98 protein-coding genes, 1 tRNA gene and 1 pseudogene are annotated in these 97,092 nt (G+C 41.4%); 24 read left to right on the top strand and 76 right to left on the bottom strand.

The window, feature by feature from the left end:
- Positions 1-343: 343 nt before the first annotated feature.
- The 4 genes from HCJ54_RS12970 to yugI all read right to left on the bottom strand — a co-directional run bounded on the left by HCJ54_RS12970 (position 344) and on the right by yugI (position 3,577).
- Positions 344-1,102: a DeoR/GlpR family DNA-binding transcription regulator gene (locus HCJ54_RS12970; RefSeq protein ID WP_187137956.1), complete on the bottom strand. Its 759-nt coding sequence runs from the start codon at positions 1,100-1,102 to the stop codon at positions 344-346.
- Between the two features lie 105 nt (positions 1,103-1,207).
- Positions 1,208-2,557 carry a glucose-6-phosphate isomerase gene (locus HCJ54_RS12975; protein WP_187138015.1) on the bottom strand — a complete coding sequence of 450 codons (1,350 nt, stop codon included), beginning with the start codon at positions 2,555-2,557 and terminating at the stop codon, positions 1,208-1,210.
- Between the two features lie 82 nt (positions 2,558-2,639).
- Positions 2,640-3,053: an NUDIX hydrolase gene (locus HCJ54_RS12980; RefSeq protein WP_185526413.1), complete on the bottom strand. Its 414-nt coding sequence runs from the start codon at positions 3,051-3,053 to the stop codon at positions 2,640-2,642.
- A 161-nt stretch (positions 3,054-3,214) separates the two neighbouring features.
- Positions 3,215-3,577: a S1 domain-containing post-transcriptional regulator GSP13 gene (gene yugI / locus HCJ54_RS12985; protein ID WP_185410162.1), complete on the bottom strand. Its 363-nt coding sequence runs from the start codon at positions 3,575-3,577 to the stop codon at positions 3,215-3,217.
- Between the two features lie 148 nt (positions 3,578-3,725).
- On the opposite strand from yugI, the gene HCJ54_RS12990 reads away from it, so the two are divergent.
- From HCJ54_RS12990 to HCJ54_RS13000, 3 genes are all read left to right on the top strand, one after another.
- Positions 3,726-4,886: a MalY/PatB family protein gene (locus HCJ54_RS12990; RefSeq protein ID WP_187137957.1), complete on the top strand. Its 1,161-nt coding sequence runs from the start codon at positions 3,726-3,728 to the stop codon at positions 4,884-4,886.
- A 73-nt stretch (positions 4,887-4,959) separates the two neighbouring features.
- The gene (locus HCJ54_RS12995; protein WP_187137958.1) at positions 4,960-6,060 is read left to right on the top strand and encodes an ABC transporter permease; all 1,101 of its coding nucleotides are present in this window, start codon (positions 4,960-4,962) and stop codon (positions 6,058-6,060) included.
- Positions 6,060-6,740, top strand: a complete 681-nt coding sequence (locus tag HCJ54_RS13000; protein ID WP_036067318.1) for an ABC transporter ATP-binding protein — start codon at positions 6,060-6,062, stop codon at positions 6,738-6,740. Before HCJ54_RS12995 ends, HCJ54_RS13000 begins: the two co-directional genes overlap by 1 nt.
- A 159-nt stretch (positions 6,741-6,899) precedes the next feature.
- Here the strand turns inward: HCJ54_RS13000 and HCJ54_RS13005 are convergent, their stop codons facing one another.
- Both HCJ54_RS13005 and HCJ54_RS13010 read right to left on the bottom strand, forming a co-directional pair.
- Entirely contained in the window at positions 6,900-7,208 is a 309-nt protein-coding gene (locus HCJ54_RS13005) for a PTS sugar transporter subunit IIB (protein ID WP_036067319.1), read from the bottom strand.
- A gap of 240 nt (positions 7,209-7,448) precedes the next feature.
- Positions 7,449-8,036, bottom strand: a complete 588-nt coding sequence (locus HCJ54_RS13010) for a peptidylprolyl isomerase (RefSeq protein WP_187137959.1) — start codon at positions 8,034-8,036, stop codon at positions 7,449-7,451.
- A 235-nt stretch (positions 8,037-8,271) separates the two neighbouring features.
- Between HCJ54_RS13010 and HCJ54_RS13015 the strand changes: the two genes are divergently transcribed.
- From HCJ54_RS13015 to mnhG, 8 genes are all read left to right on the top strand, one after another.
- The gene (locus HCJ54_RS13015; RefSeq protein ID WP_187137960.1) at positions 8,272-9,480 is read left to right on the top strand and encodes a lmo2377 family MFS transporter; all 1,209 of its coding nucleotides are present in this window, start codon (positions 8,272-8,274) and stop codon (positions 9,478-9,480) included.
- Positions 9,481-9,812: 332 nt separating this feature from the next.
- A complete protein-coding gene (locus HCJ54_RS13020) occupies positions 9,813-12,221 on the top strand; it encodes a Na+/H+ antiporter subunit A (protein WP_187137961.1) in 2,409 nt (802 codons plus the stop codon).
- Positions 12,208-12,630, top strand: a complete 423-nt coding sequence (locus HCJ54_RS13025) for a Na(+)/H(+) antiporter subunit B (RefSeq protein WP_036067322.1) — start codon at positions 12,208-12,210, stop codon at positions 12,628-12,630. The genes HCJ54_RS13020 and HCJ54_RS13025 overlap by 14 nt, the downstream gene beginning before the upstream one ends.
- Positions 12,631-12,978: a Na(+)/H(+) antiporter subunit C gene (locus tag HCJ54_RS13030; RefSeq protein WP_185347200.1), complete on the top strand. Its 348-nt coding sequence runs from the start codon at positions 12,631-12,633 to the stop codon at positions 12,976-12,978. It begins immediately after the preceding gene.
- Positions 12,971-14,455, top strand: coding sequence for a Na+/H+ antiporter subunit D (locus tag HCJ54_RS13035; protein WP_149024058.1), 1,485 nt, complete (start codon positions 12,971-12,973; stop codon positions 14,453-14,455). The genes HCJ54_RS13030 and HCJ54_RS13035 overlap by 8 nt, the downstream gene beginning before the upstream one ends.
- Before the next feature lie 7 nt (positions 14,456-14,462).
- On the top strand, positions 14,463-14,939 hold the full coding sequence (locus HCJ54_RS13040) for a Na+/H+ antiporter subunit E (RefSeq protein ID WP_185390185.1): 477 nt from the start codon (positions 14,463-14,465) through the stop codon (positions 14,937-14,939).
- Positions 14,939-15,226 carry a Na(+)/H(+) antiporter subunit F1 gene (locus HCJ54_RS13045; protein WP_036067406.1) on the top strand — a complete coding sequence of 96 codons (288 nt, stop codon included), beginning with the start codon at positions 14,939-14,941 and terminating at the stop codon, positions 15,224-15,226. The genes HCJ54_RS13040 and HCJ54_RS13045 overlap by 1 nt, the downstream gene beginning before the upstream one ends.
- Positions 15,210-15,788 (top strand): monovalent cation/H(+) antiporter subunit G, encoded by a 579-nt coding sequence (gene mnhG, locus HCJ54_RS13050; RefSeq protein ID WP_187137962.1) that lies wholly within the window; start codon positions 15,210-15,212, stop codon positions 15,786-15,788. Before HCJ54_RS13045 ends, mnhG begins: the two co-directional genes overlap by 17 nt.
- Before the next feature lie 49 nt (positions 15,789-15,837).
- On the opposite strand, the gene menI is transcribed toward mnhG, so the two are convergent.
- The gene (gene menI / locus HCJ54_RS13055) at positions 15,838-16,212 is read right to left on the bottom strand and encodes a 1,4-dihydroxy-2-naphthoyl-CoA hydrolase MenI (RefSeq protein WP_185526402.1); all 375 of its coding nucleotides are present in this window, start codon (positions 16,210-16,212) and stop codon (positions 15,838-15,840) included.
- Between the two features lie 158 nt (positions 16,213-16,370).
- Between menI and HCJ54_RS13060 the strand changes: the two genes are divergently transcribed.
- Positions 16,371-16,847, top strand: coding sequence for a divergent PAP2 family protein (locus HCJ54_RS13060; protein WP_221638795.1), 477 nt, complete (start codon positions 16,371-16,373; stop codon positions 16,845-16,847).
- 114 nt (positions 16,848-16,961) lie between these two features.
- On the top strand, positions 16,962-18,656 hold the full coding sequence (locus HCJ54_RS13065) for an LPXTG cell wall anchor domain-containing protein (protein ID WP_187137963.1): 1,695 nt from the start codon (positions 16,962-16,964) through the stop codon (positions 18,654-18,656).
- A gap of 62 nt (positions 18,657-18,718) precedes the next feature.
- Here HCJ54_RS13065 and HCJ54_RS13070 read toward each other — a convergent pair whose 3' ends face one another.
- Positions 18,719-19,933 (bottom strand): NAD(P)/FAD-dependent oxidoreductase, encoded by a 1,215-nt coding sequence (locus HCJ54_RS13070; protein ID WP_185410182.1) that lies wholly within the window; start codon positions 19,931-19,933, stop codon positions 18,719-18,721.
- A 284-nt stretch (positions 19,934-20,217) separates the two neighbouring features.
- On the opposite strand from HCJ54_RS13070, the gene HCJ54_RS13075 reads away from it, so the two are divergent.
- Together HCJ54_RS13075 and HCJ54_RS13080 are read left to right on the top strand one after the other, a co-directional pair.
- Complete coding sequence (locus HCJ54_RS13075) at positions 20,218-21,213, top strand: NAD(P)/FAD-dependent oxidoreductase (RefSeq protein ID WP_036067329.1); 996 nt, start codon at positions 20,218-20,220, stop codon at positions 21,211-21,213.
- A gap of 231 nt (positions 21,214-21,444) precedes the next feature.
- Positions 21,445-22,071 carry an SDR family oxidoreductase gene (locus HCJ54_RS13080; RefSeq protein ID WP_187137964.1) on the top strand — a complete coding sequence of 209 codons (627 nt, stop codon included), beginning with the start codon at positions 21,445-21,447 and terminating at the stop codon, positions 22,069-22,071.
- A gap of 57 nt (positions 22,072-22,128) precedes the next feature.
- On the opposite strand, the gene HCJ54_RS13085 is transcribed toward HCJ54_RS13080, so the two are convergent.
- Positions 22,129-22,362 carry a YuzB family protein gene (locus HCJ54_RS13085; RefSeq protein ID WP_187137965.1) on the bottom strand — a complete coding sequence of 78 codons (234 nt, stop codon included), beginning with the start codon at positions 22,360-22,362 and terminating at the stop codon, positions 22,129-22,131.
- Between the two features lie 18 nt (positions 22,363-22,380).
- Positions 22,381-22,704, bottom strand: a complete 324-nt coding sequence (locus HCJ54_RS13090; RefSeq protein WP_187137966.1) for a YuzD family protein — start codon at positions 22,702-22,704, stop codon at positions 22,381-22,383.
- Positions 22,705-23,136: 432 nt separating this feature from the next.
- Between HCJ54_RS13090 and HCJ54_RS13095 the strand changes: the two genes are divergently transcribed.
- Both HCJ54_RS13095 and HCJ54_RS13100 read left to right on the top strand, forming a co-directional pair.
- Positions 23,137-23,373 (top strand): NifU family protein, encoded by a 237-nt coding sequence (locus HCJ54_RS13095; protein ID WP_185410188.1) that lies wholly within the window; start codon positions 23,137-23,139, stop codon positions 23,371-23,373.
- A 50-nt stretch (positions 23,374-23,423) separates the two neighbouring features.
- Complete coding sequence (locus HCJ54_RS13100) at positions 23,424-23,924, top strand: phosphatidylglycerophosphatase A family protein (RefSeq protein ID WP_187137967.1); 501 nt, start codon at positions 23,424-23,426, stop codon at positions 23,922-23,924.
- Positions 23,925-23,947: 23 nt separating this feature from the next.
- Here the strand turns inward: HCJ54_RS13100 and HCJ54_RS13105 are convergent, their stop codons facing one another.
- From HCJ54_RS13105 to HCJ54_RS13120, 4 genes are all read right to left on the bottom strand, one after another.
- Positions 23,948-25,246: a hemolysin family protein gene (locus HCJ54_RS13105; RefSeq protein WP_187137968.1), complete on the bottom strand. Its 1,299-nt coding sequence runs from the start codon at positions 25,244-25,246 to the stop codon at positions 23,948-23,950.
- Positions 25,247-25,310: 64 nt separating this feature from the next.
- Positions 25,311-26,075: a TIGR01457 family HAD-type hydrolase gene (locus tag HCJ54_RS13110; protein WP_342354467.1), complete on the bottom strand. Its 765-nt coding sequence runs from the start codon at positions 26,073-26,075 to the stop codon at positions 25,311-25,313.
- 27 nt (positions 26,076-26,102) lie between these two features.
- On the bottom strand, positions 26,103-26,378 hold the full coding sequence (locus HCJ54_RS13115) for a YutD family protein (protein WP_036067336.1): 276 nt from the start codon (positions 26,376-26,378) through the stop codon (positions 26,103-26,105).
- Positions 26,379-26,385: 7 nt separating this feature from the next.
- Positions 26,386-27,753: a bifunctional metallophosphatase/5'-nucleotidase gene (locus tag HCJ54_RS13120; RefSeq protein WP_187137969.1), complete on the bottom strand. Its 1,368-nt coding sequence runs from the start codon at positions 27,751-27,753 to the stop codon at positions 26,386-26,388.
- A 151-nt stretch (positions 27,754-27,904) separates the two neighbouring features.
- On the opposite strand from HCJ54_RS13120, the gene HCJ54_RS13125 reads away from it, so the two are divergent.
- Positions 27,905-28,744 (top strand): sulfite exporter TauE/SafE family protein, encoded by an 840-nt coding sequence (locus tag HCJ54_RS13125; protein WP_185410194.1) that lies wholly within the window; start codon positions 27,905-27,907, stop codon positions 28,742-28,744.
- Positions 28,745-29,119: a DUF1634 domain-containing protein gene (locus tag HCJ54_RS13130; protein ID WP_185526391.1), complete on the top strand. Its 375-nt coding sequence runs from the start codon at positions 28,745-28,747 to the stop codon at positions 29,117-29,119.
- A gap of 46 nt (positions 29,120-29,165) precedes the next feature.
- Here the strand turns inward: HCJ54_RS13130 and HCJ54_RS13135 are convergent.
- The 23 genes and pseudogenes from HCJ54_RS13135 to HCJ54_RS13245 form a co-directional block, all read right to left on the bottom strand.
- Positions 29,166-29,408 (bottom strand): annotated as a pseudogene (locus tag HCJ54_RS13135) (type II toxin-antitoxin system RelE/ParE family toxin); the annotation flags it as partial.
- Positions 29,409-29,520: 112 nt separating this feature from the next.
- Complete coding sequence (locus HCJ54_RS13140; RefSeq protein WP_159101146.1) at positions 29,521-29,697, bottom strand: hypothetical protein; 177 nt, start codon at positions 29,695-29,697, stop codon at positions 29,521-29,523.
- A gap of 176 nt (positions 29,698-29,873) precedes the next feature.
- On the bottom strand, positions 29,874-30,719 hold the full coding sequence (locus HCJ54_RS13145) for a DUF72 domain-containing protein (protein ID WP_187137971.1): 846 nt from the start codon (positions 30,717-30,719) through the stop codon (positions 29,874-29,876).
- Positions 30,720-30,737: 18 nt separating this feature from the next.
- Positions 30,738-31,142, bottom strand: a complete 405-nt coding sequence (locus HCJ54_RS13150; protein WP_187137972.1) for a DUF6157 family protein — start codon at positions 31,140-31,142, stop codon at positions 30,738-30,740.
- A gap of 190 nt (positions 31,143-31,332) precedes the next feature.
- Positions 31,333-33,573 carry an ATP-binding cassette domain-containing protein gene (locus HCJ54_RS13155; protein WP_187137973.1) on the bottom strand — a complete coding sequence of 747 codons (2,241 nt, stop codon included), beginning with the start codon at positions 33,571-33,573 and terminating at the stop codon, positions 31,333-31,335.
- A gap of 153 nt (positions 33,574-33,726) precedes the next feature.
- Positions 33,727-34,473 (bottom strand): alpha/beta hydrolase, encoded by a 747-nt coding sequence (locus HCJ54_RS13160; protein WP_036067341.1) that lies wholly within the window; start codon positions 34,471-34,473, stop codon positions 33,727-33,729.
- A 240-nt stretch (positions 34,474-34,713) separates the two neighbouring features.
- Entirely contained in the window at positions 34,714-35,427 is a 714-nt protein-coding gene (locus tag HCJ54_RS13165; protein ID WP_187137974.1) for an alpha/beta fold hydrolase, read from the bottom strand.
- Positions 35,428-35,726: 299 nt separating this feature from the next.
- A complete protein-coding gene (locus HCJ54_RS13170) occupies positions 35,727-36,110 on the bottom strand; it encodes a hypothetical protein (RefSeq protein ID WP_185410206.1) in 384 nt (127 codons plus the stop codon).
- A 16-nt stretch (positions 36,111-36,126) separates the two neighbouring features.
- Positions 36,127-36,807 (bottom strand): hypothetical protein, encoded by a 681-nt coding sequence (locus tag HCJ54_RS13175; protein WP_187137975.1) that lies wholly within the window; start codon positions 36,805-36,807, stop codon positions 36,127-36,129.
- Positions 36,808-37,135: 328 nt separating this feature from the next.
- Positions 37,136-38,428, bottom strand: a complete 1,293-nt coding sequence (gene eno, locus HCJ54_RS13180) for a phosphopyruvate hydratase (protein WP_036090728.1) — start codon at positions 38,426-38,428, stop codon at positions 37,136-37,138.
- Positions 38,429-38,537: 109 nt separating this feature from the next.
- Positions 38,538-40,070 carry a 2,3-bisphosphoglycerate-independent phosphoglycerate mutase gene (gene gpmI, locus HCJ54_RS13185; protein ID WP_187137976.1) on the bottom strand — a complete coding sequence of 511 codons (1,533 nt, stop codon included), beginning with the start codon at positions 40,068-40,070 and terminating at the stop codon, positions 38,538-38,540.
- Entirely contained in the window at positions 40,071-40,826 is a 756-nt protein-coding gene (tpiA, locus tag HCJ54_RS13190) for a triose-phosphate isomerase (RefSeq protein WP_187137977.1), read from the bottom strand.
- Positions 40,827-41,003: 177 nt separating this feature from the next.
- Positions 41,004-42,194, bottom strand: coding sequence for a phosphoglycerate kinase (locus HCJ54_RS13195; protein WP_187137978.1), 1,191 nt, complete (start codon positions 42,192-42,194; stop codon positions 41,004-41,006).
- Between the two features lie 93 nt (positions 42,195-42,287).
- On the bottom strand, positions 42,288-43,298 hold the full coding sequence (gene gap / locus HCJ54_RS13200) for a type I glyceraldehyde-3-phosphate dehydrogenase (RefSeq protein ID WP_036090720.1): 1,011 nt from the start codon (positions 43,296-43,298) through the stop codon (positions 42,288-42,290).
- A 34-nt stretch (positions 43,299-43,332) separates the two neighbouring features.
- Positions 43,333-44,379 (bottom strand): sugar-binding transcriptional regulator, encoded by a 1,047-nt coding sequence (locus HCJ54_RS13205; protein ID WP_036067351.1) that lies wholly within the window; start codon positions 44,377-44,379, stop codon positions 43,333-43,335.
- Positions 44,380-44,919: 540 nt separating this feature from the next.
- Positions 44,920-46,272: an RNA polymerase factor sigma-54 gene (gene rpoN / locus HCJ54_RS13210; RefSeq protein WP_187137979.1), complete on the bottom strand. Its 1,353-nt coding sequence runs from the start codon at positions 46,270-46,272 to the stop codon at positions 44,920-44,922.
- Positions 46,273-46,384: 112 nt separating this feature from the next.
- Positions 46,385-47,314, bottom strand: coding sequence for a dipeptidase (locus HCJ54_RS13215; protein WP_187137980.1), 930 nt, complete (start codon positions 47,312-47,314; stop codon positions 46,385-46,387).
- Positions 47,315-47,496: 182 nt separating this feature from the next.
- Positions 47,497-49,710 carry an MMPL family transporter gene (locus HCJ54_RS13220; protein WP_187137981.1) on the bottom strand — a complete coding sequence of 738 codons (2,214 nt, stop codon included), beginning with the start codon at positions 49,708-49,710 and terminating at the stop codon, positions 47,497-47,499.
- Between the two features lie 91 nt (positions 49,711-49,801).
- Complete coding sequence (locus HCJ54_RS13225) at positions 49,802-50,404, bottom strand: TetR/AcrR family transcriptional regulator (protein WP_187137982.1); 603 nt, start codon at positions 50,402-50,404, stop codon at positions 49,802-49,804.
- Positions 50,405-50,471: 67 nt separating this feature from the next.
- A complete protein-coding gene (uvsE, locus tag HCJ54_RS13230) occupies positions 50,472-51,341 on the bottom strand; it encodes a UV DNA damage repair endonuclease UvsE (RefSeq protein WP_244966956.1) in 870 nt (289 codons plus the stop codon).
- Between the two features lie 277 nt (positions 51,342-51,618).
- Positions 51,619-52,197, bottom strand: coding sequence for a hypothetical protein (locus HCJ54_RS13235; RefSeq protein WP_187137983.1), 579 nt, complete (start codon positions 52,195-52,197; stop codon positions 51,619-51,621).
- Between the two features lie 79 nt (positions 52,198-52,276).
- Complete coding sequence (locus tag HCJ54_RS13240; protein ID WP_187137984.1) at positions 52,277-52,516, bottom strand: hypothetical protein; 240 nt, start codon at positions 52,514-52,516, stop codon at positions 52,277-52,279.
- Between the two features lie 185 nt (positions 52,517-52,701).
- Positions 52,702-52,773: transfer RNA gene (locus HCJ54_RS13245), tRNA-Arg, on the bottom strand.
- Between the two features lie 202 nt (positions 52,774-52,975).
- Between HCJ54_RS13245 and clpP the strand changes: the two genes are divergently transcribed.
- Positions 52,976-53,569, top strand: a complete 594-nt coding sequence (gene clpP, locus HCJ54_RS13250; protein WP_036062063.1) for an ATP-dependent Clp endopeptidase proteolytic subunit ClpP — start codon at positions 52,976-52,978, stop codon at positions 53,567-53,569.
- A 54-nt stretch (positions 53,570-53,623) separates the two neighbouring features.
- Here clpP and HCJ54_RS13255 read toward each other — a convergent pair whose 3' ends face one another.
- The 11 genes from HCJ54_RS13255 to HCJ54_RS13305 all read right to left on the bottom strand — a co-directional run bounded on the left by HCJ54_RS13255 (position 53,624) and on the right by HCJ54_RS13305 (position 62,583).
- Positions 53,624-54,373, bottom strand: a complete 750-nt coding sequence (locus tag HCJ54_RS13255; protein WP_187137985.1) for a LytR/AlgR family response regulator transcription factor — start codon at positions 54,371-54,373, stop codon at positions 53,624-53,626.
- A gap of 16 nt (positions 54,374-54,389) precedes the next feature.
- The gene (locus HCJ54_RS13260; protein WP_187137986.1) at positions 54,390-55,283 is read right to left on the bottom strand and encodes a sensor histidine kinase; all 894 of its coding nucleotides are present in this window, start codon (positions 55,281-55,283) and stop codon (positions 54,390-54,392) included.
- Between the two features lie 591 nt (positions 55,284-55,874).
- On the bottom strand, positions 55,875-56,483 hold the full coding sequence (locus tag HCJ54_RS13265; protein WP_187137987.1) for an accessory gene regulator B family protein: 609 nt from the start codon (positions 56,481-56,483) through the stop codon (positions 55,875-55,877).
- A gap of 14 nt (positions 56,484-56,497) precedes the next feature.
- Positions 56,498-57,079, bottom strand: coding sequence for a hypothetical protein (locus HCJ54_RS13270; protein ID WP_185410356.1), 582 nt, complete (start codon positions 57,077-57,079; stop codon positions 56,498-56,500).
- A 246-nt stretch (positions 57,080-57,325) separates the two neighbouring features.
- On the bottom strand, positions 57,326-58,051 hold the full coding sequence (locus tag HCJ54_RS13275) for a LytR/AlgR family response regulator transcription factor (RefSeq protein WP_187137988.1): 726 nt from the start codon (positions 58,049-58,051) through the stop codon (positions 57,326-57,328).
- Positions 58,048-58,614 (bottom strand): sensor histidine kinase, encoded by a 567-nt coding sequence (locus HCJ54_RS13280; RefSeq protein WP_187137989.1) that lies wholly within the window; start codon positions 58,612-58,614, stop codon positions 58,048-58,050. The genes HCJ54_RS13275 and HCJ54_RS13280 overlap by 4 nt, the downstream gene beginning before the upstream one ends.
- Positions 58,615-58,959: 345 nt before the next feature.
- The gene (locus HCJ54_RS13285) at positions 58,960-59,841 is read right to left on the bottom strand and encodes a hypothetical protein (protein ID WP_187137990.1); all 882 of its coding nucleotides are present in this window, start codon (positions 59,839-59,841) and stop codon (positions 58,960-58,962) included.
- A gap of 13 nt (positions 59,842-59,854) precedes the next feature.
- Positions 59,855-60,688: a hypothetical protein gene (locus HCJ54_RS13290; protein ID WP_187137991.1), complete on the bottom strand. Its 834-nt coding sequence runs from the start codon at positions 60,686-60,688 to the stop codon at positions 59,855-59,857.
- A 12-nt stretch (positions 60,689-60,700) separates the two neighbouring features.
- On the bottom strand, positions 60,701-61,687 hold the full coding sequence (locus tag HCJ54_RS13295; protein WP_187137992.1) for a sensor histidine kinase: 987 nt from the start codon (positions 61,685-61,687) through the stop codon (positions 60,701-60,703).
- Positions 61,684-61,854 carry a hypothetical protein gene (locus HCJ54_RS13300; protein WP_187137993.1) on the bottom strand — a complete coding sequence of 57 codons (171 nt, stop codon included), beginning with the start codon at positions 61,852-61,854 and terminating at the stop codon, positions 61,684-61,686. The genes HCJ54_RS13295 and HCJ54_RS13300 overlap by 4 nt, the downstream gene beginning before the upstream one ends.
- Positions 61,855-61,875: 21 nt before the next feature.
- Positions 61,876-62,583 carry a hypothetical protein gene (locus HCJ54_RS13305; protein WP_187137994.1) on the bottom strand — a complete coding sequence of 236 codons (708 nt, stop codon included), beginning with the start codon at positions 62,581-62,583 and terminating at the stop codon, positions 61,876-61,878.
- 323 nt (positions 62,584-62,906) lie between these two features.
- Here HCJ54_RS13305 and HCJ54_RS13310 point away from each other — a divergent pair, with 323 nt between their 5' ends.
- Positions 62,907-63,074 carry a hypothetical protein gene (locus tag HCJ54_RS13310; RefSeq protein WP_187137995.1) on the top strand — a complete coding sequence of 56 codons (168 nt, stop codon included), beginning with the start codon at positions 62,907-62,909 and terminating at the stop codon, positions 63,072-63,074.
- A gap of 36 nt (positions 63,075-63,110) precedes the next feature.
- Here the strand turns inward: HCJ54_RS13310 and HCJ54_RS13315 are convergent, their stop codons facing one another.
- Together HCJ54_RS13315 and HCJ54_RS13320 are read right to left on the bottom strand one after the other, a co-directional pair.
- The gene (locus HCJ54_RS13315; protein WP_187137996.1) at positions 63,111-63,683 is read right to left on the bottom strand and encodes a zinc metalloprotease; all 573 of its coding nucleotides are present in this window, start codon (positions 63,681-63,683) and stop codon (positions 63,111-63,113) included.
- Positions 63,680-64,297 (bottom strand): hypothetical protein, encoded by a 618-nt coding sequence (locus HCJ54_RS13320; protein ID WP_187137997.1) that lies wholly within the window; start codon positions 64,295-64,297, stop codon positions 63,680-63,682. Before HCJ54_RS13320 ends, HCJ54_RS13315 begins: the two co-directional genes overlap by 4 nt.
- 207 nt (positions 64,298-64,504) lie before the next feature.
- On the opposite strand from HCJ54_RS13320, the gene HCJ54_RS13325 reads away from it, so the two are divergent.
- Entirely contained in the window at positions 64,505-64,984 is a 480-nt protein-coding gene (locus HCJ54_RS13325) for a hypothetical protein (protein WP_187137998.1), read from the top strand.
- Positions 64,985-65,176: 192 nt separating this feature from the next.
- Here HCJ54_RS13325 and HCJ54_RS13330 read toward each other — a convergent pair whose 3' ends face one another.
- The 9 genes from HCJ54_RS13330 to HCJ54_RS13370 form a co-directional block, all read right to left on the bottom strand.
- Positions 65,177-66,175 (bottom strand): WxLIP family cell surface protein, encoded by a 999-nt coding sequence (locus tag HCJ54_RS13330; protein ID WP_187137999.1) that lies wholly within the window; start codon positions 66,173-66,175, stop codon positions 65,177-65,179.
- 71 nt (positions 66,176-66,246) lie between these two features.
- Positions 66,247-66,996 carry a WxL domain-containing protein gene (locus HCJ54_RS13335; protein ID WP_187138000.1) on the bottom strand — a complete coding sequence of 250 codons (750 nt, stop codon included), beginning with the start codon at positions 66,994-66,996 and terminating at the stop codon, positions 66,247-66,249.
- A 56-nt stretch (positions 66,997-67,052) separates the two neighbouring features.
- Positions 67,053-69,197, bottom strand: a complete 2,145-nt coding sequence (locus HCJ54_RS13340) for a hypothetical protein (RefSeq protein WP_187138001.1) — start codon at positions 69,195-69,197, stop codon at positions 67,053-67,055.
- Positions 69,198-69,586: 389 nt separating this feature from the next.
- A complete protein-coding gene (gene namA, locus HCJ54_RS13345) occupies positions 69,587-70,603 on the bottom strand; it encodes an NADPH dehydrogenase NamA (protein ID WP_036067379.1) in 1,017 nt (338 codons plus the stop codon).
- 31 nt (positions 70,604-70,634) lie between these two features.
- Complete coding sequence (gene whiA / locus HCJ54_RS13350) at positions 70,635-71,603, bottom strand: DNA-binding protein WhiA (RefSeq protein WP_185526363.1); 969 nt, start codon at positions 71,601-71,603, stop codon at positions 70,635-70,637.
- A 6-nt stretch (positions 71,604-71,609) separates the two neighbouring features.
- Positions 71,610-72,575 carry a gluconeogenesis factor YvcK family protein gene (locus HCJ54_RS13355; protein WP_185410382.1) on the bottom strand — a complete coding sequence of 322 codons (966 nt, stop codon included), beginning with the start codon at positions 72,573-72,575 and terminating at the stop codon, positions 71,610-71,612.
- Between the two features lies 1 nt (position 72,576).
- Positions 72,577-73,452: an RNase adapter RapZ gene (gene rapZ, locus HCJ54_RS13360; RefSeq protein WP_036067413.1), complete on the bottom strand. Its 876-nt coding sequence runs from the start codon at positions 73,450-73,452 to the stop codon at positions 72,577-72,579.
- Between the two features lie 185 nt (positions 73,453-73,637).
- On the bottom strand, positions 73,638-74,552 hold the full coding sequence (gene lipA, locus HCJ54_RS13365) for a lipoyl synthase (RefSeq protein ID WP_036067383.1): 915 nt from the start codon (positions 74,550-74,552) through the stop codon (positions 73,638-73,640).
- 16 nt (positions 74,553-74,568) lie between these two features.
- On the bottom strand, positions 74,569-75,387 hold the full coding sequence (locus HCJ54_RS13370; protein WP_187138002.1) for a lipoate--protein ligase family protein: 819 nt from the start codon (positions 75,385-75,387) through the stop codon (positions 74,569-74,571).
- A 121-nt stretch (positions 75,388-75,508) separates the two neighbouring features.
- Here HCJ54_RS13370 and HCJ54_RS13375 point away from each other — a divergent pair, with 121 nt between their 5' ends.
- A complete protein-coding gene (locus tag HCJ54_RS13375; protein ID WP_187138003.1) occupies positions 75,509-76,372 on the top strand; it encodes a helix-turn-helix domain-containing protein in 864 nt (287 codons plus the stop codon).
- A 41-nt stretch (positions 76,373-76,413) separates the two neighbouring features.
- On the opposite strand, the gene HCJ54_RS13380 is transcribed toward HCJ54_RS13375, so the two are convergent.
- From HCJ54_RS13380 to HCJ54_RS13460, 17 genes are all read right to left on the bottom strand, one after another.
- Positions 76,414-77,049, bottom strand: coding sequence for an endonuclease III domain-containing protein (locus tag HCJ54_RS13380; RefSeq protein WP_187138004.1), 636 nt, complete (start codon positions 77,047-77,049; stop codon positions 76,414-76,416).
- Between the two features lie 53 nt (positions 77,050-77,102).
- On the bottom strand, positions 77,103-78,830 hold the full coding sequence (locus tag HCJ54_RS13385) for a phospho-sugar mutase (protein ID WP_187138005.1): 1,728 nt from the start codon (positions 78,828-78,830) through the stop codon (positions 77,103-77,105).
- Between the two features lie 13 nt (positions 78,831-78,843).
- Positions 78,844-79,836 (bottom strand): LacI family DNA-binding transcriptional regulator, encoded by a 993-nt coding sequence (locus tag HCJ54_RS13390; protein ID WP_185410397.1) that lies wholly within the window; start codon positions 79,834-79,836, stop codon positions 78,844-78,846.
- A gap of 312 nt (positions 79,837-80,148) precedes the next feature.
- Complete coding sequence (locus tag HCJ54_RS13395; protein WP_187138006.1) at positions 80,149-81,198, bottom strand: aldose epimerase family protein; 1,050 nt, start codon at positions 81,196-81,198, stop codon at positions 80,149-80,151.
- Positions 81,195-82,700, bottom strand: coding sequence for a UDP-glucose--hexose-1-phosphate uridylyltransferase (gene galT / locus HCJ54_RS13400; RefSeq protein WP_187138007.1), 1,506 nt, complete (start codon positions 82,698-82,700; stop codon positions 81,195-81,197). The genes HCJ54_RS13395 and galT overlap by 4 nt, the downstream gene beginning before the upstream one ends.
- Before the next feature lie 21 nt (positions 82,701-82,721).
- Entirely contained in the window at positions 82,722-83,711 is a 990-nt protein-coding gene (gene galE, locus HCJ54_RS13405; protein WP_187138008.1) for a UDP-glucose 4-epimerase GalE, read from the bottom strand.
- Positions 83,712-83,714: 3 nt separating this feature from the next.
- Positions 83,715-84,887 carry a galactokinase gene (locus HCJ54_RS13410; protein ID WP_187138009.1) on the bottom strand — a complete coding sequence of 391 codons (1,173 nt, stop codon included), beginning with the start codon at positions 84,885-84,887 and terminating at the stop codon, positions 83,715-83,717.
- Between the two features lie 176 nt (positions 84,888-85,063).
- Positions 85,064-86,020 (bottom strand): thioredoxin-disulfide reductase, encoded by a 957-nt coding sequence (gene trxB / locus HCJ54_RS13415; RefSeq protein ID WP_036067395.1) that lies wholly within the window; start codon positions 86,018-86,020, stop codon positions 85,064-85,066.
- A gap of 68 nt (positions 86,021-86,088) precedes the next feature.
- Positions 86,089-87,564 (bottom strand): tetratricopeptide repeat protein, encoded by a 1,476-nt coding sequence (locus HCJ54_RS13420; protein WP_187138010.1) that lies wholly within the window; start codon positions 87,562-87,564, stop codon positions 86,089-86,091.
- A 96-nt stretch (positions 87,565-87,660) separates the two neighbouring features.
- The gene (locus HCJ54_RS13425; protein ID WP_187138011.1) at positions 87,661-88,158 is read right to left on the bottom strand and encodes an acyltransferase; all 498 of its coding nucleotides are present in this window, start codon (positions 88,156-88,158) and stop codon (positions 87,661-87,663) included.
- Positions 88,158-88,808 carry a pyrophosphatase PpaX gene (gene ppaX, locus HCJ54_RS13430; RefSeq protein WP_187138012.1) on the bottom strand — a complete coding sequence of 217 codons (651 nt, stop codon included), beginning with the start codon at positions 88,806-88,808 and terminating at the stop codon, positions 88,158-88,160. The genes HCJ54_RS13425 and ppaX overlap by 1 nt, the downstream gene beginning before the upstream one ends.
- Before the next feature lie 13 nt (positions 88,809-88,821).
- A complete protein-coding gene (gene lgt, locus HCJ54_RS13435) occupies positions 88,822-89,655 on the bottom strand; it encodes a prolipoprotein diacylglyceryl transferase (RefSeq protein ID WP_222713036.1) in 834 nt (277 codons plus the stop codon).
- A 37-nt stretch (positions 89,656-89,692) separates the two neighbouring features.
- Positions 89,693-90,631: an HPr(Ser) kinase/phosphatase gene (hprK, locus tag HCJ54_RS13440; RefSeq protein WP_036067400.1), complete on the bottom strand. Its 939-nt coding sequence runs from the start codon at positions 90,629-90,631 to the stop codon at positions 89,693-89,695.
- Between the two features lie 194 nt (positions 90,632-90,825).
- Positions 90,826-91,179, bottom strand: a complete 354-nt coding sequence (locus tag HCJ54_RS13445; protein WP_036067402.1) for a phage holin family protein — start codon at positions 91,177-91,179, stop codon at positions 90,826-90,828.
- Between the two features lie 9 nt (positions 91,180-91,188).
- The gene (locus HCJ54_RS13450) at positions 91,189-91,383 is read right to left on the bottom strand and encodes a PspC domain-containing protein (protein WP_036067403.1); all 195 of its coding nucleotides are present in this window, start codon (positions 91,381-91,383) and stop codon (positions 91,189-91,191) included.
- Between the two features lie 21 nt (positions 91,384-91,404).
- Positions 91,405-92,694, bottom strand: a complete 1,290-nt coding sequence (locus HCJ54_RS13455; protein WP_187138013.1) for a PspC domain-containing protein — start codon at positions 92,692-92,694, stop codon at positions 91,405-91,407.
- Between the two features lie 85 nt (positions 92,695-92,779).
- A complete protein-coding gene (locus HCJ54_RS13460) occupies positions 92,780-94,003 on the bottom strand; it encodes a DUF4097 family beta strand repeat-containing protein (RefSeq protein ID WP_187138014.1) in 1,224 nt (407 codons plus the stop codon).
- Positions 94,004-94,756: 753 nt separating this feature from the next.
- Between HCJ54_RS13460 and HCJ54_RS13465 the strand changes: the two genes are divergently transcribed.
- Positions 94,757-97,092 (top strand): Ig-like domain-containing protein (locus HCJ54_RS13465; protein ID WP_244966957.1); only part of this gene is annotated, 2,336 nt, incomplete at its 3' end.

Genomic DNA, 97,092 nt, shown 5'->3' on the forward strand with positions numbered 1-97,092 from the left:
CCGTCCTGTGATTCTTACCCGAAAACATGACTGTCTTCTTGGTTTTATCTTTGTTTCTGTTCAGTTTTCAAAGGTCAATCTCTCGTTCGCTTTCATCTAGCAGCGACCTTCTTATAGTATCATTAGGGCTAATCTTTGTCAACACTTTTCATCTTCTTTTTGAATAAAAGTTTAAATGTTAATTTCGGATCACATTTAGTATGAAATGCTTGATAATCCTTTGCTATTAGCGGTTTTTTTGATCTCGTATAAGAGGCACGATAACTAGAATACCATGTATATTACACAAACGCAATAGTATTTTGCAAATTTATTTATAAATATTTATTTACTTGTATATTCTTTAGGTTGTATGGATAATAACGCCCTGCTCTAAAAAGCGAGCCTTTAATGAAGAATCTAATTCATCTCCTGTTATTATACTCGTAATATCACCCAAGTCGGCGTATTTATACAACGAGATTCTTCCAAACTTAGTGTGATCTGTTACTAAGAATACTTCTGTTGCAGAGTGTAACATTTGGACTTTTGCTGGTACTAGGTACTCATCGTAATGCATGAGGCCTTTTTCTAGATCGATTGCTGGTGTCGTGACAAATGCTTTATGGACGTGGAGATTGCGCAGTGTTTCTTCTGTGATCATACCGTTTAACATATAAGTTGCGGGATATAGAACGCCACCCGTAATAATGACCTTGATAGAGGAGTGCCGCAAAATTGCCGCTACATTGATGTCATTCGTAATTACGGTCAATTTGGTGCGATCCTTGATAGCTCTAGCGATGTGCCCTGTCGTTGTGCCTGAATCAAGTATGATCGTGTCTCCTTCTTCGATAAGTGATGAGGCATAAGAGGCAACGCGTTGTTTCTCTTCATACTGTACTTCTTCTCGTTTTTGAAAATCAGGTTCAGAGATAATCTTTTCTTCTATCATGACACCGCCGTGTGTTCGTTTTAGTTTTTGCTCGTTTTCTAGCGTATTTAGGTCTCTACGAATGGTGACTTCATGAACTTGAAAGTGGCGAGCCAATTCGCTTACACTTACAATTCTTTTGTTTTTCACGTAATTTAAGATCGCTTGTTTGCGCTCAATGGAAAGCATCTTTTTCTCCCTTCTCGCTGTAAAATTTGCTAAACCTCTATTTCCAAAATAAAAAATCTGCGTGGCACTTCCGGATTATTGGAGGTTTCACGCAGATCTGTCGTATTATTTCAAACGTTTTTCGAGTTCTGCCTTCATTTCTTCATAGCCAGGTTTACCTAACAAGGCAAACATGTTAGCTTTATACGCTTCTACACCAGGTTGGTCGAATGGATTAACCCCATTTAAGTAACCACTTACGCCAACTGCGATTTCAAAGAAGTATACTAGATAGCCGAATGAATAGGCATCGAGTGTCGGCACTTCTACAACGAAATTCGGAACATCGCCGTCTGTATGCGCTAATAAGGTCCCTTGGAAAGCTTTATCATTTACGTAATCTACCGTTTCGCCAGCAAGGTAGTTCAGACCATCCAGATCGTTATCTTCTTTATTGATTGTGATTTCATGACGGGATTTGCTTACTTTAACCACCGTTTCAAAAATGTTACGGCGCCCTTCTTGAATGTATTGACCAAGTGAGTGTAAATCCGTGGAGAAGTTAGCGCTGGACGGGTAGATTCCTTTTTGGTCTTTCCCTTCGCTTTCGCCAAACAATTGTTTCCACCACTCGTTGAAATATTGTAGACCTGGCTCATAGTTGATAAGTAATTCTGTGACTTTGCCTTTACGATATAGTACATTGCGGGCTACTGCGTATTGATAGGCAATATTTTTAGATAGCTCAGGACTACTGAAGTCAGCACGTGCTGCGTCAGCACCTTTCATCATTGCTTCAATATCCACGCCACTTGCTGCGATCGGTAGTAAGCCGACTGCAGTTAAGACAGAGAAACGACCCCCGACATCATCCGGTACAACAAATGTTTCGTATCCTTCTGAGTTCGATAGCTCTTTTAAGGCACCTTTGGCTTTGTCCGTTGTTGCATAAATACGCGACTTCGCTTCTTCTTTGCCATATTTCTTCTCTAAAAGTTCTTTGAAAACACGGAATGCGATCGCTGGTTCCGTTGTTGTTCCTGATTTTGAGATGACGTTAACAGAGAAATCTTTGCCATCAATCACGTCAATGAGATCATGCAAATAGCTAGAACTAATGCTGTTTCCTGCAAAAAAGACTTGCGGCGCTTGGCGTTTTTCTTTGTCTAATACGTTATAGAATGCATGGTTTAGCGTCTCAATCGCCGCACGGGCACCAAGATATGATCCGCCAATACCGATGACAATCAGAACTTCAGAATCTGCTTTGATTTTGGCTGCTGCTTTTTGAATGCGAGTAAATTCTTCTTTATCGTAATCACGAGGTAAGTTGATCCATCCTAAATATTCGTTACCTGCGCCAGTGCCATTATGTAGTGCCTCATGCGCCGCTGTGACAGCTGGTTGTAAATAGTCGATTTCATGTTGCTCGAAAAATTTCAATGCGTTTGAATAATCAAATTGAATATGTGTCATCATTTTCCCTCCAAATTATTAGTGCATATTTATAGTACCTACTTTATAACAACTGTCCTCATTTAGCAAGAATAGTGCCATCCTAGTTCTCTTGTGGCAATATATACGGAACTCCGCTTTCTAATACAAGTTTATTTAGCGCGACGTCTTGTTCTTGTAGCAGGTCATCTGCTTGTGGAATCGAGGTCCACCGCGCATGAAAAACGCTGTCATCTTTTTCAACGGTTAAAAAATCACCAGTCGCTGTTGCTTTGTAGACAAATAGGCAAACATGCTCCCATGCGGTTCTGCGTTCCTTCACGTAAAGCAAACTGTCAATTTGGCAATCGACACTGGTTTGTTGTTTTACTTTTGAAATTAGCGCTTGTTCTAGTGTTTGATCCGTTTCTACTCTGCCACCTGGGAACGCCCATTTTAAATCGCGATTTTTCACGAGTAGAATATCATCCTTTTTTTCATTGTAAATAAATCCCTTTACTAACAAAACCCTTTTCATGAACAAACCTCCCTTAAGATCTTATATTTAAAATTATCTAAAAATTCAAACCCGCAGAGCAATCATTAACTATGTTGTCTAAAATGTTTGTTAATTAAAATTAGAAAGCCTTATGATTAGGAAACTCCCAGTGAAGCGAAGTCTCCATAGGCTCATGATTATTACTTATCTGCTTTGTCTACCCATTCTTGTAGCTTGTCACGCAATGTGTTGAAGCCTTCGTCTGGACCTGATGACATTTGTTGTGGTGCGCGCTTTGGTTCTTGTTTTGTTTTGGCTGGTGCTTCTTCTGTTGCGCGGATAGATAAGCTGATTTTATTTGTTTCACTATTGATTTCTAGAATTTTGACTTTTACCTCTTGACCTACTTCTAGAAATTCATGTACATCCTTTACAAATCCGTGATGGATTTCTGAAATGTGTACCAATCCTTGTGTCTTGTCATCCAATGCAACAAATGCGCCGTAACCTTGAATGCCAGCCACCTTCCCTGTAATAATATCGCCAACTTTAAATTCACTCATCATATACCCTACTTTCTCACTTTCAATAATTACAAATTATATCACTACGCCTTTAAATACACAATTATTAGATTTGATTCGTTCATCGTTTCGCATGAGATTATGATACAATGGGACTGAAATGTGTATTTTCAAGGAGGATTTTGTGATGAGTCATTTTGATGAAGTAATCCCGCGTATTGGGACAAACAGCGAGAAATGGGACGATGTAAAAAATTTATTTGGAACGGAAAATGTGATTCCGATGTGGGTGGCGGACATGGATTTCAGCCCGCCTTATGCTGTTCATCAAGCTTTTCAAAAGTTGCTGGATCATGGGGTTTTTGGCTATTCGATGACGCCTCCTGGACTAAAGCCTAGTATTATAAATTGGTTGGCTACGCGGCATCATTATCAGGTCGATGAATCGGATATTTTTCTAAATGCTGCGGTTGTTCCTTCTATATCTATGGCGATCCGTTCCTTGACGCAAAAAGGGGATGCGGTTTTGATGCATTCGCCTGTGTATCACCCGTTTTTCTTAGTGACTGCGCAAACAGAGCGAGTTGTTACTTTGACGCCACTCGTTTATGAAGATGGTATGTATCAAGTGGACTGGGCGGATTTCGAGGAAAAGATTCAACATGTGGAGTTGTTTATTCTTTGTAATCCGCATAATCCTGGTTGTCGTAGTTGGACCCCTGTGGAACTTGCAAAAATGGTGGCGCTTTGTGAGCGTTATGGTGTGCCGATTATTTCGGATGAGATTCATTCGGACTTGACGATGCCTGGTGTGACGCATACGCCGCTTGCTATCGCTGCTCCTGATTATGAGGCGCAAATCGTTACATTGATGGCACCAACAAAGACTTTCAACTTGGCTGGAATGAAGGCCTCTTTCTTTATTACGACAAATCCTGAATTCCAGAAAAAATTTGATTATGAGGCGAAATATACGTCGCGCCCAGAAATTAACTCTTTTGGAGCAGTTGGAATGGAGGCGGCTTACCGAGATGGCGCTTCATGGGTGGACGAATTGCGCGATTATATTTTCGCGAACTATCAATATACAAAGGCCGAGATCGAGACGCATTGTCCGCTAGTCGGCGTAACAAAGCTTGAGGCTACATATTTAATGTGGTTGGATTGCCGAGCATTAGACCTAGATGACAAAACACTCTATCAAAATTTAATTGATGCCGGTGTCGGTGTTCAAATGGGTTCTGATTTTGGTGTCGCAGGTTCCGGTTTTGTTCGTTTAAATATTGCTTGTCCGAAAGAAACACTGCAAAAAGGTGTTGCTTGCTTGATAAACGGCTTGCAGAAATGATGATGGTCGGTTTTTCACGATTTATTTGTTATACTTAGTATAGAAATTTAAAAGACAAGGAGTTGGGGAATATATGTTTTTAGGACTTCGTGAATTGCTTTATTCGAAGTTACGTTATTTTTTAGTAACGGGGATTATGATTTTGATTGTCTTATTATCCTTATTTTTATCGGGGCTCGCGAATGGTTTGGCGTATGATAATGCTTCTTCGGTCGCAAACAATGATGTGCCGTATTATGTTTTAGCTAAAGATGCGCAAGGTAAAGTGGAACGTTCGCTTTTCCCTGAATCAGATTTAGCGGGGATTAAAGATGGTAAGAATGTGAAAGACGCTGCGGTTCTTGGTCAATCGATGCAGACGCTAAAACGCGCGGATGATGGTAAGAAATTCAGTATGGCAGTCTTCGCGATTACGCCAGGTAGTTTTTTGGAGCCGAAAGTGACGTCTGGTTCACAGATGAGCGTGACAAAACCGGATGGCGTTATTTTAGACGCCTCGCTAAAAGGTGATTTAAAAGTCGGCGATGTGCTAGAAGACGATATTTTAAATAAACAAATGACGGTGATTGGTTTTGCGAAAGATCAGAAATATAGCCATGCTCCAGTTGTTTATATGAATATGGCGGTTTGGCAGTCCATAAATCCAAGCCTTTATCACCAAAAAATCCCGCAAACAAGTACTGTCGCTATCCTTGCTAAGGACGCGGATAAAGATGTTTCTATCGGTAATAAAGATTTGACGGTCATTTCGCATAAAGACTTCCTAGATCAGATACCTGGTTATTCCGCGGAGCAAATGACGCTAAACATGATGATCTTCTTCTTGATCGTGATCGGTGGCTTCATTTTGACAGCTTTCTTCTATATTATGACATTACAGAAAACAGGCCAATTCGGTATTTTGAAGGCGCTTGGAACGAAAACGAGTTACCTTGTGATGAGTGTTGTCTCGCAGGTCATATTGATTTCGGTTATCAGTATCGGGATTAGTATCGCTGCGACGGCTGGCCTTTCAACCATCATGCCTGACGCGATGCCGTTTCGCTTAACTGGCTGGACGATGACGCTTTACAGTCTCCTATTTTTCGCCGTAGCAGTTATCGGTTCGCTTTTATCACTCATCAAAATTGCTAAAGTAGACGCGCTGGACGCGATTCGGGGAGGCGATCAATAATGACAGCTCTTTTAAAATTTGAAAATGTAACAAAAACGTATCCATCCGGGCCAACGACGATTCACGCATTGCGCGAAACCAACTTCGAAGCTAATGCTGGGGAATTGATTGCAATTGTTGGACCTTCTGGCTCTGGTAAAAGTACCTTTTTATCGTTAGCTGGGGCGCTACTGACGCCAACATCTGGAAAAATTGCCATCAACGGTAAAGTCATTAGTGATCTTTCAAAAAAAGCGCAGACGGAATTACGTCTATCGGAAGTCGGATTCATTTTCCAGGCAGCGCATCTTGTTCCCTATTTGAAAGCACAGCAACAACTTGAGTTTATCGGCAAATTGGCTGGGCAAGAAAAACAAGATGTAGCAAAGAAAAGTGAAGCCTTGCTTACACAGCTCGGACTCGGCGATCGCTTGCATTTTTATCCGAAAGATTTATCTGGTGGGGAAAAACAACGGGTGGCGATTGCGCGCTCGCTGATTAATGAACCAGCTGTGATCTTAGCGGATGAGCCTACAGCGAGTCTTGATTCTACTCGTGGTCGTGAAGTGGTGGAGTTGCTTCGAGCTGAAGTGAAGGACCAACAACGTGCGGTCATTATGGTAACACACGATGAGCGGATGCTTGATATGTGCCATCACGTTTATCGGATGCTTGATGGTATTTTAACAAAAGATATATAGATCGCAACAAAGCGATACGCCTCACTACCAAATGAGATGTATCGCTTTTTTGTTTATGGAGTAATCGGACTGAATCCGCCCATCTTTATTTAAAAGCGCAAAAAAAGCTGGAATCAAGATTGGCGAATGCCTTTCTTAACTCCAGCTTTGATTCATTTATTATTCGCCCATCAATTTTAGAGCGTGATCAAGTACTTTCTCACCGTTCATTGTACCGTAAGCTGTCATGTCGATAACATCCACTGGAACACCTTTTGGTTCAGCCAATTTATCAACCGTTGATTTTTGGTAACGAACTTGAGGGCCAAGCAATACAACGTCCGCTGTATCAATAAGTCCATTGATTTCAGAGATAGAATACGCAGCAATTGTCGCTTCTAATCCCTTTGCTTCTGCTGCTTTTTGCATTTTTGTTACTAATAAACTTGTAGACATTCCTGCCGCACATACTAATACGATATTTTTCATCAAAAATCTTTCCTTTCGATTTTAGGGTGGCTTACTTTTGCTATACGTACATTATACCACTATACAGCGTTTACACAAGACTGAACTCTGCACGCGCGCCGAGAAATGCTTAGTTCCTAGGAAAAAGCGAGTCCCGAAGCGGGGCGTATTTGTGTACGAGAGCATCGGAACAGAGCTTTTAACGACGCAAATGAGCGTTTCTCGACGCGCGTGGGTTTGGTGAACAAGTCTGGGTGCTTTTTATAGGATGGTGATTTTGTCGATGGTTACGTCATGGACTGGTTTATCTTGGGCGCCTACGCTTACGGACTGTATTTCGTCTACTACATCCATACCTTCTACTACTTGGCCGAATACTGTGTGGCGTCCGTCTAAATGAGGGGTTCCGCCTGCTTTGTACGCTTCGATTACTTCAGCTGGGAATCCTGCGCCTTCCATTTGTTTTGCCATCTGTGGGTGCAAATTCTTATTTGTAACGATGAAAAATTGGCTACCATTTGTTCCTGGGCCTGCGTTTGCCATGGATAGGGCTCCGCGCATATTGAATGCGTTTGGTGAGAATTCGTCTTCAAATGGTTCTCCCCAAATGCTTTCGCCGCCGTAGCCTGCGCCTTCTGGATCGCCACCTTGAATCATGAAATCAGCGATAACACGGTGGAAAATGATACCTTCATAGTAGCCGTTTTCTGCGTGTGTTAGGAAGTTTTCTACTGCTTTGGGTGCGATTTCTGGGAATAGCTTGATTTTGATTGTCCCACGGTTTGTTTCCATCGCGATTAATTTTTCGTTCGCTGCTACTTCTTTTGTTAATTGTGGATAGTATGTCATTTTTTAAATCTCCTTTTTTACTTTTAGTTGACTGCTCTTATTTAAACCAGATTATGAGTAGGTTCACAAATACAGCGAGTACATATATACATAATAAACTAGCCGCGCCCCAAATAACAATTTTTTTGACCATGGTGCCTCCTCTTTCTTAGAGCGTTTATTTTTGTTTCTGTCCTTCTTTATTCTATAATGTAATTAGCTTTTTGGAAACTAATAAGGAATAGAGATGGTTTTTATGTCAGTAAAAAAACGGAATTTATACATTTTAATGGTAGCAAATTTGCTAATTTCGGCCAGTACGACGATGATTATGCCTTTCTTATCGCTGTACATTGAAACATTTGGAGATTATAGTGAGGCCTATGTGCAACGCTGGGCTGGGTATATTTTTGGGGTGACTTTTTTAGTCGCTTTTATTTTTTCACCGATCTGGGGACGAATTGGGGATAAGTACGGCTTTAAGAAAATTTTGATGTTTACGGCTTTTGGGATGAGTCTTAGTATTTTCCTCATGGGTTATGCTCATTCTGTTACATATATGATGATTTTGCGGATTTTCATGGGGGTTGTGACTGGATTTATTGGGATTTCGAATGCCTTTATTGCGCGACAAACGGATCGAAATGAGGCTGGAAAAGTGCTTGGGACATTGCAACTCGGTGGTGTGACGGGGATGCTATTTGGTCCGCTACTCGGTGGGGCTCTGGCTGACTTTTTCGGATTTTCCAGTACGTTTATTATTACGGGGATCGCGATTTTTATTGCCGCACTGCTTGTCACGTTTGGCTTAAAAGAAGTTCGGCCAGATTTAGCAGATGCAAAAAAAGTAACTTATTCACGCCGAGAAGTCTTGAAGCATATCTTCCAATTGCGGGTTTTGATGATGGTCATGATTATTTCATTGCTCATTCAGGTGGCAAATTTTAGTGTACAACCGCTTCTAGCACTTTATGTTGGGGAGTTGACGCATACAGATAATGTGGCATTACTTTCAGGACTTGCTTTTTCTGCGGCTGGCTTCGGGAACTTGGTGATGACGCGAAAATGGGGTCAGCTCGGCGATAAGTATGGCTATGAGAAAATTTTGAACATCTTGCTCATTTTAGCGGCCTTATTTGTTTTGCCACAAGCTTTTGTGCCCAACTTATGGTTGTTTATCCTATTCCGCTTTTTATTCGGGATTGCAATCGGCGGAATGGTTCCTTGTGCAACGGCGTATATTCGATTGGCTGCACCTGGTCAGATGCAAGGCGAGATGCTTGGATATAACCAAAGTGCACGCTTTCTCGGGAACGTCATCGGTCCAATTCTCGGCGGTACGATGGCAGGTTTTGTAGGGATGAGTAATGTGTTTGTTTTTACGAGCTTCATGTTTGTCGTCGCGTTTGTATTGCTGTGGTTTAGTTTGAAGTCTGACCGCAAACGTCATGTGAATGTGGATTAATTTATTCATTTTTTACGGATCAGTAATCTTTTTTTATTATTTATTTTTCAGCTTTCTTCATATTTATAGCATTCGAAAAATATCATCTGTTTCACACGCTAATCAAGTTTCTCCCCTTTTTTTCATACAAATAAGTATGCTATAATAAAAATTGTGGCAAACAACGCGTGTTCTATGTCTTCATTTACAAATCTAGACATCTCCACGAACACAGAATCACACCCTATTTTTAATCTTCGGGTTTTCATGTTTAAGCTTTACATAAGCTTTTATCCATAATCGTGATGTTTCGTCATATTTAAAATTATATCTTCATCAAGGAGGGAGAACGTTTGTCATTTCTACACCTCGCCATTTTCTTGCCATTTCTCATGGCTATGTTAATTCCCATTTTCTATAGGTGGACCAAACAACTGCATACTGGATGGATCGTATTGCCGATTCCTGTCATTTTATTTATATATTTTTTGACGTTTATTCCGCAGACGATGGATGGGGTTGTTACACAAACGATGCCTTGGATTCCATCACTTGGTATTAATTTCACCGTCGTTGTTGATGGACTTAGCTTATTATTTGCTTTGCTGATTACAGGGATTGGGTCGCTTGTCACGTTTTACTCTATTTTCTACTTAGGTAAAAAGAAGGAGCGTTTAAACAATTTTTATGCATTTTTGTTTATTTTTATGACTGCGATGCTCGGCGTTGTGCTGAGTGATAATTTAGTTGTATTGTATTTATTCTGGGAGATGACTTCGATTAGCTCATTCCTATTGATTGGATACTGGTATCATCGGGAAAGCTCGCGTTATGGCGCGCGAAAGTCGTTGCTTATTACTGTATTCGGGGGCTTGATGCTACTCGGCGGCATTCTATTATTGCACGTGATTACTGGCTCGTTCTCGTTACGGGAAATTATTTCGGAGGCGGCGCTTGTTCAGAATAGTTCGCTCTTTATTCCGGCCATGATCTTTATTCTGCTCGGAGCGTTTACAAAATCGGCGCAAGTACCATTTCACATTTGGTTGCCGGATGCAATGGAAGCTCCGACGCCGGTCAGTGCGTATTTGCATTCTGCGACGATGGTCAAGGCTGGCATTTATTTAGTCGCTCGGTTTACGCCTCTTTTTGCGGTGTCGGGGGCTTGGTTTTGGACGATCTCGCTTGTTGGGATTGTGACGCTATTCTGGGGTTCGATTACAGCAACGAAAAAACAAGATTTGAAAGCAATTTTAGCGTATTCGACAATTAGTCAGCTTGGGTTAATTATGACGCTACTCGGAGTTGGGGCGGCTGCACTTCATTTCGATTCTTGGAGTGATGACATTTATATTGGTGCGCTTGTGGCTGCTGTGTTCCATCTGTTTAACCACGCCACGTTTAAAGGTAGTTTGTTCATGATGGTCGGTATTGTCGATCATGAGACAGGGACGCGTGATATTAAGCGTCTTGGTGGTTTGATGCGAATTATGCCGATCACAGCTACGATTGCCTTTATTGGAACGTTTGCAATGGCTGGTTTGCCACCGTTTAATGGCTTTTTGAGTAAGGAAATGTTTTTCCAAAGCATGGTCGATGTGACATCGCTTAATCTGTTCCAGGCCGAAACATGGGGAGTTGTACTTCCTGTCATCGCATGGATTGGGAGCATCTTCACCTTTGTTTACAGCATGATTATTTTCTTCAAAACCTTTGGTGGTAAATTCAAACCGCATTTGTTACCTAAGAAACCACATGAAGCTCCTATTGGATTATTACTACCACCGATGATTCTAGCGGTACTCGTTGTGATTACAGGGATTTTCCCGAATCTCATCGCAAAACCGCTACTAGAGCCTGCGGTAAAATCGATTATGCCATCACTTTATGGAACGGATTATTCGATTCACATTAGTTTCTGGCATGGTTTGACGATGGCGCTATGGATGACATTTGGTGTAATTATTCTTGGTATCTTACTTTATAAAACAGCAACTTGGTGGAAACCGTTTATCACAGAGAAAGTTCCGGCGTTTTTCCGCTGGGGCAAGGCGTATGACAATAGTCTGTACTACATGGAACAAGGCTCATATCGCTTTACATTATGGGTGATGACGGGTTGGCTACGAACGTATTTGAACTATATGTTGACGGCTTTCATTATTTTGATGTTAGGTACAATTTTTATGACGGATGCGCTAAATTTCGATATTTCGACGATTTCGCGTGTGACGATGATGGACTATGTTTTAGTGTTTGTCGTGATGGTAACACTAGTCGGTATTGTATTTTCAAAGTCACGTATTACTTCGATTATTTTGCTTGGGGCGATGGGCTACACCATTAGTATTTTCTTCATCGTGGCCAGAGCGCCTGACCTTGCTTTGACTCAACTCGTGATTGAAACGATTTCTGTTGTTCTATATCTGCTAGTCTTCTATCACTTGCCACAGTTTAGTAATATTGAGGAAAAGCCGAAATGGCTCTCTGTCAAGACGTTTATTAGTGTCGGTGTCGGTTTAGTCGTCTTCTTGATTTCACTTTCAGCCTATGACACGACATTTTACGACTCGATTTCGCAGTACTACATTGATAACACGTATACAAAAGCGGCTGGGAAAAATATCGTCAACGTGATTCTCGTCGATTTCCGTGGCTTCGATACGTTGTTTGAAACGGCCGTGCTTGCGATTGCATCGATTGGTATTTTTGGAATGATAAAATTACGGTTAGCTAGGAGGGAAAAAAATGAAAACAAATGACGTATTGTTGCGTAATGTCACTAAAGTTGTTGTCTTTATTATTTTCCTGTTCTCGTTGCATCTGTTTCTAGCTGGGCATTATAATCCTGGTGGTGGGTTCGTCGCTGGCCTCATTTCGGCGGGCGCAGTCACGCTGACACTGATTGCTTACGATACGCAAACCGTGAAAAGTATGTTAAACATTAATACAATCATGATGACTGGTGTTGGTTTATTATTTGCGGTTGGCACCGGCATGATTGGTATTATTTCTGGTGATCCATTTTTGACGCATAAATTTGGTCATGTGGATTTGCCGATTATTGGAGACACTTCGCTTCACACGGCGACAATTTTTGACCTAGGTGTTTACTTGGTCGTTGTTGGTGTGACGCTGACGATAATTCAGTCGATTGGGGAGAGTGACTAAATGGAACTACTGATGTCAATATTAATTGGACTCATGTTTATGGCCGCTACCTACCTCATTCTTTCAAAAAGTTTGTTGCGTATTATTCTTGGGACGGCGATCTTAAGTCATGGCGTCAACTTGCTGATCCTGACGATGGGCGGCCTGAAAAAAGGGAAAGCCCCTCTGCTGGATACACCAGGGCTCCCAGCTTACAATGACCCTTTGCCTCAAGCCCTGATTCTAACGGCGATTGTTATCAGTTTTGGTGTGACGGCGTTCTTCCTTGTTCTTGCTTATCGGGCCTATCAAGAGCTCGATAGCGAAAGCGTTTCTAAGACAAGGGGGCATGAATCTGATGATGAGTAATCTTGTTTTAATGCCAATCCTAATTCCGTTTTTTGGAGCGATTTTCTTGATGCTCTTACCACGAAAAGTGATGGTGCAACGGACGATCGCTCTGATTACAAGCGTCGTACTTATTTTGGCTAATATTTACCTCGTTTATTACGTCTATCAAAATGGCATCGTGGCTGTGACGCTTGGTAATTGGCCCGCACCGTTCGGCATTTCGATTGTCGGTGATATGCTAGCTATCTTGCTAGTAACAACGACGAGTTTGATTCTGTTCAGCACACTTCTTTATTCGTTCTATTCTATCGGAAAGCCACGCGAACGCTTTTTATATTATCCATCGGTGCTATTCATGATCGTAGGTGTCAACGGTTCCTTTTTGACCGGCGATATTTTTAACTTGTTTGTATTCTTTGAAGTGATGTTGATGGCCTCTTACGTCTTGCTCGTTTTAGGTGGGACAAAGGTTCAGCTGAAGGCAACCGTGAAATATTTGTTGATCAACGTGATTGGCTCGGCATTTCTTGTTATGGCAATCGCTCTGCTCTACTCGATGATTGGTACGCTTAATATGGCGGATATTTCGCAAAAGATCGCCAACATTCATGGCGGAAATACCGGAATGATAACAGTTGTTGCTGTGCTTTTCTTGTTTGTATTCGGCCTAAAAGCAGGGATTTTTCCGCTTTACTTCTGGTTACCAGGTTCCTATTTTGCACCACCGATTCCTGTACTTGCATTGTTTGGTGGGTTGCTTACAAAAGTCGGCGTCTATGCAATTATTCGTGTCTACACGCTGTTCTTCTATAACGAAACTAGCTTTGCGCTTCCACTCCTGTCCACGCTTGCTATCATCACAATTGTGCTCGGCGTGATTGGAGCGATTAGTTATTACGATATGAAAACAATCATGATTTATAACATTTTGATCGCGGTCGGTGTAATTTTATTTAGCGTCTCACTCATGACCCGCGAAGCCATGACTGGTGCGATCTTCTATCTCATTCATGACATGCTGATTAAGGGAACGCTTTTCCTTGTCATCGGGGTTATTATCGCCATCACAGGCTTTTCGAGTATCAAAAGATTCAGTGGCTTGATGAGCGTGAAACCATCGCTTGGCTGGACGTTCTTTATCGGCGCACTCGGTTTAGCTGGTATTCCGCCACTCAGCGGTTTTATCGGCAAACTACTAATTGTCGAAGGCGCGTTTGCTGTACAGCATTACGTTGGTGGCATCATCGTGCTACTTTCTAGCCTATTCGTTCTCCTTTCGATGATTAAGATTTTCTCCAAAGGGTTCTGGGGCGAGAAAAAAGGCACGTTTACATTAGATATTCCATACCGAAAAATGATGGTACCCGTCTTGATTTTACTCGCGATTTCCGTCGCTTATGGTATCTTTTCAGAAGGTATGTACCCGCTTATTGACAAAGCGGTTGATCCATTAGTTGACCCATCGATTTATATTCAAGCGGTACTGGGGGAGTGATGCAAAAATGGCGTTTCAATTAATTATCAATATTATCCTTGCCTGTTTGTGGATGTTCCTGCAGTCAGCGTTTACGATAGGGACTTTTATCCTCGGTTTTATTATTGGGATTTTCCTCCTCTTCTTCATGCGCCGCTTCCTTGGATCTCGCTTTTATATTTGGCGGATTTTGGCGCTTGTGAAATTGATTTTTAACTTTTTCAAGGATTTAATTATATCAACCGTGATGGTAGCACGTATTGTTTTGAAAAAAGATATGAACATCAGACCGGGAATTTTCCGTTATGAAACAACACTGGAAACCGATTGGGAGGTTACTATGTTGGCGATCTTGATCACGCTAACACCAGGGACGCTCTCCATCGATATCTCTGATGATTACAAAGCAATTTATGTGCATTCCCTTCATGTTCCTAATATCGAAGAAGAAATCGCGACCATTCGTAAATCCTATGAAGGCGCGATTATGGAGGTGTTCCATTGATTATTATAACGGCTGTGCTCTCCATTGCTCTGTTTATGTATTCTATTTCGATTTTCCTATATCTATATCGTATCTTAAAAGGACCGACAACATCCGATAAAGTTGTGGCGCTAGATTCGATTGGGATGAACTTAGTAGCCATTGTAGCACTTCTCTCGATGTTACTTGACACAAGTGCGTATTTAGACGTTATTCTCCTGATCGCCCTCTTAGCCTTCATTGGAACCGTCTCCTTCGCTAAATTTATAGAGAAAGGTAAGGTGATTGAACGTGAACGTGATAATTGAGATTATTATTTCGATCATGATTTTAATCGGTGCCTCGCTCAGTATTTTAGCTGCGATCGGCGTCATTCGCCTTCCCGATGTCTACACGCGAACACATGCAGCAGGCATTAGCAATACGTTTGGCGTGAGTCTACTTCTTTTTGCAACCGTTGGGTATTTTTTCCACACCGGTGAAGGTTTCAATGCACGTGTGCTTCTAGCGATCCTATTTATCTATTTAACAACTCCGATTGCCTCTCACTTGATCAACCGTGCGGCTTACGATACTGGTGTGCCCCTGGCGATCCGTATTCGCGACCAACTCCGTTCCGTGAAAAAAGACGATATCAAAAAACGGAAAAATGTTATTATCAAGCAAGAACAACTGGAACGTGCCCGTCAAGAACGTGAAGAACTTGAAGAACAACTTGATTGGGAATTACGCGATGAGAAAATTGAGGAACGTGAAGAATTAGAGGACATCGCTCGTGAGAAAGAAGAAACATTGATCGAGCTCGAATCCGATGATTCCGAACAAGAGATTATCGAACTTGATGAAGAAGAAAAAGATAAAAAAGAATAGCTAAGACGCCATGTCCCAAGAAAAATCATTGTGGACATGGCGTTTTTTATCAACGTTTTAATTTAACTGCTAAGGTACACCTGCTAATGCAAAGAAGTCTATCCTCCGCTTCTTCGCTACGGACCTCCACTTGCCAGACGTGCGTTGTTCGACCGATATGAATCGGTGTCGCTGTAGCAAGCACATAGCCATCTTGTACCGATGAAATGTGATTGGCGTTTATCTCTAACCCAAATACTATTTCCTCCGCACTCACATGCTTTGTGGCGGCTATACTAGCTGTTTGTTCCGCAAGCGCCACAGATGCCCCGCCATGCAAAAAACCGAATGGCTGCCGCGTCTTCTCATTCACTGGCATTCTCACAGTTGCAAAATCTTCCGTTAGTTCTACCAATTCCATTTCCAAATAGTCACCTAAACTCATCTTTTCTCGCTCCCTCTCCACGCATGCCCGTTATTTTTCTATTATATCGGAAACACCGACTTATTTCTAATGAATCCTCTGACAAAAAAGGTTTCCCCTCCCTACTCTTGTGGTACAATACTAGTATATAACTGTTTACTAAGGAAGAGGAGATCGCCATGTTAATCAATGTACCTTTAATCGCTTCGCTTATTGCTATTTTTTTCGCGCAATTTGTCAAAGTTCCGATTCATTTGCTCGTTTATCGCAAGCTACAATGGGGCTTAATGTTTTCAACGGGAGGTATGCCTAGCTCGCATTCCGCAGCAGTAACGGCGCTGATGACGACACTTGCTATCACTTATGGAATCGATTCTCCTTACTTTGCAATCGCTGTTGTATTTGGAATCATTGTCATGTTTGACGCAACGGGGGTTAGACGCCAAGCGGGAGAACAAGCTGTGGCGCTCAACCGACTCGCTCGCGATTTTCATGAATTTGTACAGCATGCCAAAGGACTAACGGAACCCGGTCAAGAAGAAAAGCAGAAACATCTAAAAGAAATGCTTGGCCATAAACCAATGGAAGTTTTCTTCGGTGCTTTGACAGGGATTGCGATTGGCTTTCTTGTAGATTACTTATTTGGAATGTTATAGGATGTGAAAGACGGTCTGGTTTTTAGGATCGTCTTTTTATTGCGCTCGTTTTGATCGTTACTTTGGAGGGTAGTTATATGACATGATAGCAATTTATTATGGGAGTTGAGACATATGTTAAAAGGGAAACTTGGCTGGCTCGCGGTTACTATTCTTTTTTTAGTGAGCTTATTCGGCACGATAAAGGCGGAAGCAACGTCTAATTTTGACGCTAATAATTGGCAAATATCGTGGTTGATCAAAAATGCAGATTTTGAAATGGTGGATATCGAGGACTATGGAAGATCTGCCGGTGCAACCAATGTTTGGTATGTGAATCAAAAAGGGGTTGATGCTTGGGGAACTTCTAACCCTTCTGAAAATATTGAAGTATGGCAAAATGGGAACAGCGAGGGGATTCCTGCTTATTCTGGTACAAATTTTGTGGAGCTAAACTCGGATGGGCCAGGGGCTGTGTACCAAGATATTAAAACGATTCCAGGCACTACGCTTACTTGGAGTTTTGCCCATCGTGGTCGTGGTGGCGTTGATACCGCAGAACTATTGATAGGGGCTCCTGGGAATTTGACGCCTATTTTTTCTGCAACGGATGGTGAATCTTGGGGAAATTATTCTGGATCTTATGTTGTGCCTGCAGGTCAAACACACACTCGGCTTACTTTTGCGCCGATTTCCACGTCTAGTGGTAATTTGACGATTGGTAATTTCTTAGATGATATCAATTTATATATTGATATTGCTGGTGCGCAACTTGGCGATTACGTTTGGCATGATGAGAACGGAAATGGTGTACAAGATAGTGGCGAGCCGGCTACACCTGGTGTAGAAGTTCAGTTATATGATAAGCTGGATGCATTGGTTGGAATCCAAACGACGGATAATCTTGGCGGCTATTTGTTCACGGGACTCCTTCCTGGTGATTATCGGGTCGTTTTCGTAAATCCTGATCCCAATCATTATACCTTTACGAAACAAGGAATCGGTAATAAGGATACGAACTCCGACCCTAACAAAGACGGCATTGCAAAAGTCAACATACCGACGATTCGATCACATGTACTAGCTGTTGATGCCGGATTAACAACGCTCGGATCTGCGATTATTCAAAAAACAGATGGTACAAAAAACTTGGCTGGTGCTCATTTTGATGTGATAGATAGCGATGGGCTAACCGTGACGAATGTGACGACAGATGCAAACGGGATCGCCGTCGTTCACGGGTTAATTCCGGATCAATATGTTGTGAAAGAGACGGTGGCTCCGACAGGCTATCAATTACAACCCTCAGCAACTCCACTCACGATCGTGTATGATCAGGCGACACCTGTAGAGATCAGCGTCGTCAATCATTTGATAACAGGAGCTCTAACGGTACACAAGATAGGGGATCAGGGTCAGTCACTAGCAAACGCTACATTCAATGTCACAACTAAAACAGGCAAAGAAATTGGTAAATTAACAACAAACAGTAATGGCTTAGCGACACTATCCAATCTTGTTCCTGGTGATTATTTGCTGACAGAATTAGCGGCACCAAAGGGTTATCAACTTAATGAAAATGCGCTTCCGTTTACAATTCCATTTAACCCGACTGTAGCCGTAAACCTAACCGTGAAAAATACACCCATCCCAGACAGGCCAATAACGAATACTACTCCCAAGCCAAATACAACAAATCCCCCTGCTATAGAGGAACACGTCACACCTATTGATAAACTCCCACAAACTGGTGAGTCATCCAATATGCCACCCTTAGTTATCGGTATATTCCTACTAGCAAGTGGCTATTACCTCCTTTCACGTAAATAAAAAAATAGAGCCAAGAGATAACGCATGATGCGCTTTCCTTTTGGCTCTATTTTTGTGCGTGCTTATTTATAGAACTTAAATTTACCTTTATTCATCATAACGCCAGTGCCACCAATTTGGTATAATGCACGGTCATCGATGACTTTTTTCATAACAGATGCTGGATAGCCTTTTAAGCTTCTGCCCATGACAACACCGATAGCATCGTTGTCTCCGATAGAACATACCGTACCTTTTTCGTGGTATACGAATGGTGCTAATTCTGTCGTATATCCTTTTACCAATTTGGCAAGATTCACCGCAGCGATATCTGCTTGTTGCATTGCAATTTGCGCTGTTGGTGGGTACGGACGATCATTCTCAGGGTTAATCATTAACGAGCAGTCCCCAATGATCAAAATTTCTTCGTTGCCTGGAACTGTCAAATCGTCGTTTACTTTCACACGACCACGACCGGCTTCAAATCCAGATGCTTCGATAACGCTATTTCCGCGGACACCGGCAGCCCAGATAACAGTCGCTGCTTTGATTTCCACATCTTCTGTTTCGCTTTTCGCATATTTAATACCGTCTGCTGTAGCTTCCTTCACTGGCGTTCCAACGTTGAATTCTACACCACGGTCTTCTAAAACGCCTACGCCATAGTCTACTAGTTTTGCATCGAATTGCGGCAACACTTTTGGTGAAGCTTCCATGCAAACTATGCGGACTTTTTCACGTGGTACGTCATATTTCTTCACAAGTTCTGGAATGCGGTTCGTTAGTTCCCCTAAGAACTCAATCCCCGTGAATCCAGCGCCACCAACAACGATTGTTAATAACTCATCGCGTTGTTCGGTTTTCCATTTAGCAAAACTACCTTCGATTTGAGCACGAATTTTCTTAACAGAATCAATGCTTGTAATCGTGTACGCGTATTCTTTCAAACCGCTAATACCAAAAGTTTCTGCTTCTGATCCAAGTGCAATCAGCAAGAAGTCGTACGAAATATCCCCTTTGTTCGTCAATGTTACTGTTTTGTCATCTTTGTTGATTTTCTCCACAGTATCTTGAATGAAAGTTGTTTTTGTGGGGTTGACTACTTTCGCGATAGGATACATTAGTTTTTCTGCGTCTAACGTTCCTGCGGCAGCTTCATGTAACCATGTTGTTTCATGATGATAGTCATTTTTGTTCACCAATACTAATTCCGCTTCAACATTCAATTGTTGCAACTTACGCAACGTTTTCAAGCCGCCATACCCAGCTCCCAGAATGACGATTTTTGGCTTACTCATCTGTATCACATCCACTTTCCCATTGTATTTTTCTCACAAAAAACTGCATCAGGTCAAAGCCTAATGACAATTATGTAGATTGCGCTTAAACATCTACGTCTCAAGAGGAAGGCAAAAAGCCCTCACCCTATATCTTAGCTCTTTCAATCCTTTTTTTCAAGAGAAGAAGCTCACAATGTGATAAAATTCTGAAAAGCTATTGCCATACTGTTTCTAGTGTTTTTATGGTAGAATGGTTTTGTTATGAAAATTCGAGAGAACATTTATTTATAGGAGGTTTTTTTGTGGACGATCAAACAAAAATTTATGATATAACGATTATCGGTGGTGGCCCTGCTGGACTATTCGCGGCTTTTTATGCGGGTATGCGAAAAGCAAACGTGAAAATTATCGAGAGCTTGCCTCAACTAGGTGGACAGCTTTCCACACTTTACCCCGAAAAATATATTTACGATATTCCAGGTTTTCCAAAGGTCCGCGCGCAGGAGTTAGTCAATAACTTGGTCGCTCAGATGAAGCCCTTTGAACCAACGATTTGCTTGGAGGAAGCTGTCGCAAGTGTTGAAAAACAGGCAGATGGCACGTTTGAAATTAGCACGAATCAAGATACGCATTACAGTAAAGCGATTATCATTACAGCTGGAAATGGTGCTTTCCAACCACGCCGTCTGGAACTGGATGACGCGTTACAATATGAAGGCAAGAATCTTCATTATTTCATTAATGATCTGAGCCGCTTTTCAGGGCGCCGCGTAGCCGTTTGTGGTGGTGGCGATTCTGCGGTAGACTGGGCATTGATGCTTGAGCCAATTGCGAAAGAAGTTTCTATTATCCATCGTCGCAATGCTTTTCGCGCTCATGAACACAGCGTCGAGAAGCTAGAACAGTCATCCATTATGATTAAAACACCATTTATTCCGACCGATATTATTGGTGATTCCGAGAAACTGACACAGATCGTTTTAGAAGAAGTAAAAGGCGATCGCAAAGAAGTGCTAGAAATTGATGATTTCATCGTGAACTATGGCTTTGTGTCCTCTTTAGGACCCATTAAAGAATGGGGACTTGATATCGAGCGTAATTCCATCGTCGTCAACTCCAAAATGGAGACGAATATTCCCGGTATTTATTCCGCAGGCGATGTGTGCACATATGACGGCAAAGTAAAACTGATTGCAACAGGGTTCGGCGAAGCACCCACCGCAGTAAACAACGCGATGAACTACATCGATCCAAAATCCAGAGTACAGCCAATGCACTCCAGCTCAATGTTTGACTAAAGTGCTGAAAAGAGCCCGTTAGCTCCGAAAAAATTGGTTAGGGGGCGCAGTGAAAACCCGCTTTTGGTTTTTATGGAGGCCACGAAAATTTCGAGGAGCTGGCTCTTGAAGCCGGATTTGATTGAAAAGCTGAGACAGCCCTGAAATAGGAAGGCAGTTGAACAACGTGAGACTGACAACCATGTGTTACTATTAATCAAAAATATCTAATCCTGGAAAGGAAGTTTTTATATGAACATATTGATAATAGGAGCCAACGGGCAAATCGGGAAACAAACCGTTGCAATACTGGCAAAAAACGCAAATTTCAAAGTCATAGCTATGATTCGCAAAGAAGAACAACGAGCGGCGCTTGAACAACTTGGCGCAAAAGTAATCATTGCCGATTTAGAAGATGACTTTAGTTCAGCCTATAGTGGCATCGATACTGTTATTTTCTCTGCCGGATCTGGTGGAAATACCGGTCCCGAAAAAACCATTGCAATCGATCAAGATGCAGCAATTAGAGCGGTCCAGTACGCTGAACAGTACGGCATTCCCCATTTTATCATGGTTAGTTCTGTCTGGGCGGATCAACCACAAAATGGCCCTGAATCACTTGAGCACTATCTAATCGCCAAAGGAAATGCTGATAAGGCGCTCCAACAAAGCCAGCTGAATTACACAATCGTGCGTCCTGTATTGCTCACAAACGAGCCGGCAACTGCACATATCAGTGAATACACAACAGGTCGCACGACTATTACTCGAGCCGATGTTGCCCATTTCCTCAGCACCCTTATCGATAATACCAAGACATATAAACAAACCTATACCTTTCAAAACGGTGATACACCAATCGATAACTTCATTAAATAAAAAATGAGGCTAGTTCCGAAGAGTGGCCATACTCTTTGGAACTAGCCTCATTTTCCATTAAAAAGGATTGTCCTCTAAAAATTGATAAATATTAGCAACCAATTCTGCAGGCGTCTCCCCACGCACTACCTCTCCGTCCACCAATGCGAACATGGAAGATGCGCATAAATCGCAATACGTCAGGCAATCATATTCAATCACATCAAGGTTCGCGTCCGCATCCAATGTATCCAATGCCTCCTGCGCGCCTGAAGCTAAATTATTCACACAAAATTCTACAATCGGATTCATGATTCCCTCCAATCCAATTTACGCTGGTTGATAGCCACGTTCTGTCATCATGGCATAAATATCCTTCAAACGCGGATTCCCCTCAGCGATGACCTCTCCGTCAATCACAATAACGGGATACATATAATCCTCTTCCACGATCATGGTGGCTATTCGCTTCCTGTCAGCTTCCTCTTGTGGCGCAAAAATATCGACATATTCCACTTGAAAAGACTGATCTGGAAATTTACGACCAATCGCTGCCCTGAGCCACTCCTCCGTCTCCTTAGAAGATGGAGAGCCAACACAGCTCGCACAAATATTCGATGACCCATAAACAAAAATTCTCGCTTCTTTTTCCATCTTTGCTCACCTCTCCCTTATTCTACAAAAAATAGGCTTTAAAAGCGAGTAAACCGGTTTCTTAATAGAATTATGAAACTATTTTGATATGTATTTGTTGACACTCTATTCTGTCTATATTATACTTATCTAAGTTACTTTAATGCGTTCAAGTAATGCATTGAGAAACTTTAACTTTGTTTGTTACCGTGCCTAATCCACACGGTCAACATAATAGTAACACTCCCTTTTTTTAGTCAGATTTACCCATCTGGCTATATAACTTGCCCCATTCCTTCTTGAGCCTTAGGAATGGGGCCTTGTTTTGTCTTATTCCCCTTTCGCTGTAGATTCCTTTACTGATGGAACACTATCACTTTCTTTTTTTGCCTATGCTGTTATAATAGTGAGTATAAGTGAGAATCATTCACAGTTAGGAAGGAGTCGAATGCCATGAATAGCGAGATGTATGCGGAAGTGGATACTGCTCTTAAGAAATTCAGACCTTTTTTAGTGCGGGATGGCGGCGACTATGAGCTTGTCGAAGTAACCCCCGATGGTATTGTAAAAATTCGTTTGTTAGGGGCTTGCGAAACGTGCCCAAGTTCAGATATGACATTAAAAATGGGAATTGAACTAACATTAGCAGAAAAAGTGATGGGATTCAAAGAGGTTGTACAAGTTTTTTAAGAGATAAAACCTGAGAAGGATAGTTTGGCGCGAAAGTAGGAGGAGACGGAATGGTTGAAAAACAAAGTGAACTAGAAAGAAAAGCACGGGAATGGCTGATTGAACGCGGTGTGACGATTGATGATATCGCGGATTTAGTATTATTCTTACAAAGACAGTACCATTCCGAGTTAGGTATTGATATTTGTCGCGATAACGTCGAGCGTGTTTTGCGCAAACGGGAAGTACAAAATGCCATTTTAACCGGTATTCAATTGGACGTCCTGGCTGAAGAAGGCAAGCTTGTGCAACCACTCCAAAATATTATCGATGCCGATGAAGGTCTTTACGGCGTCGATGAAATCCTGGCACTTTCGATCGTCAATGTGTATGGCTCGATTGGCTTTACGAACTACGGCTATATTGACAAAGTGAAGCCAGGAATTCTAGCTAAATTGAATGAGCACGATGGCAAACAAGTGCATACATTTTTAGACGATATCGTTGGAGCTATTGCAGCCGCAGCAGCTAGCCGATTAGCACATAGTTATCACGATGATATTTTAAAATAATATCAAGAAGCACCGCTCCCTTTTTAGAGTTGCGATGCTTCTTTTTTTATGACTTCGACAAGGCGGATCGAATTTTTATTCATGTTTTGAATATAAAAGCACCAGCCTGCCTCTTCTATACAATCACCGGTTTCAATATCGAATTGCTGATACAGAAGCCATCCAGAAAGCGTATGAACCCCAGGGCTAGAGAGCTCCACGCCTAGCGCTTCTTCCACCGAAACAAGAGGCTCATTCCCTTCCATGACAAAATGATTCTCCGCAACTTTACGTATACCTCGCGGCGTTGTAGCTTCCTCCATGTCACCAACAATAATCTCCATCACATCTTCCAATGTTACAAGCCCCGAGGTTCCACCATACTCATCCGTTAAAACAACAAACGTCTGCCCCTCCTGTTGCATTTTGAAAAGTAATTCCTGCAAGTTCATCCCTTCAAAAACCTGCATAATTGGCGTCATAAATTTTTCGATGGGATGGTCTAAAATAGTTAGATCTCGTCCGAGTCCAGCCATCACAGTGCTCACCTGTAGCATCCCCACAATGTGATCCTTATCTCGTTCCGCCGTTACCGGAAAAATATGGTACGTCTCGTTCGCCGTTAGTGCCAACAAATCCTGCACCGTCTCCGTTTTACTGATCGTTATCATCTTCGTGCGCGGAATCATGACCTCTTGCGCCGGTACATCATCTAATTTAAAAATATTCTGCATGTATCGAAACTCTTGTGGATTAAGCAATCCTTGCCGATAACTATCTTCTAAAATCACTTTTAGCTCGGTTGGCGTCATCCGATCCATATCCGTATCTGGCTTCACGCCAAACAAGCGCGTAATAAAATTGGCGGAATGATTGAGCAACCAATTCAACGGAAAAGTTATGTAATACCACCAAATAAGCGGTCGTGCAATGAGTAAAGCTACCTTTTCCGTGCTATGAATCGTAAATGTTTTCGGCGCTAACTCACCCAAGACCACATTCAAAAAGGTAATCAGAATAAAGGAGACAAAAATCGCGATCGGTCCTTCGATAGATGCGGGTACTGGTAACATATCAAACAGGGGCTGTAACCAACTTCGCATCGTCGCCTCCCCAACCCACCCCATGGCAAGAGCTGCTAATGTATTTCCTAATTGGCAAGCTGCAAGGTAGTCATTCATGTTCCTCGTCACTTGCACCACATATTTCGCGCGCGAATGACCACTTTCAACAAGTTGCAATACAGTTGGCCGGCGAATCGCCACAATAGCAAATTCACTTGCCACAAAAAACGCGGTCATGACGATTAAAAACATAACAAATATATCGTTAAAAACTGCCATATCCTAACACCCTTTCAGACAAGAAAAGACGGTTACCTTATTCCAGTCTCCGCCTCACGTTTCTTTATAATTCCCACTCTGCCAAATTCATAATGCGATGAATCGGTTGTATTTCTTTTGTCGCCAGTTGCTCTGGTGAAGTAAAGCCTGTGTGCACAATCAGCGTATCGATGCCAAACCTAATTCCCGCCAAAATATCAGTCTCATAGTTATCGCCAACCATGATGGCCCGTGATTTTTCCACACCGAGTTTTGCAATCGCCTGTTCCATAATAATCGCTTCTGGTTTGCCGATAAACGTTGGTTTCACGCCCGTTGCAAAAGCCACAACAGAAGTAATCGAGCCGTTTCCAGGTAACAAACCACGTTCGGTCGGTATCGCCGCGTCACCATTCGTTGAAATGAACATAGCTCCCGCACGAACTGCCATCGTAGCCGTCGCCAACTTCTCATAATTAATTTCACGGTCAATTCCCATCACGACAAAATCAGGATTCTCAGATGTTAGCGTAAAACCAGCTTTCTCAATTTCATGCCTTACACCCTCTTCGCCGATTAGATACACCGTTTTTCCACGTCCCTCTTGCTTCAACATGAATTCGGCTGTAGCTTGCGATGTCGTAAATACCTGATTCGTCGTTGCGGGAATATCAAATTTACGTAATGTCGCCGCCACCTGTTCCGGCGTTTTCGATGAGTTATTTGTCACATACAAATACGGAATATGGGCCTGGTCTAGCTTCTCAATAAATCCCTGTGCCTCAGGAATTGGCTCATTACCAAGATACATCGTTCCGTCCAAATCAATTAAATACCCATCATATTTCACTGTTCCTAACCTCTTTCCTAAAAACGCTTATTTCACAACTTTTTTAATAACAAAATACTTACATCCAAAATTGCAATACTCATACAAGTATTCTTTTAGCGTACTAATTTTCGTATCGTAGGTTGCTTTGCGATTATCATCATCAAAGAATCCTTTCAGACGTAGCTGGTCATAGCCCCAGTCGCCAACAATATAATCATAGCGAGCTAAAATATCGCTATAGCGCTCTGTCAAAGCCTCTTCATCAAAAGCATCGCGGTTATCCTCTATAATCTCATACGTTTGATTCTGAATCGTAATCATTCCTTGGTCAGCCTCCCTCACCGTATTTTTCTTTCAATTTCCAAGTCATCACATCGCGCAATAACTCTGGTGTATATACTTCCTTATGCTTCACTCGCTTAATAATCGGGAAAAATGGCGCGTATACAAACGTATCATGTGTCGCGATCCGATATATTTTCTCCGGATTAATCGCTGCCCCGTCCCACAAAGCTGTATCTGTATCCGCATCAAATGTCATCCGCTCTGTCAAAATAGCCCCGAAAAGCTCACCACGAAATCCAAATCCACGCAACGGTATATCTCGTAATTCTGCTTCTTTTTCAGCAATTTCTCGAATTAATACATCTAGTTCAATCCCCGTCATCGATAAAGCGATAAAATTCAGTGGATGCGGCAATAACTGATGGATATCATATGCCGTCACAATACCTTTTGGTAAATCTGTCATATAAATTCCAGCGTTCGTCAAAAATGTATCTGCCTTCGTCCACTCACAAGCCGCTTCATGAAACAGATCCGAAATCTCCGAACGTTTAAACCAATTATGCTCTAATTGATGCGGAAGTGCAACCACTTTTTGACGCAGTTCGTCCTTTCCTCTAGTAAGGAAGCCTTCCACTTGCTCTGCTTCATCTGATGGCGCTGGTAAATCATTTGTTATATGAACCCGCGCTTGTTTCGCTGCAATTTTGCCAGTTATCTCATCAAAGGTTATCGTAACTTCGCCAATATACTCGCCCCAACGTCCAGCAGCAGCTAGGAGCGTTCCATTCACTATTTTGCCATTCTCTAGTAAATGATGTGTATGAGCTCCCAGAATCACATCGATTTCAGGTACTTCCATCGCGATTTTCTCATCCAATGGCAAACCTAGATGACTAAGCAAGATAATAACATCTGCCTCGATGCGTGCTACCTCACGTTTAATCGCTTGGATTGGCTCTTCAATTCCCCATCCTAACGCCTCATAATATTCTGTAAAGCACGCCGTTGCCCCAATAACCGCTATTTTCTTATCATTTTTTGTGATAGATACGGAAGGTTTCGCAAAATTCGCTAACGTCGTTTTCGCTTGATCTTCATAGACATTACAACAAACAACCGGAAATGCCGCATGATCATACAAATGCTCTAACTCCGCGTGTCCAAGCGCCGCACCTTCATTATTACCAATCGTCACCGCATCATAGGGCAATTGATTTAACAGATCTACATTCCCTTGCCCCATCGACCCTTCCGTAAAAGGATGCACCCGATCAATAAAATCACCAATATCAAAAAATAAATCATCCGTAGCAGCTAAGCGTTTCTCTCTTAAAAAAGCGAAGATTCGCGGCCATTTCTCCAGATGACTATGAATATCATTCGTATGCCAAATCGTCCATTGTTTCATGATCTCATCTCCCTCTTTCGTCTCCTTCTATTGTAGCTTATATGGTTCATTTTGACACGTATCAAAACTGAGGTTTGTGCATTGTTTACCTTTTCAATCTGTTTAAAATGGCGTATGATAAGGAGTATACAAAACAAGGGAGGGAAATTTCTTGGATATTTATCAAATCTTAGCGCTTTTGCTCATCGCTATTTTTGCGGGTATATTGGGCTCAGTGCTAGGTTTAGGTGGTGGTATCATCGTGACTCCGGCGCTCACACTGCTTTTTGGCATCGATATTAAGTACGCCATTGGGGCAAGTATCATCTCCGTTATCGCCACGAGTAGCGGCTCAGCAATTGCCTACATAAAAGACCGCATCACGAATCTTCGTGTTGGCATGTTTCTAGAAATCGCGACAACACTAGGCGCAATAACCGGTGCCTTCGTTGGAGGCCTACTATCCGCGACCGCGCTTTACATGATCTTCGGCCTATTATTACTCTATTCCGCCATCACCATGATCAAAAAAGTTGGTTCCGAATTCCCACCAAACGTAAAACCCGATCCAATCGCTACAAAATTACGCCTCCACGATTCCTATTATGATAAAGCGCTCCGTAAAGAAGTCGATTATCAAGTCGCCAATGTTCCAGCCGGTTTTGGCGTGATGTATGGCGCAGGTATCGCGAGTGGACTTCTTGGTATCGGCAGTGGCGCCTTCAAAGTAATGGCTCTTGACGTCTTTATGAAAATGCCATTAAAAGTATCTAGCGCTACAAGTAACCTCATGATGGGCGTCACAGCCGCAGCAAGTGCTACCGTTTACTTGTTCCGAGGTGACATCGATCCAATGATTGCAGGTCCAGTCGCAATCGGTGTACTAATAGGAGCTACAATAGGGACCCGAATTATGCAACGTCTGAAAAGTAAAGTTATCCGTCTCGTATTTATACCCGTGCTGATTTACGTCGCTTTACAGATGATTCTAGAAGGATTGGGGTGGATCTAAATGACTGATAAATCTACAACTGATGAAGAAATGCACCGCGTCGAGCTCGTTGTCAGTTCCTTACTACGAATCGGAGTCATGCTTAGCGCTGGCATCATCTTACTCGGCTTAATTTTATTAATGTTTACTGGTACAAGTGGCTATCCTGGCACGACCTATCCAACGTCGCTCACCGCTATATTCGATGGGATTTCCCACATGAAACCCTATGCTATTATTATGTTTGGGCTGTTTTGCTTGATATTAACACCCGTGCTTCGCGTAGTCGTTTCGTTCGTCACCTTCTTGAAGGAGAAAGACTATTTGTATGTTGGCATCACAGCCATTGTTCTCATTATACTAACCATTAGTTTCTTGATCGGTACGACAGGATAATTAAAATAGTAGGTCTGCTCATCCATCAAAATCGGGAGCAAACCTACTATTCATCATGGGTATAGTTCATTTCTTCTTCACGAATTAATATGTCGTATCTTTGTGTTTGTGCCAGAATACGGTGTAGCACAACCTTTGCTTCCTCTAGAAATACTTCATAAAAAATAAGATATGCTGTGCCTATCCGGACCTTTCGGTATTCTCGCTGATACTTAGGATCATCTAAAACAGCACCCATCAACGGGAAAATAGCTAACCTCATCTCTACCTTCGCAAGGCGCTGATAGAATTTCTCTTTCTGGCTTCTACTACAATATTAATAGTCTAGGTAATGCATAATTTCTGCTACATCTTCTGAAAATGCCTCAGACCATTCTATGATCATGGTATTCCCCATAAGACTAATTTAACTCGTTATTAAAGTCAAATTGGGCCCAGCCGGTTGCCGACGACATCGTAGCGCCTTGTTGAACATCAGCTTGTGACTCACGCAATTTCTGCAATATATCCGCCTCACTCACAACGGTAATTCTATCTAGTGTTGGAGGAATTGTGTGTGGTGTTTTCTTTCTAGTCATATTTATCTCTCCTTTAATCGTTTCTTCTATAATAACACATTTAGAATCATTTGTAAATTACTATTAAAAATCGAGTGAAAAACGTTTTTCATTTGTGTTTCTATCAATTTAACAGCTCATTTTAGCGTAAACAATTATGAATAAGGGGAGAAAATATACTATATTCCACCATAATCCTAAATATCAAATAGATTCATTTGCATCGGAGCCAAGCCTTCATACGAAATATCTAATGCTTTTTGAAGTTGTTTTGCGTTATCCGCTGCATCTCCACCAGAGTTATTATTAAAGATCACAATAACTTCCTTCGACTGCTGCTGTAGATAACGAATATTCTCCGCCCAATAATTGATTTCCTCTTCATTGTAACGGTACAATGTCCTCACTTCACGCCATTCTGGACTATTCGCTTTCATCCAACCGGCACTATTTCTACCATGTAGACGAATCAAAGTCATCGCCTCATTCGTTGCTTTTAACACAATCGGTACGCTTCCATTGCCAACTTGTGGCTCATCAACAACCGTATGAATAAACGCCAATTCTTTCAATAACGCCAATGTTTTTACCGTTGTCGACTCTGTATACCATGTCTTGTTTCGAAACTCAATTGCTAGTGGCAAATCACCCATTTTTTCACGGATGGTTCGCAAATAAGTAACATTTTCTTTCGTGCACCCAAAATAGGGCGGAAATTGAAACAGAATCGCTTTTAGTCTCCCCGACTCGCTCATAGGCGCAATCGCATCCATAAAACGTCTATACATCTCTGTTTCAGAATCATAATATTGTTGCCATTCCTTATGTTTCGTCATCGCTTGAAACGCTTTTACAACAAACGTAAACTCCTCTGGTGTCCGCTCTACCCATTTTTCCGTTGTAAGCGGTGATGGAATCGCATAAAAACTCGTGTCCACCTCCACCATCGGAAAATTCCCAGCATAATCTTCTAACTTATGCTTGCTTGTACTCGAATACAATGTATCATGATCACTCCAACCTGTTAAACCAATTGTTATCATTGCAGAAACGACCCCTTTCTATCGCTTAGATTTCATTGCGCGCGTTATTGTAATCTCTTCTTTTCCTGCTAAATTTCGGTATTCAAGACTGTCCACAGCGACCAGTTTGACATAGCCGTCTTCATTAAAATGTAGTCCCCAACCATACCTTTTTCCGAGCGGAGAGGTTCGCATACAGGCCTGATTCTTCGCAAAATAGGCCTTTCGTTCCTCTGCTCGATTTACTTCACTAATCCCTTTATGCCGCATATGTGTTTCAAAAAGAACTTGTTCTTGCGTATATTCATAATCGTGCCCATTTAAAAGCTCAAATTGAATTTCACCGATCGTTTTTGTCGCTCGCTTTGTTTGCGGGATCTCGCCGTGGTCTGCCGAGCTGTCCTCCGCTATTAAAATAAATGTATTATAATAGTTTAAATTCATCTTTACACCTACTTTTCATTTTTTGGGAATCACTTGGGGTTTTCGTGAATCAGCCGCCTAGCTCAAGTGGAAAAGCTTTTACATCACTATTATAACCCTTTCCCCGAAGCGAAGCACTTTACACGAATTATTTAAAATATATGTATGCAAAAAAAACATGAGAGCATTCAGCAAGCCCCCATGTTTTCATTTAGATATATTGAGCTGTCAGTGACGCTTTATTTTCTTTTAGCTCCATCGGTGTCCCCTCGAAAAGAATCTGACCACCTTTACTACCGCCTTCTGGACCAAGATCAATAATCCAATCGGCGTTGCGAATAATGTCAAGATTATGTTCTATGACAATTACCGTATTTCCTTTATCCACCAATCGATTCATAATTTCAATAATATGTGTAATATCGGACATGTGAAGCCCTGTTGTCGGTTCATCCATAATGTAAATACTACCCTTTTTGTGTAGTTCATTCGCCAGTTTCAGGCGTTGACATTCCCCGCCAGATAGCGTATTTAGTGCCTGCCCAAGCATGATATATCCCAATCCGACATCTTCCATCGCTTGTAATTTTTTCGTGATCTTCTTGCTATCAAAGAATGCTAGCGCCTCCACAACACTCATTTCTAAAACATCACTGATCGATCTATTTTCTATCTTATACTGCAAAACTTCTTCTTGGAATCGCTTGCCGCCACAGGCTTCACAAGGCGTCCTGATCGCTTCCATAAACGCAAGGTCCATCGAAATGACGCCGAGTCCTTTGCAATCTGGACAAGCACCTTTCGAATTATAGCTAAACATCGAAGGACTTACCCCATTTGCTTCCCCAAACAGTTTGCGTATCGTATCCATTATTCCAGAATAAGTCGCCGGATTAGAGCGGACATTGGCATGCGCCGCAGACTGGTCCATCACAATCGCATCAGCGTTCTCTTTTAAGAATACTTGATGAATCAATGTGCTTTTTCCAGACCCAGCTACACCTGTCACTACCGTCAAAACTCCTTTTGGAATAGAAACCTGGACGTCTCGCAGGTTATGAAGAGAACTGCGAACTTCCGGCAGCATTCCACTGGCTTCTCGTATCTTCGCTTTGATTTCAATTTTATTTTTCAGGTGATTGCCTGTTAGTGTATCGGATTTCAAAAGTCCATCAAAATCACCTTCAAACATGATCTCCCCGCCTTGTTTCCCAGCACCCGGGCCGACATCGATAATATGATCAGCGATTTGGATCACATCAGGATCATGCTCCACGACAATGACGGTATTTCCTTTATCTCGCAACTTTTGAAGCAACTCATTCAGCCGGTGAACATCACGAGGATGCAAGCCCACACTAGGTTCGTCAAAAATATACAACAAATCCGTCAAACTACTATTGAGATGGCGCACCATTTTGATTCGCTGTGATTCACCGCCTGAGAGCGTCGTCGTCTCGCGATCAAGACTCACATAATCAAGCCCGATATCAACCAGATGCTGCAACCGTTCCATGATGCTCGCTGTCATCGGAAGCGCTATAGGATCCTGGATCTCATGCAAAATCGGTATCAGCGCATCCACTTGCAACGCTGTATAGTCTGCTATCGTATGTCCATTGATTTTACAAGATAACGTACGCTTCGAAAGCCTAGTCCCATCACAGCCTGGACAATGCACTTCCGATGTATACTGCATCACTCTCTTTTTTGTAGACTCACTCATTTCGCCATCTTTATTAATATACAACCGATCGAATTTCTCCACCAAGCCCTCATAGCTCGCGTTCATGTCCCCCGTCGGCATCTCTATTTTAAATTTAATATCCTTCCCATACAACAACTTATCCCATTCCTCTTCCGAATAGTCCATAAGCTTCTTATCATTATCAAAAAATCCCGAAAACGCATACAAGTTCCAATACCACGATCCCACCGAAAAAGTTGGAAAAAGAATCGCGCCATCATTCAGAGACTTCGTTTTGTCGAGCATTTTTTCAAGATCTAATGTGATTTTGCGTCCAACACCATGGCATTCAGGACACATTCCCACTGGGTCATTAAAAGAAAATAAATTCGAACCACCAATTTGAGGCTCCCCAACGCGCGAAAAAAGTAGACGGATAATCGGATTAATATCCGTAATCGTTCCTAAAGTAGAACGCGAATTTCCGCCTAATCGTTTCTGATCAATGATGACCGATGTAGATAAGTTCTCAATTTTGTCTGCATCTGGCTGTCGATATTTTGGCAGAAAATTGCGAATGTAATTGCTATACGTCTCATTCAACTGTCGCTGTGATTCCGTCGCAATCGTACCAAATACAATCGATGACTTGCCAGATCCCGATACCCCAGTAAAAATCGTAATTTTCCGTTTTGGGACTTGGATGGAGACATTTTTCAAGTTATTTTCACGTGCACCTATCAATTCGATGTATTCTTGTTTCATGAAACCCCTCCTCATTAGATACGTTCAGACCGATCTCAAAAAATCAGCCGAATTTCGATTATACCGATACCCCATCAAAAAGTCAACCAAAAAAATACCTGTAGAAAAGTACCTCCATTTTGTGAAGTGCCTTTTCTATAGGTATCCCGTTTCTTACAATACAGCCTCTTGTTCTAACCACATCAGGTCATCCAAGAAATAAACTAAATCCTCACCTAAAATATCCTTCTCACAGTCCGTGGTAATATCATGCCCCGAACCAGCGTAGAAACATAGTTGTTTATCATCCGAGTGAATATTTTTAAAAATATAGTTGGCGTCATCTGCCGAAATCTCTTCATCTTGACAGCCTTGACCAATCATTGTTGGTACCGCGATACGCTCGATATCGCTTGCCACTGCCTTGTAGAACGCAGAACGTGCATCTGTCATCGTTTTTATTTCAGGCGCATAATTAGCAAGCATCACTTGTGCTTCCTCTTCTGCAATGCCTTCTTTCTTCATACTCTTTAATAAATACTTCTCCACAGGAATATATCGCATTTTGCGATTCACATTCGCGCATAGCGGAGCGATTGCTTTCGGATCAAATGTTTCCGCCATTTTCAAAGCAAAAACACCACCCATTGCAGCGCCGACGATTGCTATTTCATGATATCCTTGGTCCAATAAATGCTTGTAACCAGCTTTCGCGTCTTCGTACCACATATCTGGTGTGGTCTTCAGGAAGATTGCTGGCTCCTCGCCATGACCGCGATAATTTGGTGCATACACTGTATAACCATTATCCGCTAGATATTCACCTAATTCTCTAACATCCTCTGTCGTTCCCGCAAACCCATGCAGTAATAGAACAGCCCGATTGCCTGCTTTTAAAAGAAAGCTACGATCCGTACTCATGATTAATTGCACTCCTCCATCTTCCTTAACTTGCCCTCATTGTACGCCATATTTGCGCAAAATGCCAACTTTTGATTTGATGTCTGAAAACCATTGCTACCAAAGGTTTCATCACCGTTCACAATCTCCGTTTTCTGAGTAAGTATTTTATACAATAGACATATGATAACGCCAAACCGAAGATGTGTCAATCTTAATTTCACATAAACAATCGAAAAACAACATTTCCCTACTTTATCCCTACATTTGCGTCACATCTTCGTCAAAAAATGCGGCAATAATAGTATGCAATTCCCGCGGTTTCTGGCGAATCAAAAAATGCGTGCCATTATGAATAACGGTCATTTCCCCACGCTGAACTAAATCCACCATTTTCCTAGTATCGGCTTTTGAAATGACATCATATTCACCAATAATCGCCAGCATTGGAGCTGAAATTCTAGCCAAATCCGCCTCTTTAATATGTGGATGAAAAATCATCAATCCTATCTGCGCCTTCACACGCCTAAAAAAGAAACTGAGCGGTGCCAGAAGAAACGAAAACAAATAAGCGCCAAAAGAAAAAATATTAGCCCACCATTTAATCTGGCTTGCGTCATAATTCGTCCCAATCACAACCATCTGCTTTTGCCTTTTCGGCTGATACATCGCCATTTCAAGCGCAATAATCCCGCCATCACTATACCCAATAACACGATACATATTAATTTTCAAAAAATCTAATAAACATAATATATCCAGTGCCATGACTTGAAAATCAAGCGGGCAAAAACCAAGTTCAGACTTCCCATGACCACGCGAGTCCACCGCGATCACTTGATAATTTTTTCGAAAGAAGTCAATTTGTCGATTCAATGCACCATGACTTTGCCCATTTCCATGCAACAAAACAAGCGGTTCACCACTGCCATACACATGATAAGATAGTTCTACTCCATTCACATATGCTTTCATCGCTATCACCAGACCTTTTCGTAAGGTCATTATAGCAGAAAATAACGATATTGGCTTTTATATTACACTGGGGGATGAGAATAATATAAAAGGTGCTTTCATAAGCAAGAAACACACCTCTCATTCCTAAATTATTCTTATTTTTATGGAGTGAAGTAAGCCTCAAAAAAACTCATTAGTATAGCTTCTATCATTTTTATTTACGATATTTTTAGCACAGATAACTGGATATACATTTTATTCTTACTAGTAGTGGTTTTTTGTGCTTCATTTTACAATTAAATCTATTAATGTCCTTTTTAAGGAATGCAGTAAAACCAGAAAAATTCATTATCTGGAGTCACTACAATTAACCTAGCATAATATATTAGATCTTTTTCCTTTATTACGGGAAATGCTTTAGCTGAGTAGACTACAGATTTATCTGGTATCGTTGGGCTTTGAAAATCTGATATCATTGGCGCATATTTCCAAATCCCTTGAATAGTTCCAATTTGTTCGTCAATATCTTGCTTCGTTGGTTTTTCAAGGGTTTCCAAATCTTTTCCACCTATAGTTAGATAGAATTGATCGTGAAGTCTAAATTCAGAATTATTGGGTGAAAAATTATTTTTATTTATAACTAAAAATACAATTAGACCTAGGAGCATCACTGATGCTATGATGATGAGGATTTTTTTCAAGTGTCACGCCTCCTATTCAGGGGTATTTAATATAAATTTCAGAATTTCTCGTACTCTTATATGTTTTATATTCAGTACGATATAGAACCCCGCTGCCACTATAATATTTAAGAGTATAGTTATTTTGATACACATCTCCCTTTACAGCAGGTCTACTGTACCTTTTAACATCAGCTTTAAGAAAACCCCCACTACCAGATGAACTCGCTCCAGCCACAGTAAAAGAGAGTGGACCGAATCCTAATGTTAAACTAGCGCTACCTGATCTTTTTTTCGTAGCTGAGAAAAAATATCCATCATACTTTTTTTTCTCAGGGAAGTCTGGATGATAGTTTAGAAATACCAGACTCTTTATTTTTTTTGATGAGGTATTTGTACTTGTCGTCCAACCACTTGTGCTTTTTAATAAAGGACGATCCATTATTATTTCTGCCACAGGTAACCTTACCTCAACGCCAAGAGGCAAATTCTCCATTATTTCATAGGCCTCTTCGCTAAATTCATCCTTTTTATCTACATTGTATCCTTCATTTATTTCAGTTACAAGCTTACCATCCATATTCTCTTGAACTATCTTATCATTATCATCTTTATAGACATTTGATTCTATTCCTTCTGCATTTGCCATCATAGGTTGAAATAGTGTTGCGCCAATTATCCCTATCGAAATCGCTGATATAAATTTTTTGAAACTCATTTTCGATCTCCTCTTTCCTATGTTATATTATACCCACTATTTATGTTACAATAAACACATAAAAAATGCAAGCGCTATCAAAATGGTATCTGTAGTATATCTTCATTAATTTTTAGTACAGGTAGTTGGATATATTACTAGCAATAGTCTTTTTACTAGTAAACACTCTATTTAAAAATACTGACAGATCTGCTCATATAAAAAAATCATAAATAATATAGTTAGTTCATCAAAATTCCCTCCCTGACGTTTATTTACACATATCGCTTAACAAACACAGGAAAGCCCCCAGAAAAAATTCCGGGGGCTTTCCTAAGTTCACAAGCGATTATTTTTTCAAGTTATAGAAAGTATCGTCGCCGTGATATTGTGCTAGATTACCTAGATTGTCTTCAATACGTAGCAATTGGTTGTATTTAGCAACACGGTCTGTACGAGTTGGAGCACCTGTTTTAATTTGTCCAGCGTTTGTTGCAACAGCGATGTCAGCGATTGTGCTGTCTTCTGTTTCACCTGAACGATGGGAAATAACTGCTGTGTAACCAGCGCGTTTAGCCATTTCGATAGCGTCTAATGTTTCAGTAAGCGTACCAATTTGGTTCACTTTGATAAGGATTGAGTTAGCGATGCCATTGTCAATTCCTTCTTTCAATTTCTTCGTATTTGTAACGAACAAGTCATCACCAACTAATTGTACGCGATCGCCAAGGCGTTCTGTCAATAGTTTGTGACCTTTCCAGTCGTTTTCGTCTAAACCATCTTCAATAGAGATGATTGGGTATTTGTTAACTAACTCTTCGTACCAAGCAACCATTTCTTCAGAAGTACGTGTTACGCCTTCACCTTTAAGTTCATAGTTACCAGTTTCGCGGTTATAGAACTCAGAAGATGCTGCATCCATAGCCAATTTAACTTGCTCGCCTGGTGTGTAACCAGCTTTTTTGATTGCTTCGATGATTGTTTCTAACGCTTCTTCATTAGATTTAAGGTCAGGAGCGAATCCGCCTTCATCACCAACACCAGTGTTAAGGCCTTTGCCTTTAAGAACTGTTTTCAGGTTGTGTAAGATTTCAGTACCCATACGTAATGCTTCAGAGAAAGTTTTAGCTCCAACTGGCATAACCATGAATTCTTGAATGTCAACGTTATTGTCAGCATGTTCGCCACCATTAACGATGTTCATCATTGGAACTGGTAATACTTTAGCGTTCACTCCGCCAATGTATTCGTATAACTCAAGGCCTAATTCTTCTGCTGCTGCACGAGCTGCTGCTAAAGAAACACCTAGAATTGCGTTAGCGCCTAATTTACCTTTGTTTTCAGTACCGTCAAGCTCGATCATTGCTTGGTCTAAACCGATTTGGTCTGTTACGTCAAAACCGATAATTTTGTCTGCAATAATGTCATTTACGTTTTCAACAGCTTTCAAAACACCTTTACCCATGTAACGGCTTGAATCGTTGTCGCGTAATTCTACTGCTTCATATTCACCAGTAGATGCGCCACTTGGAACTAATGCGCGACCGAATGCGCCAGTTTCTGTGTAAACTTCTACCTCGATAGTTGGGTTACCACGGGAATCAAGAACTTCGCGTGCGTATACTTCAGTAATAATAGACATAATTTATACTCTCCTCTAAAAATGAATTTTGTAAGGAAGTGACCGAATTACCGGTTGCTTACCTTCTTATTTTAGCCTTGTTTCGTCAAAAACGCAAAGCAAGACCTGTTTATTTTTGAATTAAACTTTCGCCAGTCATTTCTGCTGGTTTTTTCACGCCTAAAAGATCAAGCATCGTTGGGGCTACGTCGGCTAAGCGACCGCCTTCACGCAGTGTTACGCCAGCCTTTGTCACGATAACTGGAACTGGAACTGTGGTGTGCGCTGTATGCGGCTTGCCTTCCGGTGTTGTCATCGTTTCAGAATTACCATGATCGGCGAAAATAATCGCAGAACCGCCTTTTTCCAAAATAGCTTCGACAACGCGTCCAAGGTTTTCATCCACGGCTTCAATCGCTTTAATCGTTGGTTCCACCATCCCTGAGTGACCTACCATATCCGGATTCGCAAAGTTTAAGATAATCGCATCGTGTTTATCGTTTTTGATATCTTCTACTAACGCGTCCGTTACTTCGTAGGCGCTCATTTCAGGTTTTAAATCGTACGTTTCCACTTTCGGTGAATCGATTAGAATCCGGCTTTCACCAGGAAACTCTTCGTTACGTCCACCGTTCATGAAGAAAGTAACGTGAGGATACTTCTCTGTTTCAGCAATACGCAATTGCGACAAGCCTTCATTAGATAGAACTTCCCCAATCACATTCGTCATTGGCATCGGTGCAAAAGCAACTTCCGCCACAATACTCGGATTGTAAAGTGTCATCGTTACAAATTTGATATTTTTCGGATGGGAATTGCCACGGTCAAAATGCTCCCATTCTGTATCCGTGAATGCATTCGAAAGTTGGATCGCGCGGTCAGGACGGAAGTTGAAGAAAATAATAGCGTCGTTATCTTTCACTGTTGCGACTGGTTTGCCGTCTTTCGCTACAACAGCAGGAACAACGAACTCGTCATTTTTGCCATCCGCGTAAGAAGCTTCAACCAATTTCACAGGATCTTCAAATTGCGCGCCTTCGCCTTTCACAATTGTGTTATAGGCTTTTTCCACACGTTCCCAGCGTTTATCACGATCCATCGCGTAGAAGCGTCCAGACACCGTTGCAATCGCGCCATAGTTAAGTTCGGCAATGGCTTTTTGCAATGTCTCTAAATATCCTACTGCGGACTGTGGTGCCACGTCGCGTCCATCAAGGAAAGCATGGATATAGACGTTTTTTACACCTTCTTGCTTCGCTGTTTCGATTAATGCTACTAAATGATTGATGTGACTATGCACGCCACCATCTGATAACAAACCAAACAAGTGAAGATCCGAATTATTCGTTTTGGTGTGCGTGAAAGCATTGTTTAACGCTTCATTTTTCGCGAATTCGCCTTCTTCAATGGCTTTATCAATGCGCGTCAAGCTCTGGTAAACAATACGTCCAGCGCCGATATTTGTATGACCAACTTCTGAGTTACCCATTTGGCCTTCCGGAAGACCGACATCAAGGCCGGCTGCTTTCAGTTGTCCATGCGGATACGTTTCCCAATAGCGGTCAAAGTTAGGTTTATTAGCTAAAGCAACAGCATTCCCAACTGTTTCGTTACGTAAACCGAAACCATCAAGAATGATGATAGCTACAGGTGATTTAGTCATTTATTTCACTGCCTCCAATAAAGCTAGGAATGACGCTGGCTCAAGACTCGCGCCACCAACCAAAGCTCCATCAATGTCGGACTCGGCCATATATTCAGCAATATTTTCAGGTTTTACACTACCGCCGTATTGAATACGTACAGCATCTGCCGCTTCTTTAGAAACAACTTCAGCAACAGTTGCGCGAACAACAGCACACGTGTCGTTAGCGTCTTTACTTGTAGACGATTTACCAGTTCCGATTGCCCAGATTGGCTCATAAGCAATAACGGATTTAGCAACTTGTTCTTCCGTCAAGCCTTTAAGCGCTGCACGGATTTGTCCACTAACCCATTCGTTCGTTTGGCCAGCTTCGCGTTGTTCCAATGTTTCACCACAGCAGATGATTGGAGTCATGCCATGTTTGAAGATTGCGTGTGCTTTTTTATTGATATCTTCGTCTGTTTCGTGGAAGTACTCACGACGCTCAGAGTGTCCGATAACAACGTAAGAAACGCCTAGATCAGCGACTGCGAACGGGCTAGTTTCTCCTGTAAAAGCACCTTCGTCTTCGAAATAAGTATTTTGTGCTGCAATTCTAAGATCCGTTCCTTCAGTTAAACGAACCAATTCTTGTAAAAATAGAGCTGGGGCTGCGATTACAGAATCCACAGCGTTATTACTTGGGACTTTAGATTTTACTTCCTCAGCAAATTGTCCAGCTTTCGCCGCCGTTTTGTTCATTTTCCAGTTTCCTGCAATGATAGGTTTACGCATACTAAAACTTCCTTTCTCTTCAGCGCGCCGACAGACGCTCTTCTTTGTCGTTAAAACCTTCCGTCTCCGATATTTCGGACTCAGACAATGCCATAAAATCTAAGCATTTGTCGACACGCTGAGGTTCGCAGATACTATCATGACCCGCGAAATACGAGAGGTTCACAATTTCAATCCTTATTTATCGCTAATTGACTCGACGCCTGGTAGTTTTTTGCCTTCTAGATATTCTAGAGAAGCTCCGCCACCAGTTGAAATGTGTGTGAATTTGTCAGCGTAACCTAGGTCCATCGCTGCAGCTGCACTATCGCCGCCGCCGATGATTGTTGTTGCGTCTTCAAGGTTCGCGATTGCTTCACAAACACCAATAGTTCCTTTAGCAAAGTTGCTCATTTCGAATACGCCCATAGGACCGTTCCAAACAACTGTTTTCGCGCCTTGTAGTTCTTTTGTGAAAAGCGCCACTGTCGCAGGACCGATATCCAAACCTTCTTCGTCAGCTGGGATATGGTTCGAGTCAACTGTGTGGAATGGTGCGTCATTGCTGAATTCGTGAGAAACAACATTATCGATTGGAAGTACTAATTTGTCGCCTGCTTTTTCAAGTAAGCTCTTCGCAAGATCGATTTTATCTTTCTCTAAAAGGGAAATACCGACTTCTTTACCTTGTGCTTTGAAGAATGTGTATGCCATTCCGCCACCGATAAGTAATTTGTCTGCTTTTTCGATTAAGTTCTCAATAACGCCGATTTTGTCGGAAACTTTCGCACCACCAAGGATGGCAACAAGTGGACGTGATGGGTTATCCACAACGCCACCGATGAATTTGATTTCTTTTTCCATTAGGAAGCCTGCTGCAGAGTCCAAGTTAGAAGCGATTCCAACGTTAGAAGCATGCGCGCGATGGGCTGTTCCGAATGCGTCGTTCACAAAAACATCACCTAGAGAAGCCCAATACTTGCCTAGCTCTGGATCATTTTTGCTTTCTTTTTTACCGTCGACATCTTCAAAACGCGTATTTTCGAAAAGAATAACGTCGCCATCTTTCATCTCGTTAATCGCACCTTCAAGTTCTGGTCCACGAGTTACAGGCACAAATTTTACTTCTTTGCCTAATAATTCGCTCAAACGTTCAGCAACTGGGCGAAGTGATTTGTCCGCTTTGTCTTCTTCTGTCTTCACTTTACCTAAGTGAGAGAAAAGAATTGCTTTCCCGTTTTGTTCAAGGATATATTGAATCGTTGGAAGTGCCGCTACGATACGATTATCATTGGTAATTTTACCGTCTTTCATTGGAACGTTAAAATCAACACGTACTAGAACTTTTTTGTCGTTTAAGTCTAAATCAGTCACAACTTTTTTAGCCATAATCAAATTCCTCCATTATTCAACTTTCAAATAAAAAGCGGAAACAAAAGACCTGTTCCCGCTTATTTGTTTATTATTTAGTTCTTAGCAATCTTATTTAGCAATTTTAGCGAAATATTCAAGTGTACGAACTAATTGTGCAGTGTAAGACATTTCGTTGTCATACCAAGCAACAGTTTTCACTAATTGTTTGCCGCCAACTGAAAGGACTTTCGTTTGCGTTTCGTCGAATAATGAACCAAACGTGATTCCTGCGATATCAGAAGAAACGATTGGGTCGTTAGTGTAACCGAATGTATCTGCATCACTTGCAGCTTCCATTGCAGCGTTCACTTCTTCCACAGTAACTTCTTTTTTAAGAACTGTTACAAGCTCAGTTAATGAACCTGTTGCAACTGGAACACGTTGAGCTGCACCGTCTAATTTACCAACAAGTGATGGTAATACAAGACCGATTGCTTTAGCAGCACCAGTCGTGTTAGGAGTGATGTTTTCTGCTGCAGCACGTGCACGACGGAAGTCTCCACCTGGGTGAGGGCCATCAAGCGTCATTTGGTCGCCTGTGTAAGCATGGATCGTAGTCATAAGACCTTGTTCGATACCAAATTGTTTTTCTAATACGTTAGCCATTGGAGCAAGACAGTTAGTAGTACATGAAGCACCAGAGATAACTGTTTCCGTTCCATCTAAAGTATCATGGTTCACGTTGTATACGATTGTTTTCATGTCGCCTGATGCAGGAGCTGAGATAACAACTTTTTTAGCACCAGCTTTGATGTGTAGTTCTGCTTTTTCTTTTGCAGTGAAGAAACCAGTACACTCAAGAACGATATCAACACCTAGTTCGCCCCATGGTAATTCCTCAGGGTTACGGTTAGCTAAAACTTTCACTTCTTTGCCGTTCACGTTGAAATAACCATCATGTACTTCAACATCGCCATCGAAACGACCTTGAGTAGTATCATATTTCAACAGGTGAGCTAACATTTTAGCGTCTGTTAAGTCATTGATTGCAACAACTTCAATACCTTCCACATTTTGAATACGACGGAATGCTAGACGTCCGATACGTCCAAAACCATTAATACCAACTTTAACTGTCATAAGTCAATTTCCTCCTTGAAAATAATGAAATTTTTTATTTCAAAAGGGTGTTTTCCCCTCTTAAAAGCATCGTTGCGGCTCCTTCATCTGTTACTAAAATCGTATTTGACGGAGCGGTTTTCATATACGACTTGATTGCTTTGGCCTTCGAAGTGCCTCCTGCTAACGCAATAATATTCGGTATGCGAGGTAGGTCTTCAAATTGTAAACCAAATGTTGGAACTTTGTACACGACTTCGCCTTGTTCGTTGAAGTAATAACCGAATGCTTCTCCCACGGCTTGTCTATCTGTAATTTTTTGCATAGCTTCGGCGTCCGTGTGTCTGCGTTTAGCCATTGTAATTGCATCTCCAATACCGTGCAAAATGGCATTGGCTGATTGTACGAGTCGCAATCCTTCTTGAATGGCCGGCTCTTTCAGGAGCGATTGATACGCTTCTTCGCCAAGCTGTTCCGGTACGTAAAACATACGGTGTTTGCCGTTCGTCTTTGTTGCCATCCTGTCGCAAATCGTGTTGGCTTGGTTGTTCAGTTCTTCCCCGAGTCCGCCACGTCCTGGGACAAATAGTAGTTCGCGTCCATTTGCAAAGTCAGGTGTCATCATTTCAGCTAGCGTCGCCATTGTAGAGCCACCCATGACCGCGATAATATTTTTTTGCTCTGTGAGCGATAAATCCAGTTGTTCGAGTGCCACACGTCCCATTTCTTCCAAGACCCATGGTGTTACATCACTGTCCCCTTGAACAACGAAACAAGCTTTGATCTTTAATTTCTCGCGCAGTCGATCTTCCATTGTATGTATTCCCGTTAACTGATTCATAACGGATTCTAATTCGCGAAATACGACCAGACCATCCTTCGTCACTGTCATCCCAGCAGGAGCAATGCCAATCAACCCTTGTGCTTTCAAAAATTCTACCTCACCGCGTAGCACCCGTTCACTCATGCCCAACATCTGAGCAAGTGTCCGTCTACCAACAGGTTCCGCAAAATAAATCGAACGCAAGATTTGATAACGCTTCTGCATTACTAAAAGCATGTCGGGTAATAATTTCTTTTGAATGTTAATGATATCTGACATTTCAAAGTCTCCTAACCGTCTTGGACTCTTCTTGACCCGCTTAGTCATAAGATGTCCCGATAAAACTAAAAAAACAAGAGATCCAAGTTCTGCTAGTAAACTATTGTGACTATCATCTAATATGAAACACTGTTTTAAAGCTGTATTTCGAATCCAGTCATCTTAATCGTTTCTAAACGTAACCCATCTCTTTCGTAAATCGCTTGCCGTAACGCAAGTAGTTATTTCATTACCCTACGACAACCATTCTACCAGTGATTGGGTCAAAATTCAAGCATAAAGCCTAAATTAAAGGAAAATTCACGATCTATTAACACTGTGTTCCCACCATGAAAAAGGAGCACGTTGTATATATTCCACAGAATGAATATGTTAAAACATGAACAAGTCAAACTGAAATAATTTGCATGCGGTAAAGTCAATCAGAAGGCTGCCATGATAGGTATGCTGTAGATCCGGCTTTCAATAATTCAAACATGTATATTGGGACTGTAACTCATTTCATTCGAACAGTCCCAACATCACAGTTTATGCAAGGCTCTAGACAAACCTTTTTCGCTTGGAGGAGGATGGAATATTCAGCTCACCGCGATATTTCGCGATAGCTCGCCTTGAAATTTGAATACTTTGCTCATCTAGCATTTCCACAATTTTCTGATCGGAAAGTGGTTTCAACTTATCTTCAACGCGCACAAATTGCTGAATCAAATTCTTGATACTCTGACTCGACACATCCCCTGCATCCGATTCTTCGCTTGCTTTTTTGGTGAGACTCGATGAGAAGAAGTACTTTAATTCGTAGACGCCATGTACGGTTTCCATATACTTGCCGTTGACAGCTCGACTCACCGTAGACTCGTGGACTTCAATCTCCTCAGCGATTTCTTTTAGCGTAAGCGGTTCTAAATGCGTACCTTCGTGCAAGAAAAATTCGCGTTGATGTCGCACAATCGCTTCCCCAACCCGACCAATCGTACTTTCACGCTGATCCAAGCCCTTCTTCAACCAATCGAATTCGCCAGCCTTCTCCTTCAAAAATGCGGCCACATCTTTTTCTTGCGTCGCCTGCATCATTTCGAAATAGCTTTCTTGAAACTTCAACCGTGGTAAAAATTGCTTCGCGACGGCTACATATAACTCCCCGCCAACCTGTTTCAACACCAAATCCGGTACCACATACTGTACCCGATCCGACTCAAACTCCGCTCCTGGCTTCGGATTCAACGTAATAATAAAATCGGAAACCAGCTGAATTGTCGCCATCTCCATGCCTAAGCCATCCGCTATTTTTTTCCAACGTTTATTCGCGAAGTCTTCAAAATAATCATGAATAACAGCATAGGCCTGATCCGGTGCATCTGGATGTCGTTTAATTTGTAACAAAATACATTCTCTTGCATCACGCGCACCCACACCAGCCGGCTCAAAATTTTGCAGCGTTTCTAAGCTTTCCAAAACATCAGCAAGAGAGATGAGCAACGCGGCGGCAACAACTTCTGGATCTGTCTGCAGGTAACCATTCTTATCCAAACTATCAATCAAGAATAATAGCGCCATTTTTTGCTGGCTTGTCATATCTAAAAACTGCATCTGCTCTTTTAACGCATCTGAGAGAGTCATCGTTGTGTCAGCGATCTGCTCTAGCCAATCCGTATTATCCGCTCCAGCCAAGTTATTTTTTTTGCGCGTCGTTATTGCATAATCAGGAGCCGTATCTCTGCCTGGAATCACCTCGATTAAAGGATTCTCAAGCGCCTTATCTTCTAGGAAAGCCGTCAAATCTTCCATATTAAACTGCAACATCGCGATCGATTGCGATAACTGTTGCGTCATCATTAACTTCATCGATTGTTTCTGCTGCTGCTTTTGGACATAATTAGACTCGAGTCTCATGAGATAACTCCTCCTATTTCCATACTCGTCTCTTCTATTATAACACGGTAAAACGCGCGCGATAAGACCCAATTAAAAGCACCTCCCAATTGTGCTGGGAAGTGCAAAAGTCTTATTTCGGTAAATGCCGTACAAAATTATCATAGCAAAAACCTTTAATTTCCTGCTCGGTAAAATGCTTTCTAAGCGCTACGATAAACGCCGGATATTTCGAACAATCCTCCAAGCCTTCGATATGATAAGGAATACCATCAAAATCCGAACCAAAACCGATATTATTCACACCGCCAAGCTCACAAATATGCTTCATATGCGCGATCAAGTCGTCCATATATACCGTATCCGCCGTATCCTTAACAAAAAGCGGATAGAAAACAAGATGAATCATCGCATCTCGTTCAAGTAGCGCCTTGATTTGCTCATCAGATAAATTACGATGGTGGCCACAAACTGCTTTAGCATTGGAATGGCTAGCAATCGGATAATCCGCTAGTTCCATCACATCCCAAAAAGCTTTTTCGCTCAGATGTGATACATCGGTGAACACTTTTCGGTCATTCAGTTTTGCGACGATTGCTTTACCAAAATCCGTCAGGCCTGCGCCACGCGATTCTTCAATGCCATCCGCGGCCAGGTTCGCATTATTCCAAGTTAGCCCGACAGAAAGTACACCATAATCAAGCATTTGATCCAGTTTTCGCAAATCTGTACCAATTGGTTCCACGCTTTCTAACGTTAAGAAAGCCGCGATCTTCTCTTCTGGAACACGCGCAACATCCGACCACTGTCTTAGCGGCTTGATGACACCATTCCGATGCAAAACATGCTGTTTATAAATGTTGACCTGTTCAATCGCTTTTTTCCACTTTTGTTCCACAGGAGTCGCAGGATCGAGAAAGATTGCGAATGCCTGCATTTTGACACCACCAGCAATCATTTTCTCAAAATTCACATCAAGCTGCTCCGAATCTTGAAACGTCACTTTCCCAGCTCCAGCCTGTAACTTATAAAGCGCGTCACAATGCATATCCACGATGTTCATCAATACACCCACCCCCATTTAATATCTCTATTATATACTTTTTGGAGTGGGAAACAAGCGTTATTCTCATAACCCAGAAAACGCCACTAAATTCAAGCGCGCCGAGAAATGATTAGATGCTAGGAAAAAGCGAGTACTGGAGCGGAATATACGGCTTGTATATGAGCACCGGAACGGAGATTTTAACGACGCAGATGATCGTTTCTCGGCGCGCTTGCTGGCCAGAACGCCCATTTTCCGAATAGCATTGTAATCGCTGGGACTAGGAAAGGACGGACAATAAACGTATCCAGCAAAACGCCAATCGCGGTGATTAAGCCAAATTGGACGAGCAATTGAATTGGTAACGTGGTTAAAACAGCGAATGTTCCTGCTAAAATAAGACCTGCCGATGTGATAACACCACCCGTTTGCCCTACACCTTCCGTTATAGCCTCACGTAGTGGCAACTCTCGGCTCTTTTTCCAGATGCTTGAAATCATGAAAATATTGTAATCCTCACCGAGCGCAACGATAAAGACAAACGCATAAATCGGGATGAGCCCAGCGATCGCGTCGACACCCATAACATAATGGATAATAAGCCAGCCAAGTCCAAGCGCACTGAAAAAGGAGAGCAGAACGGTTGCCACGAGGTACACCATCGCCGTTATCGAACGCAAGTACGCGAGTAGCAGTAACGCAATCAAGCCAATAACAAGCGGGATAATTAACGCCTCATCTTGTTTTGTCACTGCTCGTGAATCGTATTGTGTCGCCGTTTGACCCGCAATCCAGACATTTTTTGGGGAAATCCCCGCGTCACTTAGCGTTGCTTCCGCCGTGTTGCGGATATCTGGAATCACGTCCATCGCTTCGTTACTGTAAGGATTATCAGAAAGCTCAATCGTATACATCCTATAATCCGGGTTCTTCGTACTAGGAACCTCCACAGAAACATTTGCTATCCCATCCAGTTTTTGCAAATTAGCCCGAAGATCCGTTTTTTCACCATTCGTATTGACAATCAAGTCCACCGGCGCCAACTGACCAGCACCGAAATGATCGCTAATAAGCGTAAAGCCTTCACGTGATGGCATATCTTTTGGGAATGTCGAAAGCGTATCATACGTATATTTCACCTGCGTCGCAAAAACCGCACACCCACCCAAAATCAAAATCGTAATCACAAACGTTTTAATCGGATGATGCGCTGCAATTTCGCCAACACGATGCCAAAAACGATTTTCACGGTGCAGCTTGACTTTCTTGCCTTTTTTCGTAGCATGCGCTTTTGCCATTTCCTCTGTACGTGGCACGAATGGCCAGAATGAAACCCGTCCGAATATGCCAAGTAGAGCTGGTACTAACGTCAACGAAGAAATCATCATAATCAAAATCGACAAGCTAAATGGCACTGCAAAATTGTGAATAGAGCCGTATTTGGCGACCAATAAAATAAGTAGCGCCGCCATGACTGTGAAACCGCTAAGCGCAATCGCTCCTGCCGTGTTACTAAAAGCTTTTTTGAATGCAGTATAGCGATTCTCATCATGATGAAGCTGACTGCGAAATCTGGCTATCAAGAACAAACAATAGTCCGTCCCAGCCCCAAATAACAGCACCGTCATGATCGACAACCCTTGCGAACCATACGTAATCACGCCCTCTTTCCCGAGCAACGCAATGATCGGCGTTACCGCCAAATACGCAAAGCCAACCGCAATGAGCGGAATAAATGCCAAGATTGGCGATCGATAAATCACAAGTAAGAATACCAAAACAAGTAATACCGTTCCAATTAGAAGCGAAACATCCGCATCACTAAACAGCTCCGTCGCATCTACGCTAATCCCCGCCGGTCCTGTCGTGCGCGCCGTCAACGTATCCTTGCTATCCACTTTCTGATCGAACGGTTTATCTACAAAAATCCCATTCGCTGTTTTTTCTAACTCCTCAAAACTCGTTTTCAGTTCATCCGAAGTCGCCTCCGAATCCATCAAAACCGTCTGAATAAACGTCGTGCCGTCCTTTGAAACCTGTTGCTTTACAACTGGAAGCGGCATTTTATCATAAGAAACCACCGTTTTCTGATGCTCCACTGGATTTTGCTGTAATTCCTTCGAAAACTCCTGAATCTGCGCTAAATCCTTATTGGTCAGACCCGTACTCCGATACCATGTAATCAATGCCGGCGTACCTTCCCCAGTTGGAAACTGCTCATCCATCACTTTTTGCGCAACAACAGAAGGCTCCGATGCCGCTAAATCAGGCGCCGCATCATCTTTATAGTCCGCCGTTTTAGGCAAGAACACTTGCAATGCAACCACAATCAAGACCCAAACAGCAAGCGTAATCCACCTGCCACGCTTACCCCCAACCGCATTTGCAATTTTACTAAAAATACTATGACTCATCTCAACTTCCCCCTTATTTCATTTATCAGTCGATCAACATTTTCGTTTATCAAATGATAAATATTTATTTATAAAAAAAGAGACATTCCGATTATACCTCTTTTTCACAAATTCCAAACATCATAAAATCAATCAATTCATCGATCCGATCAGACATCGAACCTTGCCGAAACGGGCTATCACTAGCAAAAATCGGACTAATCGTCGACAAGCAATAGCTCGCCGCTGCCTCACTCGTCACTCCTGTTCGGAGCATTCCGTCATCAGATATTCTTTCAAAAAGCCGCTTGAACGGATCCAAATAAGTCGACTGCCACAACTGGAACATCAAAAACTGATTTTCCTTCTTCAACTCATTCAAAATATCATGAATCATCATCAAAATATTCGTCGGATGATTCTCAATCAGCATCATTAACATAGCCCTTAATTGCTTTTGCGGCGAATAATTGGCCTGCTCAATCGGAATCATATCCGTATGAATCTCAACCGTTAGCTGCCGAACAACCTCGACATAAAGCGATTCCTTATCCTTAAAATGATGGTAAAGCGCGGGTTGCGTCATCTGACACAGCGCCGCAATATCACGAGTAGAAACCGACCTATAGCCCTTCTCCATAAACAGATCACGAGCCGTCGTTAAAATTTTATTACGCGTAAAAATCAATTCCTCCGCACGAGTCCGCTTCTTCATCGTATTTCGCCTCCATCACTCACTAATCATCATTTTATCATGACTTGGCGCATCCGTAAACCTCCATTCATAGCTTCTCCCGCAACGCCAAAACAGACTGCTCCTTGCGCTTCGCCTCAAACATAATGTCCACATCCCGCCCACCGAGTAATCCCATTAACTGCTGAAAATCCTCCAGATGAATCAAATCATGATGCGACCGGTCTGTAGCACCCGTTTTTCCAGAACTAATATGCATTTTTGGCGTCGTTTTCCACGTTTTAAAAACATCCGTCACTATTTGCGCCACATCCGCGTCTGGCTCATGATTACAAATGTGATGATGAATATCAAAACAAACCGTTGCCCCCGTTGCCTTCGCAATCCCCAAAACATCATTCGCCGTATACGTCTTATCATCATTTTCAAGCCGTAAAAGCCGCTTAATATCATCCGATAAGCCGTTATATGCACGAATAAAGCGCTCACTTGCCGTTTTCTTATCCCCATAAGCCCCACCAATATGCAGAATCATGTCTGTACCACCGACCAAATCCAACAACTGCTGGTGATACGAAAGTTCCGCAATTGCCTTCTCCACAACATCCCCACGCGGCGAATTAATAATCGTATACTGCCCAGGATGCATCGACAACCGCATCCCGTGAAGCTCCCGCAATCGGCTAATCTCAGCCGTCAAAGCCAAAATATCCGCATCCCGCTGCCAATCCCACGTCATAACCGAATGCGACGCAAAAGGAATCAAATCACTCGACATCCGGAAAAAATAAATCTCATGCGCAATACTCCACTCCAAAACCCGAATAACCTCCGCCAAATTATGTACCGCTATCTCCTTCACCTTTTCCAGCCCCTGCTCCTCGACCGTCCGCAACCGACACGTCCGAAACTTCGAAGGCATCGACATATTAATACACGCATAACCCAATCTCATCATTCCACCCCATTCGCACCCCATCATAATAAAAAAGCAACCATTCTACCAGATAAAGTGGTTTTGATGGTTACTCTTTCTTCTATCTGATTACAGTCTTGATTAATTTAACATAAGAATCAATACAATCCACTATTTATTATTCTTTTTAGGATTTACAAACCATAAAATTATTAAAAAGATAAGAGTTAGTATAGCCATAACCTACGCTGATATATTACAGTATACTGACAATAAGAAAATAATAACAGAAAACACTGTTAAAAATATTTTTTAAGCATTATTGATATTCAGAACCCCAAACTAAACTAGCTGGAACAGGAGATGGCGTTGAGTTAAAGACAATACCGCCTGGACAAGCGCTTAAAACTACTCCTAAAGTAGAAACAACTTTTCCAATTAGAGATCCAGGAATCCAGATTCCTCCAATTGCTGCTCCATTGCCAATCTTATGGACAGTTGCTTTTTTCACCCATACTCTTAACCCCCACCAGTAAACTTTAACCGCATTTTTACCTTCAATATATTTCGTTCTCTTTAAATGCTGAGGTTCATTGGCAGATTTTTCAGTAATGGTGACACCTTGGCTATCAATAGTAACATCCATATTTTCAGTGCTAATCATTTCTTCAGTTAAAAGGTTAGCATTATTGATTTTATCGTGTAATAAATTAAATTCTGTTGAACTCAACTCTCGCTTTGCATCATCTTTAATCGAGAATACCCCTGTTTCTACATTCAAAACTACATATTGATCAAATTTCAAAACTTGGCCCTCCGTCAAAACCTGCTCTTTATTAGTTTCTCCAACCATCTCGGTTTCCTCTGCTGACATTAATTTAAGCTCTCTTTTTTTCATTACCCTCACTCCTAGTTTATATTTACAATAATAACATAATTTTAACCATATAACGATGGATATGTATTCACGCTATCATTTAAAAAGTCTCAATGCGATCGATGTATATCTTTTCTTTCTCACCTGAATCCCCCATCCAATTCACTGTACCTGAATATATATCTTTCGCCGAGTTCCTTGATATACCAAACTTGGCGCTCCAATCATTATTATGTCCATCCCATTTATAATCCGAACTTCCAAAACTTAATTTGTACACAAAATATCCACCTACACAAATAAATAAAATTATTATGACTCTCAAGATTCTCTTACTCATATGTCCACCACCTTCCGTTAAATTAATGTTACATAAAAACAATAATTACGAAAGCGTTTTTAATAGTAGGTATTTCGTAAAAAGGCCAAATATCATTTCCATACAAAAAGTCGTTATTCTGCATATAAAACTTGTCATACCAACAAGTTAACGCAGTTTAACGACTTCTTTTGTTTACTCAATTATGTCCTCGACAGGAATCGAACCTGTATTTTAAGCTTCGGAGGCTTACGTGCTATCCGTTGCACCACGAGGACGAATTATTAATGCACTCACAATCAATAATTATAGCGGAAAACTCCCAATTACACAAGCTTTATCTTACATCAAAATTTCATTCAAGCCTTTCGTTTGACCTAGTTTGACCATTCGTGTAATATAGAAGCATCAAGTAAGAAATAAAAGGCAAGAAAGACATGCTTTTTAAATGAAATATACCTAAACAGGAGGGTTTTTATTATGAATTTAATTCCAACAGTAATCGAGCAAACTAGCCGTGGGGAACGCGCTTATGACATCTATTCCCGCTTACTAAAAGATCGGATTATTATGTTAGGTAGCGCCATTGACGATAATGTGGCAAACTCGATTGTTTCGCAGTTGTTGTTCCTAGACGCACAAGATCCTGAGAAAGATATTTTCCTTTATATCAACTCACCAGGTGGTAGTATCTCTGCTGGGATGGCGATTTATGACACAATGAATTTCGTAAAAGCGGACGTTCAAACAATCGCGATGGGTATGGCTGCATCGATGGGATCATTCCTACTTACAGCTGGTGCGGACGGCAAACGTTTTGCACTTCCAAATGCTGAAATCATGATTCACCAACCACTAGGTGGCGCACAAGGTCAAGCGACAGAAATCGAGATCGCAGCTCGCCACATTCTAAAAATCAAAGAACGCATGAACACCATTATGGCTGAACGCACAGGCCAACCAATCGAAGTTATCTCACGCGACACAGACCGTGACAACTTCATGACAGCAAGCGAAGCAAAAGAATACGGCCTTATCGATGATATCGTAGTCAATAAAGCTGGTCTAAAATAAGCAGAAACTCCCGAAGCACCTCTTATCACAGAGATGTTTCGGGAGTTTTTCTTGCTATTTACGACCATCGATAAAGTCACGAAAATCCCTGCTAGCCCTCGAAGACAACAAACATATCTCCCCATTTATCATCGTAATTTCGCCAGTCACATAATTGACCGATTCGATTTTGTCCGTGTTGACAATAAATGCTCGATGTGTCTTGTAAAAGCGCTCATCAAAGCTATCTTCCAAGTTCTTGATTCGTCCATAAAATTCGATTTGCCGATCTTTCCCATGCAAAATAAGCCTCCGCGCCTTGCCTGAAATTCCTAAAAACAGAATATCATCATACGGTTCATGAATCACTTTTTCATCCGATTTTGTCGTAAAGAACTTGCCAACATCTTTGCGCTCCCTGCTCACCCGTTCCTCTACACTTTTCATACAATCAAAAATCCGATTGCGCACTTTGTCGAAATCGTCCTTAATAATATAATCCATTGCTTCGACTTTATATGTAAAAGTTAAGTAACTAAGTTCTGCATGCGTAGTAATAAAAACGATAAACCCTCTTGGATCATATTCCCTGATTTTCTGCGCCAACTCCAAACCATCAAGCCGCGCATGTTTCAAGTCTACATCCAGAAAGTAAAGCCCCATACCCTCGCCGCCAAATTGCACGTAGGATAATAGTTCTTCAGGATCACCTGTGGATAAAGCAAGTTCCATATCAAAATTCTCAATCATAATATAATTTTCGACATGCTTAATAATCTCATCTCTTTGATTATCTTCATCCTCACAGATAAAAACCTCTATCATCTCCTCACCCTCCAAGTTAGCCTATTTCTAGTTCCTGCACAAAACCATGTTGCGTTACCTTCGTGTCTAGGGATACATTCGGATATTTCTTTAACGTCTTTTTCAAAGTGGGTAGCCCGATTCCGCGATTTTCCCCCTTGGTTGAGAAGCCTTCCTCGAAAAACTGATGAACAGGCGGCGAATCCTCTGGTAAACTATTAGCAAAAATGAGTACAATCGCTTCTTTTTTCTGAATAATTGCAACACGAATCGACGGATCACCAGTACCAATAACAGCCTCGATCGCATTATCCAACAAAATTCCAGTAACACGACACAAGTCAATGCTATCCATATTGATATTATCAATCACCTTATAAACTTCCACTTGCGCATCCACGCCCATTTCCTGAGCACGAATCATCTTAGTTGCAAACAAGCCTTTCAGTTCAATGACTTCCAGATTCCGAAGCGTCGAAAGTTTGGAAATATTAACCTCCATATCCGAGTTCATCGGAATAACCTTCGTCCGGAAATAAACGCTGAGCCCATCCATATCTTCATTCGAAATAAAACCATTGATACCAGACAAGATGTTCACATAATCGTGACGGAAAACCCGCATGTCTTTTTGAAGCGCTTCAAGTGCGCCAACATATTCGCGGAGTTGGCGCATTTGTAAAGCTTGAGCTTCGACTTTGGCGTTTTTAATTGCGCTCTTTGCAATGACCAATAAAACTATACTCATTATTATCGCATAAATGATAAATACTAAGGCGTTAGATCTCAACACATTATCTGTAAAACCAGCTTTTTCGCCCTGCCAGATATAATAATAAAATAAGCCTACTGTTACAGCACTGACTACAACCACAAGAATTAGATGTCTTCCTTTAAAAATTACTTCCTTATTAATTCTACCTAAAATCATATCAATTCCTTTTAGAATCACACAAGCATATGCAAATATTATCATACTAGCAATAATTGGTTGTGAATTATAAATGGATTTTGCAGTTATACTAGTTAAACCATCTGACAAAACTATCACAATAAAGGCCATTGTAACACTAATCAAAGACAACCATACCTTCTTTGTACTCAAAAACAGTACAATGAAAAAGACTAACATCATATAGATGATGGCAATATAGCTATAGATGAGAAACAATGGATAGGCAGTAATTGACAGCCCAATAACTAAACTAATAAGTATTTTCCAAGATAATCTAGTTCTACTTATAACCTGAATCCCTACAAGCAAACAGAGAACCTGGAAAACATTGACTATTAATAATTCCATACAAGCTCCTATCATATTTAGAGTATCTTAACTAAATTATAGTCTAAAATACTCTAATTTACAACATAAGCCTGTTGTTGTTATTACTACATATCTTTAGTTAACAGTATATTTGGGGTAGGTGGTTCATATGAATACAGTAAGCAGCACTGTTGCACAGATTTTTCAGCATACTTATTTGCCCTTTTCTCTATAAATTCCATAATCTTTAATTTTAATTTATCTAGGCTCAATCTCATAATTTTTATATCTCCTTTTTAATAATTTATACGTCATTGGATGTATAGCAATGACTTGGTAACAAGCACCTAACAGTATTAAAGTCTTTGCCACTTCTACAGGGATAAATACGAGTGTCATTAAAATAAAAAATGTGTTTAAAATAGATTTTCGCCTCAAAACGTGTCTTTTTTGAGCGTTAAAAAGCGGCATATTTTCAGTATCCGAAGGTGAAAATAACGCAATATTCAGTAAAATGAAGGCGCTTATAGACATAATTATCCAATCGGACAACTGCACTTCCTTCACAAAATACGGCAATACCACAAACATCACAACACTTGTAATTGTACACCCCAAACTAGTCTTCGCATGCAAGCCAAACGAATGCCTCCGAATGAACAAGTATGAAAGATGTACAACTAATGTCTGCCATATCATCCCAAGCAAGGCAGCGGCAAGGTATACGGTAATTCCCTTCGTCACGTTCACTAAAAATATTTCTACACCATACTTCACAATCGCAAATCTGTCTTCATCGACTTCCCTATCACGGAAAATCGTTCTGGTAATCTTTGCTGCCATATTGGGGACGGTCAAACTAAACATGCCAATTCGCCTCCCTATTCATCGAGTGCTAATTCCCAGACAGAGACCAGCGAAATTTCACTGGCCCTATCCGAATTAACGAACTCTTCAATTTCTACCCTATCATTCGGTATTTCATTCTCATTCAATATTTTCTCTATGTTTCGTGTTACCATTCCGTCCTGGGAGAGAAGATTGCTCTTCCCTCTCAGCAGCGGCTTACTATACAGCGCCTCATCCCGATAAACAATCATGTACAGCTTGTCGCGATTAAGTCCTACTAAAAACCGGTTATCACTGATTCCAACGTGCCTCGTGATGCTATCCAAAAAATAGATGTATCCACGATATGTAATCAACATTTTATATTTTGGCTGATGGCTTGATACTGGAAACTGGTCCAAAAAGTAGTCTTTTCTATTTATATATTCACATCCAAGCTTTGAAAATACTGCTAACATGAGACAATCCCACTTCGAATCCCCACTATTACGGTCTACTAAATTAATTTTAGCCAAAACGGGGCTAAAAAATTGCAAATCACGCACGATTTCCTTTTGGAAAAATAAGCATGGTTGTGTGCTAGCCATTTTTGCTTGAACAAACGGTTTCATCATGTCATGATCTACTCCTTTCAGCGTCGAATAATGGGACTCAATCTGCTCATCTCGGTAAGCCTTATTTCCATAAACTTATTATACGACAATAATTCATCATTTTTTCTATTTGGTCGTGAACGTCGCGATTTCGTTCGTAAACGTAAAAAAGAGGTCATTTTTAAGTAATTAATATAACTTTTCATTGATTTACCCCAAAAAAAAGGGATGAAAAAAAGCTGCAAAACTCTGTTTCATCCCTGATTTTTATTTTTTTAAACCTTTTATTTTTCTTGTGGACACCATGCATTTTTCTCCATTAACCATATGAATGACATTTTTATTCGTATCAACTTCTAAGATGTGATCTTGATTCACCAAGAATGCGCGATGTGTTCGGTAAAATCGATCGTCTAGCTCAGATTCCATTTCTCTTAATTTTCCATAAAACTCAATTTGGCGGTTTCTACTGTGTAATATTACTTTATGTGCACGCGGAGAAGTTTCAATGAACAGGACATTTTCTAGCGGCTCGTGGATAATTCGATCATCTATTTTTATCGTTAAGTATTTGCCTTTGTTTCCGTGGTTATCAATTCGTTTGCTAACACTTTCCATACATTCGATGACACGTTTCCGAATATTATCGTAGTCGTCTTTGATGATGTAATCCATAGCTTCGATTTTGTAGGTGAATGTTAGATAACTCATTTCCGAATGGGAAGTAATAAATACAATAAACCCTCGCGGATCGGTTTTTCTAATTTCCTTTGCTAGTTCAAAACCGTTAATTGTTTGTGTTTTTAAGGCGACATCAAGGAAATACAGACCTGACTCTTTCTTTTTCTTGCTTGCGTCTAGTAGTTTCGTGGGATTTTCCTTTGCAAGTAGAACGCGCATATCTTGATGTTCGATGGTGATGTAGTCTTCGATATACCCCACAATTTTATTTCGCTGCATTTCGTCGTCTTCGCATATGTAGATTGGAATCATTGGGTTAAGTCCTTTCTATTTGTGTATTCGGAAAGCTGATTTTTGTTGTTTATTAATACTTGATTTAGTGGCTTAATTGTTTCTTGAAAGTAATTTTTAAGGAGAAGTTGATCGCCTTTTTCAATGTAACCGTGTAAACTTGCTAAAATATTAATGTAGTCGTGGTTGAAGTCGCTCATCTCATTTGAAAGTTTTTCAAGAGCTAGTGTGTATTTTGTTAGTTGCTCTTGCTCCATTTTCTGCTTTTCTATGTTGATTCGTGCCTGATTAATCTTTGAAAAAACAAAGGTTGTCCCCACAATCATAGCCAGTAGAATCACAAATATAATCCCATTAATAAAGCCCACTTCACTTGAAGATTTGTACAATGACTGAATATAGATAAATGAATACACGATAAACACTGTAATTACTATAATAGATACAAGTACGTATGCATTTTTATTTATTGTTCTCACATATGATGTGCTTCGAATTAAGCGGCTAACTACCGTCGAAACGATATAGGTCAATATTGGAAAAATAGCGCAATATACTATATTAGCCAAAATAATATTCGTCAATATATCATAATTCCATATCCATTTTGTTAAACTAGATATAACTCTAAAGATCATATCTACAGGATAGTAAGTTATTCTGACTAAAAGAAGAATTGTTAGTAATGGTGCTGCAATACAAACAAGCCAGCGTCTCTTTTTCCACCTCAGTATTAATATGAATAAAACAGCTATCTATAGCAATTGGCACATAATATTGTATATAAGGAAATACTATGTCCCCACATATCCCTAACAGTGCTCCTACTATGAAAATACTTTATTTGCTAATATGTTCACCGAAATCACAATACAATATATTTGGGTAATAATTATCATATGTTCTGAATTCATATTTTTCCCCCGATGCTAACAGATGTTATCCATGTTCGATGATTCGAAATTCTGTAAAGGTTTAATCGTTTCACTAAAATAACGATCTAATGAATCTATATCACCGTTTGTAATGTATCCTTGAATACTAGCTAAAATATTAATGTAATCATGCTTAAATAGACTCATTTCGCTATATATCTTCTCTAAGTTATACGTATAATCATGTAACTGTGCCAATTCTTGTTTTTGCTTTATTTGTTCAGCTCGCGCATTTTCAACCTTAGTTATAATCACAAATACAATACCAATTGCTAAGAGTAGAGCTATAAATATAAAAACATATAGCGCACCAGTTTCAATAGGGATCCCTAAAACATTCTCCAGATGAATGAGAGTATACATAATTACAATAGTTAGTAAGAGCAAAGCTACTATCACATACTCACTATCTTTCACTGTATTTTCAAATTTATTTTTATGTAATATCCCGCGAATACCGAGAGCTAGCATATACGCAATTGTAAGGCATGGTGTTATAAACACTATCATTGCAAACACAGCATCGAATAGGCTAGTACTATAATCTTGACTGTTTAACCCCAAAACATTGAGCGCAAATACTCCAACTACATAATTACCTATAAGGAGTACTATTTGAGCCACTACAACACACATAAAAGAGTTAAGCCAACGAATGCCTTTCCATCTCAAAAATAATACCAGCACTCCCAATGTATATATTTGTGAAAAGTACTCTATCATGCTTAGGAGAATAGGACCTCCAAGTGCCATAATAATTGTTATTATGACTATATCTTTTTTGGATAAAACTTTCTGAGCTAGAACATTAGTAACGATTACAATACCAAATATTTGGTATGTTCCCGCCGTAAACAGCACTAATAGTGAATACATAAAAATCTCCTGTCTATTTTGATAGTCGTGTTTTATTAGATTCTATTTCTCTAGCTAGAGGAGTAATTGAGTTTTGAAAATATTCCTCTAGCTTTTGCTGATTTCCGTTGTTTATATAACCGTGTAAACTCGTTAAAATATTAATGTAATCATGCTTAAACGTGCTCATTTCAATATACATATGTTCCATCCGGCTCGTGTAATCTTTTAAATGATTTAGCTCAACTTCACGCTCTTGGTTTTCTATATGACTCTGTATAATTTTTGTGACTACAACAAATACAATACCTGTTAATACTGAGAAAGTAGTAAATAATATCGTAAAGATAGTAAGGATATCTGTAGGAAACTCATATAAAGAACCTATATAAATGAAAATATAAATAATGACAATCGTCACTACTAAAAGAATTAACACAAGGTAGTTGCTCTTTAATCTCGTGAAAAATTGGGCAGCGATAAAAATATACAACAGCATAATCGCAGACTGAAAGGCGGAATAAACAAATGGCGTATTCATCAATAGATCTTGATATTCTACTTGTAGCATGATTGTAGACCAAATAATAGTATAGTCACTCACAATCATAATTAGCAGACTTGTAATAGGAGCAACAATAGCCATAAACCAACTTGCTTTTTTAAATCTAAGAACCGCCACTAGTACACCAATAGCGTAAATTAATGCAAAGTACTGAACCGTCGCAAGTAGTATCAGGCCACCAATTGCCAATATAGTTCCGACAATAAGAACTTCGATTTTTGATAAGACTTTTTTCAATAGTATGTTTGTTCCAATCGCCAAGATAAACATTTGACATGTTCCAGTAACTATAACTGCTAGCATCCCAATTTCCCCCTACTGCCTAATAACCAACCCTTGCATAAACGCTTCGCCTTCCAGCACTTGCGTATCTAACACAACGGATGGATTTTTATTCAGAATTCCTCGCACGATTGACAGTCCCAAGCCACGATTCTCCCCTCTTGTTGAGAATCCTTTTTCAAACATTTGATGAATCTCTGGCATGTTTTCCGGCAAGCTATTTTGCACCAACAGTGTCACCGTATTCTCATTCTTTACAAAAGCCACTTTCATAAACGCGCCTGATTGCCCTTCGCTTGCCTCGATTGCGTTATCGAGCAAGATTCCGACAATCTGACATAACTCCACTTTATACATCGAAATCGTCTCAATCGGTTCCACGATTTCCAACTGGGCATCGATTTTCAGCTCCTGTGCACGCATCATTTTAGCCGCTAGTAAGCCTTTTAACTCCAAAACATGCATATTCTTAATTTGCGATAACTTGTATTTATTATCCACCATGCTCTTGTTCACCGGCATGATATTCGCGTCGAAATATGCCGCTAATTCCTCCATTTGACCATTCGAAATCAGCGTTTCCAAGTTCGCCAACACTTCCACATAGTCCTGCTGGAAATGCACCACATCCGCCTGCAGTTGCTCGACATTCGCCACGTACTGCTGCAGTTGCACCATTTGCTCCTCCTGATTCCGCTTTTGTGCCTCTTTCAAATTCGCGCGATACACCTTCACCAACACCAAGCAAATAATTCCCAAATACACCGCGAAAAGAATCTCCGTCAGATAAAGTATCGTTTTCGGGAACCGATATGTACTAGACATGTAGAGCGTCAACTGCAAAATCACCGCGGTCACGATAATAATTCCAATTGCTAAAAATATATAATACCGCTGCGTTTTGGAAATCCTCACCCGTTTTTTCATCAAGAACATCATCCCGATAAATAGCACCACACACGCCACCGCAATAAGTATGATCCAAATAAAAACACTGTTACTACTAAAAATACTCATCATTCTCCGCTGCCTCCAGTTTCTCTATTTATATATAACGGCAAAATCGTATCTTCAAAATACGCCTGCAGTAATGTGTCGTCGCCCTTTTCGATATAACCATTCAAACTCGCCAAAATGTTGATATAATCATGCCGAAACGTATTCATGTCGCTGTATAGCTTTTCCATCGATGCTACGTATTCCTCTAATTACCGCTTTTTTAACGCCTGACTCTCCGCCTCTGCCTGCCGTTCGCTGGTTTTGAGGATGAGCATGAAAATCATGGCGATGGATAGGAAGTAGATGAGGAATAGGATGGCATTTGAGAACACAATTTCATTTGCAAATTGATAGGTTGATTCTAAATAAATGTGCAAATATACAATAAGAATCGTGACAATTAACGTAATAAGTAGCATTACTTTATTTTTAGTCGCTATTTCTCTAATTTTCTCGCTAAATATTATTTGGGCACTTACTTTATAGAATAAGTAAGTCACGATTAGCCAAGATATATAGATAGTAAGATAAATTTTAGGGTTAGAAATGTTTTCTTCTACGGTTGAGTGAAATAGCATGAGTGCCGAAGAATTTATGAAATAATCCACTGCAACGAGATAGACCAGGCATATAAATGGCAAACTCAGCGACAATAGCCATGTGCCTTTTTTATATCGTATTGCAAATATCAACACGCACATCGTGAATACTAACGAATAATATTGCACGTAATAAAGCAATAATAGTCCACTTATCAATAAAATTAAGAATAGGATAATCAAATATAATTTTGAGAAAATTCTCTTGCTGAAAATCTGAATTCCCATAAGTAAAGAAATGATTTGTACGCTACACCCTAATACTGCTGATAGAAAATAGGTTTGAATCTCTTGCATGTTGGTCTCCTTTTCAATCATCGAATCTCCTAATTATATAGGTATATTGGCAGGTTCGCAATACTTTTTTATGCAAAGAATTGGCGTTCAAGATGGAAATAAGGTCATTCAGGATAGAATCAGTCACAGCGCATATTTTCGTGCTATGATTATTTTAACTGAGCAATGACGCGCGAATCCCATTCAATAAATGAATGTAGCTAACCGTATAATATACATTTTTTATAATAACACAAAAAAGGGACGAAAAACCAAATTTGTCGTGAACGCTTGGTTTTTCGTCCTGAACGCGATTCTTTTTCAAATTTTTGCTAGAATTTTAACATAAAAGGATGGGATAGTCGATGCGAAATGAAGTGGTTGATTATTTATTGGGAGTTTTTACAGGAGCGATTATGTTATTTTTAGTTGGGTATTTTTTGCTAGGGGAGCGTTTTTCGGTTGCTGTTATTATTTCTGTTGCATCTTTTCTCATTTTGAGTGCTAGTTTTGTCTTCAAATATAGAAAATGAACCAGCACCTAGTCGTTAAGTGCTGGTTTTATATTTCTACTTCACTGCAATTGCTGCTCCTACCTTATCTTTATTGGATGGTTTTGAGGCTTTTAATGCATCCCCACCGTAGCCGTACATGATATTTGTGTTATTGTTCGTATTATATAAGTCTTTCAATCCTAGGGTATGCCCAATCTCATGTGTTGCAACCGCTTGTTTTTGAGCATTCGTCAACTTCACCATAAGGTAGATATTATACTTGATATGCCATTGAATAATTTTATAATCGTCAGTGTAGTAATACGACGTTGTTACGGCATATGCTGATGAAAGCGGATCATTATTTGTGTTGATGGTATTTATTGATTTCGCGACTTTATTGGAAATTTGATAAATACCGGTTTCTCGCCATCTTTTTGCTCCTTCGTTAGTGATATCAACATACGCGCTCGGAATTGCCAGCGAATAGGTTGTCCAATCGGATGTTCGCTTGGCTAAATGTGTACCTTTGATAATGTAACCTGCCGTCTCACTGCCAACATTACCAACAACATGGGCCTTGGAAGCTGGGCTAAAAATCGTCATGAGTAGGATAAATATCAGACTAGTAATGTAAAATTTCTTCATTCCTTCACATCCTTTTCAAGTTGCAATTGGAAGGCTTCTGTATCTAAGACTTGCGAATTATTAGCTGTTTCTTCTTGTTTCTCAATGATGTTTTCGTCTAGGGCACTAATATCCTTCTTCTCAGGTAAGGTTGGCTCCGTGTCACCGAATTTTAACGTCGCGTCTCCATCAACAAAATAAGTTCCATTCACTTGACCTTTAATCCAAAATGTCTTGCCATCTCCTGAATCCATCAGCATCAAAATATAGGTTTCGCCCGATTGGAATAGAGGATAATCTTCAATCTCCATGCCTTCTTTACCTTCTTGTAAAACATAGATAGCCTCATTACTTTTCTTACTCCCTGTGTAGACTTTTTCTATTGAACCTTCAAATTTTGTTTTTGCAACAATATTATTTCCGCCCTCTACAATATCGTTTACTTTTCCAATTTTAACTTCTGCAATTAAATCTGCTTCCTTAATTGCCTGATCATACGTAACATCCTCAATCGATGTATGCACACTGGCTTTTAGTTCGCTGTTTGGTTTAGTAGCCTCTTCAGTCTTCTCTTTGCCACATGCAACTAGAGCCAAACAGCTTAAAATTAGGATCCATATCTTCTGTTTTTTCATGCAAGCACTCCTCTTTGTCATTATTAATACGCTTTCATCTTAACATACTTTAAGCCTGCAAAACGGATTTTATCGTGAAATGACGTTTATTCATCTTAAGCGCTTCCAAATTAGTGATACCAACTATTTTCTTAGTTTCCAACAGATGAAAAAACTATTATCTCATCTCCCGGAAAATACACTTCTCTCGCTTCCAGTCTTGGAGAATTGGAGAACACCTCGCCAATTATTGTAGAAGTTGTTAAAAATGACGAAAAGCAAACCGTAACCAAGGAAAGTGAACAAAATACCATGCCTACCGAATTTTATACCATGAGCGGAGTCACCATAAAGAACATACAAAAAGATGCCACCAATACTTTAAAAATTAGTGACAAGATTAAAGTTATGGAGGATGTAGCGACAAATGTTCCAATTGATAGAAAGAAGATAACGCTGACTCTGGATTATTACAAAAAAATGGAGATAGGAAAATCTTATTACCTCTACCTCCGTCACAGTACGTCTGGTGATAACTATGTCCCGTCAAACGCATTTTTGAGTAAGTATCCTGTTAGTAAAGTACCTAAGAACGAGCTTTTCTTAGCTGAAAACAACGCAATCTATCATTTAGAAAATACGGATTATCAGGATTTATATGCGGATTTATACGCGAAAATATTACAGCAAAATGAAGAAACAGAATAGCACAATGATACCTATAAAATGGACACTTCGAAAAAAGTTCATGATATAGGCATTTTTGGTTTACTGAAATCCCCCTCCCTATAATGGTTGCCTCTATTCATTATCGCTATCGACGGAATCTCAAAAATGGCTCCTGCACAATACAGAAACCATTTCTTACACATGCCCTTGACATAGCATACCAATTAGGGTTTACCTTCTTTTCCCTATTCTATATGCGATGAATCCGACGAGTAATACGACAAGTGATGTTCCAACGATGTATAGCCATATTGGGATGCCTGTTTGCTTCAAGTTGATAGCTTTGTCGTTGAATATTTTTGCTTCTTTGGCGGTAATTGTAAAGTTTTTTTGTAACTTCCAGTTTTTCTCTTTCCCTTTTGCTTCAATCACTACTTTATATTTTCCTGGCTTGAATTTTTGATTGTCCCATTTGATAGCATAGTCAAAATTGGAATTTGGCGCCATTCGTAAATTTTTAGTTGATTGTTGTTTGATTGGACTTGTTTCTCCTTGTTTGTAGACACTTGCTGTTATAAAGAGGTCTCCAAGTATAGTAGCATTCGGGTTTTTTAAGGTTGTGAAAATAGTGTTTTGGCCTAGTATTTGGCCTTTTTTAACGCTTGGTAGAGTTAGGTCTGGCGCTATTTTAGTTCTGTTTTCTTGTAATACCACGCCTATTGTGTAGGAATAGCGATTATCGACTTGAAGGCTATCTGTTTTTTTGGTTAACGCCTCTTTGTCTTTTTCCATAAAATGAAGCCCACCGAGAATCATACCATTATAAGGTTTTTCTGGCATTTGGATAGTGAATGCTGCGTTTTTGGTACTATTTTTTGGAATGATAATAAGATTTTCTGTTTGGACAATACTCCTAAATTCCGTTTTTAAGGTATTGTCTATTTTGGGATTGGGATTAGTGTACTCGATGATACCGTTACTATTTGTAATCGCAGTATTGGCGTTTACTTCTACTTGAATCTCTTCATCTTTATCATTTTTTATCGCAACTTGGATGGTTTGTTTTTGATTGGGTTTCATCAGTAAGTCAAAATAAGTATGTAGCTGATTGATTTGATTTTCTGGGAGTAATGCTTGGACGGAAAAACTGAGTTCAGAGGCGTTAGCTCGCGTTGGCATGATTAAGATAATTGTCAAAAGGAACAATATGACTAAGCTTTTTATTTTCAATTCGGATGCCTCCTTTCTGCTTGTTAGTATTTATGTTGGGGCCGTGATTTACAACCCCAACATGTGGATTATCAGTTTGGTGTGTCTTCTAAATTCCAAGTGAGTGTAGTTTTATACGGTTCGTTGGCAACTTTGGCTGTACCCATCGGAACTTTTAGACTGATGGCAGATGCCGCTGCAGTTGCATCTTCACCAAATGCGATGGCCCATGTTCCCATTCCTTTATCTGCTGCAGCAACAGCTATGTCGGATGACGCGGCACCTGTTGGATCAAGTGTTGCGATTGATGTTGTTGGTGCGTAAGCTGCATCTGTTAGTGATTTTGCTGTACCAGCCACTATACTCAATTCGGCATTAGTTAGTGCTTTTGGTGTTGCACCTTGTGTTTTGAATTGGCCATTTTGTTTCACGGTTAGTTTCCAGCCCACATTGGTTCCTCTTTTATCAGTCACTTGTACGAAGTTGGGTACGCTAATAACATTACCAGAACTAGCCACTTTCACTTTATCTAGTTTTGCATAGTATGTTTTACTGAGGGGACTAATAACGTTGCTTCCAAAATGAAAATTGGAGACATAATCGATACTCAGCGGGCCAGCTGTTCCTGGTGTATGTGGGTCTGCTGGGTCTGTTGGATCGAGAGGAGTAACTGGTGTGTTTGGATCTGTCGGATCAAGTGGCGCTGTTACTGTCGTGTCTTGGATAAAAGTTGCATCTGTGATAGAATCCATGCTTCCTGCAGTTGCAGCCGTCGCTGAAATACCTCCTATAACCAAACTGCTTGCAACGATTGCGCTTAAGTACCAGATTTTGTTTTTCATCCTTTTTCCTACTTTCTTCTTTTTATTTAATTAACTAGGTGTTTGGCCTAATTTAATTACGTGGGTGTGTCGGTTAATGTCCATACTAATTCACCAGTGTAATGTTGATTAATTTTAATGTCTGGACTGGGTGCTAGTTTTAGACGGATTCCTTCTGAAGCTTGCCATACTAATTCGTAGACTTGATTGTTTTCGACTTTATGTGCAAAAATAGGTTGGTTTTCTGAGTTTAGTAAGGTATCCGCACCATTTTGGCTGTAGATGATGCTTTGGTGAAGTTGTTGATTGTTAGCGTTGGTTAATGGTGTTTGTTCACGGATAAATAGTTGCCATATTGTTTTTTTGACACGACCATCACGGACTTTGATTGTACCAACTGTGTTTGTGCGATTATATGTTTGTGGTTTGCTAGGAACAGGGATGTTTGTGAATGCGATTGTATTGGGAACTTCGACGAGTTTTAGCGTACCGTCTGTAACTAATATGGACATGCTATTTGTTTGCTCTAGAATTGGAACAGTGTTATCAGTCTCGCCATTTAGCCATACTTTGCTAATTAGGGATGCTGGATAGCCTTCTCGGATGACTTTCGCGCTGAATTGGATACGGATTTTGTCTCCTTGCGATATTAATGGATTGTTCGTTATTTGGCTAAAAAGGGATTTTAAAGATGGACTTGTGCTATCATCTATCGTTGTTGGAGCTGTAAGTTGCGTCTCTGTGGTGGTACTTATTTTGGCGAGCGTGATATCTTTTAAATCGATAAGTCCGACTGGAATATTGATTTTTATGTTTTGCTTGTTCCAGACCGCATTACTATTTTGTAGTGTTGTTGTAATCGTATACCTAATTTCTTGGTCAGATGCAGTATCCGTTGCAATTTCCCAAACGTCGGCAGCGTTTTTGCGTTCAAATTGTTGGGTAATTGCAAGCATTGGCATGTTATAGATAACGGATACCATAGTAGCTGTGCTGGATATGAGCCGTTCGCCTGTTCGTGTGCTATAGCCGTCTATCGTAACACTGATTTGGTCACCTAATCGTAAATCAGGAATACCTGTTAACGCAAAAGTCCCATTAGCTTGAAGTGGCGTGTCGTAACTAGTTTGATTGATTGTGATATGCGCTTTATATACGCCAGGATTTGATTCAGATGCTGTTCCTGTAATTTGTGTCTCGCCTACTTTCGGAGAGGTAAGAGTAGCGGGTTGGACAGGCCATTTAGCAGTGATTAATGGACTTGGCTGTGATTCATAAGTGTCCGTATTTATTTTAGACGTTGCTTTTAAAATGGCTGTTGCTGTATCGCCATACTCATATGGTGTTGCCAATGTTGTCGTAAAACTTCCGTTGATGGCAACTGGCAAATTGGTTATTGTTGTTGTGACTCCTGCTCTTGTTTTGTATATGATATCAGCGGTGTATGTATAATTAGTGTCTAAGACTTGATTGGCTGTACCACTGATGACTGTGCCAAGATGTTGCATTGTGTCATTTAATTTTGGTGGGGTGATTCCTAAAACTGGATAATTGCCAATGCCAAATGTCGCGCTTGGGATCGTTGTCATTTTCGTATTTCCAGTTGATATCGTGATGCCCTCTGTTGCAGCTACGAGTGTTCCTTTTGCAGTGTAGTTCACGCCGTTGTAAGCTGGTGGAACTGTTATGCTATTTTTATAAAGAACACCGGCATCTATAATCATGTCTACTTTCCAGATATTCGTGATAGTTAGAAGAGTCGTGCTCCTTGGATACGTGAAAACAACTGCATGTGTGGCTTCATTATATGTTTTTATGACATTACTGCTTACTGATTGTATATCAAAACTTTGATTGGCCAGCGTGTTAAGTGGATAGGTAATCGTCCCTGTTAAACTTTTCAAAAAAGAAGCTTGTTTTGTTGGATTACCGACTAACTGGTCACCGATTTCGCTTGGAATTTGAACAATAGCAAGTGGAACTTCGTTTAGCGTCAGTGACAGCAATGGTGAGTACTGATAAACGAGTCGCATTGTTCCTTGCCCGTAAGTGCCTGCTGTATATGTTCCATTTAGAGAAGATGCTCCTATTTCAATCGCGACTGCCGCCTTTGGAGCAACTACTTCCCGCTCTCCCCAAACCGATTCTCCTGAAAGAATCACTACAAAAATAAAAAGAATAAATACGGTGGAAAACCAAAAACGATTATGCATTTTTTTCATTTTGTCACTCCCAGTTTTTTATTAAGATAATCAACCCACATGCGGCACAAATTGTTATACTACCAGAATTTCAACATAATCCTTCAAAAAACTATGTAACCAGCTGCCATCATGAAGTTCTAACGTTTCCCTTTCTCATAATAAATGAACAAAAAATTAAAATGAAGCATTCAAAAGAACCTATACCCCTGGAAAATATTTTAAAACACAAATCACATGGTTAGGCTAAAAGAATCTCTAAAGTGAAATTTTCTGATGATTACTTTTACGACAGCAGCAACAATCATAACCACAGCGAGCATTTTTCTAAATAATCCAACATGTTGAACAGACAAAAACAAGCACCCCAATCAATCTGGAGTGCTTGTTGTTTATCCTTTTCTATCTCCTCACCAACCACCACGCAAATACTGCTCAGGCGGCGTCACTTCCCCGCGAACATCTTTCGCCGCTGTTCTCGCCCAATACGGGTCACGCAACAGCTCACGTCCTAGGAAAATCAAATCCGCGCGATCATTTTGCAAAATTTCTTCTGCTTGAACGCCCGTCGTAATCAGGCCTACTGCGCCTGTCGCGATTCCTGCTCCTGTGCGGATTTTCTCAGCGAATGGTACTTGATAGCCTGGATATACTTTTGGGACAGTGTTTACTAGCGCGCCACTGCTGACATCTAGTAAATCGGCGCCGTCTGCTTTCATCCATTTGGCAAACGGGATATAATCGTCTACTGTCAAACCGCCGTGTGCGTAATCGGTCGCTGAAATACGAACGAAAAGTGGACCATCCCAAACTTCGCGAACGGCTTTAATGACATCACCTAATACGCGGTAACGGTTCCCTGCTGGGCCGCCATATTGGTCTTCTCGTAAATTCGAAATCGGTGATAGGAATTCATGTAATAAATAGCCGTGCGCCGCATGAATTTCAATCACATCAAATCCGGCTTCTTTCGCGCGGAATGCTGCTTTTTTGAAATCGGCTACGACTTCTTCTATTTCTGCTGCAGTTAATTCGTGCGGCTTTTTGCTTTCATCGTCAAATGCGACGGGGCTTGGTGCTACTGGATCTACGTCTAAAACGGCTTTTCGACCTGCATGTGCTAACTGGATTCCGACTGCGCCTTTGTGGTAATGTACGCCGTCAACGATTCGCTTCAAAGCTGGAATTTGGGCATCATCCCATAAACCTAAATCAGCATGCGAAATCCGTCCAACTGCTTGTACTGCTGTTGCTTCCAACATGATAAGACCAACCTGGCCTGCTGCGCGTGACACATAATGGGCAAAATGGAAATCGTTTGCTATCCCATCATCTGTTTCCACAGAATACATACACATTGGTGACATCGCAATTCGGTTTTTCAGAGTAAGGCCTTTTGTTTTATACGTAGAAAACAATTTTGACATGGTTTGATCGCATCCTTTTCTTTTTATATTATTATTTGGAAGGGATTCTAAGCCCTAGTTGTGATGGGGATTCGCCGCTTCTTAGTTGGTCCGCGATTTGGTCCAACTTCCGTAAACGGTGATTAATTCCGGACTTGCTGATAGGGCCACTTGTTAGCATATCGCCAAGTTCCTGTAGCGTCATATCTTCATACGTTACGCGCAATTCCGCGATCTCACGCAGTTTCTCTGGAAGCGCCTCTAAGCCTACCGCTGCCGCGATGAACTTAATATTATCGATTTGACGAACCGCCGCATTAATCGTTTTATTCAAGTTCGCTGTCTCACAATTCACGAGCCGGTTCACGGAATTCCGCATGTCACGCATGATCCGCACATCTTCAAAATGAAGCAGCGCACCGGTAGCTCCGATAATGTTCAGGAATTCGGTGATTTTTTCCGCTTCCTTTAAATACGTAATGTAGCCGTTTCGACGTTCGAGCGTTCGAGCGTTCAACTTAAAACTATTCATCAAATGACAAATGGCTTCATTGTGCTCATCGTACACCGAGTTTATCTCCAAATGATAGGAAGAAGTCTCCGGATTATTCACCGATCCGCTCGCTAGAAATGCTCCGCGAAGATAGGCCCGACGCGCATTCTTCGTCTTAATTAACGCCGGATCGATCGCATTTTGAAAAACACCATCATTTAAAATTGCTAAATCTGCTAGAATCTCTTTCGTCTTAGCCTTCAGACGCACAATATAGACGTTATTTTTTTTCAATTTCATTTTTTTACGCACTAATAATTCGATGGGCACTTGATACAATTCCTTCAAAAGCCGGTACATTCGGCGGGCAATCGCAGCGTTCTCCGTCTGCACGTCTACCACCATCATTTGATTCGAAAAAGATACGGCGCCGTTCATTCGTATAAACGCGGACAGCTCTACTTTTGCATCCGTGGTTGAAATATCTAAATTGGTTAATTCTTTCTTTGTTTCCGAGGCAAAGGACATAGACCCTCATTCCTTTTCTTTCAAATTCATTAGAATCTGTAATAGTGTATTCGTCACTTTATCCGCGGCATGTCGCACTAAACCGCCTTCTGTGGAAAGCAAATCGCCGGCAATGACATTAATATTTAGCTCGTGATCCTTCTCAAAATTCTGCTCGACTTGCATGACATCATCTGGAAACATCAGATGTCGCGGCACTTCCGCCGTGTTGATCATCATCGCATCAATAATCGGGCGACCAACATGATTCAAAATAACTTGTGCATGATCTGCGTCCGTAAAGAAATCCGTCTCGCCAACCTGCGTCAAAATATTGCAGATATACACCTTATACGCCTTACTTTCAAAAATCGCATCCTGCAAATCCTGCACCAGCAAACTAGGTAGAATACTCGTGTACAAACTTCCTGGGCCAAGCACAATCAAATCCGCATCATGAATCGCCTCAATCGCGGCTGGCAAAGCCTTCACATCGGCCGGCGTGATAAATACGCGATCAATCGGCTGACCCTGCATTGGAATCACCGACTCACCCTGCACGAGCGTTCCATCTTCCATAACCGCATTCAAAATCAGCGGTCGATCCGTTGCTGGAATCACTTTTCCGCGAATCCGCATGGCCTTACTGAGCACTTCAATCGCTTCGACATAACTATCGTTCAACTGCGACAGCGCCGTCAAAATCAAGTTACCAATCACATGACCAGAAAGATCTCCTTCCACCTTAAAGCGATACTGCATCAAGGCTTCCATCCGCGGATCCGTATTCGACAGCGCCACCATCACATTCCTAATATCACCCGGTGGCAATACATCCATTTGCTCGCGAATTTTGCCAGAACTCCCGCCATCATCAGCAACCGTAACAATTGCAGTCAAATCAATCGGTTGTTTTTTCAAGCCTCGGAGGATGACTGGTAGGCCTGTCCCGCCACCAATCACGACCACTTTCGGCTTTTCCGTCGCAGCCATCTTATTTTCCCTTTCTGCGTTTCATATCTCGATGTGAAATTTGCGTTTCATATTTTGTTTTCAAGTTGTTACCGACGTACTCCGAAAGCGCCACAGAACGGTGCTGCCCGCCAGTACAGCCAATGGCAACGACAAGCTGCGTCTTCCCCTCGCGCTTATAAAACGGTAACGTGAACAGCAACATATCCATCACTTTATTGAGGAACGTCTCCGTCTCTGGCCACTTCATCACGTAATTATAAACATCCTTATCAAGCCCAGTTAACGGACGCATTTTGTCGATGTAGTGCGGGTTAGGCAAGAATCGCACATCAAATACCAAATCCGCATCAATGGGCAAACCATATTTAAACCCAAACGACATCACCTGCACGTTGAAAACTTCGCGATCACTCGTCTGAAACTCATTGTTCATCCGTTCCCGAAGCTCGCGCGGCGCCAAAGTCGACGTATTAATCACAAGTTGAGAACGCCCCTTCAAATCTTCTAATAACTCACGTTCCTGTCTGATCCCCTCAAGCACCGAACCATTCGGCTCCAATGGGTGATGACGCCGTGTTTCCTTATAACGCGACACCAAAACTTGATCATCCGCATCCAAAAACATCATTTTCGTCGTAATAAACGAGGTATTATCTAGCTCATCAAGCGCCGTCTGGATAGAATCAAAAAACTCGCGACCCCGCAAATCCATCACGAGCGCGATCTTGTTCATTTTCCCAGATTCTTTCATCAATTCCCAGAATTTAGGTAATAAACTCGGTGGCAAATTATCCACACAGAAGTAACCTAAATCCTCTAAAGATTGCATTGCAACAGTCTTTCCTGCACCACTCATACCCGTTATAATTACCAATTGCAAATGATTTGTCGCCATCTCAAAACCCAACCTTTCTATTAAAAAGAAGCGCTAAAAACAAGCTCCTTACACGAACAATTTCTACTACTACATTCTATCACAATCTGAACCGAAAACCTAAGAAAAGAAATCAGCCGGGCGTCTCATTCTCAAAAAGCAAAAAATACCTCAATGCTTCATTTTGCACCAAGGTATTCTTACATCTATAAATTTTGCGCTTTCTCCGCATCTTCCCGTCGTTGTTTTGCCGCGGCGTTCACTTGTTCATCCGCATGGTAACTCGATCGCACCATTGGACCTGATTCACAATGAATAAAGCCTTTCTTCCGGGCGATCCGTTTTAACTCACGGAACTCACGCGGGTCGTAATAGCGCTCCACAGGGTAATGTTTTTTCGACGGCTGCAAATACTGCCCAATCGTCAAAATTTCTACGCCATGTGCTAGCAAATCATCCATCGTTTCTAGCAACTCCTCACGAGTCTCACCAAGCCCCACCATAATGCTCGATTTCGTCGGCAATTCCGGTTCCATATCGCGAACGCGTTGCAACAACTCAAGTGAACGATCATACGTCGCCCGGTGACGCACACTTGGCGTCAACCGTCTCACAGTCTCAATATTATGATTAAAGATATCTGGTTTCGCATCCAATAACGTCTTCAAACTCTCGTAATCGCCCTTCATATCCGATGGCAAAACCTCCACCGTCGTCTGTGGCATCCGATACCGAATCGCATTCACCGTATTCGCAAAAACTTGCGAACCTCCATCCGCCAAATCATCACGTGCCACAGCTGTAATCACGACATGGCGCAACCCCATCGCCGCAACCGAATCAGCGACACGCTTTGGTTCGCCTAAATCTAAATGCGTCGGCGCCCCCGTCGTCACCGCACAAAACCGACAAGCTCGCGTACAAATATCACCGAGAATCATAAACGTCGCCGTTTTCCGATCACCAAAACACTCCTGAATATTAGGACACTTCGCTTCCTCGCATACTGTATGTAGCCGATTTTCCCGTAAATTATTTTTGACTGCTTTGAAGCTCTCACTATTACTAATCTTAATTTTTAGCCAATCTGGTTTTCTTACATGTTCTCTTTTTTTATCCAACTTGTTAGTGCCCCTTTCAACGCGAAAATAAATATTCCTCTTGTCTAAATTTACTCTCAGCAAGCGCGTGGACCTCAGCCCATTCAGCGTCCGATAACTCGTATGCCACAAACGACACATCAAAAACTTCCGCAAACCCATCACGGAATGCCTTCTTCATCTCATCCAGCGGTATTTCTCTTTCAATCAAATCAAAAATTCCCGATGCCTTTCCACCAAAAGCCCGCAATGTCCGCTCTTTCACCCGCTCATTGTCAAAAATAAACAGATCGAATAATTCCGTAGCATTCATGTGTAGCGGAATCGAGCCGTGCTGCAATAAAACACCTTGATGTCTCGCCTGCGCGCTGCCAATAATTTTGCGGTTCTTGATCGTGATCTCATACCAAGATGGCTCCTCAAAGCAAATCGCTGTTCCGCTTCCCGCTTGTTTTGCCTCCGGAATCGCAAAATCTGCCTCAATTCCCAGTTTAGCAAGGCCAGCTAACAACGCTTCCGAAATCAATTTATGTGCTTCTTTTATCGTTTGCGGAACCGCCTCGTTCTCCTCAGAAATCACAAAACTGTAGGTCAGCTCATCATCATGTAGCACCGCCTGGCCTCCCGTTGGCCGACGAACTAACTCAAATCCGTGCTGTTGCACCGCATCACGATCAATCTTCCCCTTCGTCCGTTGAAAATATCCAACCGAAAGCCCAGCAGGAGTCCAGCCATAAAATCGCAAAACCGGCGGAATTTTCCCTTCTCGATGCCAATCCGTCAACTTCTCATCCATCGCCATATTTATCGCTGGTTCAAGTTTACCCTGATCCAAAAGTAACCACTGATCCGCCATCTTCTTATCCCCTTAAAAATGCATACTGTTTGATTTTTGCCTCTTATTCATTATACTAAGGAAGAATGCGCTATCTTTCAAATGACTATTCGCATATTTTGTCTAAAAGGGGGCATCTCATTTGTCTAACGAACTCGGAAAAAGTATCAAACGTTTGCGCACTAGCCAAGAATTCACACAAAAACAGCTCGCTGAAGGCATCTGTTCGCAAAGCATGCTCAGCCGCGTCGAACAAGGGCTCGAAATTCCCAGCGTTCTCATCATCCACAACATCTGCCAAAAACTCGGCATTACCGTAGATTCATTGCTATCCTTATCCCAACTCGACTCACCACTTATCCAACTAAAAAAAGAACTCCACCAACTCTATGTAGAACACGATTACGAAATTTTATACACCCACCTTCATAAAAAAACGCTCGCCATGTTCGAAATCAACTCTCAAGAAAGCCATTATTATTTCTATCTTGGCGTCTGCGAATTGAAGTATAAAAACAATAACCAGAACGGTATCACGGCATTGGAATACGCCTTTTCGCTTTCCAAATCACATTCCGATCAGGCCCTAATCAGTAGCTACTTAGCAGCAACCTACTACGCCACTTCCAATGAAATAGCCGCACTAAAACATTTGAATCATTGCTTACTTTTCCTTAACAAACAAGATTTTTCAAGCGAATTTCTACCCGCCATTTATTTTCATGTGGCGCTTTGTTACGGTTTTGTAGCAGATAATCTGACTGCTATCGAATACATCCATCTTGGGATCGACTGCTGCAAACGACAAACGAGCAATTTCTATCTTACCTATCTGTTTTTCGAACTGGGCGTATTATTTATTCGAACGAATCGAAAACAAACAGGAATACGGAAAATAAAGTTTAGCTTAGAACTTTCCGCCTACCTCGACGAACAATTTATCACCGCTGAACTTTCTAAAAGACGGAAAGAAGATATAGAATATGCGAATAATCATATAAACTAACTAAAACAAAGCCGAACCCATCAAAAATCGATGAATTCGGCTTATATGTATTGCTTACATTCTCGCTTCAATGGGCACGCTAGGCATTTCGGTGTCTTCTGACAGTATTGCTTGCAGTGCTCGACAATAAGCGCATGAAATTCTTGTAAAATCAAGAGATCATCTGGTAATCCTGTTTCTAACATCTGTTGGAAGGCTTCATATTTTTTCGGCACCTCATAACCAATTCTCGTGAAAAGACGTCTCGCATAAGCATCGATGACCATCACAGGTTTTCTAAAAGCGTAAGCAAGCATACAGTCTGCCGTTTCTGGGCCAATTCCTTTAATATTTAGCAACTCTGCCCGCAATTTGGCCAAAGGTTGCTGCCGAATCGCATGAATATCATCTTCCCATTCCCCCTGCCACGCCACGAAAGCCTTTATTTTAAGCGCCTTCTGATTATAGTAACCACTAGGCCTGATTTTAAGCGCCAATTCCTCTGTCGGCATCGCTCGAATTGCTTCCGGATTCAGCTCCGCTTCCAGACCTGCCAATGCTTTTTCAACATTACTCCAATTCGTATTTTGCACCAAGATGGCCCCGATTAACATTTCAAAGTCACTTTCCGCGGGCCACCAAAACTGCTCCCCGTGCGCTGCCAATAGTTTCTGAAAAACCGTTTCCACTGCTATCATCAAACTCTCCTCACATAAAAAGGCTTGGAAATGAACTCCCAAGCCCCACACTGCTATTTTTCAACGATTTTCATGAGACCGTCACGAACGCGTGCTAATTTTTCACTGCCCGCTACTTCCGTGTTTCCTTTAATGCTGAAATAGAATTTGATTTTCGGCTCCGTGCCTGATGGCCGTAAGCAGAACCATGAGCCATCATCCAAGAAACACTTGATAACATTCGATTTCGACATCTCGATTGGCTCTGTTTTGCCATCCGCTAAGAAACGACGCTCGCTCAATTGATAGTCTTCCACCTTCACGATTTTTTCGCCGCCCATACTATCTGGAAGCTCTGCACGGAACGTTTTCATGATGTTTTCAATCTGCTCAGAGCCATCTTTCCCGCTCATTGTTAAGGAAACAAGATCTTCTTTGAAATAACCAAATTGCTCATAAATTTCCTCTAAATCCTCGGCCAATGTTTTGCCAGCTTGCTTACTATCAAGCGTCACTTCACAAATCGCAAGCAGCGCCTGAATAGCGTCCTTATCGCGCGTAAACGGCTTCACCATGAAACCATTACTCTCTTCGTAACCAAACTCAAACGTATGCGAGCCTGTTGTCTCAAAGCTATGAATCTGTTCTGCAATAAACTTGAAACCAGTCAAAACATCGATCATCTCGACATCAAAATGATTCGCAATCAGCGTTCCTAAATCGGATGTTACGATGGATTTCAGCACCGCAGCATTTTTTGGAAGCTCGTTTTGCGCTTGTTTTTGTTTCAATAGATAATGCAAAATGAGGGCACCAATTTGATTACCACTTAGCACATCATATTTTCCCGATTTGTTTCGTATAACAACGCCAAGACGATCGGCATCTGGATCTGTTCCAACAAGCAAGTCAGCGTCGTACTTCTCCCCATAACCAATCGCGACTTCAAACGCTTCCCGATTTTCTGGATTCGGTGATTTCACCGTCGTAAAATTCGGATCAGGCTGAAATTGTTCTTCCACTTGAATCACATTCGTGAATCCAACGCTCTGAAGTGCCTTCAAACCGAGCATTCCACCAGTTCCATGTAGCGGCGTAAATACGATTTTCAAGTCTTTTCCTTGTTTTTCAACCAGTTCATTATTTACAATCACGGTCTTCACTTTTTCTAAGTATGGCGTGTCCACTTTCTCGCTGATGACTTCCAACAAGCCGTTTGCAAGAAGCGCATCCTTTTCTGCCACTTTCACCGCAAAAATATCAGCTATCTCATCAATATAACGCGTCACCGCATCCGCTCCATGAGGCGGCATTTGTCCACCGTCTTCCCCGTAAACCTTGTAACCATTGTACTCCGCCGGGTTATGGCTCGCCGTAATGACAATACCGCTAAACGTATTTAGGTAGCGCACCGCAAAAGATAATTCTGGCGTCGGACGCAGCGTCTCAAACACATAACTCTTAATCCCATGATATCCAAGCACACGCGCCGATTCATACGCAAATTCCGTCGACATATGACGGCAATCATACGCGATCACAACACCACGTTTCTTCGCTTCTTCGCCATTCTCCGCAACATAACGCGCCAAGCCCTCCGACGCCTTACGAATCGTATAAATATTCATCCGGTTTGTTCCAGCACCTAACACACCGCGCATTCCAGCCGTTCCAAACGCCATATTCGTATAGAAGCTATCCTCGAGAACCTTCTCATCTTTTTCCGCATGTAGTTTCTCTTTTAAACTCGTTTCCAATGCATCATTTGCCAACCATTTCTCGTATTCTTCTTTCCATTTCATAACCTTACCCCTCTCACAAACTGCTTTCCCGAATCACCAAATCCGTGGATAGCGTCACTTTTTTTGTAATGGATCGCCCAGCCAACAACCTCTCTTGCAAAAGTTCCACGCCAGTCTGTCCCATTAATTCTGTATAAACTTTCACCGTACTAAGCGGTGGAAAAACATATTTTGAAACGCTGACATCGTTCAAACCAATAATGTTCACGCGTGCAGGTACCGCAATGCCTTTTTCTTGAAGTGCCCGCAAACAACCGATCGCAATCGAATCATTCGCCGCAAAAAAAGCCGTCGGTAACTCATCTCCCAGTTCGGTAATTGCCTTCACCATTAAATCATACCCTGTTTTGACAGAAAACCTACCTGAAAAACAGTATTTCTTTTCATAGAGCCCTTTTCGTTTCATGTAGTCCCGAAAAGCAAGCCATCTTGTATCAATAATATTCGCCGAATCATCGCTAAACTGCTCTTCTCCTGCAATAAACCCGATATTTCGATGCCCTTTTTCGATGAAATGATCGAGTACCGAGACTGTCGCCTGCTGAAAATCAACAATCACCGAATCGTATTTCTGCACCGACTGATCAAAATCAACAAAACAAATATTGGTATTCCAGTTCGTTAACTCCGCAATCTGTGCCTGACTGAACTTACCAATCGCGATAATGCCCTCCACATTGCCAAGCGTCTGATCTGGAATATCTTGAAAAACTCGCAACACCTGATAGCCCTCTTCCTCGGCTTTACGCTCCGCACCAACACGAATCGATAAATAATATAGATCATCCAATTCTTCTTTTTCCGAGTACCAATGCACAATGGCAATTTTTGCATTTTTCTTCTGCTGTTTGCGTTTATGTTTCGTATATTCCAACCTTTCCGCTGCCTCAAAAATACGTTTTTTCGTATCATCGCCGACGGAAAGTGTCTCATCATAATTCAATACCCGTGAAACTGTAGCGATTGAAACCCCCGCCTGTTTTGCGATATCTTTAATGGTAGCCATCATTCACACGCTCCTCTTGTCCGCATTCCGTGAAGCATCACCTCTATTTTATCAGGTATCATGCATCCCGTCTATTTTAACAAATAAAACAACACCACTCATAACCTAAATAAATCGGCAACAAGCGCTCGCATTCAGGGGACTTGGTAGGCTTCCGTCACCCATGTACAGTCCGTACACTCCGTTTCCGGCTACCACCAAATCCCCTGAGTACAAACGCTTTCGCTCGATTTGCGTCTAGCATAAGTCTTCGTCCAACCCAGATAATGGGTGTTGCGATTTCTGCTTTATTTATATTTCCCTAAATATTACTTATATCGTTGTAAATGTAAAAACCGTCTCCGATTGGAAAAGTTCCTCTTTCGGAAGTACCACCGAGCCGAAACCATCGTGATTCATCGCGTCTGGCAAACCTTGTGTTTCCATTGTAACTCCCGCATATTTAGGCACGCTAACACCATCCAGAGCAAATTTTCCAGACAACTGGTTTCCCGAATAAACAACTACAGAATCACAATCCGTCCGCATTTCCACGACACGCCCGCTTTCAGGATCAACCAAACGTGCATCTGGCTTGTTCTCCTTATGTTGCAACACAAATGCGTGATCATAGCCATTTTTTATGATGACGTTTTGCGGATGTTCACTCATCGCACCGTCGCGAATCGCCCGTGGAGCCCGCAGATCAAACGCTGTCCCCGCAACATCCATTAACTCGCCCGTTGGAATCGAATCATGACGTAGCGCCACAAACTTATCACTATTAATTTGCAACGTATGATCTAGCACAGTCTTGCTCACATCGCCCGCCAAATTGAAATAAATATGGTTCGTCGGATTAAACACTGTCGTAGCATCCGATTTCGCCTCATATTTTATTTTCCACTCATTATCATTATTTAGCGTATACGTCACACGCACATCCAAATTCCCAGGAAAGCCATTGTCCCCGTCAGGACTCGTATGCGAAAATATCACACCAACCTCATTCGCCGTTTCCAAAGGAGCTGCATCCCAAATCACCTTACTAAAATTATTCGATCCGCCGTGCAACTGGTTCTCCCCTTCATTTTTTGTGAGCTGATACGTTTTACCATCCAATTCGAACCGCGCATCTGCAATCCGCCCAGCAATCCGCCCAACCAGCGCTCCAAAATAAGGGGAATGCGCCAAATATTCATCTAGCGTCGCAAAGCCGAGCGATACATTCGCAAAACTACCATCCACACCGGGCGCCCACGTTTCCGTCACAATCCCGCCGTAGTCAAGCGCGCAAACTCGCACACCATTATCATTCTCCATGCAAAACTCCGTCACATCTTGCCCATCTAATACACCAAATTTCCGTTCACTAACTTTCATTCCTGATCCCCCGTCCCTATTACTAATTCCATAAATTTTCTAAATGCGCGTATCCCTTCCGCCGTGTCCTTAAAGACGCCAGCATCCGTCAACACCTGCTCAAATACTTTCCCGACTTCCTGTTGCAAGAAAGGCATAACCGTCTCCTCTTGGAAACCACCTTTTCGTTTCAACCGATCCGCCCATTCCGAATGATAATCCGCCATCGCATGTGGCTGATCCAACAAATACCGAGCAACCTCTTCCAACTCTGATTTTAAACGCGGCGGTAACACCGCAAGCCCCATCACCTCAATCAGACCAATATTTTCCTTCTTGATATGATGCAACGCTTGATGCGGATGGAAAAGCCCATCAGGATGCTCCGCCGTCCGCCGATTATTCCGCAAAACAAGCGACAACTCAAACAACTGCTCTCCCGCCACCTCACGACAACTCGCAATCGGCGTAATCGTATTATGCTGCTCCTCTCCACTATACGCCAAAATTCCGACCTCGTCATCCGAATAATCCTTCCATTTTTGCAAAATAACATCCGCGGCCGACACGATATCCACCTCACTCACTGACTGCAACCGAATTACCGACATTGGCCATTTCACAATCCCCACCGACACGCTTGGAAATTCAGCCCATTGATAAGCAGGAAACTCCTTATGTACAGGCGCTTTCGCCATCGCAAACATGTGCGCACCACCCTGATAATGATCATGCGACAAAATGGAGCCACCAACAATCGGCAAGTCCGCATTAGAACCTACAAAATAGTTTGGAAATTGCGCCGTAATTTTGACCAAACGAGTGAATGTACCCCGATCAATCACCATCGGCCGATGCTCCGCCGACAGGAAAATACAATGCTCCTCATAGTAAGCATACGGTGAATATTGCAATCCCCATTCCTCATCCCCGACACGCATCCGCACAATTCGGTGATTCGTACGCGCTGGAAAATCAGTCCGCCCTGCATAGCCTTCATTCTCCAGACACAGCGCGCAAAGTGGATAACTAACCGCCTCAGCCGCCTTCTCCATCGCAATCTGCTTCGGATCCTTCTCCGGCCTTGACAAATTAATCGTCATTTCGAGCTCTCCATAATCCGTATCCACCAAATACTCAATATTCTTCGCAATGCTACGCGTCTTAATGTAATCGCTCGCTTTACTAACCTTATAAAAATAATCCGTCGCCTGACTTGGAGATTGTTCGTATAATTCCCAAAATTCCGTATTCAAATCAGAGGGACATGGCACAAAAAGATCCATGACCTTACTCTGCCAAATTTCGCGTGCAGAAATAGCATCACCAATCACACCGGATTCTACTGCCAAATCTGTTAGTTGATCCAGCAACGCTAAGCGATCTGCGGCGACATCTCCTGCCACCGCACGCTTTTCTGACCAGCCTAATAAATCGAGCAACCGATTCGTTACATAAATCCTGTCTAATTCTGCCACTTCGCCATTTTTCACTGCGATATCAATAAACTGGTCTACTATCATTATTTCGCACCTCACGTGGTTTTAGTTGGTATAACCGTTCGGATTTTTAGAGTGCCAATTCCAAGCATCCTCGATAATCTTATTCACGTCTGTAAACCGTGGTTTCCATTTCAAAACTTCTTGTACCTTATCACTAGAAGCAACTAGCGTACCAGGATCACCCGCGCGTCTTGGCACAATTTTTGCCGGAATCTCTTTACCCGTGACCTTCCTAGCCACTTCCAACATTTCTTTCACAGAGAATCCTTGACTACTACCCAAGTTAAAAATATTGCTCGCACCACCATCGCGCAAATACTCCAGCGCCAAAATATGCGCATCGATCAAATCCACCACATGGACATAATCGCGGACACACGTACCGTCTTCCGTCTGATAATCATCACCAAAAATCGACAACTCCGAGCGTTGTCCCAATGCCGTTTGCAAAATAATCGGTACAAGATGCGACTCAGGCTTATGATCCTCTCCAATCGTTCCATCAAACTTCGCACCCGCCACATTGAAGTATCGTAAAGCTACAAAACGTGTGTCATACGCCTTATCACACCATTTCAACATTTTTTCCATCATCAGTTTCGTTTCACCGTATGGACTTTCTGGATTCGTCGGTGTATCCTCTGTAATTGGAATTACTTTCGACTCACCATAAGTTGCTGCCGATGAAGAAAAGACAATATTTTTCACGCCAAACTCTTCCATCACTTCGAGCGTTACCTGCGTACCGTACACATTATTATTAAAGTATTCCAGTGGCATCTCGACCGATTCACCAACCAATGAACTCGCGGCAAAATGGATGACACCTTCAATTGTTTCCTTTTGAAAAATATCTTGCATAAACGCCTTGTCGCGAATATCACCTTTATAAAATACCGCATCTTTATGAAGCGATTCCGCATGACCTGTTCGTAAATTATCGACAACGATTACCTTATATCCTTTTTCCACCAACTGATCCACGGCATGTGACCCTACATATCCTGCGCCACCTAATACTAAAATACTCATTTTCTATTCCTCCTTGATGGTTTTCGCTCCATCACTAATATTGGCAATATAAAACGCTGCTGGATAGCCTATTTTTTGCGCATATGCATTCCCTACATGTTCGATAAATGTATCAACACATGCAGTTTCCACGATCGCAATCGCACAACCACCGAAACCGGCACCTGTCATCCGCGCGCCTAAAATACCTGATTGTTCCCAAGCTTTTTCTACTAACATATCTAATTCTACCCCAGTTACATGATAATCGTCACGTAAAGACATGTGAGATTGATTAATTAATTTCCCAAATGTCATTAAATCGCCTTCTTTAAGCGCTTTTGTAGCCAATATTGTTCGTTCATTCTCGCTTACCGCATGCCGTGCCCGCTTCACTAACGTATTATTCGAAATTAAATGCCGATACTCATTAAAAGTGACCATATCTAACTCTCCAAGCGATTTCACATCTAATTCTACTTGCAATTCGACCAAAGCCTGCTCACACTCACTGCGCCGTTCATTGTATTTCGAATCAGCCAGTTCTCGCCGCTTATTTGTATTCATAATCACAATTGTATATCCATCCAACTTCACTGGCACCAGCTCGTACTCAAGCGTATTGCAATCCAACAAAATCGCCATATCCTTTTGACCCATGCCAATCGCAAATTGATCCATAATCCCTGAATTAACCCCAATAAACGCATTTTCCACTTGCTTCCCCGTCAAAATCAGTTCCAAATCCGCCAATTTCAAATCAAATAAATCCGCCAAAACAACCCCAGTCAATAGCTCAATCGAAGCCGAAGATGAGAGCCCAGCCCCATTCGGAATATTACCCCAATACAGAATATCCATTCCTTGATCCATTGTATGACCCGCTTCCTTCAGAAACTTGAGCATACCTTTCGGGTAATTCGTCCAGTTATCCGCCTTACGATATTCCAGATCCGCTAAATCAAACGAAATAATTCCTAAATCCTCAAAATTAAGTGATAGAAGCCTAACTTGCGTATCTTCCCGTTTCGCCGCCACCGCATATGTTCCAAGCGTAATCGCACACGGAAACACATGCCCGCCATTATAATCTGTGTGCTCCCCAATTAAATTTATCCGACCAGGCGCAAAATACAACGCACCATCGGTCCGATCAAAAACGCGTGAAAAATCCGCTTTCATTTTTGAATAATCCATTATCCCAATACCTCCACATTCAAAGTAGAATCACTTATCCTCATTATAATTTATTTAGTAAAATTTATCAACTAATTTTACTAAATGATTTTAGTAACCTCTCCACATATACGCACAAAAAAACAGCCCATGCCATCCAAATAATGAATATCATCGACTGTTTCTTATTTTTAAGCTTATACTTGTGGTTTTTCCGTTAACTTCTCTTTTAAGTCTTCTACAAATTTCTGTGCATTTTGTCCTGCTAATCCACCATCACCAGTTGCCGTTACAACTTGGCGCAACGATTTCACACGAACATCTCCTGCCGCAAAAATCCCTGGAATCGATGTCTCCATCTCTTCATTCGTCATCACGTAACCTTCATTATCTAGAATACCAAGCCCCTTAAAAGCACTAGAAAGCGGTACTAGACCAACATAAATGAACGCTCCATCCGCGTTTAACTCAGATGTCGAACCATCGATAGTTGAAACTAGGCGAGCACCAGTTACCTTCATGTCATCGCCAATAATTTCTTCTACCGTACTATTCCAAACAAATTCGATTTTCTCGTTTTTGAAAGCACGATCTTGCAAAATTTGTTGGGCACGCAATTTATCACGACGATGCACAATCGTGACTTTACTTGCATAGCGCGTTAAATAGGCTCCTTCTTCAACAGCTGAATCACCACCACCGACAACGATAAGTTCACGATTCTTAAAGAAAGCTCCATCACATACCGCACAATAAGAAACACCACGACCACTGTACTTATCTTCACCTTCTGCACCTAACTTACGATGCTCCGCTCCCGTTGCAATAATAATCGAACGCGCTTTAAATGTCTTAGAACCTGCCACAACAGTCTTATATTCTTCGCCGTTCTCGACAGATTTAATATCGCCATACGCATATGCTGCTCCAAATTGTTTCGCCCCAGAAAACATTTTCTCAGACAAATCAGGACCCAGAATACTGTCAAAACCAGGATAATTTTCAATATCAGCTGTGTTCACCATTTGACCACCTGGCACACCGCGTTCAATCATTAAAGTATCTAAATCAGCACGGGAAGTATAAAGCGCCGCAGTCATTCCCGCAGGCCCAGCACCGATAATAATAACATCATAAATCTTCTCTTCACTCACTGTTATTCCTCCAATCTAATCCTAGAACTATCGTAAACCCAAAGCAGGAGTTCCGTCCATTTATCTGCTCAAAACCCTTTGATCTCAAGCGAATATTTACGAAGTGTTGCCACTGATAAGCCGAATAACTCCGCGATTGATTTCTGCGTGCCACACTGGAATTGATATAAAATTGCAGCGGCTACCCCGTCCAAATTTTTCGTGCGCAAAACGTATTTGCGATCAATTGAAATCTTCATAAACGAAAAGATAAAGGAGTACATCGGAGCCGTCTCTACTGTTGCTGGGAAACCGACCTCAGCAAAACGGCCTAATATCGCAACTGCCGCATTGCAATTCGCAGCATCCAAACTATCCGGCAAAAATTCAAATTCCGAGAAAATCAAATGCTCGAAAAAATCCCAACCAGTCATATCGAAGTAATCGTTAAACATAATTAACGCTGGTTGCTTGTCAGATATCGTTAGCAAATAGACGCCCAGTAAATGCTCTGAACGATCCTTACTCGCCAACTTCTCCAGTACAGCATCTTCGTCATTTGCTAATAAAAGCGGTGATTCCCACGGGAAAACCAATTCCTCCCCATCGATCTGCTTAAAATGCTGCCAAAAATCCTCGGCTTCCTCTATCCGATTCAGGAAAAATGCTGTTTCCGCACGATAATAATAATAGGCGTACCGATCCATAATCTCTAACTGATTCACCTTCTCAAATAAATGATCCGCATGTGCATAATCACCGGCCATGGCGTAAATCCGCGCTAATTTTTCACGTTGGAAAGATAAGAATGGCTCTACTTTCTCAAGCTCTTTTAAAACGAACGCAGTCTGTTGCCACTCTGCCTGATAATGCGCATACAAATATAGCTCGCACAACGCCATCAAATTGCCAGGGTCACGCGCCAACACATCTTCTAAAATAGAAAGTCCTTCTGAAAAACGCTCTTCCTTAAACCGAATACCAGCAAGCTCAATATACGCCTGCCAAAATGTCGGATTCTTTTCTATTTCAGCAACTAAAAACTGGCTAACTTCGTCCAATTTATCATCAGAAACCAAGTCGTCCACCTTCGCCCGAAACGCAAAAATTGCTTTTTCCATCTCAGACATATCACTCACGCCAAAGCTTGCGAGCGGCGCTTCTTCCATAATGAGCTGAATCAAATCCTTTGCCTCTTCCACATATTCGCCCTCTACTACAAGTGCCAAATACTTATTCGCGTGTTGCAATGCCAGCTTGAAATCTTTCATGTACGCATAATTATTCGCCATAAAATAATAGCAATAATGAATATCCTCCGCTTCATCTAAAACACGACGCAAAATCTGATTCGATTTATCAAATTGGCCTAACTCCGTATAACAAATCGCAAGTTGGCACATGATAACCGGCTCATCTGGCTCAAAAAATGCTGCCCTCTCCAAATAACGCAAAGCTTCTGGCATTTCCTGATTACGAAACGCCTCAATACCTCGCTGAAAATAAAACTCCCCATTCGGCCTGAATGGATAAACTTTGTTGCTTTCTTTTTTACTATTTTTCAAATTTTTTACCTCCGCGCATTCTCCAAGTAAGTTGAGTATACCATAAAATAAACCTCTAAAACGAAAAAGAAGTCACTTTGCGCAAAAGTTCAGCCGCTACAAAGCTACTTCTTCTATCTCATTAATAATCATGGGATTGCCACGAGCAAAGCACTTAGCCGGGACATCCTTGGAAACTACTGTACCCGCTCCAATCACTGCCCCATCACCGATACGAACTCCTGGTAAAATCGTGACGTTCGCGCCAATCATAACCGCGTCCCCGATCACGACTTCTCCAATCCGATATTCTTTGACCAAATACTCATGCGTCAAAATCGTCGTATGAAAGCCTATCACCGAATTCTGTCCAATCGTAATTTTCTCTGGATAAAAAAGATCCACTGTCACTTTATAAGCAATGGACGTATTCGCCCCAATCGACATGCCTAAACCATGTTGATACAGCCAACGCTTCACGCCCATAAAAGGAAAAATACGCCCGAATTCAATAATAAGCGTATTTTTCAATGTCCGTCCAAACGATACGGTTCGATATACTTTCCAAAGAGGATTGATATCCCCTTTCGTTTCAAATCGTTTCGTTCGGCGCATTAATCTTCCCTCACGATATCAAGTAAATCACCCATCGATTCCAAAATATACGTCGGATTGTAGTCTCGTAAATAATCTGCACCACGAATGGCCCAAGAAACGCCGGCACTCTTCACGTTAGCATTATGTGCTGCCTCAATATCATGATAGTTATCCCCAACCATAATCGCTTCATCCGCAGTCGAATTAAGCAATTTTAAAGCCATATTAATCCCTTCAGGATCAGGTTTTGGTGCCGCTACTTGATCCAAACCAATCACAACTTGGAAATACTTGTCCAAACCAGTCGTTTTAAGCCCTTTTAGGATCATATCGTACATTTTGGTAGAAACGATAGCCAATTTATAATCTTCCTCATACAGCGCTCTAATCGCCTCATAGACACCATCGTACTCCAAAATTAGCTCATCATGATATTCTTTATTAAATGCGCGATAATGATCCACCATTTCCTGTGCTTTCTCTGGATCAAGCGATGTAAACGTGTCAATCAACGAAGGCCCAATAAACGAATAAATATCCTCCCGTTCGAATGTCCGCTCCGGAAAATATTCACCTAGCGTGTGCTGAAATGTTTTAATGATCAATTCGTTCGTATTAATCAAGGTTCCATCTAAATCAAACAACAATGTCGTTATCTTCTTAGTCATGTGTACTCCCTCTCTATTTCTTCTTTGCAATGCCATACTTGTCTTCCAAATAATACGGACGATCTTTCTTCACTCGGAAATACGCAATCAACGCAACCGCAACTGCCACGAGCACGATCGAGATAAACTGCGCCATACGAAGCGTATCCGTCAACATCAAACTATCCGTCCGCAACCCTTCGATAAAGTAGCGTCCAATCGAATACCAAATGACATACGACAGAAACAACTCCCCACGCAAAATACGCGTCCGACGCAAAATAAGTAAAATAATAAAGCCAATCACATTCCAAAGCGATTCATATAAAAATGTCGGTTGATAATAAATACCATCAATATACATCTGATTAATAATAAAGTCCGGTAAATGTAGGCTTTCCAAAAATGCACGCGTTGTCGGTCCACCATGCGCCTCTTGGTTCATAAAGTTACCCCAACGCCCAATCGCCTGCGCAATAATTAAACTCGGCGCTACAATATCTGCCAACTGCCAAAATGACACTTTTTTGATTCGTGCAAAAATAACCGCGGTCAGCACCGAGCCTATCAATGCCCCATGAATCGCTATCCCGCCATGCCAGATTTTGATAATCTCGTTCAAATGGTCCTTATAATAGCTCCACTCAAACAATACGTAATAAATTCGCGCACTTATTATCGCAATCGGAATCGCCCAAATAAGCAAATCCACTAACAGCTCTCTATCCACATTACGCTTCTTCGCCTCTTGTAACGCGATTAGAAGCGCCACCACGACAGCCGTCGCAATAATCACACCGTACCAGCGTATTGATATTCCACCTAATTGAATGGCTACTGGATCCAGCGCCGCTAAATTCAACTTCATTATGCCCCTACTTTCTAAAACAGACCAGCTTATCGCCTCAATCTGTCATACTACTATTTTGACCAATAAGGTTATTTAAATCTTGCGTGAAGCGCTCTGCTGCATTGTACCCCATATTTTTCAATCGGAAGTTCATTGCTGCCACCTCAATAATAACTGCTAAATTCCGTCCTGGTCGAACGGGCACAGTAATTTTCGGCACATCAATGTCAAAAATCCGAATCTTCTCTTCATCTAAACCAACTCGGTCATAGTGTTTATCCGGATCCCAGCTCTCAAGATGCACAACAATCGTAATCTTTTTACTAGAACGCACGGCACCCGCACCGAATAAAGTCATGACATTAATAATGCCTAATCCACGGATTTCAAGCAAATGCTCGATGATCGGTGGTGACTGCCCAATAAGCGTCAACTCATCTTCTTGTCTAATCTCGACATTATCATCGGCTACAAGACGGTGTCCTCGCTTCACAAGCTCAAGCGCCGTCTCACTTTTACCAACACCGCTAGATCCCATAATAAGTACACCGAGACCATAAATATCGACCAACACACCATGCATCGAAATAACCGGTGCCAATCTACTTTCCAAATAGTTCGTCACATACACGGATAGTCGCGTCGTTTTCAGCTTCGAGCGCAGTACAGGAATTTTTGCTTCCGTTGCCGCCTGCACAAGCTCTTTCGGCGCTTCCAAATGACGCGATACAACAAACGCCGGCGTGCGATTCGTGCACATTTGGCGGAACCGCTTCAAACACTCATCACTCGACATACCTTCTGAAAACGAAATTTCCGTCATTCCAAAAAGCTGCACCCGATCCTCCGGGTAATACGAAAAAAAACCTGTTAACTCAAGACCTGGGCGCGATAAATCACTTGTTAGAATCGGACGCTCCAATCCCTCTTCACCGCAAATCAATTCCAAATCTAGACGATCCATTAAATCTTTCACCGTTACTGATTTTGTCATGAAAGTACCTCCATTAAGACAACAGGCCCAAAGCTCAACACGTAGCCTTCCCCGCTTATCCTTTTTGTATGAAATCTCTCTCTCATTTTAGCACTTTCTGATTTTTAAGGCTACCTATTTTTATTTAACAAAAAGAAACCTCGATATGTAGCGCCTTCTCGCGAAAGAAGTTGCCGCCATATCAAGGTTGTATATCATCTTGGTTCCTTGCTCCATAATACAGAGTTGATAACCATATTTGCCAATGACATTAGTAAGGCAATTAGTAGCGCCGTTCCAAAACCATCGATTTGAATGTAAGCATCTAGGAAGAACGAGGTCAATTCTAACATCATCGCGTTCACGACAAAGGTGAATAAACCGAGTGTGAAAATGTTGATTGGTAAAGTTAGAATGAGGAGAATCGGTCTCACCAACATATTCAAAATTGCCAATACAAAACTTGCAATAATCGCGCCTGTAAATCCTTCTACATGAAAACTCTCAAAGAATCCAGATAAGGCGACAAATAAAATCGCATTAATTAAAACTCCTGCTATCCAACGCATTTAATTGATTCACTCCCAACTTGAATTAGCGGGCATAAGGATCGCTAAAATGATATAGATGAGTATCCCCGTTCCAAAGCTTATTAATGATAGTAACACATAGGCGATACGTACCCAAGTCGCGTCCCAACCGAAGTATTCAGCGATCCCGCCACATACACCTGCTAACATTTTTTGTGATGATGATTTCGTTAATTTTCTCATAGTATTTCCTCCTAATGTTGCTTATCCTTGTTTTTCTTCTAATTCGGTAATCTTTATAATTCCGTTATCTACAGAGGCTTGCAATGTAGCAACGCTCATTTCTTCTGAATTCTGCGTAAATACAAGTGATTTATTCGATTCATCCCATACTTTTGCATTTTTTAAGTCAAAATAGATTTTTTCGCGTTTCGTACCTAGTGTGCCGTCCACTTTCCATGTTGCTGGAATCTGGATACGGATGTCACCATGTGGCGCTTTCAAGTCTGCAGCTGTGGCTTGATCATTTTGAAGATTATAGCCAACATCCCCATTTTCGGCGACAGCGACTGTTGTTTGGAAATCACCAGTGACAGAGACATCGCCTTTTGTCGTACGCAATTCGATATTTTCGACGCGACCACTCTTGAATAAAATTTCACCGTCTCCGGTACTAGCAACAAGGAATTTTCCTGCTGTACCCGTGGATCTAATGTCACCATGACGAACTTTCAAGGTGCTGTCATCCACTTCCATATCGTCGTACTTCAAGTTACCATTTAGCAATTGGATTCTGACTTGCTCGTAGGCACGCTTTGGAATAGTTAGGACCACATCTGTTTTCAAAGCATCATTTTTCGATTCAAAAACGAAGCGGTCACCAGACATATCAAGCGTCGTTTGCGTGAAAAAGTAATCCCATAATTTCTCTTCGCTCAACTGTTGAATAGCGCGAGCCTTATTGTGAACAGAAAGAACGGTACGCATCTTCACATCTTCTTTATCCCATGCACGAATGATGATATCACCTGTCGCGATCTTTAATTCCATCGTACGGAAAGTCGTATTGTTAAATTCAAATTCACGAATGGGCTTTGGACGTGGCGTGCTTTGTGCCTGCCGTCCTCTCACACCCTCCACATTCGTGTGATTGTGATGCCGATTATGGTGACGATTACTATGACGTTCACGCATTTCTCTAGCCCGATCGAGATGGCGCTGTTGCATTTCTTTAGCACGCTCTGAATGCATCGCTTGTGCTTGTTTCACACGCTCGCTCTTAGATTGCATTTTTCTTTCATGACGATCATACTTATCTTTCATCTTCTGGTTGTGTCGATCGATAACATCATCGTAGCTAGCATTCTCGGAAGGGATGATAAACAAGGCGATAATATAAGCAATGACCCCGATCATTGTTTTCCAAGAAATGATAATAAGTACGACATAGATAATTCGTAAAACCGTTGCGTCAACGCCGAGATAGTCAGATAAACCACCAAACACCCCACCGATTTTACGATCTGATCTGGATCTCCTTAATTTTTTGTTCATCACTGTTCCTTCCTTTCATTTGAAAATATGTAGCAAAACTCGCTATTCTGTGCAACTATCCGCAGTGAATAGCGAGTCCTTATTTTTACTTAACGTCTTTAATTCTTACGTTACCAGTCGTTGCTTCTGCTTCAATTTTTAGAACAGCTTCGCTCGCTTTTGGTAGTTTCGTGAATATCATTGTTTTGTTCACAGAATCTGAAGTTTCATCCAGTACGTCTGCATCTGTAATTCCAAGATTGATTTTACCTAAGTTCGTATGCAGTTTACCGTCAACACCTAGTTCATTAGGTACAATCACGTCAATGTTGCCGACACCTGTTTTTGTTTTAAGGAAACTTGAGTCATGGTTCGTCAATGTGAACGAAATATTTCCTGTCTTCGTTTGTAAATTCGTTGCGTCAAAAGCGCCCTTCGCTGTCACGTTACCATGAAATGTTTTCAAAGATAAATCGCGAACTGTACCACTGTTAACGCGAACATTACCATTAATCGATTCAATCTCCGTCAATGTCGTATTTAGCGTGCCAACACTGATGTTACCGTTCGTTGTTTTCGCAAACATATCACGACCAGTCAAACTCTCAATATGAAGATTACCGTTTAAAATCTTGATAGAAACATAGTCATATTCTCTTTCTGGCAAGTATACCGTCAAGTTCGTTACCACTTGTTTCGATGGTGATTGGAAACGTAATGTTTCTTCATCCACACGCAATGTTGTTTTGTCGAAGAAAATTTGCAACGCTTCTTCTTCTGGATACTCTTTGAACAGTTTAATATTCGCATGTACCTTCACGTCATTGCTATCCCATGTTTTAAACTCTACATTTCCGTTTGCAATTTCAAACTCTAAGATCGATAACGTTGTATCATGGTAAACAAAGTCACGCTCTAATTTCGTAGATGTTAAAAATGGAATCGGCATATCCTTCACTTGCTCAAAAGCACTATTCAAAAACTTACCGAACTTCTCACCAGCTTGTGAAAGCTCGTCCATGATTTGACGACCCGTATCTTGTTGCTTGTCTTGGTCAGCTTCCGGTTTTTGTTTCGGTTGCGGACGTTTCTTGTAAGAAGCACCGCCACGATATGGATTTTCTTTTGTATTCCAGCCTTGCGAGTAATCATATTCCTCTTCTTCGACTTCCTCCTGCACACTTTCTACAGTTTCAGAGGAGCGAATGTTTTCGGCTGCTGCGCTTTTTCCTTCTTTTTTGGAAATGTTCTCAAGTAACGTTAGCGCTTCTTCCGTAGAAATAATACCTTGCTTCACTAATTCTAAAATTCGTTTGCGTTCGTTTTCCATGTTTTTTCCTCCTTGTGGAAATTAAGCGTATCCCTAAGTATTTTAAAATAAATCATTGTTTTCTAACTGATAACTCTATTATGAAGGACAAGACGATTTCTGTCATACAACCAGAGTATGATTATTTCTTTAGACTTTCGGCACTAAAATAAGATATAGAAGCTAATAAATACTTTCGCTCAAGCTGTGTGAAGCATATGAAACTAGAGCGTGACAAAGAGCCTCTAACATATTTTCCTATCTGTCATGCGGAGTGCATTATAGAAGTTAGCGTCGTGAATGGGAGCATTTTGCAAAAAGATTTTATCTGTGTACTATCATTATGTGAACTAAAAAATGCTCGTTGCGTAATCCAATCTCGTTGCGTCACAAAAAGTTCGGAGAAAAACATGAAATATGACTGATTTATTACTGAGGTGCCGTTGAAAAGCAAAAATATAGATGATAAACTGTGGAAGTTAGCAATAATGAGGAGGAGATATTTGATACGGCATAAAGCAATTATGTTATTCTGTTTCGGAATATTAAGAAAAAAACAAAAACAACCATAATGCTTTCAAAGGTACCGTTGAAAAGCAAAATACAGATGCTAGACTAGAAAGGTAGCGATAAAGAAGAGACGATTAGATATAAAATAGAGCGCTTATATCGAATTTCGACAGAATATTAAGAATTTTTTTGATATGTCAACACTGTAAACTATTAAAACTCTAGCCTATGAGAAAAAGTAAAAATAATGGGGGAATTTATCCAATGAATAAGAATATGAAGAAAATAGCTACGGTTCTTGTAGCAACCAATGTTTTGGCAAGTACATTTATTACTGCCTTACCAAATACAGTGTCCGCAGATGAAACTACGAGCCAAGGTGAGAAGAAACTTTTAAATACCTTACAAGCTACTTCCGTACCGATCGTGCAAAATGCTAATTTTAAGTATGATTCTAGCACGAACACAATTCCAGGGTGGAAGTTTGCGAGTGTTCCAGTTAATGGAACAGTAACGGGTGACTCTCCGCTTATATCCAATGGAAACGGTTCGTACAACATTGTAGATGGTAATTTCCGAGTTACGCCAAACGCGACCGGGATTAGCGCTTTTACGACTGTCGGTAGGTTCAACGTTCTATATCAAACAATCAATACAATACCCGGTGAAACATATACATTTAAATTTTGTGGCATACGTACCGCTTACAGCGCTGACCTGCTTTATGTAGGACTTCGTGTGTACGATGCAACCACAAGTGCCAATATTGTAAATGTACCACTTCAAGGTGCACCACCTACTGAACAAATTTATTCTACAACGTTTGTAGCCACAGGATCGACAACGAGACTAGAAATTGTTAACTCATGTGCAAACCCATACAGAGGGAATAACCAAACTATACAATTGTACAACGTAAGTGCAACAGCTGCTAATACAACAGCACCTAACCAACCAGAAATCAATCCAATGACAGATAAGTCTACCGTAATTAAAGGAACTGCCAAGGCTTATTCGACCGTTTCTTTATATGCAGGTAGTAGCTATATTGGGGATACTCGTGCCGACGCTTCAGGAAATTATAGCTTAAATGCTGGGCCGTACGCAGCAGGTACAAAAATTGGAGCAACAGCAACGGCTTCAGGTCTTGTTAGTGATAAAAATGAAATCACAGTTAGCGCAACAGCCATTGCAAAACCAACCATCAATACGATCAACGACAAATCTGTAAATGCATCTGGAACAGGAGAACCAAGCTCTACCCTCACATTAAAAATCGGTGACGCTACGTACACAGCTAATGTAAATGCAGATGGGAATTGGTCCACCACTATTACGAAACCAAAAGCAGGCCTTGTTGCAGAAGCTACATCTGTAAAAGCAGGTGTCACTAGTCCCAAAGAATCGACAACGGTTGTCGATGTAACAGCTCCGGACGCACCTATATTAAGCACTGTCACGGATAAAGACACACACGTCAAAGGAACCGGAGAAGCCAACACGACGGTCAAAATCAAACTGCCAAATAATACAGAAATAACAGGAACAGTAGACACAGAAGGTAAGTTTGATGTTATCATTCCAGCACAAGCAAAAGATGCCGTGATTAGCGCAACGCTGACAGATGCAGCGAACAATGTCAGTTTAGCAGGGGCAACAACGGTTGTTCACGCAGCACCTTCTGCACCACTCTTAGATACGGTGACAGATAAATCAACAAAAGTAACAGGAACCGGAGATGTCGGCAATACGGTCACTGTAAAAATCACTGACAATGGTATGAGCATATCCTATACAGGTACTGTGGATGATTTCGGTGACTTCTCTATTCCAATCGACACACCAAAAGCAGGAGCAACTGTCGATGCCATTGCGAAAGATAAAACCAACGCACTGAGTCCAAAAACGTCTACAACTGTGAAGGATGTTACAGCACCAGATGCACCGAATGTAAACACAATCCTCGATACAGATACAACTATTACTGGTAATGGGGAAGCCAATTGCGATGTGAAGGTTACCTTGCCATCTGGAGGAGTCCTGACAGGTAGAACGAATGCTACGGGTGTATTCACCATAGCTCTACCAGCACAAGCTGCCGGTAAAGAAATCAAAGTCACATTAACCGATGCAGCAAGCAACGAAAGCACAGCAACACCAGTTATAGTACAATCAAGTGCGATTGCTAGTCCAACAATTAATAGCGTAACAACAGATGATACAACTGTAAAGGGAACTGGAACAACTGGAGCGACAGTCACATTAACTATAGAATCAGCAACATACACAGGAACTGTAATCGACGGCTCCTACACTATATCCATTCCAAAACAGACGGTAGGCACAATTATTTCAGCAAAACAAGCACTAAATGGAAGAACAAGTGCTTCCGTAACAACAACCGTAACAGCAGGTAAAGAACTCGCGAAAACAAGTATTAATCCGTTAACCAATGACTCTACCATTGTTTCAGGAACAGGTGAGCCAAACGCTTCTATCGAGATTAAAAATGCTGCTGGAACTGTAATCGCAACTGGAACAACAGGAGGCGATGGCAATTACAGCTTGACGATTCCAAAACAAACAACAGGTGCCGTTGT

Origin of the sequence: Listeria grandensis (assembly GCF_014322885.1) — a bacterium.
Lineage (GTDB): Bacteria > Bacillota > Bacilli > Lactobacillales > Listeriaceae > Listeria_A > Listeria_A grandensis.

Coding starts and splice junctions, on each gene's coding strand:
- HCJ54_RS13425 (WP_187138011.1), bottom strand. CDS start 88,158: ATGCGCCGAACGAAACGATTTGAAACGAAAGGGGATATCAATCCTCTT.
- HCJ54_RS13320 (WP_187137997.1), bottom strand. CDS start 64,297: ATGAAAAAACAGAAGATATGGATCCTAATTTTAAGCTGTTTGGCTCTA.
- HCJ54_RS13220 (WP_187137981.1), bottom strand. CDS start 49,710: ATGAGTCATAGTATTTTTAGTAAAATTGCAAATGCGGTTGGGGGTAAG.
- HCJ54_RS13290 (WP_187137991.1), bottom strand. CDS start 60,688: ATGCTAGCAGTTATAGTTACTGGAACATGTCAAATGTTTATCTTGGCG.
- HCJ54_RS13285 (WP_187137990.1), bottom strand. CDS start 59,841: ATGTATTCACTATTAGTGCTGTTTACGGCGGGAACATACCAAATATTT.
- HCJ54_RS13080 (WP_187137964.1), top strand. CDS start 21,445: ATGAACATATTGATAATAGGAGCCAACGGGCAAATCGGGAAACAAACC.
- HCJ54_RS13275 (WP_187137988.1), bottom strand. CDS start 58,051: ATGATTCCAATCTACATATGCGAAGACGACGAAATGCAGCGAAATAAA.
- HCJ54_RS13090 (WP_187137966.1), bottom strand. CDS start 22,704: ATGGAAAAAGAAGCGAGAATTTTTGTTTATGGGTCATCGAATATTTGT.
- HCJ54_RS13005 (WP_036067319.1), bottom strand. CDS start 7,208: ATGAAAAATATCGTATTAGTATGTGCGGCAGGAATGTCTACAAGTTTA.
- yugI (WP_185410162.1), bottom strand. CDS start 3,577: ATGAGTGAATTTAAAGTTGGCGATATTATTACAGGGAAGGTGGCTGGC.
- HCJ54_RS13105 (WP_187137968.1), bottom strand. CDS start 25,246: ATGGCAGTTTTTAACGATATATTTGTTATGTTTTTAATCGTCATGACC.
- hprK (WP_036067400.1), bottom strand. CDS start 90,631: ATGACAAAATCAGTAACGGTGAAAGATTTAATGGATCGTCTAGATTTG.
- HCJ54_RS13235 (WP_187137983.1), bottom strand. CDS start 52,197: ATGAAAAAAAGAGAGCTTAAATTAATGTCAGCAGAGGAAACCGAGATG.
- HCJ54_RS13130 (WP_185526391.1), top strand. CDS start 28,745: ATGACTGATAAATCTACAACTGATGAAGAAATGCACCGCGTCGAGCTC.
- HCJ54_RS13445 (WP_036067402.1), bottom strand. CDS start 91,179: ATGCGTTGGATAGCAGGAGTTTTAATTAATGCGATTTTATTTGTCGCC.
- HCJ54_RS13205 (WP_036067351.1), bottom strand. CDS start 44,379: ATGTCAGATATCATTAACATTCAAAAGAAATTATTACCCGACATGCTT.
- HCJ54_RS13450 (WP_036067403.1), bottom strand. CDS start 91,383: ATGAGAAAATTAACGAAATCATCATCACAAAAAATGTTAGCAGGTGTA.
- HCJ54_RS13260 (WP_187137986.1), bottom strand. CDS start 55,283: ATGATTTTAGGTAGAATTAATAAGGAAGTAATTTTTAAAGGAAGACAT.
- gpmI (WP_187137976.1), bottom strand. CDS start 40,070: ATGACTAAATCACCTGTAGCTATCATCATTCTTGATGGTTTCGGTTTA.
- uvsE (WP_244966956.1), bottom strand. CDS start 51,341: ATGATGAGATTGGGTTATGCGTGTATTAATATGTCGATGCCTTCGAAG.
- HCJ54_RS13100 (WP_187137967.1), top strand. CDS start 23,424: ATGGTTGAAAAACAAAGTGAACTAGAAAGAAAAGCACGGGAATGGCTG.
- HCJ54_RS13145 (WP_187137971.1), bottom strand. CDS start 30,719: ATGATAACAATTGGTTTAACAGGTTGGAGTGATCATGATACATTGTAT.
- HCJ54_RS13155 (WP_187137973.1), bottom strand. CDS start 33,573: ATGAAACAAGAATACATCGAATTGATAGGTGCACGTGAAAATAACTTG.
- HCJ54_RS13340 (WP_187138001.1), bottom strand. CDS start 69,197: ATGAAAAAAATGCATAATCGTTTTTGGTTTTCCACCGTATTTATTCTT.
- menI (WP_185526402.1), bottom strand. CDS start 16,212: ATGAGTTTAGGTGACTATTTGGAAATGGAATTGGTAGAACTAACGGAA.
- HCJ54_RS13265 (WP_187137987.1), bottom strand. CDS start 56,483: ATGTTTAGTTTGACCGTCCCCAATATGGCAGCAAAGATTACCAGAACG.
- HCJ54_RS13160 (WP_036067341.1), bottom strand. CDS start 34,473: ATGAGTACGGATCGTAGCTTTCTTTTAAAAGCAGGCAATCGGGCTGTT.
- HCJ54_RS13305 (WP_187137994.1), bottom strand. CDS start 62,583: ATGATTGAAAAGGAGACCAACATGCAAGAGATTCAAACCTATTTTCTA.
- HCJ54_RS13395 (WP_187138006.1), bottom strand. CDS start 81,198: ATGAAAGTTAGTGAACGGAAATTTGGTGTATTAGATGGGCAAGATGTG.
- HCJ54_RS13355 (WP_185410382.1), bottom strand. CDS start 72,575: ATGGCTGCGACGGAAAAGCCGAAAGTGGTCGTGATTGGTGGCGGGACA.
- eno (WP_036090728.1), bottom strand. CDS start 38,428: ATGTCTATTATTACTGAAGTATACGCACGCGAAGTTCTTGATTCCCGT.
- HCJ54_RS13455 (WP_187138013.1), bottom strand. CDS start 92,694: ATGAACAAAAAATTAAGGAGATCCAGATCAGATCGTAAAATCGGTGGG.
- HCJ54_RS13115 (WP_036067336.1), bottom strand. CDS start 26,378: ATGATTACGATTCAGAATCAAACGTATGAGATTATAGAGGATAACCGC.
- gap (WP_036090720.1), bottom strand. CDS start 43,298: ATGACAGTTAAAGTTGGTATTAATGGTTTTGGACGTATCGGACGTCTA.
- HCJ54_RS13215 (WP_187137980.1), bottom strand. CDS start 47,314: ATGAACATCGTGGATATGCATTGTGACGCGCTTTATAAGTTACAGGCT.
- HCJ54_RS13000 (WP_036067318.1), top strand. CDS start 6,060: ATGACAGCTCTTTTAAAATTTGAAAATGTAACAAAAACGTATCCATCC.
- HCJ54_RS13390 (WP_185410397.1), bottom strand. CDS start 79,836: ATGGCTACCATTAAAGATATCGCAAAACAGGCGGGGGTTTCAATCGCT.
- HCJ54_RS13410 (WP_187138009.1), bottom strand. CDS start 84,887: ATGGATTATTCAAAAATGAAAGCGGATTTTTCACGCGTTTTTGATCGG.
- HCJ54_RS13030 (WP_185347200.1), top strand. CDS start 12,631: ATGGAACTACTGATGTCAATATTAATTGGACTCATGTTTATGGCCGCT.
- HCJ54_RS13095 (WP_185410188.1), top strand. CDS start 23,137: ATGAATAGCGAGATGTATGCGGAAGTGGATACTGCTCTTAAGAAATTC.
- HCJ54_RS13010 (WP_187137959.1), bottom strand. CDS start 8,036: ATGACATACTATCCACAATTAACAAAAGAAGTAGCAGCGAACGAAAAA.
- HCJ54_RS13065 (WP_187137963.1), top strand. CDS start 16,962: ATGTTAAAAGGGAAACTTGGCTGGCTCGCGGTTACTATTCTTTTTTTA.
- HCJ54_RS13380 (WP_187138004.1), bottom strand. CDS start 77,049: ATGATAGCAGTGGAAACGGTTTTTCAGAAACTATTGGCAGCGCACGGG.
- HCJ54_RS13175 (WP_187137975.1), bottom strand. CDS start 36,807: ATGAGTTTCAAAAAATTTATATCAGCGATTTCGATAGGGATAATTGGC.
- tpiA (WP_187137977.1), bottom strand. CDS start 40,826: ATGCGTAAACCTATCATTGCAGGAAACTGGAAAATGAACAAAACGGCG.
- HCJ54_RS13225 (WP_187137982.1), bottom strand. CDS start 50,404: ATGAAGAAGCGGACTCGTGCGGAGGAATTGATTTTTACGCGTAATAAA.
- namA (WP_036067379.1), bottom strand. CDS start 70,603: ATGTCAAAATTGTTTTCTACGTATAAAACAAAAGGCCTTACTCTGAAA.
- HCJ54_RS12970 (WP_187137956.1), bottom strand. CDS start 1,102: ATGCTTTCCATTGAGCGCAAACAAGCGATCTTAAATTACGTGAAAAAC.
- HCJ54_RS13295 (WP_187137992.1), bottom strand. CDS start 61,687: ATGATGAGTATTTTTAGTAGTAACAGTGTTTTTATTTGGATCATACTT.
- HCJ54_RS13085 (WP_187137965.1), bottom strand. CDS start 22,362: ATGAATCCGATTGTAGAATTTTGTGTGAATAATTTAGCTTCAGGCGCG.
- HCJ54_RS12995 (WP_187137958.1), top strand. CDS start 4,960: ATGTTTTTAGGACTTCGTGAATTGCTTTATTCGAAGTTACGTTATTTT.
- rapZ (WP_036067413.1), bottom strand. CDS start 73,452: ATGGCGACAAATCATTTGCAATTGGTAATTATAACGGGTATGAGTGGT.
- HCJ54_RS13025 (WP_036067322.1), top strand. CDS start 12,208: ATGAAAACAAATGACGTATTGTTGCGTAATGTCACTAAAGTTGTTGTC.
- lgt (WP_222713036.1), bottom strand. CDS start 89,655: ATGAAGTTGAATTTAGCGGCGCTGGATCCAGTAGCCATTCAATTAGGT.
- HCJ54_RS13270 (WP_185410356.1), bottom strand. CDS start 57,079: ATGATGAAACCGTTTGTTCAAGCAAAAATGGCTAGCACACAACCATGC.
- HCJ54_RS13310 (WP_187137995.1), top strand. CDS start 62,907: ATGCGAAATGAAGTGGTTGATTATTTATTGGGAGTTTTTACAGGAGCG.
- ppaX (WP_187138012.1), bottom strand. CDS start 88,808: ATGACTAAGAAGATAACGACATTGTTGTTTGATTTAGATGGAACCTTG.
- HCJ54_RS13060 (WP_221638795.1), top strand. CDS start 16,371: ATGTTAATCAATGTACCTTTAATCGCTTCGCTTATTGCTATTTTTTTC.
- HCJ54_RS12975 (WP_187138015.1), bottom strand. CDS start 2,557: ATGACACATATTCAATTTGATTATTCAAACGCATTGAAATTTTTCGAG.
- HCJ54_RS13035 (WP_149024058.1), top strand. CDS start 12,971: ATGAGTAATCTTGTTTTAATGCCAATCCTAATTCCGTTTTTTGGAGCG.
- HCJ54_RS12980 (WP_185526413.1), bottom strand. CDS start 3,053: ATGAAAAGGGTTTTGTTAGTAAAGGGATTTATTTACAATGAAAAAAAG.
- HCJ54_RS13070 (WP_185410182.1), bottom strand. CDS start 19,933: ATGAGTAAGCCAAAAATCGTCATTCTGGGAGCTGGGTATGGCGGCTTG.
- HCJ54_RS13300 (WP_187137993.1), bottom strand. CDS start 61,854: ATGGAAAAGCTATACAGCGACATGAATACGTTTCGGCATGATTATATC.
- HCJ54_RS12990 (WP_187137957.1), top strand. CDS start 3,726: ATGAGTCATTTTGATGAAGTAATCCCGCGTATTGGGACAAACAGCGAG.
- galE (WP_187138008.1), bottom strand. CDS start 83,711: ATGAGTATTTTAGTATTAGGTGGCGCAGGATATGTAGGGTCACATGCC.
- whiA (WP_185526363.1), bottom strand. CDS start 71,603: ATGTCCTTTGCCTCGGAAACAAAGAAAGAATTAACCAATTTAGATATT.
- HCJ54_RS13150 (WP_187137972.1), bottom strand. CDS start 31,142: ATGAATTTAAACTATTATAATACATTTATTTTAATAGCGGAGGACAGC.
- HCJ54_RS13370 (WP_187138002.1), bottom strand. CDS start 75,387: ATGGCGGATCAGTGGTTACTTTTGGATCAGGGTAAACTTGAACCAGCG.
- HCJ54_RS13460 (WP_187138014.1), bottom strand. CDS start 94,003: ATGGAAAACGAACGCAAACGAATTTTAGAATTAGTGAAGCAAGGTATT.
- HCJ54_RS13165 (WP_187137974.1), bottom strand. CDS start 35,427: ATGAAAGCATATGTGAATGGAGTAGAACTATCTTATCATGTGTATGGC.
- clpP (WP_036062063.1), top strand. CDS start 52,976: ATGAATTTAATTCCAACAGTAATCGAGCAAACTAGCCGTGGGGAACGC.
- HCJ54_RS13140 (WP_159101146.1), bottom strand. CDS start 29,697: ATGACTAGAAAGAAAACACCACACACAATTCCTCCAACACTAGATAGA.
- HCJ54_RS13335 (WP_187138000.1), bottom strand. CDS start 66,996: ATGAAAAACAAAATCTGGTACTTAAGCGCAATCGTTGCAAGCAGTTTG.
- galT (WP_187138007.1), bottom strand. CDS start 82,700: ATGATAGTAGACCAGTTTATTGATATCGCAGTGAAAAATGGCGAAGTG.
- HCJ54_RS13255 (WP_187137985.1), bottom strand. CDS start 54,373: ATGATAGAGGTTTTTATCTGTGAGGATGAAGATAATCAAAGAGATGAG.
- rpoN (WP_187137979.1), bottom strand. CDS start 46,272: ATGAGACTCGAGTCTAATTATGTCCAAAAGCAGCAGCAGAAACAATCG.
- HCJ54_RS13195 (WP_187137978.1), bottom strand. CDS start 42,194: ATGGCTAAAAAAGTTGTGACTGATTTAGACTTAAACGACAAAAAAGTT.
- HCJ54_RS13040 (WP_185390185.1), top strand. CDS start 14,463: ATGGCGTTTCAATTAATTATCAATATTATCCTTGCCTGTTTGTGGATG.
- HCJ54_RS13385 (WP_187138005.1), bottom strand. CDS start 78,830: ATGAAATGGAAAGAAGAATACGAGAAATGGTTGGCAAATGATGCATTG.
- HCJ54_RS13315 (WP_187137996.1), bottom strand. CDS start 63,683: ATGAAGAAATTTTACATTACTAGTCTGATATTTATCCTACTCATGACG.
- HCJ54_RS13240 (WP_187137984.1), bottom strand. CDS start 52,516: ATGAGTAAGAGAATCTTGAGAGTCATAATAATTTTATTTATTTGTGTA.
- HCJ54_RS13120 (WP_187137969.1), bottom strand. CDS start 27,753: ATGAAACAATGGACGATTTGGCATACGAATGATATTCATAGTCATCTG.
- HCJ54_RS13015 (WP_187137960.1), top strand. CDS start 8,272: ATGTCAGTAAAAAAACGGAATTTATACATTTTAATGGTAGCAAATTTG.